Raw genomic sequence first — 115,343 nt, forward strand, 5'->3', positions numbered from 1 at the left:
AGCAATTGTTGAAAAATTATGTGGAAAACATCATTTAATCATACAAATCGCCGAGGATAATTATTTTAAGATATTTACGGATCAATCCTCTGGTATTACACTTTTTCTTCAGTTAGATGAGAACCAGAATTTATCATTTTATTTTCTTCAGAGAACGTACGATGTGTTTTATACTGGCGATAGGTCTGATGCACACGTTATTCTAAGTTTGATGTTTACGGCTTTCTTGAGGTTCTACAAGTCGGGAATTTCTTGTGAGCAATTTGATATTGCCCATCCTGCAGTTCAAGATGAAATATGGGGAAGGTATTTGGTGCCTATTCAAGTCCCAATTTTACACGGAATTTCAACTGCTAAACAACTTATTGAAGTTGTCACGGAAATTATAGAAATGGTTGCATTTTGGCGAGAAAGCTTATGGTATTTTACAGGCTGCCCTTGTGATAAATGTATGAAAGCTGAAAACCTTAATAATTCAAATTACAAGTATTCACTTGAGGATATCGAAGACTTGTTCTCAGATCTGCATAGCATATCCAGTCGTAATAATTATGGGGACCGTGAACGACCTGAATGGGTGTATTTCTATGATATAGAAGAGGAAGTTACAATGATAAAATCAAGTAGCCTCGCAAAATTTCTCAACGCAACATTGCAGTTGCGTACAGATAAAATAGAATATTTGAAAGGACAGAATGGGACATTCGTTCTGAGCGACAATATAAAAAACTTTGTTCACGATGATACCAAATCTGAAATGGATGAGTACTTTGAAAGAGTAAATACGAACGGTAAATTAAAAGGATATCCAGTTATTCCAATGGAAAATATGATTGTAACCGTTATGGATGATTACATCATTGCCTTAGGCAGAATATGTGGATTTGAAGAATATAAAAAAGAGAGAGAACTCATTAGACAGCGCCACAATAGAGAGTCAGAACTTCTGTTTCCGATTCCCCAGTTCAAATGGAAAGAAAAGGTCTGTCCGGATCAATTTGAATTATTAGTTAAAGCCCTATTGGAACGTGAACCAAATGTAAAAAGTGTAAGAAGGCCGGCACCCATAAATCAAGGTGATAAGGGTAGGGATTTAATTATTGAATGGAATGTAATAAATGAATATATGTCCGATACCGCACCGCCAAGAATATTGATTAAAGTTGTAGGGCAATGCAAATCTGGAACATCCACAATTGGAAAAGGTAAGGTTTTAGATATCAGAGATACTATTGAAACTCACAATTCGCAAGGATATTTTTTAGCCGTAAATACCCAAATTTCTGCACCATTAACCGAAAAACTTGAATCACTCAAGTCCAAAGGCTTATGGGTCTCTTGGTGGAATAGGGATGATATTGAGATGCGCCTTTCTAAAAACCAAGATTTAATTCCCAATTTTCCAAAAGTTATAACATCCAGGAACAAAATAAAATTTGTAGACAAAGAAGATTAGTTTTATAACATAACTGTCCTCACAATCTTAAGGACAACCTTTGTTTAGAATTTATAATCTAATAGGTGATCTAATAGGTGGTCAAATAGGTGGTCAAATAGGTGGTGTAATAGGTGGTGAAAAAAGTGATTTAATTGATTCGATTAAATAAAATTTCAAACTAAAACGCGCTATTATAAGTAATTATCCATCCCAAATAATCTTGGTGAAGCACTTGCTAAGTTTTTTCGGCCGTTGTTACAATAGTCAGCTTCAATCTCAAAGACAATACAATTCCTATTGGTCTGTTTACTGGCAATGGCTGTTGCGCAACTTCCGCCAAAGGTGTCTAAGACTAAATCACCAGGTGTTGTGCTTTTTTCGATTAAGTAACTTATAAGGTTAACTGGCTTTTCAGTAGGATGGTTGTTATTTTTGGTCTTTGAAGATTTTAAAATATTACAATCGCGTTTGCCATTCAATTTTTTACTTCCGTTACTGCAAAATATAATCATCTCGTATTTTGGCGCATAGTCGCCTTTCAGATCACCACAACCGTGGTTCTCTTTTTCCCATATTAAGATGTTTTTTATTCTAAATTCTTTCTCAAGGAAAAACTTGAACACTTCCACATTATGCCAAGAGCAGAATACATAAAGATGCGCCTCAACTTTGCAAACACGCTTCAATTCCTTTACCCAATTATCTAACCAATCTAAGTTGTTGTCGTTTGGTATTTTTTTATGTCTTTTGCCTCGCTTATTACTTCTGTAGTTGATGCCATAAGGTGGATCCGTCAATACTAAGTCCACGCTACCATTAACGACGGACTTAATACCGATATTCCAGTCTATATTTAGTATTTTTTGCATCTGTTATACAGATTAGTTTCGTTACAATTAGAGCATAATTATGGCTATTCAGCTCTATTTAAAGGCTGAAATCAATTCAATAAATACAGAGAAATTAAACTGTTTAAAAAGGCCCCTTGTCCCTCGGTCCATTATGGGTTACCTTCCATTGGCCATCTTTTTGAACTAATTTAAATACACCAGGTTTAGGGTCGTAAGCTGTGGAATACTTTATCCAAGCCACATCACCTTCCGTAGCTTCATCGACAACCTTGAAATCGGATTCTGAGTTCTTATCCTCGACAAACATTTCCTGAATACTGGAAAGATTGGCATAGCCTTCTGCAGTAGTGTAATTTTTTAGTGTTGCCTTATCACTGTGATAAAAACTTTCAGCGACAACCTTGGCGGTTTCGGATGGGGACATATTCTTATTCCCTGTACAGGAAATAAATAACAGTAGTAGCGAGAAAACAACAAGTTTTTTCATAACAGTATTAATTTGGGTTATTAATATATCTATGCGATAGTTTCATTTCTATATTTCGTTCACCATCCTTTTCGTTCAATTCCAAAATTGCCCTACGGTCATCGGATAATGAAAATTTGGGCAATACATAAACGAATCGAGCCCTTTCATTTTCCTTAATCTTGGACGGCAGATTATGTTTATATATCGGTTCTTGATACAGTCGTTGCAATGATTTTCTTTTCCCTTTTTGTCTCGTTTCAATAGATAGGTTCAAGAAATTCAAATCGTAATCCAACGAAGAATTATTTTCAATCTCGATAACGAAATAGAGTTCATCCTTATCAAAAACAATGTTCTCTACGGTCAAGATAATACCTTCGTTTCGTTTCTTGATGCGCCCTATGCGCTGTTTTCTATTGAGAAGATATGAGCAGAATTTCTGGTAATAATAGTTGCTGTTATCTACAAGTTCTTCAGAAGATTCAACAAGAACCGAATCCTTTACAATCGGTTTTTCATTACCGATACTATTTGATAGCGGAATGAAATAATTGAGCTTAGAAAGCTGTTTTTTATACCTTACAATATACGAAAAAATCGAACCATTTCTATTGACTACCAGCAAATTACTTTCCTTTCCAGGGGTTGCTTGAAGAAGTCCGAAATACTGTTCTTTTTCACGGTTGTAGGTAAATACAAAATTATCTGAACCGGTTATGCCTTGCCGTATGGGTTCTGGAAAGAATAACGCAACATTTTTGGTGTCGTTAGCATAAATGGTGTCGAGTGGTATTGGTTGCTGTTGTGCTTTTGTGAAAGCGGAAATTAACACCATCAATATTAGAATAAATGTTCTCATAATTTAGGTTTTAAGATTAATCTGTAATTGTTCAGGACAGTAACCTTTACGTTGCGGTTACTTCGTCTTAGTACTTTTGTAACACCACCCACCTGTGGAACGGTAGGGATGTTAATGTCGCCAATAATATCGTCGAGAACTTCGGTGGTGGCTTCTGCTCTAAAATTGTTCTGTACATAGATACCTTCGCTACCATCTGACAAATCGAAGGCTTTGAGCTTAGTGGGATGATGCTTAATATTTTCAATTTCAATGAGCGCACGATTGGGCTGAAAGCTGATGAAACCGAAAATAGGTGTATTCTTAGGCATTTTTTTGCCATTAATCGTAGCAGTTTTAGTAAGGCGCATTCGCAATCTGGTATTCGCTTTTACAACTTGGTCGCCATCCACCACCACGTAAATAGTTTCATCTGTATTGCCGATGATTGAAACTTCATTGGGTTTAGGCGAAGCAGCAAAGAACAATTGATGTTCCAATCCCAATTCTTTTGCTTGGATTTTTTGTTCTCTTTTTACTTCAACAGAATCGACAGTTAATACCACTTTGCGAACAGTTTTTTTCTGTCCCAAATTTTGGTATCGCTTTTCTGAATATTGAATCTTGCCTGCTTCATAGATGCTATCTACGATACGCTCTTTTTCGCGTTCCGGAAGATCTGGGTCGTAAAATCCCAAGGAATCAATCAGTTTCTCATCGTAGATGCTTGGTGCGTTATTTTCCCGAACTTTTTTCAAGTCGTTAATCGCATCAAGTTTCGAATCATACTCTTTTTGATCCTCTTCTAAATCTGGCACTAAAGTCTGCTTAAGGTTTTCAGTTTCACTTTCATCATCGCCCATTACAATTACAGAATAGGAAATCAGGAATATGAAAATCACGGCCAATACCGCTGCAAATACTATTTTATTCTTTTCTACTTTCATAATCGTGTTTTTTTAAATGCCGATTACCTGCCCGAAGTCAGGCGGGTCGGCTTTCAATTTTCATCGTTTAGTTTTTTTAGAGTGTTCTCGAAATAGTTGGTAATCAATAATCCGTGTGGGTTGTTCGGGAAGTTTCGGTCAACCATAATCAGGTTTCCGGTGGAAACCAACTCGTAAGTATCGATGATTGAACCTCTATTGATTTCAAAAATGGTGGTCGTCGTAAAACCATACGAACCATTATTTTCAGATATTCTTGAATCGATACTCAGTACTTTTTGAACCAAGGAATACTGAAGCAATCTGTTATACACGCCATCGGCTTTTTTCTGGCGGTAGATATTATCCACAGAACTATTACCTAACCATAATGCCTTTTCCAAATTGCGTTCATAATTACTCGCATCGATGTTATAGAAGTAGTTATGGAACAGATCCAAATGTGCTAAAGCTTCAACCCGAAAATTTTCCTTTTGGGTCACGAGCTTCAGCGGAATGATACTACCATCGGTATTAATGGCAAAGGCACTATTGAGCGCTTTTTGATTGGTGTTAAATACCATCCAAACTGAAAATGTACTGGACAGCAACGCACAGACAACAACTGCCAAAACGATAAACCGATTTAGCTTTAGGACATTGTAAATATTCTTATATGGTGTTTTCATATTTTTATTTTAATCTATCTTAGGCCGTAAATAATCTGAGGGTAAAGGATGTGGCACGTTTGTACAATTTGAATTTCAGGAACACAATGAACCCTACCGACCCTAATTGGACCACAGGTGCAAAAAAACCGCTACCTACATCCGTTCCAAACAAGTTGACCCAGAAATTGGTGTTAATTTCGGTATATAGCGCGTTTACAAAAACATTGACCAGGAAGAACGCTGGTACGAGCATATATACCGCAGCATACAATTTGAAAAACGTATAGGCCAATGAGCGGAACTTTTCAAAGACTGCAAGGCTAATGACCAATGGAAAAAAAGCTTGCATTATTCCCAAGAGGAAGAATCGTTCAGCCAAGAATAGCGGATAAATAAATAAATCTAAAATCCACAGTATAATACCAATGATAAAAGCAAGTATTTTGAATCCATATAGTGGTGTCACCAAAGCTTCATAAAGCAATGTCATTGCATTTTTAGCAGCATCTATTAGGTTCACGTCCTCTTCTATGGGAATGTCTTGCATCTGTAAGGGCAACAATGCTGGTGCTGTGCCTCTATATTGCCCTTCAATAGCGACTAAAATACCATCGAAAAAACCCAATACCTGCGTTGAGAATATGACCAAAATAACGATGGCAAAATTCTTGACCAATTCACCAGGACTTAATCCCCAAGTGTAACCGTCCTTATCTGCAATGCCTTCATTGTACTTTTTAAGAATGTTGACCAAAAAGAACAGGACAGCGAGCGTTTTCATCCCGGCAATGGTGTATTGCGAAAAGTCGCTGGCCTGTATGGTCTGGAAAACGGTATCGATATATTCCAGTCCGATTCCTAAGAGAATGGTCGCCGTCATTTTAATATTCGGTTTCTCGATTATTAATTTTATCCTGCATTTTTCTAAAGGAAATGATATCCTTATATCTTCTTGTCTTTGTGGTGATGTTGACAACCATTTCTTTTGATTCCAGTTCTTTTGCTTTAAGAATTTCAGCACGTTCGGCATCGCTCATTTTTAGGTAATCGCTGGATAGGACTTCGTCTATAAAATCTACTGTGTCTAACGAGTTTTGTACTATGGCGTCAAACGATTCCACAACCCTTGAAACTTCATCGGGTTTGATGTAGGGCGAATTCAAAATATCCTGCAAATCATTTTGCATTACGTTGATAAGACGCTGATTATTCTGTCCAATTTCCTCAACTGCTCTCAGTTGCTCAACAACGCTTGATACTTTCTCTATTGCCTCTTTTGCATCTTTCAAGAATTTTACAGACTTAATCATCTGAGCTGTCTGTTTACCTGATTCTATAAGTTGTTTTACCAAACTGATAAAATTTGTATTATCGTAAGTAGGCATTCCTTGGGCGGTTGCTTTGCCTGACATAAATAAGGTCAATACTACCGTTGCTACTAAAATTTTGATTTTTGTCTTCATAATATTATGTTTTAGATGTGAATTGAATTATTGCTTTTTGCATATCGTGATGCTCGCTGTAGAGCTTCATTATTTCCTCGTTTTCTTTTCCATCGGTCAGATAAGCGGCATAAACTTCATTCGGAACTTCAAGACGGAAAATGTTACTTTCCCTACCGATTTTAATAAACATTTCGGTGTACTTCCGTGGTCCGGAAAGGTTGTTTTTGATGGACTTTAATTGGTTTAAATCGTGACTGGATAGATTGAGCCTTTTGACCAATTCGTCATAGCCTTTTTCATTGTTTAAGCTATAAATGACTTGGGTGTTCTCTAATATGCTTGCGGAAGTTGAGTTGTTAGGCAATTGATTAATGGATTGTAGAATAATCCCAATCGCACCGTTTTGTTTACGAATAGCTTGATAGTAAAATTCTACACTTTCCAATACATTTTCAAACTTCAATTGCTTGGCAAACTCATCGAAAAGGATGATTCCTTTTTCGGCTCTGTTTTTCCAAATGGTTCGTTGGATAGCGGATTTGATGAGCTTGAGCATTACGGACAAGATTTCCTTGTTGTCCTTGACTTCATCCAGTTCAAAAACAATCAATCGCTTATCCTCGATTTTATAAGTTTGGTCCTCGCTTACTTCAAAAAGGAAGCTATATAGACCATCACCGACATATTCGGACATTACGTGCAAAAAGCTCGTGACATTGAAATAGTCGGGATGGATTTTTAAGGTGTCCAGAAGGTCTTTCTGATTCCTTTCTATAAAACTGTAAAAACCGTCTAACGAGTGATTTTCTGAAGTGCTTTCGTAGTAATGGCGCAGTATCTTTTTAACCGATACCGATTGTGCTTTAGTCACTTTTAAATCTGAAGCAAACAGCTCAAACAAAAAAACGGATAGGTCTTCCAGTCGCTCAGGTGTCAGGTCATTTGTATCACTTATGTAAAAAGGGTTGATGCCTAAGTTCTTTCCGCTTTCGTAGCGAAGCACCGTGTATTTTTCGGGATAGAGTTTGGCAAACTTGGTGTATGAGCCACCCAAATCAATGATGACCAAGCGAACACCACTTTCAAAATATTGGCGCAGTATGTTGTTTGCCAAAAAGGATTTCCCTTCGCCTGTTGGTGCAAAAATGGCAAAGTTTCTTGCCTTAATTCTTTTCTTCTTTTCATCCCAAACATCTTTCAGAACAGGAATGTTATGCTCGCGGTCATTAAAGATAATTCCGGTGTTATCACTTTTGTAATTGGTGTTATTGATGAACAGGCAAAGCGCGTGTTTTAAATCGGTTACGTATAAATCATTGTTTGAGAAATTGGAAGAGAAACAGCAGTAACTATTAAGGATGTAATTCTTGCGTTCTTCGCCTCTCGGATAGTATGGTATGATATCCAGTTCTTTAAATTCAGTCTTTATTTTTGAAGTTATTTTATCGAGCTCTTTGGCTTCTTTTGCCCAGTACACGATATTGAGATGACCACGAATAATTCGGGCATTGTCATCAGCATTGATTTGGTCAAGGATGTGCTGAATTTTGCCAAGAACCACTTTATTCTGCGAACCGAAGTTGGAACTTTTGTTGAGTTCCTCAATCTTATTATCGAGCAGTTTACGCCACTTTTGTTTGTCATCTAAATAAAGGATTTGATTGACAATGTGATTCTCATTAAGCGTAAGCCCTAAGCCATCAATAAACCCTTGATGAAACACAAAATCGTCAGAAGTGAATTTCTCATTGGTTTTGCTACTTTGTACACTTTCGCCAAAGCACAGTTCGCTGTTGATGGCCAGGGCATCAAAATGGTTTTCGCCAATATTGACGCTTTTTTTGTCCAGTAAAATGTCAGTATCATAACCTTCATTAAAGCCATTGAAGTAGGCACTTGTTAGTTGTTGTATTTCTTCCGCTTTAAGCGAAATAAAATCCATCTTTCGGCTATTATTGATGAAAGAAACGGAATCGCTTACCGAGTTGGCGAAGCTATTGATATTATCATCCAGTTCCTGTACGATTCCCTTTGAAACCTTTCGGAACGGATTGACATATTTAGGATTGTTTAGAGCCTTATTTTTGGTCAAGATGAAGAACAAATAACAGCTATGTTCGATATGTTCACGACCTTTAAAATGCTCGTGGGTAGCCTTTTCCAAAAAGGTTGAATTCGGAAGTTGTTCTGAAGTATATGATTTCTTGAGGTAGATATCCTGCTTGTGAACCACAGTACCAACAGGCAATGACTTCAACGCCTGAAACCAAGCACCGTGTATATCCTCAAAATCCTTTTCAGATAAGGAATAGATTTCTGGTAGATTTCCTCTGTAGCACAGAATAACATTGCCATTATTGGCAAATACGATATTGTTCTGAATATCTACGATGGGTTGATATGCCGAAAGGTTAATCTTGTTCATAATCGAAGCCAGAGTTTCTTTTGTTACTAATGATTTGCGGAAATGCCTTTGCCATTTGGAATAGCTGCGGATTGTGGGCTATTCTTGTCAGCGCCACATATAGGGAAGCATTGAACACCAATACACCTATTATTATCCCAAAGCTGAATGAGAATATGATGATGAGCAAAGAAGCCAAAATAGAAACCATCATCAAGGCAAACAGGGAAATGGGCAATCCAAAAATGACCGCCCTTTTCCTGATATTTTTATAGACCTCGAAGCGTTTCATCTTAAACAACGATTCCTATTAAGTATGTGAAGATGCCTACAACTGCGCCAGCAATTAAAACAAATACAAGTACTCTGGTAATCCCTTTTTTAAGGTCAGCATTTTCGCCAAAGAAATGTCCTGCATTAAATAGGAAGCCTACCAAGAAGATGACACCCAATAAAATGGGAAAAATGGTTCTGATGGTATCGCCTACATCGTTAACTGAATCTTCAATACCACCAATTTGAGCAAAAAGCGAAGTGGATAAAAGCGAAAGAATAAATGCTAAATAGTGTGATTTTTTCATAACGGAACAGTTTAAATTTTTGGTTCATTTTCGTTATTGGAAATTTACATATATTTGAATATAAATAACTGAAAATCAAATATTTGTGAATAAAATATTATTTGATATTGTTTGAATTTCGTTGCTGTTATTTGGCATCAAATCCTATGGATTTTTGAAGTGAAGTTGTTGATAACCCGAAAATTGAAAATGAAAAATCTGCTCAAAAACGTCAGTTTTGTGATTTTACTTTTGAAAATGTGTTTCATTTTTGGACAAGAATCGACTGCTCAAAAACGAATAATAATTGACGTTGGACACGGCGGAAAAGATTCTGGTGCAATTGGCATAAATGGCATCCAAGAAAAGGATGTGGTTTTGTCAATTGCAAATGCCATTTCAAGGTTAAATAACAAATTGGAAAAACCACTCGACATTTATTTAACCAGGTATAGTGATACGCTTATTTCTTTATCTGACAGAACCAAGCTGGCCAAAGCCTTGAATGCTGATTTGTTTGTTTCGTTGCATTGCAATCATTCTGATAATCCAAATGCGAGAGGTGTTGAAGTTTTTGTAGCCGATAAATCATCCACATATAAAGACGATTCTACGTGGTTCGCTTTTCAAGTACAAGCTGCGCTTAATAAAGAATTGGGTTTTGAGAGTAGAGGTGTGAAGTTTGCCAATTTTCAGGTGTTAAAGGAAACAACAAACCATTTTCCATCTGTATTGGTAGAACTTGGATTTTTGAGTAATAATGATGAAGTAAACTATCTCGCCAATGATATTAACATAACGATGTTAGTATGGACTTTGTTTAAGTTTTTAACACAAATAGGCATATGAAAGAGATGTATACAGAAATTTTAAGAAATTTAAAAAGTACTATCGTTTTGTTTTTTAAAGAGATAAAATTAATTATAAAATCTTTGATGAAAAGAAACAGGTAGAATGCTATTTTAGAGTATTAAATTATTCCAGTACTAATTTAAAAAGATCTCTAATATCAGAAATAGATATTTATATTTTTAACTTTGCATTTATTAAAAGGGAAGAGTGAAAAAAGAACCAATTTATTTTGATTATGCGTCAACCACACCCGTAAAACAAGAAGTTTACGAGGCAATGTCCCCATACTTTCTTGATCATTATGGAAATGCATCTAGCAGTACTCACAGACACGGGTCAATAGCTTCTAACGCGATTGATAAAGCAAGAAATCAAATTTCTAAACTTGTAAACTGTAAAGAAAATGAGGTATTTTTTACTAGTGGTTCAACTGAAGCTATCAAGCTGGCCATAAGTCAAGTTTTCTACAACAGTTTAGATAAAGGAAACCACATAATTACATCAAAGGCAGAGCACAAAGCCGTTTTGGATACGTGCAAGGATTTGGAAAAAATCGGTGCTCAAGTAACCTATCTTGATGTAGATGACAACGGAAAAATAGATATAAATTTACTGCAACACAGTTTTGTTGAAGACACAATACTTGTGGCCTTAATGCACGTTAACAATGAAACCGGTGTGATTGCCGATATTGATGATATTGGTGCTATTTGCAAGAAGAAGAATGTTCTGTTTTTTACGGATGCAACTCAATCTTATGGAAAACTTCCGCTGAATTTCCAAGAGGAAAACATAGATTTATTATGCTTTAATGCCCATAAAATTTATGGGCCTAAAGGTATCGGTGGGTTATTGGTTAAAACAACAGCCAAAACAAAATCGAATGTATTGGTTAAGCAACTAATTGAATCGGTCAATTTAGGAACTTTAAATGTCCCAGGAATTGTTGGTTTAGGAAAGGCAAGTGAATTAGCAATGTTCGAGATGGATGCAGATTATAAAAAAATTCTAAACCTAAATACTCATTTACAACAAGAATTGCATCAATCTGAATTAGGGACAATTAATGCAATTTCAGTTAATAGAAGCCCATACATTATTAATGTTCAACTTTTAAATCAGGACGCCGAATCATTTATCTTAAAGAACAAAAATTCAGTCTCGGTGTCGATGGGTTCTGCCTGTAACTCTAGATTAATAGAACAATCTCACGTTCTTAAAAGTATGGACTTGAGTAAGGACAAGGCAGCTAGTAGCATCAGGATAAGCTTTGGAAGTCTCTCAACTCAGTCACAATTAGATATCTTGGTCAATGCTATTAAAAACGGGAATAGTTAGCCTCAAAAGAATTTACAATAGATGCAGCTAACTTTTTAATTCTTGAATTTCCAGTTCTTGGACTCAATCTTACCCAAGAAATAACATCAAAAGTAGGATTGAGTTTTCCGCGCAATAATATAAGTTCTTTCTGCACAAGGTATTCTACTGCCTCTCTATAGGATTTTTCAACTGAGGTAAATTCTCTTGTTTTTGGTAAAGGAAATGATAAGAGAAGGATGTCATCAACATCATTGACCTCATACCCTCGTGTTTCAACAAATCGTTTTCGTAAGGTTCCCTTTCTGTTAAAATGGGCACCAGCTCTGCCTATTGTGCCCGTATAGCTATTAGTCATCCCTACATAAACGATTTTATGTTTTTTGGAAAGCCAAATATAGATATAGGCTTGGTCGGCACCGTTGAATGCACCGAAGATACTAGTCTCAAGCATACTTTTCGTCACTGTAATTTGGTGGCAAATCGTTCTCTAGTTTTCTACACATATTGGCAAGAAATTCTGATACTATCCTTCTGGACTCTCGCAAAATAACTTTAAGGTCGTCATACTCATATTTTCCAATATTTTTGTATGCATATAGTTCAGAATCGGCAAACTGAAGCATCATTAAATCAAATAGAATCTGTAAATCTCTGTTCTCTGCATTATCCTCATAGATTAATCTTGCAAACCGGTGAATTTTATTAATCCTTACACAATTACCTAAATCGGTATCATAGTAAGGTTCCCAAAGCAGATTGTCTTCAACAGAAGATACCCTGAATATTTTAGTGAGGTTAGCGTTCTTTTCGCCTTTAATGGCCTCTTCCTTTTCGTCTTCTGTATAGTCATCGTCAACAGTATCGTCCACTTCTTCACCCTTATCCTCTTTCATCATTTTAATTATCCACTTGATTTTTGAGGTCATATCATCGGTTATCGCCTTTAATCGTTCTAAGGCTATTTCCTCATCAGGTAGGTCATCACCTGGCAGAATCTCTATCTGCTCGAATTCATCTAAGAGCTTATTTGCGATTTCATTAGGTGCTTTATTTATAATGTCACGACTAATCTTTCCGGCATTTTTCCAAGCTGCTTTGCTTTTGCTTTTGGCTTCTTTGGTAAAATCGCTTATGTTTCTAAATGCCTCTTCAGAAAGAGTCAGCGAAGATTTTTTTACATCAATATTGAAGAAATCATCCGCCTCGTCATTGATCAGTATCCTTCCCCTAAAAGCATAAAAATCTTGGTCGTACGGGATGATGCCTTGTAGGTTAGAAGCCCAGGATATGAGCCTTTTATTTCTGTACACATAAAAACCGTAATTACCAGCCTCAATTAAATATCTTTCGCGTACTTCCTTGTCTCTTGATTCGCCTATATTTTTAATTCTATAGATAGGTGGATAGGGAAGTTGGGTAATTTCAATAGTTACATTTATTTTCAGTTCATCATCAAGAGTAAGCTCTTTTGGTTTTTCTATCCAACGTACTTCAGTTCCATCCCATTCATTTTCGTTCAAGTTTCCATTCTCGTTGGCTTCAGATACAAACAATGGGTCAATGGCATCAATCTTTTTATCACCAATGGTGATATTCACACCGCTTTCAGAAAGGAAATAGAAATAGATGACACCTACTTTGGTTTTTAATTCCTTAATGGTATTTCTAACACTTGGATGGTTGTTTAATCGAATGGCAGAAATAATGATGATGGTACCCTTGCCATCTTTTAGATAGGTTTCAATCAGTTCAGATTCATTCTCTTCAATTTCAGTCTTTTCAGCAAAATATTCTTTTGCTTCCATTACTTTTGGTAGAGAGACTTCGTACTTATTAAATCCTGTACCATCTGAAGAAATCACCTTTAGAACATCACCTTGCGAGAATGACGCTGATTTTAGGCCCAATCCAAACTTCGACAGCGATTTGTCATCATAATGATCATCTGTTGAACCGAGTTTCAATGCCTCTTCGATTGCACCTTCATCCATACCATCGCCATCATCTATAATAATATATTCCTTGACATTATTCCTCTTGTTATCGGAAAAGTCTTCGCGTTCTTTTTTGATTAAGAGGTTTATGTTGTTTGCATTAGCCCTTACAGAGTTGTCTATAATATCGCAAATGGCAGCAGAGGTTGTATAGCCAATTCTACTCAGTCCAAATAGAAGCCTACCGGCATCTATGGATAAATCGATTTTATCACTCATATACTTATTTTTTAAATGAAGCAACTGGCACAACCAAGGCCTTCTGCTTCAATAATTTCATCTTTCCAGCTGTTAGTGTTCCTTTTACTTAGCTGCCTTTTCATTCTCGTGAAATGTTCTTTCTTGATTGCTTGAACACGTTCGGGTTTGGATAGTTCCTCTAATGTTTCAGTATCCATCCAATTGTAACCATCCTTTTCATACTCTTTGGCTTTATCGAATAGGGCAGGGTGGTTTTCAAGTAGCCAGACCCATTCTATTTTCTGTTGGTAAAAACAAAAAAAGCAACCAGACCTGCTACGTGAGTAAGTGCCGGTTTCTATTTTACCGTCAATTTCTACTTGGTATGATTTTTTTATGTAGTATGCGGGTATACCAACACCACTGTCATCGAGTATTTTGAAAATGTCATCCAATACTAAAACTTCATCATTCTCTATTAAAGGGAAATCGTCCAAAAGCGCTATGGGATAATCAGTATTTTCTTTTAGATAATGAAAAACAACTTGATTGAATAATTTGACATCACTGTTTAGAAGGAATTCTAATTTTTGCCCTTGTCTAAAGTTTGGCGAAATAGCCTGGTTGACTCTCTTGAGTATATCTTCTTTTAAATGGTTTGGACTATGACTGTCGTAAAGTCTTGCAACTTTTGAAATATTCTTATTGGCTAGAACTTCTTTTATAACATCTTCACTCCAGATGTTTTTTCTGAACGGAAAAATAGATTGAACGTTGGTTTTTTTAGATATGTAACCCTCTCTGTTTTCATCCCCTCGAATCCCTACATATGATATTGTGGGCTCATCACCTATGTATTTCTCAAAGGGTTCTAATTTTAGCTTTTTTGTGCACCATCTTGCAGTTGATGAGGGAAGATATCCGCCATATTCGGCCAAGAAATGATCAAATGTAGTTTTGTAAGGGGTCTCTTTTTCTGGTTCAACAGCAAAAATTGTTTTAATGTCCTTGCCCAATTTACTGTTCAGGGCTTCCACAAGTTCATACGTTTCTTTTAACTCTTTACCTGTGTCACAAGAATAATACTCTACATCTAAATTGGGATATAGCTTCTTGAGATAAAGCGCTAAGGCAGCACTATCTTTTCCGCCTGAGATACCAAGTACGTGTTTAACTTTCATAGTGCAAATTTTTTAAATATCTAATAATAGCAGCTGTGCTCAATTTGTCATTTTTGGACAATACCTTGGTCAAATCTTTCTGTAGTTTTGAAACGTGCTTTTCGTCTGAAGAGCTTAAAACAATATTTTGCTTTACCGTTTTGCCAGAAACATCTGTGAGTTGGAACTGTACCACTTCATTGTTTACATTATCATCTGCTAAAGAATGTAGCTCTAATAGATTGTCTAAGCTTGAAAATACTTTTCTCGTATTATCCATTAATAGTGCTTCGTCCTCATCATTCATTTTTTCGATGGATTTGCCAAGTATAACATCAGCAATGGATTTTAACCAAGAATCACGTTCGTCTAGTTTAGACATTATGCGGTTAAGGAAGACCTTTTCCTTTTGAATCAATAAATGCGGTTTTAAAGACTTATAACGCGCTTGAATTTTGCCTTTGTAAGTATTGAAATTGTTACTATTCAAGTTTAAAGAGTCACATATACACTCTTCAAATCTGTTTAACAACCCATCGTAGGCAACTCGTATTTCATTTATGGAATCGTTTAAACGCTCAATAAAATTATTTAGGACTTGAGCATCATTTTCTTCGAGGTTAATGTTTTTGTAGCCCAATCCTTTAGGGATTTCTGACAATAGTGCATTCTCTGGGTCTTTAGCGGAAGCAATGGCGTCCCTTAAACCTTTTGCCGATGGGCTTAACCGATTGGTTTTTTTAACGTATTCAGGAAGCGCATTGTAAAATGCAATGAAACTACTGAAAATAGAAATGAGTGAACTTTCGGGTTTATTGCTTGACGCATCAACACCCGTAATTTCTTTGTATTTATTAAAAAGGTTAAGCCGGACACCTTCAATTTTATATGATTTCAGTTCATAATCAGAAGGTTTTTTGTGTACAAGGTCAAGAACTTCACTTGTTAAATAAGGTACATATCCCGAAGCTTTATGAAACAGAGCGTAGTCCTGATTTTTGATTATTAGAAATATTGGAATCCAAAAGTCTATAAGCCCTTTTTTAAGCTTAAATGGCGCTTTAGATAGTGATTCGTATAGTTCAGACAAGTTTTTCTTAATATGTTTTGAATCCTCTAAGAAATTTTCACAATGTTCCCAAAGTGGTCTAAATGTAGCATCTGTAGGATCGGTTAGGATATACGTGTTGTTTTGAGCTCTGTGAATACCAGTCTCTTTTAAAAGCCCTAAATAAATAGACTTTTGTGGTGGAAACTTGCGGTCATCATAGTTTAAATTTTCCACTTCACTATGCTCAAGCAAATCTTTCAATAAATTTTTCCTTGCAGTTAAAACAGGGGTGCTTAAATATTCCTTGTTGACCATTTCATTCAAATATCGAGGTGTCGAGGAATACTCTTTTTTTGCTATTTGAGAGAGATTTCTGTTTAAGGATACTTTTGAGTCAATCTTAAGTTTTTTACCGTTGTAGAACCAGTCTGCATTAGATTTTTCATAAATGCCGTGCTCTAAAAGTTTTTGTAATTTTTGTACTTCGTAAGCCTTCTCTTCTGTTAGTATTTTCTTGACCACGTTGTCTTCTGAGTATTTTTGCAATACAAAATCCATCTTTTCAATCTCATAAATACAGGACTTTATAAACTCAAATTTTTTGAGGACTACGTATAGTTGTGCCAGTTTGTTGACGGTGTCATTTTTTAAGCTTTTAAGGTTCACATCTCTGCTAAGGATGATATGTACATAACCGTCAATTTCCCCTTCTGGTTTAATGTTTTCAATATGGTCGGATATGTTTACTTTAAAAAATCTCGGTGTGCCTATTTCAAAATAGGCTTCCTTTGCAAAGTGATATTTTTCTTTAAAGTAATGTTTGGTTTTTGTGGCAATATTGATAGCTGTATCGATATGGGAATTAGCATCTATCAATTCCTGCTCTATATCCACATCGGTACCGTCAATGAAGAAAAACTTATTACGATAATTATAGAACTTTATTATTTTTTGGCTGATTAGCTTCTCAATGTATTTCTCAGAATCAGGAATATTCAAAGCATATTTTCCATAATATTCTAAGAAATTTTTATCGAGCTTACCAAAAGACTTTGCGAATAAATTTACCAGACCTATGGTTTTTATGATTTTTGCCAAGTTCTCGTATCCAAAATCATTAATAGCTTCAGCTTTATCCAATGCCTTAACAATTGTGTTCCATTGAGGCTTATGAGGGTTTGAATATCGGTCTTCTAATTCGCTTGTTAAATGAAGCGTTAGATAATCAAACACATCGGCTACATTAAAAAAGGTGTGGCTGTCTTTGTCTATTTTATCAAAGAAAACCTGACTGTTTGCCAAGAAAGAGAATAGAGACCTTTCGTTTTGGCCATACTTTTGCAAAGTCTGAGCTAAGATATTTGCAGATAAAATATCGAATGGATAAAGCTTATTGGCTAAATCGTAATTCAACGTTTCTGAATTACTTACGAGCTTGCTCTCGTTTATTTTATTGAACAAATCCTCAAACCCAATGTCTTTTGGTCTTTCGATTTTAAGGTCTTCTATTCTGGCTGATGCCAAATAAAGTAACTGTTCAATAGGTTCATCAAACGAGATATCAATTAGTCTTCCTTTTACCTTATCCCATTCGTTCTTTTGGTTTTGAGATAAATCATTGGCGTAGGAACCGAAGTTTTGATGAAGCGTTGTAATTAAAATAATATTTCTATTGGAATCATTTGCCAACTCAGCTAACTGTTGTATAAAGTACAATTCGCTATCGGGATTGTGTTTGGCTGCATATTCAAGAAATTTACCGAACTCATCAATCAGTACAACTAATATTTCATCTTTTTTTCTAAGCGATGCGGCTCTTTTACTTATTGTGTCGATTAGATCCGAGTTGGATGTGTTTTCCTTAAGCTTAAAAGATTTTTTTAATACTTCTGTTAAAGGCGAAGCTTCCCCAATAATTTTTAAAAATGAAAACTTTTCAAATCCTTTGAATTGCCCATTAAGATTAGCAAAGTAGGGCTTTTTGTCTTTGAGGTTTTTTTCTAAAGCCCAAAGGAAGCTGGACTTTCCTGTACCATAAGAACCAATAATATTAAATGAGTGATGTCCTTGCTGAAACCCAGTCACTATTCTTTCGAAAACATTTTTTGCGTTGGGTGTAACAACGTAATTGATATCATTTACGACATCACGTTCAATGTTTGTGGATGTTGTAAATTTATGCATCGTAATATTGCTCTAATATATCCCACTTATTAGGGATATTTTTGATTTGTAATTCTTTTCTTCCTGCATCCTTCTTATAAACAACGTCCTTAAAGGCTTCTGATATTTCCTGTATCTTGAGTTCCGTGCCTTCAGAAGAACAGGCGAATACATCACCTATTTTGTTATGTATTTCATCAAAGCTTATAGAGTTAAGTTTTGGGAATTTATCTAAGATTAAGAAGTAAAATATTTCTTTAGCTATCTCAGGTCTTTCACTCACTTTTAATTGAAATACGGAACCTTCCTCATTATCGGTGACTTTAGTGATTAAATTAAGGTCAATGAAGATGGATGATAAATCATCTTCCATATCCTTTATATTCTTATCGGCTAAATAATAGGTCTTTATAAATACTTTGATGTCATTCTTCAAAGAGTTTTCAGCAATCGACGTTTGACGGTTACTGGCTGCCCTAAGTAAATATCTAAGTAGTTGTTGAGTGGTAAATTGTGAATTAACCCTGCTTTTTCTGAATTCTTTAAAAACTAAAGAGAAAATAGACGCTAAATTGGTGTCTAACAGCTTATAATGCAATAACCATAAGGTGCCTTCATACTCTAAAAGTGGGTCATATCCCGTATTGCTATCAAAAATTTTATTGGCAAAACCCGTTGTTTGACCTTCTTGAGTTTTTATACCGAAAGCCTTCAGCCAAAAATTAATGGACATTACCATATTTTTACCAACACCTAAAGCAGTTACGGCATCAGGATTTTTGAAAGACTGACCCGTAGAAAGATAGTCGTAGCCCTTCTTCAACCAAAAATGGCGACAGTGAAATGTTTCGTGTCCTGTGAATGTTAGTTTATTCATTTATTTTCGATTCACCGTTTTTATTCTTTAAATACTTCAATTTGTCTTTACATTCAACCAAGATACTCTCTGGATTTTCTTCTTCTAAAAGGGAAAACACCACCTTATCGGTTAAATATCTTTTTTCCAATTCAGATAATGAAACATCATAAAATGAAGCAAAGTTTGAAAGTAGTCCTCTTTTGGGAAGCCTTTCATTTCTCTCGTATTTACCAAGTGTGGATTGGTCTATATCTACCGCAGCCGCAACTTTTCTTATAGGTAGATTCTTCAATTCCCTCAGTGTTCTGAGATATTCACCCAATGTTTCCATCGTTGTTGAATTTTATTTTAGAGACAAAAATTGTCCTTACAAAAATAGGATTATTTAAACCATTAACAACTATTGCGACGGGTAATAGTGACTTTATTTTTACGCTACAGAAATTGGGCAGAAAAATGTTTAATTTTAATCGCCAATTCCTTGCATCATTGCTTCCATCCCGCCAAAATTTAAAATAAAGGTTGAGTAGTAATGGTCAAACAAATCCTTAAGGTATTGGCCCAAATCAACGTGTTCTAAATCATCTTTACCTTCTACTTTTTGCCTGATTTCATAACCTCTATTTTTGCTTATAGTGTAAAGAAATAAGGTGTGAAAATATACTGAGGTGTAATATTTTCGGTTAGCAAGTTCTAATTGCTCGTGGTTGATATTCCTTTCTTTCGACTTGAAGTTTTTCAATACAGTACTGTCCATATTGATGAAAATGCGATTAAGTAAGTCCCCTTCAGCATCCGGAATCATAACCGTTGAATAATCTACATCAAGGCTTGTGGCTTCTTCAACAGCTGCCCAAGTAACGTCTGTATCAGAATTTACATCTACGTTCTTGTACATAAAAACCAACTTTGGTAATCCCAATAAATCATTATCACTTTCCTTTTTAGGTGCTTCGTCTTTTGGTTTATTATTGTCGGCAATTTTAACCCAAAACAATTCCTCTATGTCACCATTAGGTGATGATAGACTTGCTTTTATTTGAACGCTATCGCCAACGTTTAATTCATCTTTGGGATTAAGAGAGATTCTTATTTTTCCTTTATTGGGGCTACTTTTTACAACGTTAAAAACTTCATCTATTTCTTTTGGTTCACCAGGCTTATTTCCGCCATCGGAATCGTTTGGTTTTATATTGAGCACACTGACCCTTAAATCCCCGGGTTCTTCAATTCTATCAAAATAGTCGTTAGCTACATCTGTGGAAAAGCGAATGGACTTTTCACCGTTGAGTGGTATTGCTGCAGCTTCTTTTTCATTGTTATTATTAGCATCAATTTGAAAAAATGATGGAAACCTTTTAGGTTCAAAAGGTGTGGGTTCTTTTACAGTAGAAGTACGTTTCTTTTGTCCTTCAGTTTTTTTATCCTTTTTAATGTCGAGCTTAAACGTTTGGTTTAGCAATTTTGCCAATTCTGAATCAAGGGGTAGATTCTTTGTAAAGCTTTTTAGTAAATCACTCGTATTTGAGGACGTGTCAATATCCACTGCTTGTTTTCGACGCTTTTCTATCTCTGCCAACCTTCCATCTTTCGCGCTTAGTTTTTTAGCCAGATAACTTCTTAGAAATTGGGTTTCGTCACCATCTTTTAGTCTGTCGCGAGAGGCCATAAATAATTCCTTGCGAAAGTTATATTTCATTTCTGTGCAATCCACGTGAATAAGTAAGTGACTCTTAAGAAGATTGAGCTTCAATGAGCGTGTTATAAACTCAGCAGTATAATGTCCGTGGGTTTGACCATTAAGTGAGAACATAACTGACATTGAATTTTTAAAATACCTGTCCTGTATGACTTTTTTAGTTCTCTTGAGGTCGTAATCCTTTACCTTGGTTTTGAAAACGTAGCAGGATACTTTCATCTTTCCGAAGACATCATCTGAAAAGTTCTCTGAAAAGCTTTCGTCCAAATATTCGGATTCCTCAGCTGCCAAACGTCTTTTTAATCCAAACAGGTCATTGTCAAGAACTTTATTGTTGGGATAACGCTCTGCTGTATCAACCGTTAAGATTGGAAGTGCCGGTTGAAACAAAAATTCATTGACACTTTGGTTCAAATCTTGGGCAAAACCAGAATAGCCTTTAGGAAATTGATACGAATAGAGTTTTAATATGGTACCTGTTTCAAATTGACGATTGTTGAGGCCAAGGTCTAATTTCGTTGTTGTAAAAGATGGGATTTTTCCATCAATAAGTAAATATTCGTACCAGGTTTCTTTTGCTTGGTCAGATTCTTTTTTAGGATGCTCACGTACCAAGGTAAATCCAAAATCACCATCATTCGTGTAACGCTTTGAAGCAATGAGCTGATATCTTTTCTTTCCACAGAATACAATGGCACCGCTTCCGCCCATATTATATTTACCCTGTACGAAGTGAATATCATTTTTATTACCTCGAAGTAGTGAGAGGAAGGTGTCCTCGAACTTTTCTGGGTGCTGACCTTCACCGTTATCATAGACAATTACCGATGTTGGATGTTGGTTCCGCTGGTTCCGTGGTCCCTTTCCGTCAGCAATAATTTGAATGTTTTCAGCTTGTTTCTTTCGAAATGAAGGTAAATCCCAATTATTTTCTGGATAAAATCTTTGAATAGCCTCGTCCATAGTTCTTGGTGCAACATCAGATTTTGGGTCAGTTCCTGAAAGAATGCATTCTTTGGTAAGTATAGCATCTATGGCGTTGGTTACTTTTTCTATTAAAGCAGCAATGGGGCTTGACTGTTGGTTTTTTACTACACCATAATTACTAAAATTTCCACCAAGTGGTTTCCAGTTTGAGTCATCAAATATTGAATGGTAAGTGTTGATAATATTTATTAAATCACTCTCGTCTTTTGCTTGATATAGTTTAAAGAAAAGTTCTTGATGATCAATTTTTTTTGAAGTTTGGTCGAATAGATCCGTCATATTAAATTAAAAATTTTAAGCTTCTAATATAGCGAAATCGAATGCTCGTAAAAATAGTTTTCAATTATTTCTAAATAGTTTAGTGATTTTTAAGCTTTATTATTATTGCATAATTCACTTCCTCTTATCGCCAGCTTTTGTATCAAAAGCAATCAAATTAAACAGTTCTCGCATTCGGCTACGTACACGGTTGCCATAACGTTCTTCCAGTTCTTCAGCATTGAGATTGGTTGTGGCGTGGGTTTTAATTTTGTGTTTGGTTTGTAGGTACAGTTCGTATCGAGATAAAAGCACTTCGCCCATCACATTAAGATCCTTTCCATAGAATCTGCCAAAGGGTTCCACGCCCAAATCATCAAAACAATAGAATTTGGTATTTCCATATTCTTCAACAGTTTTAAAGCCTAAGTGGTTAAAACTGAAGGTTACGTTTCGGCAGGGAATCATTTCATAAGGACGTTGGAACGGAACCAAATGGCGCAACAATTTCATCAAACTGGTTTTGCCACAGCCAACTGGTCCGGAAAGTAATATACCTTTGTCAACATCTATTCCATATGATTTACAATTTTCTATGTCCTTTATGAAATAGGAACAGAGCTTCAGTAAAATATCTTTATCCTCATCGTAAATCCTGAATCCTTTACCAAACAACAGTTTGCCCTTTGCATTCAAGTAAATCAAGATTTTTGGAAAATCGTAGAGGACGTTTTTTCCATCAAACTTGCCCAACGAATATTCCACGCCACCTTCAGTAATTTTAGAGGGGTTGTCCATAGTCTTTGTCTTTAGTGGTTCGCAAGTTGTCCTTGATTTGGGACGCTTGTTTTTTGTTTGATTCGTTTTCTTTGTTGTATAATTCGGTTCTGTCCATCCAATTTGTGGCTAATGAACGCCAATCACGAATAGGTTTGCCATCGCTTGTTTGCCACTCACGTTCTGCATAGTGCTCATAGAATTTTTCAGCTTCATCGGCATCAAACCCTTTTTCTTCAAAAAATAAAATAACGGCCTGTCTGCCCTTTGGCTGTTTTATATAGTTTTCTTGTTTGATATTGTTTGTATTAGATACCAATGCTTGTCCACCTATGGGACGGTGTAGGTTCACAACCTGTCCATTTTTGGGATGGTGGTGTCCCTCAAGCGGTACACCTCTGGGAAGGTACTGTTCCGCAAGCTGTTCTAATATGGGATTATACTGTCCCACAAGTGGTTCATCACTTGTCCCGATAATGGACATCTTTATTTTGCTGCCTTTGTATGGATTGTTGGAAGGGAAATAAGAAAGGTATTGCCAAGAATCCAGTTCCACAATACATCTATGGTATGTGGATTTTGAACCTATTTTGGCACATCGCATTAAATCCCTGCGGTTCACGTAAAACTCATCCATAAATCGGCAACTGTTCCATTCTTGGAACAGCGCCATATACAGGCTGATATGCGTTGGATTAAGGCGGTCATCAAAATAGAACTTCTCAAAAGCCGCATTAAGTAGCTTTATATAGTTCATCGCTTAAGAATTTAGACCGTGGTGCACACGGTTGGCATCCATCACCTTTTGAATTTCTTCTGTATCATAGTAAATGATGCCACCTACTTTGGTATAAGGTAATGTGCCATTGATGCGAAGGTTTTGCAAGGTGCCTGGACTTACTTGAAGCAAGTCCATAACCTCAGAGGATTTGAGGTATTTTTTTAGTTTCCCGCTGGCTTGTCTTGTCAGTAATTGTTTAATGTCATCGAGCAATTCCATTTTGAATTCCCGAAGGTCGTCTGTGGTAATAATACTTGTCGGCATAATAGAACGGTTTTAATGGAAAGGGACTATCTGGGTTTGTACTTTTAATTGATAGTCCCTGACCTGATTTAGCTCACAAACTTTAATATTTTAATAAAATTGAGTTCGTGAATCTTTGATTTGACTTTCGTTCTACAAATTTGGGTAGGTTTATTGGATTTTATTCCCAAGTTGCACCCAAGTAGGGTGTTTTTATTTGCTCATTTTCAATGGTTTAAATTGAATAAATTTATAAGATGCTCTTAAAATTATCTATGCCAAATGATGATAACTAAAATTAATTTTATTTTTTCCCAAGTTCCACCCAACTTGGGAAAAATTTTAACACTGTTTAAATTCAGAATGTTAACCGTCCGTTTCTTCCATTCGCCTTAAAAGTGTTGATTTAAGTCTATCAATAAATTTTGTTTGGTCGATTTTGCGTTCCCTTATTTCCAGAAAAGTTCTGTATACATTACCAAGCTTAAGCTCAAAAATGTCCTCACAGGCAGAAGCCATTTCTTTAATTCCTGCTGTACCACTTTTTATTGCCCCAGATGCCTGCAAGGCATAAATCAATTCGATAAGGTCTGTTTTTGAAGCGGTCCAGCCAAGGCGCTCACCGTTGGCAAGAGTATTTAACTTACTTTGAATACCGTAAGATAGGTCCCTCAAATAGCTTAATTCCTGAACGTAATGATTTATTAATAGATCATATGCCATAATTTTAGCAATCGCATTATCGTGGCTTGTGGAAAATTCAGCATCCGTGTAAAAATGAGAGGTGTTTGAGACCAAACTGATTTTGTCTTTCCCTCTTAGAAAGTAAAATTCATCTAAAACAGTCGATTCTTCTCTGTAATATTTAACAAAGTCAATATTTCGTCGGATACTATCTTGAAGTTTCTGAATTTCTTCGTCAATAAATATTTGTTGTGTTTGGATAGTTCCCGCAGGTCTGTTAATCAAAAAATTATACAATTTTGCATAGAATTTTAACCTACTGTAAACATAAGGTTTGTGTTTTTTGAAAAATTTTATTTCATCATCCTCATCTATAAAATCATTCTCTCTAATGTACAAGCGTAGTTTTTGCAAATATCTTCTTGAGACTGTTATTCCTCTTTCAATAACATTAAAATCTTTTAAGTCGGATTCCTCTATGTCTATTATCTCATTTTTGTAATCGTCTATTATTTTGATTATTTGATTTTCCAAATTTAATATGGGTTTAATTGTTAATAAAATAAAACCCACATTATAAATCACGGCAATTTTGGGGCTTAAAAATTTAGTTTGTTTTGTCGATAATCAACAAGGTTTAAGAATCAGTGCTTATGAATGTTCCCTTTAAAAACGAAATAGTACAATAGAAATGCAGCTATTACTACGAGGGTTATTGCAAGAATCCCTATCAACTTATCCTTTTTTGTGATATTGGTATTCGATGTTTTTCGCTTTTTTTTGTTTCTTTTAAAATTACTTTTTTGATACATTACTTTTGATTATTTTCCATTTATTTTCTGCAACCGAATCACATTGAATATGGCCAATAAAACAAGGCCTAAATCTGCAAAACAGCTTTTTATATTGTTGCATTTATAGGTGTCTTCTGTTCAGTTAGCCAGAATGTTTATACAATTTAAAAACCCTACCAAGTTTTCAAAACCTGCCGGTTTAAGAGAAATTATTTCTGGTCGTTTAGGTCCCAGTCATAATTCTTATATTCCAGCTTGGCATTGGCATTAATTTTTGTGTCTGCATATTTATTGATAAAACCAATGACATCTTTTTTACCATTAACGGTATAGTCTTTTTCATACCATTTGAATATCATTGACACCTTTGGATTAGTTGCTGAAATTTCATTAAATTTTTCATTATTAATGAAATCTTTTGTGACACGGTCTAATTGTTCATTTATCTTACCTGCTGTGTAAGCCTCGTTTAATAATGGGGGACACGACATAGATGCGCAGGCAATGGCAAAATGGATGCGAGGCTCGTTCATTTTACGTAACACACCGTTCTCAATAGTCGCCAGGGTTATTTCCCGACCGTCAATCGGTACATAAGGTTTTGTCCACGGCCCATCAATATCCTTGATGCTTTTTACTGGATAATTTTCTACAATGAGCTTTACAGTGTAAGCATTATAAGAGTTGATATAGTAGGCGAGCAATTCTGGTACAGACCAATCGTCGTTTGGATCTTGTGTGGAAAGAATTTTCAGGTAATCTTCTAAAGTCTTAAAATCTTTCTTGAAACCTTCGTAATCTACAAGGCCTTCCTTGTTAACGTACTTTCTCAACAAATTATCCCAAATCGTATGATCAACATTTACTGAAGAGTTTGTGGTTGTAGAGACTAATTTGCCTTCAACTTTCTTTGTTGGTTGCCCTTGACTGGTAATTCCTGCCGCACCTAAAAGTGAGCAGCTCTGAATACTTCCCGCAACTAACAGCAGGACAATAGTTTTAATTATAACCTTCATTTTTCTATTATTATTCTGATTTCAAATTCGTATTAAGTTCTTTTAGTTCCACTTCATTTTCTGCAATCGTACCGCATTGAGAATAGCAAGGAAAGCAACACCTACATCAGCAAAAACCGCTTCCCACATTGTCGCTAATCCACCTGCCCCAAGAATGAGGACAATAACCTTTACACCAAAGGCAAGTCCAATATTTTGCCAGACAATTCGTCGCGTTGAACGACCAATTTTAATCGCTCGTGCAATCTTGCTCGGTTGGTCGGTCTGTATAATAACATCAGCTGTTTCAATGGCGACATCGCTTCCTAAGCCGCCCATCGCAACACCTACACCACTTGCTGCTAAAACGGGTGCATCGTTAATTCCATCACCGATAAATGCGACTTTCGTATTAGGTTGTTTTTTGAGCTCTTCAACCTCATTAAGTTTATCTTCAGGTAACAGTCCGCCTTTTGCCCAATCGATGTTCAATTCTTTTGAAACTTGTTGAGTAATAGAATCCTTATCGCCCGATAGCATTATAATCTTTGAAATCCCTGCATCTCTAATTTGTTTAATGGCTTGGTGCGCATCATCCTTGAGTTCATCTGCAATGGTTACGTAGCCTGCAAATTTTCCATCAATGGCAACCATAACAATTGATTCTACGATACCATCTGTTTCCGAAGGGACTTCTATGCTGTTTGAGGTCATCAAAGCCTTATTACCTACCAACACCGTTTTTCCGTTGACTGTTCCTTTTAAACCTTTTCCTGCAACTTCTGAAACATCGGTTGCCTCATAATCCGACCCGTCCGCTTTGTATTCCAGAATTGCCTTGGCGATAGGATGTGTGGATTGTTCTTCCATCGCCATCAGGTACTTCATAAACTCGGCTTCCTCAAATGTGATGGAATTGATTTCCTTGATTTTGAAAACCCCTTTGGTAACGGTTCCTGTTTTGTCCATTACGACTGTGTTCACTTGAGTCATTGCATCGAGAAAGGATGCACCCTTGAATAGAATACCGTTTCGCGATGCCGCACCCAATCCGCCAAAATAGCCAAGGGGAATAGAAATGACCAACGCGCAAGGACACGAAATCACGAGGAATATCAATGCTCTATACAGCCAATCCCTAAACACATAATTATCTACAAAAAAGTAAGGTAGAAATGTAAGTCCGATGGCAAGGAATACAACGATAGGCGTATAAATTCTTGCAAACTTTCTAATGAACAATTCGGTCTTTGATTTTCTGGCAGTTGCATTTTGCACCATATCCAGAATTCGTGCAATGGAACTGTCCTTAAATTCCTTAGTAGTCTCGATTTCGATTACGCCATCAAGGTTGATACTTCCGGCAAAAACGGTATCACCTTTAGCAATAGTATGAGGTTTGCTTTCGCCTGTCAAGGCGGCAGTATTAAAAGACCCTTTTTTTGAAAGAAGAATACCATCAAGCGGAACTTTTTCGCCTACACGTACCTGTATCTTTTCCCCAATCTCAACAGTCTCAGGATTTACTGAAACAAAATCGCTATTACGATAAACCAAAGCTTCATTTGGTCTTATATCGAGTAAGGCTTTTATATTTCCTTTTGCACGGTTGACCGCTGCATTTTGGAACAGTTCGCCCACAGCATAGAACAACATTACGGCCACACCTTCGGGATATTCGCCGATGGCAAAAGCACCTAAAGTGGCTATGGACATCAGGAAGAACTCTGTAAAGAAATCCCCTTTTTTGATGCTTTCCCAACCTTCACTTATCACCGGAAAACCGACTGGAAGATAAGCCACGACATACCATACAATGCGAATCCAGCCCGAAAAATGTGGGAAGCTTTCAAAATAATCAAAAGTAATCCCTGCAATCAGCATTACAAAGCTGAAAATGGAAGGTATATATTCCCTAATGCTGAGACGTGATGAAACTTTGTTTTTATTTGAGGTTGTCTTCAGGTCTTTTAGATTTAAGTTTTTCTTTTTCATATTATGCTTTAATCCAATCTTTAGCTATCTGCTTATCAGATAAATCAAAATATCTGATTTCTGCGTTGGTAAAAGGCTTCATAAATTGGGTTATCCAGTCCTGCCATTTTTTTTCGCCCACCATAGCAATCTTTTCATAGTCGTTTGCGTGTGCCGCATCCATCTTTAAATCTTCCCAAAACCCCTTGACATCCCAGCCATCAAAGTCTTTCATCTCAAAATACCAGCGTACCTTCATCCCTCGGTCCAATATGGCGTGAATAAGCGGATGAATCTTTTCAATATCCTTTGCGGTCAGTTTACCACTTGCTTCAGTGGCAATTAAATTTTTCTTTGTAAGTTCCAATATTTGTAACATAATTTTTTAGTTTTAAATTTTTTATCCTTCTATATCGTAGAACCATTCTTCGGCTCTTGTAATAGCTTCTTGTAAGGCATCTTTTGCTGGCAGGTCCTTTTTTTTGACAAGCTCTTTCGCAATTTCCAATGCCTTTTCACGTACTTTAGGGTTTAAGCCATCGAGGTCGGTTTTAAAATCTTCGAACATCCAATCCATAGTTTCCTCTTTTAATGGTTAAACAACTCTTTTTCTTTTTCAGGGTCTATCTCATCCTTTGACTTTTTGTCCAAAAAATAGTCCAAGACAATGCCCACTATAATCGCACCGACAAACGCAATATAAACTTCCCAGTCAAATTGGATTACCAGAGACAGGCTGATGAGTATTGCCAAAATAGGTAGTATAGGTACTTTCCCGATTGATAGGGGAACTCTAAAGGGCCTTTCTTTGTCAGGTGCTTTAAAACGCAGCACAATCAGGGCGATATTCACGGCAACAAAAACAAGTAACGCGCCCAATGATGACATTCCCGCAACGATTTTAATATCACCCAATAACAGAAATGCAGCGACAGCAGCCATAACAACGAGGGTTGTTACCCAAGGTACTTTTTGTACATTAGTCTTGGTCATAACTTTTGGAAGTTCGCCCACACTTGCCATACCGAAAAGTAACCTGCTAATGGAAATAATGCCACTAAAAGCCGCATTGGCCGTAGCAAAAAGTGCCGCAACTGCCAAGGCTATTGGTAACCAGGAATTTAAATTTGAAGCGGCCAGCGACAATGGGGAATCTACCTTTGCTATTTCTGCGGGGTCACTTATATTGAGTACCGTAAAAGATATTAGTAGGTAAATAATAGTTGTAAAGACCATTGTCAATAAAAATGCCCTGGGAATTGTCTTGCCCGGATTTTTTACCTCAGAACCCAATGCCGCCATATGCTCGAAGCCTGTATAAACAAAAAATAAGGTAGCAGTAGCTGCCAAGGTGCCGGAAAAGGATTCCACTTGAAAAAATTCGGCTTTTGGCGGACCTGTTTCTGAAAGTCCAACCGCAATAAGAATAAACAGTCCCAATAGCTGAATACTCACCATAATGATATTGGCAGTAGAAGATTTTTTGATGCCCGTAATGCTTATTAACGAGAGTGCCAATAGTACACCATAGCTTATTAAAAGGGAAGGAACATTAAAAAAGGTATTGAAATATCCTGAAAAGGCAAGTAGCACGGCGGCGATGGTGGCCGAACTGTGAAATGCAATCGTCCAACCTGTTAGAAACGATGGAATGTCGATTTTTGGAAACGCTTTCCGTACAAAAATAAATTCCGCGCCAGCATTAGGATAGGTAGAGGACAACTCTGCATAGGACATTGCCGATACACTGGCCGCGATGGCAGCAAAAATAAAACTCAACCAAAGGTCTGTTCCCGCCTGTCCGGCAGCTGCGCCAATTACTGTATAGATTCCTGCACCAACAATCGTTCCTACACCATAAAAAGTGAGTCGAAGGGTACCCAAGGATTTTTTTAATTCTGCCATATCAATGTTGTATAATTATTTTTGGACTATAGTTTGAGGATTTAGTCTGTATATGAAAAAAATATAACCCGTCTGTAAATGAACTTGTATCAACTTGAGATGTATCCCTTAAATTGATATTACCCACTTGAATGCCCAGCGTATTGTATACGATGACGCTCTCAATTGTTTCCATTGCGTCGATATAGATTTTATTCGAAGCTGGATTGGGGTAAACATTTATCATATTTTGTTCAGTAATATTGTTAAGCCCTAATGTTGATGACAACGCACATTCCCCTAAAGTGGCAAAGGCGAGCTTCGCACATTTTTCATAAAATGGCACGTTAAATTGCCCAAGGGTATCAGACGGTGTGTGCCAAAAAGGATTAAAGTCGCCATCATATTCTTCGTTAATTCCAATAGCACTAAATCCATTATTCCAAAATGACGCGTGGTCCGTGGCCGAAATTCCTGGATTTACTAAATGTATACTTAAGCCAATAGTATAATCAATATTTGCTGCCATAGCCTTATCCGAGAGTACAAGAGAGGAAGCAACTGGTCTCACGTGAATGTCAGCAACATTATCGTTATTACCGTCCCAGCCAAGCATATCCATATTGATATATCCCAGAATATTTTCGTTTGAAGACGCCGCAGAAGATGCATAAGCATCACTACCTATTAGTCCTTGTTCTTCTTCATCCCATAATGCAAAAATAATAGTATAAGGGAAATCGTATTCAGAAAAGACTCTCGCCGCTTCCATTACAGCCGCCGTACCACTTGCATTATCATCGGCTCCCGGTACGCCCGAAACATTGTCATAATGGGCGCCAATAATAAATTTTTCATCGGGATAAAGCATTCCTTCTTTTATTCCAAAAAGATTTTTCCCAGTTGAACTAAACTGTAGGGAATCCAACTGAAGTCCGTAGGTCTGGAATTTTTCCTTGATGAATTGAAAAGCTTTTTCATTACCAGGGTGGTCCTTATGTCGTGAAATAATCATATCAGGGTTGCCCCCGATAATCACAGGTTCTTCTCCAGTGAGTTGGGCTACGAAAAATGTCATTGAATCTATTTTTACTTCATTCAAGATATTTTGAACATTTTGATTTTGAGCAAATGAAATACCATATAATAGAAGCAATAGCGATAAAGCTGTACAATTTTTTACACTTGTTTTCATATGTTTTAAGTTATATTTATTAGTAATAATTTGTTCACGTTTTTAATACTTTTACCCAATACTTCGAACTTCTTTTGATAATCTTTGAACAGTTCATTCTTCATATTTAAAATAGCTTTAGAACAAAGAACACCATTGTCAATAGATAAACTATATACGCCGCATCGAACACTAATATCTGCCACTTGCTAAAACCGTGAAGCTCCTTGCTCTGATGGACAAATACTGAATACAAAAGCGGCATCAGCCCAACGAAGGCAAGGTTCACCCAGAACAACTGAAAATCTTCGATAGGGGTGGTTACCAGTGCCAATGGGAAAAAGGCTACCGTCATCGTAACCGCATTATCTGCGATAACACTGGTGGTGCCTGCCGTTACTTCGCCTCCTTTCACCACGCTCCAGGTCTTAAATATTTCGGGGGCGGTAGTCATTATTCCCGTAATGAACAGTCCGCCGACCATTTCAGAGATACTTAGGGCAGAAACAATATTTTCAGTTGCTTTTACGATGAAAAAAGCCCCTACAGCTATCGCCAAAGCTCCCGCGACCGATAACCAAATCTGCTTTTTATCCCATTCTACTTTTTTTCCCTTTTCCCTTCCTTTTATGATGGCGTGAGCCAGAAAAACAGCATATGCCGCAAGCATAATCCAGCCATCCACAGGTTGAAGTCCGCGCCAAGCTTTAGGTAAAGTCAAAAGGGCTACAAGGGCGATAATTCCCAAATAAGGTAGGGACAGGACGGAAACGGAACGTTTATTCAGGGAAAGCACCTTGTTGTCGAGGTGTTTTTGATGCTCCTTGTTGTTCTTGAATCGCTTTCGCGAAGCGAAATAGGCTATGGTTACCATCAACGGTATGGAAATAATATTAGAACCCAGTAGATTGCCCAGACCAATATCCGATACGCCCCTTGCTGCACTGGTAATATTTATGGCCACTTCTGGGCTGGCGGTCACAATGGCAAGGAATGCCGCCCCTGCCGAAGCGGTAAGCCCCCATTGTTTTCTGAGCATCTTTAAAGGTGTCAACAGTTTGTCCGCACCCCAATGTGCCGCCCAAGCTGCCAATCCTAATACTACTACCCAAAGCCAAATATTCATTTTTATTATTGATTTATTTTTTTTCTATTTCAAGGTTTACTTAAAGCTACTTCGACAATTTTAAAATTCTTAATGCGCCACGCATTACAAACGTGAAAACGATGCCGCCAATCACCAAATCGGGCCATTTACTATTCAGAAAATAAACCAGTATCCCTGCTACTATAACACCACCATTGACAATGATATCATTGGACGTAAAAATGGCACTTGCCTGCATATGGGCCTCTTTGCTCTTGGTTTTGTTGATAAGCCAGAGCGATATCAAATTACCTACCAATGCGAAAATCGAAACGATAATCATCCATTGGAACAAAGGTGTTTCGGTATCGCTAAAAAACCTTCGCAAAACCTCTACAAACCCAAGTGTTGCCAATGCCATCTGAAAGTATCCGCTGAATTTTGCGACCTTCTTTTTTCTGGAAATGGCACCGCCTACCGCGAATAGGCTTAGCGCATATACAATGGAATCTGCCAGCATATCCAACGAATCCGCTATAAGTCCCATTGAGCCAGATATCCAACCAGTGGTCATTTCGATAACGAAAAAGCCAAAGTTGATGCCCAAGACCCACCAAAGGATTCTTTTTTGTTTGGATTGGTCTTCCAGTACGGGTGGTTCGGCTTCTGTGGTTCCCTCAAAGGAATCCCCAAGTTTTAAGCTCGCTATAGACGTTTGTATCGCCTTGATACCGTCCTCGTGGTATACCTCCAATTTCCTGTTGGGAATATCAAAATCCAAATGTTTTACTTTGGCATAAGACTCCAACTTCATCCGAATCATCTGCTCTTCCGAAGGGCAGTCCATTTTACTGATTTTAAAAGTGCTCTTGTTCATTTATATACTACTGAATTAATTGTCTTTTAGTGCTTCATTTGTTTATGCGACTCTATATACCTTTCCAAGAGTGATTTTAGGCTATCCAAATATTCCACGAACGAGCTGACGGAAATCTGGGGTGTTTCGCAATCAGGGATGGTAATAGGGTTTTCGTCGAGATATTGGTATAGTTCGGGATAGTCCTGTTCAATTCTCAATGTCAATTCGTTAATTTCCTTGGTCAATCGCTGAAGCTTCTTCATCTCTTTTATTTTTTATTGTGCCGGTTATTGTAAATCTTAGATATGCAACGCCCTGTCTTCGGTAGCTGCCAGACAGGCCTCCTTAAAGGTCTCGGAAAATGTGGGGTGACCGTGTGACATTCTTGCAATATCCTCGGCTGCTGCCCTAAATTCCATCGCTACCACCGCTTCGGTATAACTGTCTGCTATGCGAGGGCCTATCATATGCACGCCCAATATCTCATCGGTTTCCTTATCTGCGATTACCTTGATAAAACCATCCGTATCCATACTTATCTTCGCCCGTGCGTTTGCCTTATAGGGAAAAGAGCCCGTTTTTATACTTCTATTGGACTTCTTCAGTTCTTCTTCCGTCAAACCTACTCCGGCCACCTCAGGCTGGGTGTACACGATATTGGGGATGAGCGAGTAATTGATATGGGGCTTTTGGCCAACAATCCGTTCGGCTACGAAAACGCCTTCTTCACTGGCTTTATGGGCAAGCATTGCCCCTCGAATTACATCCCCAATAGCATACACACCCTTGACGTTGGTTTCGAGGTTCTCATCTACCGTTATCTGTCCTTTCTCATTGGTTTCCACTCCTATATTTTCAAGCCCTAAATTGGCGGTGTATGGCTTTCGGCCAATGGCCATAAGGCAGTAATCGCCATCTAAACCCATTTCTTCTTTACCGGAAAGATTTTCCGCTTTCAATTCTACTTTGTCCTCAGTTGCCGTTGCGTTTGTCACCTTATGTTCCAAATAAAAATCAATTCCCTGTTTTCTTAGGGAACGGTGCAATTGATGTCCCAGTGCGCCATCCATAGTGGCAATGAGGCTATCAAAATATTCTACTATAGAAACCTTTGAACCCAGGCGGGCGAATACGGAACCTATCTCAACACCGATAACGCCTCCGCCAACGACCATTAAATGCTTGGGGATTTCCCGTAGCGCAAGGGCCTCGGTAGAAGAGATGATACGCTTTTTGTCGATTTTAATATTGGGCAATGAAGTGGGTTTGGACCCTGTGGCAATGATGATTTTATCGGTTGCTATGGTTTCCGTTTTATCTTCGCCCTTAATTGCGACCGTGTTTTTGTCCTTAATGGTTCCGTGGCCTTCATAAACGGTAATCTTGTTTTTTTTCATCAGATAATCAACACCATTGATGATTTCCTGTACCACATCCTGAACCCTTTGGTTCATTTTCAGGATATCGACATTGGCTTCTTTAACATCAATCCCAAAATTTTCGAATTGATGCTTGAGTTTGTAATAATGCTCAGAGGCTTCCAACCAGGCTTTTGACGGGATACAGCCCACGTTTAGACAGGTACCGCCCAACGTGCTGTACCTTTCAACAATGGCCACTTTTAGACCCAATTGGGCGCAACGGATGGCACTTACATACCCGCCCGGGCCAGACCCTATAATTATTACATCATATTTTTCCATATTCGTAAATTTTTTAATTAAATAAGGTGGGGGAAACCTTAAGCTGACCATTGGGCGCAAGGGTTCAGTTTTAAGGCACTCCCACCTATTATTTTTTACTACAATTTTTACATACCCCTTTTAATACCAGGTTCACATCGTTTATTTCATAATCGTCCGGCAAGTTTTGTTTCGATATTCTATCCGGCAAGCAAATAGTTTTTCCACAAACGGTGCAATGAAAATGCATATGCAAATCTGAGATGTTTTCATCAGATAGTGCATATTTTGCAACGGCCGTTCCATCATCAATCTGGTGGACTATGTTTTTTTCCTCAAACAACTTCATCGTTCTATAAAACGTGGTTTTATTTGCTGTTTTGTTACTTTTACTTTTTTTGAGAAAGACCTTTTGCATTTCGTTCAGACTATCAGCATAAGTCTTCCTTTTGAGGTATTTATATATTTTTAACCTCATTTCAGTTGGGCGTATCCCTTTGGACAATAATGTTCTTTCCGTTTTTGTCATTTTATATTCTTTCAAAAAACCGGATTCTTCCAAGTCCGGGTCTTCTAATCTTTTTTATAAGCCAAAAGACGTAGCGCATTGGCCACGACTACCAAGGTAGACCCCTCGTGGAATGCCACGGCGATCCCTATGTTTGCCCAGCTCAAAATGGTAGCCGGTATCAGTAGTGCTACAACACCAAGGCTTACCCATAGGTTCTGCTTGATAATGGCCTTTGCCTTTCTGCTCAAGCCAATGGCAAAGGGCAAGGTTTCCAACTTGTCGGCCATAAGTGCAACATCGGCGGTTTCTAAGGCCACATCACTACCTGCGGCACCCATCGCAATACCCACGGTACTGTTTGCCATTGCAGGCGCATCGTTTACACCATCGCCCACCATTGCCACCTTGGATTCTTTTTCTTTTAGCTCTTTAATAGCATCCACCTTTTCTTCCGGCAATAGGCTGCCCCAGGCATCGGTCAATCCTATTTCTTCCGCAACGGCATCGGCTACTTTTTGGTTATCGCCCGTAAGCATAATCATACGTTTAATACCGATTTCCTTTAGTTTTTTGAGGGTTCCCTTGGCGGCTTCACGAGGGGTATCCATTAGGGCGATGATGCCTATATATTCTTCATTCTTCCGAATGAGCATCGTAGTATTTCCCCCACCTTCAAGACCACGGACTTTTGTGGTTACCTCTTCGGAAGGTGTACTTTTATCAAGCCCTTCGTACAGGTCGAGGTTGCCGACATAGATTTTGTCATTACCCAATGATGCTTTTATGCCCTTGCCCAGCACAGCTTCCAAATCGGTCGCATCAGGTATTTCATCACCTTTCAGCCGCTCCTTTCCATCTCTAACTACTGCTTTTGCCAGGGGATGGTCGCTTAGCTTCTCTACGGCCACGGCTATTTTTAAAAGTTCGTTTTCAGATATATCCCCAAGTGGAACCACTTCGGTAAGCTTGGGTTTTCCTTCGGTCAGAGTACCCGTCTTGTCAAAGGCAAGGGCGGTAATAACGCCGAGGTCTTCCAAAGGGCGACCTCCTTTAATAAGCACTCCGCCACGGGCGGCCCTTGCCACGCCACTCAATACGGCACTCGGTGTCGAAATCGCAAGGGCACAGGGACTGGCAGCAACCAATACGGCCATTGCCCTATAAAAACTATCGCTAAAGGGTTCATCGATGACCAAGAAAGCGAAGAGCAGCAGCACGACCAATACCAGTACGGAAGGCACAAAGTATCTTTCAAATTTATCGGTAAGCAACTGGGTAGGCGATTTTTGGGTCTGCGCCTCATTCACCAATTTTACCAATCGGGATAGTGTAGAATCCTTCGCTTCTTTGATAACCTTTATTTCAAGGGTGTTGTTGCCATTAATGGTTCCAGAAAATACGCGGTTTACGTCCTTTATTTCATCAACCTCTGAATAGTCTTTGGCAGTATCCTCCACGGGAACTTTGTCCACCGGTACACTTTCCCCTGTGATAGGGGCCTGGTTGACACTACTTTTACCATCGACCACAACGCCATCGGCAGATATTTTACTGTTTGGTTTGACCACGATGATATCGCCTATACTTAACTTTTCGATACCGACCTCTTCGGTCTTGCCATCTTTTTTTAGCAGGGCGGTTTTTGGTGCTAAATCTGCCAGTGCCGCGATGGACTTTCGAGCCTTCTCCATCGCATAATGTTCAAGGGCGTGCCCCAAACTAAACAGGAACAGTAACAAGGCACCTTCTGCCCATTCGCCCAGAGCAGCGGCACCAATGGCGGCTACCAACATCAAGAAGTCGATTTCAAAACCACCTTTGGCTACAGTCTGTATGGCCTCTTTCGCGGTAAAATAACCTCCAAAAAAGTAGGCGCCTATGTAGAGGGACAAGCTGACCCAATCCGGTATCGAGTCCACGTAGGACAATCCGAAACCTATTCCAAGAAGGGCACCACAAATGATGGCAAAAATAAGTTCGGTGTTCTTGCCGAAAATACCGCCGTGTGCGTGTGCCTCGCCTTCATCCTCTTTGTGGTCGTGTTCTTCACCGTCTTTGTGAACGTGGTCTTCGCTCTCGTCGATGTGTTGCTTTTCTTCCTTGTCCTGAATATGTTCGGATTTTTCTTCACCCTTGGAAACTTTCATTTTTTGTAAATACGTTTCTGTTTCAACCGAAGGTTCAATAATGGTCAACCCTTGTTTTTCTATTTTCTTTTTAATAGCCCCAAATCCTGTGATACCTTTATTAAATTCCACACGTATCATTCCGGAAGCGGAAGCGGAAACTTCGAGAACTCCATCGACCTCCTTGACTGCTTTCTCGATGGTCCGGGCGTGACGGGTGTGGCGTATCCCTTCCACTTCTACCAACTTGTGTCCAAATTTATCAGTGATTTGGGCGCCAGTAGTCTCCGCTAAAGACCGTACCCTATCAAGTGAAATGACATCGGGGTCGTAATGGAAACAGAGTTGCGGGACACCGTCTGCTTTTTCATCGGATACGTGTACATTGTCAATACCTTCACGACCTTTTAGTTTATCGATAAGCCTGTTGACACAGGCATCCTTTTCGTCCGGCACCTGTGGAAGGATTACGGGAATTTTGATTTTTAGTTTTTTCATATCCTTAGTTGTTTTGTATCCAGTTTTTTGCTTGTTCCTTATCCTGAAGGTCAAAATATTTGACTTCTGAACCGATAAAGAAATCAGTAGCTTTAGCGGCCCATTCTTGCCATTTTTTTTCGCCTACAAATGCCATTTTTCCATAATCCGATAGATGTGTAGCATCCACCTTTAAATCTGCCCAAAAGCCTTGTAGGTCATAGCCGTGAAAATCTTTTAGTTCAAAGTAGAAATCCACTTTATGCCCTTTTTCGATGATGTTGTGGATGAGCGGATGGATTTTTTCTATGTCCTTCTTTGTGATTTTACCGTTGACTTTAGCGGCGATTAAGTTTTCTTTTTCTATGTTTAATATCTGTATCATTTTTTCAATTTTATAGGGCTTATATTAATTTAAGTGTACCTCCAAATACTCCAGAGCCTCAGGCATATCCAACTCGCGGGTTCCGTTCCCGGTTCTGATAAAGAAATGCGAACGGTCGCCCAAATTTAAATACACGGGTTTTTGTGATTTGTGAACCCCTACATAACAAATATCCTTTTCTTCAAATTGATAAAAGACCACCTTTGCCAAGGGGCAAAAATGGGTGCCCAAATTGACGGACACCAACTGCATTATATACTGTTCAAACCCGTCCTTCCCCGGTTTCTTTAAAGTACCGTAATCCTGTTCCAGCCCCAGAATACGACCTTCATCATCAACCCCTATAATTAAATGCCCACCTTCGGTATTCATAAACCCTGCGATGGTCTTTGCAACTACCGTTTCCAAGGCTTTGTTTACCTTTCCTTGTCGAAGGTCCCACCGCAAGGTACTTTTGAATTCTACCTCGTGGTTTTCACCTTTGTCCAATAATTCCCTTATAAAAGTAACCCCGACTTTTTCCCTGTTTAGTCGAAATATCGTTTTTCTTGTATAGAACATCAGGGCGAGACTACTGCCCATAATGCCGAATAGGACATTTTTTAGGATTTGGTCTATATCGCTAAATCCTGCGACTTGTCCAAATGCTTTTTTGAACAGATACCACCAATTGCCTGCATCACCACCTTGGTCATATTGGAACAGGGAAATGCCCAATGGCTGTATGAAGATTATACCAACCCCAAATCCTATCGCAGCGGTAATAAGAAGTCCTCGCCTGTTCAGCGCTCCTATATTTTGATTATGTATGCCATTGGGTTGGTTCATTACCAATTTTTATTAGAAAGTTTTTACTACATTTTTCAGATTTTTTATCGGTTTTAGCCTTGTGCTATATACTTCGCTAATTTTATATTACACATCCCACACTTTACCTAAAACGTAGTATAGTTTTTCCGTTTAAATCAATTTTGCTGTTTTAATTATTTTCTTTCTCTATCCATTCTTTGGCCAATTTTTTTTCATCAGGTCCGAAGAATTTTATGTGCGCCCTTGTAAAATGTATCAAAACCTCAGTAAACTGTTCGTGCCATTTTGCGTTTCCTACCAATGCGACCCGCTTTAGTCGTTCCTCATTGGGAAGTTTTAGTTCAATACCTTTCCAATAGGCACTTGCGGTCCACCCCTCAAAATTTTCCATTTCAATATACCAGTACACTTTGTTATGTTCTTGTATGTGGTCTTTTAATTGAGATGTCATATTATCATAATCGGTAGCATCCAGCCTATTCTGAGCTATCATATATACCTTACATTCATTTTTATAAATCGTCATCATTGTTCCTGTTTTTTTTAAATCTAAAAATTTAATCCAAGTCGTCACTGCACTTCTCACAGATACCCTTTGCCACGAGGTTGATATCTTCTGCTACATAGCCTTCGGGAAGGTTTATTGTCGGAATTTTATGCTCTGTCAGACACACGGTTTCACCGCAACTATTGCAATGAAAATGTAAGTGAAGGTCGTTGCCGACCTCACATTCACAATTGTCCTCGCAAAGGGCATATTTAATGATGCCGGTACCATCTTCAATTTGATGCACGATTCCTTTTTCCTCAAATGTTTTCATAGTGCGGAATAGCGTACTTCGTTCCGAGCGTTCAAAATCTTTTTCGAGTTCGCCCAGACTAATGGCCACGTTCAATTGCGCCAACCGTTTATAGGTCATCAGGCGCATTGCCGTAGGGCGAACCCCCTTGCTTTCCAACTTCTTTACGATTTTTTCCATTTGCTATAAGAGGGATTAAAGGTCATACCGCTTCAGGGATTTCCCCGTTTTTATCTGAAATGCATCTTCGATTTCTGACAAATAAATGATGCCATCGCCAGGGTCTGGTGTCTTGCCATTTTTGAGAATGATGTCTATTGCAGATTGTGCTTCTTCGTTCTGGCAGACGAGTTCCAGTTTTACCACAGGACTGTTCGTCACGTGAAAATCGAGTGACGGTTTGGCGCCTTTTGCCTTGAACGCTCCGGTACCTTCTGCCTGTGATAGGGTCATACTTTTAAATCCGTTGTCGGTTAAGGCCTCTATTACTCTTCGTATCCTGTTCGGTTTTACAAATGCTTTTATTTCTTTCATATCATTTATTTTTAATCGATTTTGAACCGAGCCTGTTCTTTAATTTTTAACTAAATAATTAAGACGACAAACAGACTCGGAATCAAAACCTTTGATTGTTATTGAATTAGTGCCCGTGCTCCAGTTCGCCCTTAACCATTTCAGAAGAAAGGGTATAGGCTCCAACAGTGACTACCTTTATATTTTTTGCCATTTCTGAAGGGATATTGATTTCCACAAAACCAAGGTCATTTACGCCCGTACTTACAGGAATCCTTTTAAATTTTACCGTGTTTTCTTCGGTTTCCCCATCCTCATCTACAATGAAAATATAGGATTGTTCGCCTTCTTTGACGATGGCTTCTTCTGGAACAGCATAACCTGATTTTTGTCCTTCCGCAATTCTGCCTTCAACATACATACCGGGAAGCAATTCGCCATTTTTATTATCAATATCCGCGTGCACGTGCAAGGCCTTAGGGTCTTCCTCAAAGGTTTTGCCGATGGAATGTACTTCTGCGGTCAACAATTCATCAGGTTTGGAAGCTACCGTAAAGATTATTTTCTGTCCTTCTTTTACCTTTGGAATATCTTTTTCGTACACTTTAAGGTCTAAATGAATTTTAGAATTATCGCTTACGGCGAACATCTTGGACTGTGGTGCCACATAGTCCCCAAGACTTACCATTACCTCGTCTACGTAGCCTGAAATTGGCGTAGATATAGGTATTGCAGAGTAGATTTCTCCTTGTTCTACCTTGGATGTGTTAATACCCAACAAACGTAGTTTTGACCTTAAACCGTTTACACTTGAGGTAGTGGAACGAAATTTTGACTGTGCCATTTGAAATTCCTTTCCAGAGGAAACACCCTTGTCGAACAATGTCTTTTTTCGCTCAAAATCTTGCTTTAGGAACACGAGTTCATCGTTTTTTTCCTGATATTCCTGTTGCATACTTATAATATCTGGATGTTCAAGATAGGCGAGCACTTCACCCTTACGTACTTTATCTCCCTCTATAACCTTGATGGACCTAACGTTACCACCCATAAACGGGCTGATATTTGCCTTATCCTGAGGAAAAAGTTCGAGCCTTCCGGTAACCTTGATATTGTTGCCAAGATTGCGTTTTTCTAACATTTTGGTCTCAAGACCAACGGTTTGGATTTGGTCGTTGGTGAGCACTACTACGCCTTCCTCTCCTTCTTCTTCATTATGATCACCTTCTTCTTCATTGTGTTCATCGTGTGCATCTTCTTCAGCTTCCATTTTTTCGGCGGTTGTGCTTTCTTCGTTATGTCCCAATTCTGAATCGGGCTTGTCGTTGCAGCCAACCATAAAGAAGGTCATTAATGCTACACTAATTATTGCTATATATTTCATTTCTTATTCTTTTTTAAATTATAGGTTACCCAATTGATATTGCAGCTCAATGGACTGCTGGTTATATTGATTTATAAACTGTAAATGGTTTTGTTTTATCCTGATGGCACTGTTGAGAATAGTGATATAGTTCACATAATCTATTTCACCTTCTTTAGATGCCAGTTCTGCCGTAGTAATTTGCTGCTCGGCCAAAAGCAATGCACCTTCCTGATAGTAATCAAGAGTTTTTTGGGTCTTTTCCAGTGATTTTATGAGCTGCGACACCCTACTTTCGGTCACTGCCTTTTGTTCGAGGTATTGGTTCTCAGCAACCAATGCATCTGCTTTGGCAGCCTTTACCCTTGCTTTCTGTGGAAAGAACCAAAGCGGTATGCTAATGCCGGCTTGATAGGTATTGAAACCCGATACATCATCCACAATCTGTCTTCCGTAGGTTAGGTTGAACTTGGGTAGGAACTGTGCTTTTTCCACACCGACATTGGCTTTGCTTACTTCTGCATTTTGCATAGCATATTGAAGCAAAGGATTATTGGCTGTGGAAGCCGAATCTAAATTGGACAAAAAATCCATCGGTTCATAGTCCAAATTCACAGTTTCTATTTCTTGGTCAATGCCCAAATATTGTTTCAATGCCCTTTTTGCGATTTCTATATCATCATAGGCCTGCTGCCTTAAGACTTGAATCTGCTGATATTCTGAAGAGGCGGCAATAAATTCCAATTTGCCCGTTTCTCCTGTATCGTAACGCAATTCTGCAGCCGTCCTAAAGTTAGCATAAACACTGTCCAACTGTTCCGCAAAACGCAATTGCGCCTTGTTGTAATTGATGCGGTCATAAGCCTGCATCACATTGCGAATCAATTGCTGTTCGTTGACCGCGTAGAACGTTTCGCCCAGTTTAACACGTTCCTTATAGAACTTGGATTTTGAAAAACCTGAAAGTAAATCAATATTTCCTTGCTGTACACCTATGGTAGTTTGTACACCGGGAAGGTCATTACCAAATTCTTCCTTTCCTGTAAATACCTGTGTATTTCCCAAATCGAAGCTGGTACCCTTCATCGCCTGTTCACGTTCAATAAAGGCTTGGCTCTCTTTAAGGGAAGGATAATTTTCCTTGGCCAGAGCGATGGCTTCTTCCAAAGTGAGCACTTGGCTCATCTGGCCGTCCTGTGCATTTGCAGAAGTTGGGGATAAGAAACCTCCTAAACTCAATAATACCACAACCACGGTTGCACTTTTCTTGACGTAACTTGTATCGCCACCATTGCCTTTACGTTCTTTGCGAGCTTCCAGCCAATTATATAGTACTGGAACAACGACCAATGTCAAGAAAGTAGCCGATATTAGTCCACCGATTACTACCGTTGCCAGAGGGCGTTGTACCTCTGCACCTCCCGATGTGGATATGGCCATTGGTATAAAGCCCATAATAGCAGCAGTTGCTGTTAAGAGTATGGGACGTAGCCGCTCGTGTGTGGCCTCATATATTCTGTCTTTTATATTTGTCATACCGCTTTCTTTTAGTTCATTAAATTTATTGATAAGGACAAGTCCGTTTAACACTGCCACCCCAAAGAGCACGATAAATCCGACCCCAGCAGAAATACTAAATGGCATTCCCCTTATCCAAAGGGCAAAAACTCCACCGATTGCTGCCAATGGTACGGCCATATAAATCATTACCGATTGTGAAAAGGAATTGAGGGCGAAGTACAATAGGATAAAAATAAGCGCTAAGGCAATGGGTACAACAATCGTTAATCGGTCTGTTGCTCTTTGCAGGTTTTCAAAGGATCCACCATAGGTCACATAATAACCAGGTGGCAGTTTGACCTCGGCATCCAATTTTTGTTGGATTTCCTCGACCATAGACTTAACATCACGTCCTCGAACGTTTACCCCTACAGAAATACGGCGATAGGTATTATCCCTTGAAATCTGCATAGGCCCAGGCTTATAGCTGATATTTGCAACCTCTTTAAGAGGTACTTGGTTGCCGTTGGGCAAATCGATGTACAGATTTTTCAAGTTGTTGATATCCTGCCTATATTCTTTAGCCAATCGAATGACCACATCGAACCGCTTTTCGCCTTCAAAAATCACACTTGCTTGTTCTCCGGCAAAGGCGGCACTTACATAGTCGTTCAGTTTGTCGATGGTAACCCCATATTGTGCCATTTTTGCACGATTGTATTCCACCGTCATTTGAGGTAACCCACTCGTAGCTTCAACATTTAAATCAGCAGCACCGGGAACGGTTCTTATTACCGCTGCAATTTCCTGTATCTTATCGGCCAGAACGTCGAGGTCTTCCCCGTATAGTTTAATGGCGACATCTTCCCGAACCCCAGTCAAAAGCTCATTAAAACGCAATTCTACGGGTTGGGTAAAGACAAAGTTTACACCAGGAATCACGGCTATTTTTTCCTTGATTTTTTCAATGAGTTCCTCCTTGCTTTCAGCACTCTTCCATTTACTTTTATCCTTTTCAAGGATAATATAACTATCGGCAATATCCATAGGCATAGGGTCTGTAGGTATTTCTGCAACCCCAATACGTGATATCATCGTTTTAACCTCTGGGAATTCACCAATTATATTTTGCAGTTTTTTAGAAGCTTCAATGGATTCGGTAAGGCTACTGCCTGGTTTAATCAATGCTTGCATAGCTATATCGCCCTCATCGAGTTTAGGAATAAACTCTCCTCCCATATTGCTAAAAATGAATCCTGCTATCAATAATAGGCCAACTGCGCCTATTATAATTCCAGCCTTAAAACGAAGAGCGAACGTCAAAAGAGGTTTGTAAGCTCTATTGAGCCCTGACATTATCTTATCACTGAACCTGTCAATTTTATTTTCAAACTTTGCAAACCAATGATTGGGGTTTTTAGCAGGCTTTAAAAACATTGATGAAACCATTGGCACGTAAGTAAGGCACAGAATAATTGCACCTAAAACCGCAAAACCGAAGGTAAATGCCATTGGGCGAAACATCTTTCCTTCTACACCGGTTAAGAATAAAATAGGTGTAAAGACGATAAGAATAATCAACTGTCCAAAAAATGCTGAATTCATCATAGTGCTTGCAGATTCATAGGCAATCTCATCCATTTCAGCCTGTTCAATGACTTTAGTTGATTTTTTCATCCGTTGATGAATATGAAAAACCATACCTTCTACAATGATTACTGCACCGTCAACGATAATACCAAAGTCTATGGCCCCAAGTGACATTAGGTTTGCCCACACCCCAAATTGTTTCATCAAAATAAAAGCGAACAAGAGGGATAATGGAATTACCGATGCGGTAATCAAACCACCACGAAGACTTCCCAATAAAAGAACAAGTACGAATATTACAATTAGAGACCCTTCAATGAGGTTTTTCTCAACAGTACTGGTAGTGCGCGCAATGAGTTCGCTTCTGCTCAAAAATGGTTCTATATAAAGACCTTCGGGTAGGGACTTTTGGATTTCATCAATCCGTTTCTGGACATTTTCGATAACGTTACTTGGACTTTCCCCTTTAAGCATAAGTATCTGACCTCCGACAGACTCGTGGCCATCTTGCGTAAAGGCACCATAGCGTACTTGATTACCATAGCCTACTTTTTCGGCGACATCCCTTATTAAAACAGGGCTTCCGTTTTGTGTGGTTACAACTGTATTTTCTAAATCTTCGAGGCTACGGGCCAGACCTTCACCCCTAATAAAATTGGCCTGATGGTTTTTTTCAATGTAAGCACCACCTGTATTGGCATTGTTCATTTTAAGCGCTTCAAAAACTTGGCTCATAGTAATGCCAAAACTTTTAAGTTTATCGGGGCTTAGTGCTACTTCATATTGCTTTACATATCCTCCAAAAGCGTTGACCTCAACGACACCAGGCACCAATGCCATCTGTCGTTTCACCAACCAATCTTGAACGGAACGCAGTTCCATAGCGTCATATTGGTCTTCATAACCTTCTTTTACTTTTATGGTATATTGGAATATTTCACCCAGACCTGTAGTTATAGGCGCCATAAAGGGGGTTCCAAAACCCTCTGGAATTTCTTCGCTGACCTCAGAGAGCTTTTCTTGTACGAGTTGCCGAGGCAGATACGTACCAGCTTCATCCTTAAAAACGATAGTTACTACGGAAAGCCCAAAACGGGAAACGGAACGAAGCTCAACAACATCAGGTAGATTAGCCATTGCCAACTCCACTGGATAGGTAACAAATTGTTCAATATCTTCTGTTCCAAGATTTGGTGCGGTGGTTATCACCTGTACTTGGTTGTTTGTAATATCGGGTACGGAACCCAAATTTATAGTGGCCATAGACCAAATACCTGTACCAACGAGTGCCACTATAAAGAGTCCAATAATAAATTTATTATTAATGGAAAATGAAATGATTTTGTTAATCATAGAAAATGTATTAATTCAGTTTAAAACTTACGGTGCGAATAGATGCAACGTATTTATAAAGCAATGCCTACTTTGAGAAACATCACGTTAGGATATAGCTATCCTTAAAAAAACTGAATTATACTTGAGGGGGTTGAAAAAGGGATTCCAGATATATGGAATTGAAGTTGACAGTATATGAATTAAACTGCTCTTTATCTTCAAACTTAAATCGATTGATTTGAGCTGTTGCGGTGTTTGCTATAAACACTACAGGATGACAACATTGATGATGAGAATGGGTAGGTATATTCTCCTTGTCTGAATTATTATGATGTCCTTCGCTTTTTGTGTCGTTTTCGATGTAATCTTCTACTATATATTCAAAGAAAGAGTCGCCATAAACTTTATGATCTTGATAATGTGAAATTAAGTTTGAAATTTCTTTGATTGGTCCACATAAGTCCATATCAATACTGATTCCCTGAAAAAAGAGTAAAATAGACATTGATATGGAAAATATTATTTTCATAAAGTTTTACAAATATACAAATTAATCGATGCACAGGTTGTGCAAAGATTGTTCTTCAGTATGTCAACTTAAAAGTTAACAACACTATCTAAAGCATCATCTGCTTCTTTATGGATAAAATTTGCCTGGTAATTCAATGTTGTTTTCAAGTCACTATGCCTATATAATTTTTGTAACATTAAAGGATGAATGGAATCACCAGCAATATTGCCAAAAGTATGTCTTGCGATGTGCATTGTAATCTTCTTGTCTATTTTAGCTTTTTTGGCAATGGATTTTAAGTTATCGTTGAATTTTTTGGTTGCCGTTTTTCTTTTATTATAAATGTCTTTTGCATTATCCAGATTGGCCTTTTTCAATTCAGGGAAAACAAAATCTGTGGCGTGTCTTTTATCATCTTTGTAGAAATCCAAAATACTTAGAACCTTATCTGGAATTTTTAAGGACAGTAGTTTTGAGTTTTTATTCATTCTATAATGAAGCCTATTGTCGTATATGTCTGACCACTTTGTCCAGAGTACATCTGTAACCCTCATTCCTGCAAAATTGAAGCTAAATAACCAAACATTTCTTGTATGAATTTCATTGTAGGTTAGATTGTCTAAAGCTTCAATAGCTCTTACTTCAATAATATTCAACCCTATTTTTGTAGTCTCAGGAAACTTGATTTTAATTTTGTCACCACCGAAAGGATATAGTTCCCTACTGACTATTTTTAGCTTTATAGCTCTATTGAATAATAAGCGGATTAGGACAAGTATATTCATTATTGAAGTCTCAGCAAGGTGGTGCTTAACCTTGAGGTATATCATCAATTTTTTAAGAAATCGTTCATCAATTTCTTGAAATGAAAGCTGTTTAGATTTGTGATATTTTACAATATAACTAATCAATGCGCTGTCCGTAGATAGACGGTTTAACTTTTCTGCAACTTCCAGTTCGTCCAGATGTTCTTCTGCCAATTCAAAGAAAGTTGAGGAATTCCCTGAGGCATAAATTTCTTTTTTAATCTGGTTTGCCGAAGCATCTTTATATTGGGCCTGTAAATCAATAAGCGCCTTATTGGCATCAGAAAGTTGTTGTGATAGCAACTTGTTTAGGCTATCGGCATTTGGATTTGATTTTTTTACTCGAATATTTTTTTCGTCCCATTCCTCTATATCAATATAATGACCAACATATTGATAAGTGGAACGACGGTTTTTTGTAATTCGAATAGCTAATGGATATTGACCTTTGCTATTCGGTTTTTTGCGTAGAACTATTTTTGCATTTGATGACATAATTGACCTGTTTTGAGTACGAAAGTCAAATCAGGTACAACATAGGTACAACATTGTGTTTTTTGCTCAATTTTTGTTGTACACTTTCTATAAAGATACGTCTTTATTAGAACTTTTGGGTACAACATAGGTACAACAAATGCTGAAATCAACTGATATTAAATGACTTTAAAGAAAATGAAAAAACGATTAACTCATTGAAAATGAGTGTTTTTGTGTTTCTTTGGTGCAATATACGCTAGACTTAGGATCTAGTGCCGCAAGGTGTGCAGGTTCGATTCCTGTCATCCGCACTTTCTAATAAAGGACTGCATATCGATGTGGTCCTTTTTTATTCATTCGCTCAAATCCATTACGAATTTGGGGGGTCAAGTTAACTCCATAATTCATTTATAATAAGACTCGCAATTTGATTTAAATAAACATCTGTTATTTTTATATAAACGACTTTCATTTATTTAATTCTTATTAATGTCTTCCTACTTGTGCAACTATTACGTTTCATTCGATATGTTAGACTGTAGCAGCCGACTACTGGAGGTTTCACCAGAAGTATGTGCACGGCAAACTAGCGCTTACAATATGGACTTTATATTTGATCCAAAATAATCCAGAACTCTATGTTGTAATTGTAAATCCAGATCCATTTTGATTACAGAAATGTTTAAGGGAATTTTTGACAACCATTGGTGCGGAAAATAAAGTAGCAAAGATTCTCTATAGCTTTGCAATTTCTGAAAAAAAATAAAAATCCATTGAGTAGAAATTATTGGTAAAATTTAAGGCGCTTTCTCGAATGCATACAATAATATATATGAATGTGACACAACTCATAAGAACCAAAGAGCATTTGACAAATAAAATAAAACCAAAAAGTATACAACATTCGAAAATTTGTATAAGACTAGATGCCAGCTTAGTACTGATCTTTGTATTCAAATAAAATACAAGATGAAAACAACACAATTTGGCAAAAAAGGCTGGATTCCAGAAAGGATAGGGAATTTAAATGGCAAAACATACGTCATAACAGGAACTACAAGCGGCACAGGGTTTGAAGCAGCGAAAATATTGCTATCGAAAGGAGCAAGAGTGGTAATGCTCAATCGAAACCCAAAAAAAGCAGAAGACACCATTGCAACGTTACGACAAGAACTTGGCAATACCATAGATGTATCTAACATCACAATGGACTTGGCAGAACAAGCATCAGTAAAAAAGGCAGCAGCAGAAGTTTTAAAAACGATCCCTCAAATCGATGCGCTTATCTGTAACGCTGCCATTGCGCAAGTACCCAAACAAACGCTTACCGTAGACGGCTGGGAAAGCCAAATGGGTACAAATCACTTCGGAAACTTTACGCTGCAGGCTCTATTGTTCCCGCTGATAGAAAAATCAAAAGGGCGTATCGTTGTGGTAGGCAGTATGGGTTATAATTTAGGAATTAAAACCATACAATTTGACGATCTGAACTGGGATAAGAACTACAGTCCAAATGGTATCTATAGCCAAAGTAAATTAGCCCAGATTATGTGTGTCTACGAATTACAAGACAGACTAAAAGAAGCGGGTAAAACTGAGGTGAAGGCGTATGCCTGTCATCCAGGTGCTTCCAGTACTTCATTGATTAAAACCAGCGGTAGCTTACTAACTCGTTTCATATGGCAACTAATGAAGTTAACACCAATGGTGCAATCGGCTGAAAAAGGTGCGTATCCGCAATTAATGTGTGCTACAGAGCCAAATTTAGATCAAAGCGGTTTTTATGGCCCAACAGGCAAAAACAATTGGACAGGTCCGGTGGGAGCACACACATTAGAATCCCACGCAAAAGATAAAGCTGTAGCTGAAAAGTTGTGGGAAGTATCCGAACAGGCCACAGGTGTGAAGTGGAATTTATAAAAACCAATTTTCAAACTCTTAAAACAAAAAAAATGAATCACATAAAAAATTTAGGAACAGCAGTATTACTCTTAATTTCCCTAGGTGCACTTTCCCAAAATAGAAACTGGACGATTGAAAACTCTAAAGACGGCATAACCACTGTAAAGTACGAATTAATAAAAGAGGATAAAGGAACTCATTTTCATTATATCGCTAAAACTATGGCAAACACATCACTAGATGAACTAGACAGCTATTTTTCTAACACAGCCAATCATAAAAATTTTTTAGAAAGCACCCCGATAACCAAGGAGATAGAAAAAATATCAGAGAATGAATGGTTGGCCTATTACTATTTCGATGCGCCTTGGCCATTACCCAACAGCGACACAGTACTTAACATTAAACGTACAAGACAGGATAATAAACTAATTTTTACTGCCATCGCAACATCCAGTGATTACAAGCAAAAGGATGTAGAAAGAATGTCAGATTACAAGGTAATCTATGAGTTTGAAAGAATTGATGGCGAAACGACAAAAATAACCTATAATGCAGATTATATACCTGTGGGTTCTATTCCAAAATTTTTAATAAAGACTTGGTTTCCCGAAGGTCCTGCAAATATTGTAAGTAATATTGGAGCAATGAAATAATGGTTTCAGATTTTTAATTAGCGCACTTAAATTCAAGATAATAATTATTGATCAATGAGCACTAATAGTTAAATATCAAGTAAATTGAAAAGAAATACAAGTGTAGAACTAAAATGGCGATAGTAAAAAAAATAATGATTGGATTAATTATAATAGTTGTACTAATAAGCTTGGGTACCGTGGCGTTTTTAAATACCGAAAGATTTGGCAAACATCCAGCTGACGAGCGATTGTCGAGAATAAGACAATCTCCCAACTATGTTGCTGGTAGTTTTCAAAATTTAAATGACACCCCAATGCTTACCGAAGGGGTTGGCTATAGCAAGGTTATGTATGAATTTCTTTTTTCCGCAAAGCCTAAAGAACCAACTTTAAAAGTACCTTCGGTTAAAACTAACTTAAAAACACTTGATCCAACTGAAAATGTATTGATCTGGATGGGACATTCTACTTATTTTATGCAGTTAGATGGGAAAAAGATATTGGTAGATCCAGTATTAAGCGGAAATGCGTCACCACTATCGTTCACTACAAAGGCATACAAAGGAACCGATATCTATAATACAGATGACATTCCTGAAATTGATTATCTGTTCCTGTCGCACGACCATTGGGACCATATGGATTATAATACCCTTAAGCAGTTAGATCCTAAAACGAAAAAAGTAATTACTGGGCTTGGAAATGGGGCTCATCTGGAGCGTTGGGGTTACAATCCTACTAAAATTATAGAAGGGGATTGGTACGACACTATACATCTTGACCAAGGATTTGTAGCACACATCACCCCTACCCGTCATTTTTCAGGGAGAGGTTTTAAACGCGCACAGACACTTTGGGCGTCTTTTGTATTAAAAACACCATCGACATCTATTTATATTGGTGGCGATAGTGGTTACGGTACCCATTTTAAGGTCATTGGAGAAAAACATGGACCTTTTGACCTTGCAATTCTTGAAAACGGACAATATGACGAAAAATGGAAATACATACATATGCTACCCGGAGAACAGTTTAAAGCTGCCAACGATTTAAAAGCACAAAGTATTCTACCAGTTCATTCTGGAAAATTTACGCTTGCAAATCACGATTGGGACGAACCCTTAAAGAAGATAACGGCTGAAAACATTCAATCTGAAAAAAAAGTAATCACACCAATGATTGGTGAACAAGTGAACCTAAACGATAGTTTACAACAGTTTACACATTGGTGGGAATCGAAAAATTAAAAGTATAGATGAATATGCAACACTTTAAAACCCTATCATCCTATTTAGAGTATCTAGAATTGCCTCGACCAGAGCATCCTATGTTGAGTGTGTTCAACTCAAAAGGCGATGGGTATCTCCCTTGTCCGAGAGAAACTTCGCCACCCATTACAAATGACTGTTATTCCATTAGTTTTAAAAAATACGTAGCGGGCGATTTAAACTACGGACGAACAAAATATGATTTTACGAATGGTGCTTTAGTTTTTATTGCCCCAAGGCAAGTATTGCAATGGGATAACAGTGTAGTTTTTGAGCGAAAAGGCTTTTCAATAAACTTTCACGAAGATTTTCTGAAAGGAACTGAATTGGCGCATCAAATTAAGAAATATGGCTTTTTTTCATATTCGGTTAATGAGGCATTGCATCTTTCACCCAAAGAGGAAAAGCAAATAGAATCTATTGTAGAGAACATTGAAATTGAATACCAAAACAATCATGATGAATTCAGTAAAGAAATTATTATTTCTCAATTAGATACCTTGTTGAAATATGCCAATCGCTTCTATGAAAGGCAGTTTTTAAATAGAAAAGAACTATCGAACGATTTGCTAGAACAGTTTAACCAGCAATTATCAGCTTACTTTGAATCGGGTAAATTACAAGAAGAAGGAATCCCCACTATAGAGAATATTGCAGCACAACTTTCTGTTTCACAACGTTACCTGAGCGACACTCTTAAGAAAGAAACCGGGAAAACCTCGACCGAACACTTGCAATTATACCTCATTGATGCCGCAAAGAATATATTGTTGAACCCCAACAAAACAATTTCTGAAGTAGCCTACGATTTGGGCTTTGAATATCCGCCCTATTTTTCGAGATTATTTAAAAAGAAAGAAGGCGTTAGCCCAACAGAATATAGAGAAAAATATAAATTGAACTAAATTATGGAAACACTAAAATTAGCCACAGAATGGGCCAAAGCCGAAGTCTTCTCTACACGATTTTTTATCTTTTTTGCGATATTATTTTTAATTGCCAGTATCGGGTTTTGGCAGCTCGGTAAAACGGAACTAGCCAGAGCCTACATTATCCCTACTTTAGTGGCGGGTATTTTATTGCTTATAATTGGCAGCGGATTGCTTTACACAAATATGCAAAGGGTGGGCCAATTTGAAAAAGACTACAATGCTGATGCACCAGCCTTCTATCAGTCTGAGATTGATCGTTCAGAAAGCACTTTAAAAGAATACACAGTGGTATTTAAGGTAATTCCTATTCTAATTATTGTTGCTGCTTTAGTTATTCTCTTTATAAATACCCCAACCTGGCGTGCCATTGGTATCACGACAATTGCGATGCTAATAGTTATTTTGTTAGTAGATGGAACTGCACACTCCCGAATTGAAACGTATCACGAACAACTATTGACTCACAATAAATAGTTTGGAAATATAAACTTGCTATCTGTTCTTAAAAAGTTTTTCGATTTCCTTTAAAAATCTATTCTCTATTCTTTCATTAGACTTTGGGTCGGTGACTTTTAAGGTAGTTGTAGCGATAGGTTTGTCTTCAGTTGTCACCGCAATGTCGTACACTGCTGCTTCAATAGTATACGTGGTCAATTCTTTTTTGTCGTACACCAAATCCTCATCTTTTTTATGGCTGAGGCTCAATGGCTCCAAAGAATTAAAGTAATTACGTAAGTTCTTGGCCAATACAGTATCAACGGTCATCGATTTTTGGGAAGCCACTAGTACCTTGTCAATGTCCTTAGCTGTGCATCTCTGAACAAAGTTATCTATCTCTTCTTGTGAATAATCTTCCTTGTATTCAACCTCTGGAAACAATTCGTGCATTTTTACCGGGGTAATGCCTTCAGAGACCAAAACTGTTGCCATTTTATCCTCAAACCGGTCTTGGAGCACCTTGTCTTCTGTGTTCGCAAACACCAACATCCTGTCAAATGGTGTTTCTTTAAACTCATTAGACATCCACTGTGATGGGATGGTCTTTGAAGTTGAACAAGCAGTGCTTATGAGCAAGAGCACTAATAACCAAATAGTATTTTTCATTTCAGTGTTTTTATAAAGATAGCAAAAATCGAGCTTTGTTTTATGGACTGTATGCCACACGCTTAATGATTTACTGACAAAAGAAAAATTCTAAACAAGCCTCAAGGTGGTAAGGTTTGATATGTTGATTGCTATTTTTTGTTAGACTTAAGTGTTCTGTCCACTTCATCAAATACATCAGGCTTGTCTGCAAGTACCACTAGAGTGTCCTCTGCTTCAATTTTTGTGTATCCGTTTGGGGTTATATAGCTATCACCTCGTATTATCATTGCTATTATTGCATTTTTCGGAAAACCTAATTCTACAATTTTTTTATCTACAGCAAAATAATCTGGGGTAATTAGAATTTCCTTCAATTCTGCCTTGGGGTTTTCTGTCAGTAATAAATCTGTCGCAGTGAGTTTTTTTGCTTGTTTGGGTAACGATACCCGTAGCCATTTTGCGACTATTGAAAGTGTGGTCCCTTGAATTAATACCGATGTTACCGAAATAAAGAAAACAATATTAAAAATCATGTTCGCTTTGTCAATTCCTGCCAAGAGAGGATACGTAGCAAATACAATGGGTACGGCGCCACGCAAGCCAACCCAGGATATGTAGAACCTTCTTTTCAGTCTCATCTTAAAAAACATCAGGCTTAGGAAAACACCAATAGGTCTCGCAACCACAATCAAGAACAAAGAAATGAGCAATCCAATACCCATATATGGAATGATCTCCGAAGGAAAAACGAGCAGTCCCAATGTAAGGAATAGGACAATTTCCATAAGCCAGGCCAAACCATCAAAAACTTTGAGGATAGATTTTTTATGTATCAGGTTTTGGTTGCCCAGGTAAACGGCACAAATGTAAATAGCAAGAAATCCATTGCCGCCCAAAAAATCTGCAGTTGAAAACGTGATGAACATAAGCGCAATGACAAGAACCGGGTAAAGCCCATCAAAATCCAGCTTGATGTTGTTGACGATATACTTGCTAAGCAACCCAAAAGTGAAACCTATGATACCGCCAAAGATCATCTGTTGGAAAAACAACAGAAAAATAGACAGGTAGCTTTGGTCTTGGTTAACCACAAGGCTCAAAAAAGCAATAGTGAGCACGTATGCCATAGGATCGTTACTACCGCTTTCCAGCTCTAGGGTAGGTCTAAGGTTGGTTTTTAATGCGATGCTTTTAGAGCGTAATATCGAAAATACGGCAGCGGCATCTGTCGAGGAGACTATGGAGCCTAATAGGAGACTTTCAAAAATGGTAAAATCGGTAAGGAAAAAAACAAAAGCCCCCACGGAAATTGCCGTTAAAAAAACCCCCAAGGTAGATAGGGCGATACCTTCCCGAAGAATAGGCTTTACGGATGTCCAATTGGTCTCCAGCCCACCTGTAAACAAGATGAAATTAAGCGAAACAATACCTATGAACTGTGCTAGTTTTGGGTCATCAAAAAAAATACCGCCAATGCCTTCAGAACCTGCCAGCATCCCAATGGCCAAAAAGAGCAATAAAGTGGGAACGCCAAACTTATAGGAGGTCTTTCCTGCAAGAATACTAATGAGAAGTAATAGAGAACCAACTAACAGTATATTTTCAATCGTTAAATTCATGTATCTCTTTTGGCTTGCCTCACAAAGATACTGCTTCTCACTAAGGATATGGGTATTATAACCTTACTATGTAATATATTTTGATTGAAATTTTAGATGTGTTTTTCAAATAATAACTATACACCAATTTTTACCACTTAAACAGTTTTTTTGTTATTTTTGAACCCTAAAATTTATACTATGGGCTTAGGTGCTTTGGCTGTTGGAACAGCGTTGTTATGTTTGTTTATTGGAATTGTTATTGAAATAAAAGAACGATTCTGAACAATAAGGCAATCAATCCACCCTATCAATCAATTCCTCAACTTCATCTTTATCATCCCCATTTAGCTTGGGCTTAGGTGTGGTTTGGACTTTTTTTTTAAGATGTATCTCATAATACATCCCAAAATGGTCACTTCCAAAGTTCTTGGAGCGTTCCATCACTTTTACAAATAAGTCCTTGGTGTGGAACAAATGGTCCAGTGGAAAGCGCATAAAGCGATACCCAGCATGGTAGGTGGGAAAAAAACCTCTTCCCACACGCGGGTCTATCATTCCCGTCATCTTTTTGAACAATCTTGTGGTCCTGCTCCAAACCACATCGTTCATGTCGCCACATACCACTGTGGGTTTATCCTGTTCTCGAATGATCTTCCCGGTAAGCATTAGCTCAGCATCTCGTTCCTTACTAGTTTCATTTTCGGTGGGGCTTGGCGGGGCCGGGTGAAGGCAGGCGAAAAATACTTTTTTTCCGTTATCGAGCTTGTAATCAAAAAAAATGGAAGGTACATCATCTTCAATTTGATATTCGGTACTTACATCGTATAACTCTTTTTTGGAATACAAATGCATGCCATAATAGTTCTCCAACGGAATTTTAACGGTATGCGAATATTCATTTTCAAGTTGTTGCAAGCCTTTTTCCCAATCCTCATTAGATTCCATAGTGAGCACGAGATCTGGATCGTACCGTTTTACCTCACTTAAAAATCTGTCAAACTCCTTATTATCCTGTAGCACATTTGCGGCCAGGATGGACACACACCCATCGCTGGGAAAATCCGGTTTTTTTCTGGGATGAAACGAACTGTATTTGTAAACTTTGAACAATTGATAAAAAATACTGAAAAGCAATCCACCTGCTAGTACCCACTCAAAAGTTGAGAATTTCCAACCAAAAAAAGTCAGTAAGGCCAACAAAATCAATTCAACGGCAATAGATTGTAATCTCACAAAATCTGCCGTACGGAAAAACCAATGGGGGTTTCCGGTCGCAGGGAAAAAGGGTGAGACTATAAAGAAAATACTAATTACATAAATAGCAATCATTCCATAAAAGTAAGAGTTCCAAAGGAGAAATAAGTATTTTTGTAATAGTTTAAAACAATATTATGAAACATATTACTTCCCTGCTACTAATGATTTTTTTGACTTGTGCTACCGTCCTGGCACAAACCTATACAACCCCTAATACTGGCGTAGATTGGACCTTGACCGATATTGCAAATGCAAGCCCGTCTACCATATCTGTCAATGGCTCTGAATTTACACTGCTGGAGAATTTGGTTATTGCAGAAAATGATAAGTTACGCATAGATACAGATGCCACCGTTTTATTCGAAGATGCCATTTTGCTCTCCGTCTTTGGCGAATTTGAGGTTAGTGCAACGCAATCTATCTTCACGGCTGCAGATACCAGTTTGCCTTATGAGGGTTTTCGGTTTGAAGAATTTTCAACTATTACCATCCAAAATGCAACCATTACAAAGGGTGGCGGACTGCGGGTTTTGACCGAGGATTTTACGATAGACAATTGTATCATTACTGAAAATGTTGAAGGCGGTGCAACTACGGGAGCCGTAATTTCCCTATCAAGGGGCACGCCGCAAATAACCAATAATGAAATTACCTTTAATGAGTTGCCAGCCATTAGCGCTGCGGCAAATTCTGATGTGTCTGCAACTATTTCCGGCAACTATATTGAGGGGAATAATACCCTTAATGCCAACAGACCCCAGATTAACTTAGGAACCACGAGCACAACAGAAGATCTTCAAATTATAGACAACATCATCATTGGCGATCCCCTAAATACCGAAGCAGGTGGCATTGCAATAGCTAACCTTGTGGGTGGTACCATTCGGGCTGTTATTTCGAACAATGAGATTAGGGACAATAGATATGGTATTGCGGTGATAGGCGGTAATGCAACTGTTGAAATTTCCCACAATATCATAGAGGACAATACCATTCAAAACAACCCCAATCTGGGTGGAAGTGGTATTAATATAAATTCTTCTACAAATGATGTAGAAATAAATGCTTTTTTAAATGAAATCCGAAGAAATTTGTGGGGCATTACTCTGCAAGGTGAAGCCTCCATCAATCTAGGCAATGGCACTACCAACCCAGGTGAAAATATCTTTTCTGAAAATGGAAACAATAATGAAACCTTTGCGCTTTATAACAATACGCCCAATACCATCTCTGCCTTGAACAATTGCTGGGTGGAAGGAGTGCCCAATACCTTGGCAATTGCCGAAAGTGTTATATTCCATCAGGTGGATGACAATACCTTGGGCGAAGTTCTGTTCGACCCTGTGGCGTGTACCGTGTTATCGGTTTCTGAAAACAACCTCGAGACTTTCAGTTTTTACCCAAATCCAACCCAAAACAACGTTCATTTTGCCGAAGAGTTTTCAATAGAAACAGTAGAGATATTTACCACAAATGGTGTTTCAGTTTTTCGTGAGACAGACCTTAAAAACCAAAATGAAGTAACGTTCAATCTTACTTCGGGGATGTATTTTGTTAGGTTTACCTCTAATGACGGCCAGTTTACCAAAAAATTGCTGATTGATTGATTTTTGTAAACTAACAGGTCTTGAAAAACAACTACGATATTGTTATTATTGGGGGAGGAGCTGCTGGTTTCTTTACGGCTATCAACACTGCTGCACTCGATCCCACATTAAAAATTGCTATTTTAGAACGTGGGAAAGAAGTTCTCACCAAGGTAAAAGTTTCAGGGGGAGGTCGTTGTAATGTAACCCATGCCCAGTTTATCCCAAAGGAGCTCTCAGCCAACTATCCTAGAGGGGAAAAAGAGCTGTTGGGACCTTTCCATACATTTATGACGGGCGATACCATTACCTGGTTTGATGAAAGGGGAGTGGCCCTTAAAATTGAAGAAGACGGCCGTATGTTTCCCACTACAAACAGTTCCCAAACCATCATAGATTGCTTTATTTCAGAAACAGAACGATTAGGGATTGAAGTGCTAAAGGGACAGGCTGTAAAACAAATTTCAAAAACCGAAGAAGGTTTTAAGGTCGTGACAGCTTCAGAAGAATTTTCAGCCAAAAAGATAGTAGTTGCCACAGGGAGCAATCCTAAAATCTGGAAACTCCTTGAAGGCTTGGGGCACAGTATTGTCCCGCCGGTCCCATCATTGTTTACCTTCAATATTGAGGATGACCGTATCAAGGATTTACCGGGAATTGCTGTAGATGCTTCGGTACACGTGCTTTCAAAAAAAAATAAAACGCTATTACAGAGTGAAGGACCCTTGTTGATTACCCATTGGGGGATGAGCGGTCCCGCTATTTTAAAATTGAGCGCTTGGGGGGCCCGCCTTTTGGAACCCACAGGCTATACATTTAAAATAAGGGTGAACTGGTTGCAGCATCTTCCAACCGAAGAAGTCTTGGAAAATTTATTGGCTTTAAAGGACCAAAACCCTAAGCAAACCCTATACAAATATGCTCAATTTGAACTGCCCAAACGCTTGTGGCAATCCCTGCTGAAAGCTTCAGGGATTCCAGAGACCCAGATTTGGGCAGATATCTCTAAGAAGCAACTCGTTAAAATTTCAGAAGAACTTACGCAGAGTGAATTTCAGGTAAACGGGAAGAGCACTTTTAAGGAAGAATTTGTCACTGCCGGAGGTGTGGAGCTCAAGGAAGTAAATTTTAAAACCTTTGAGAGCAAGCTACACCCAAATCTCTATTTTGCAGGAGAAGTATTGAATATAGATGCCATTACGGGCGGTTTCAATTTTCAGAATGCTTGGACGGGCGGATATTTGGTAGCAAAAGCAATTACAGCTTAGTATGAAAAAGATAGCATTTCTTCGAGGCATTAACGTAGGAGGCCATAAAAAATTTCCGAAGGCCGAGCAAGTGGCAATGGCTGAACGACTAGGTCTTAAAAATGCTGAAATATATCTCCATACAGGTAATTGGGTTTTTCAATCTGAAAAAGATACAGAAGAGATCTCTAACTTGATAACAACCGAAATCACTGAAAAGTACGGCTGGCAAGTGCCGGTTTTGGTCCACAATGCATCAAAAATCGAACACATACTGGACAACTGTCCATTATTTGGAGAGAAAAAGACCAAGAGCTATTTTATATTGCTGAAAACTGCGCCGGACCAAAAAATCATAGATAGAATTCAACAGCTCTCAAGTCCTCTAGAAGAGTTCTTCATAACACCAAGTTGCATCTACATATATTATGGCGAGGGAGCGGGAAAAGCCAAATTGAGCTCTAATGTGTTCGAAAAAAAACTAGGCGTTGTGGCTACGGCTAGAAACTATAACACGCTTTCTAAGGTTCTTACCTTATAAGCTATTTTTCTTTCCTTTTATGAAGCCTAAATTCTATATGTTGGATTACTAAAAGTTATCGCCACACCCTCATCTAAGGGCATGACGACACTTTTAGCGCTAACTACTGCTTAGCTAGTTTTATGGTAGCTATATCCCCACGAGCAGTTGTAAGCTTGGCTATATACATTCCAGTAGCTACTTCTAAAGGGAGTTGTATATAGTTTGTATTGTGGAACGTTGAGGTATAAACAAGGTGTCCCAGCATATCTGTTACCCTAACCTTACCCGTCTCAGGCTCACCTCCCAGTGCTATGGTAACATACTCTAGGAACGGATTTGGAAAAGCAGAAAGAGTTATTTCATTCTCTTGATCAAGCACAGAGAGGTTAGGGTCCTCAAAAACATAAAGCATCCCTGCATTGGTCACATCGTTGTTGCCGGATGGGTCTTGATCTTGGAAAGGCGAACCAGAGATCAACCTTCCGTTCTTCAAGACGAGCTCATGCGCAAAGCGATCTTCTATAGAGCGGTCGCTTGTTACTATTTTTTGTATTTCGCCCCAATTGTTCGACCCTCCAGTGCTTTGTTCAAATAAATAAGCGGCACCAGCATTGGGTAGGAAATTCCCGCCAGAGGCATCAAAATCGTTCAATCTGGCACCTACGGCCACATAACCATTATCCACAGAGACTGAAAATCCAAAGACATCTGTTTCTGCTCGGTCGCCCGCAACAATTTTTTTCACTTCGTTCCATACACCACTTCCGTCCTGTACATACATATAAACGGCTCCGGCATCGGTAACGGGGTTGCCCCCAGCACTGTCAAGATCGTAGAGCCTGGCGCCAATCGCCAAAATGTCTCCTTGAATTGCAACATCCTCGCCGTATCTATCGTTCATCGTCCTGTCTGATCCAACGATTTTCTGTACTTGGTTCCAATTTCCACTTCCGTCTCTTTCAAAAACATATGCTGTGCCTGAAGCGGACACACTAGCTCCCATGGCATCTTGGGAATCGAAATAGGCACCTATAACGGCAAAATCGCCATCCATTGCCACGTCTATACCAAAGTTATCACCGCTGCCCCTATCGCTGGCCACGATTTTTTGTGTTTCTATCCAAGTACCACTTCCATCACGTTCAAAAACAAATACAGCACCTGCTTGTGGCAAGGAGTTGTTTCCATCCTCGTCGGTAGCGTCGAAGTGCGAGCCTACCAGTATTGTGTTTCCTTCAATTTTTACTGAAATACCAAAACTGCCAGCAGCCACTCTAGTGGAAGAAACAATTTTTTGTACCTCTACCCATGTGCCGCTACCATCCCTTTCAAAAATATATGCGGCGCCGGCATTGTTTATGGGGTTGGCGCCGTTTTCATCCTTATCTTCCAATTGTGCCCCTACAACAGCGTAATTGCCGCTTATTGCTGTTGAAATACCAAAGGCTGCAAATAATTCCCTATCGTTGGCCACCAATTTTTGTACTTGGGTCCAAGTACCGCTTCCATTGTTTTCAAAAATATAAGCGGCGCCTGCCTCGTCAATTGGGTTTGCACCGTTGGCGTCAAAACTATTTCGGTAAGCCCCGCTAATGACAAAGTTGCCATCAAGGTTAACATCTATCCCCAGTTCAGAATTTGCTGTCCTGTCCGTGGTGACAAATCGTGTCGTTTCGGTAAATTGGGATTTAGCTTGTATGCCCAAAAGAGCGATACACAGTAGCAGTAGTTGTGCTTTCATAATACATGTTTTTAGAGGTTAAAAATAATCACAGCACTATGCTGAAACTAGTTACCTCAAATGTATCGAGCACTTGGCAAGTCAACGTCCAAGATATTCACATGTGCGAATAAGCCATACTTATTTACTATGCTTTTGTTTGTACTGGGAAGGAGTGCTACCCGTAATTTTTTTGAATGTGTTATTGAATGTAGATTTTGAATTAAACCCAGCTTCCAGCCCAATGGCAACCAATGTATACTTTGAAAATTCTGGATTGGAAAGATGGTTTTGGGCTTCTTGTACCCGTAGTGTGTTTACATAGTCTGAAAAGCTGGTCTGTAATTCGGTATTGATGACCCGTGAAAGATGGCCCTTGCTAATACCCAGTTCTTTAGCAACTGAAGTTAATGTAAGGTTCTGGTCCAAAAAGTTTTTTTCAACCCTTAAAAACTGTTCAAGTCTTGCGATGTGTTCATTTTTATGGTGCTCTGTAACTAAAGGTGTTTTTTTTTGGGTTACATAGTTCCTTATTTTCTTTCGGTCCTCCCTTACACCATATTTGTAGATCCCTAGATGCACCAACCAATAAATGGCAAAGGACAACCCGGCCCATAGGATATTGAAATAGGTGCTATAGGCCGTATCCGTTAGATATTTCACCAGCGCAATAGACCAAAGCAAAGACAACACAAACAGCAAGAGCAATGTTTTTTTTAACCATCTCAAATTATCTAGGCTGTGCGTAGCTTGGGGCTTTTCAATTTTATTTATATGAATGTAGGATAACCCTATGAGCACTAGCGTGTAAAAGAGAGAGAACACACTTTGGATGTTGTTTACAAACTTAAATTTCTCATAGAGCTGAACTCCTACAGGTGAAATTATATTCCAAATCTTGTACAGGAGTACATTGCCAAAAAAAACAATAAAGGGTATATAGAATAAAAATCTCTTCCATTTTTTAAACCCAAGAGAACCAGTAAACTCCAACACATAAAAGTAGATGAATACAGGGATTAACGTCCCCATGGGAATGTAGAGTGTTTGGTACATTTTGGTCCCGGCAAGCAATCCAACATCAGCTAGATAGAATTGTAAGTTGTTATATGAAAAACTTAGGATGAGCAGCGCCAAGTACTGCGAACTCCTGTTTTTATACTTTGGCGAAAAAAGATAGATTATACCAAATATAAATCCTTGAATAACTCCGGCAAGAATCAAGCTGTTGATTAGTGTAAACTTCAAGGCTGCAATCTTAGTTAGTGTAGTTAAATATACTAAAATTAAGATGTTATAAAAGAATTCGGATTTGGCTATCTTTGCTGTTGAAATTATTATCGATGAATAAAAGCCGTTTCCTTCCTAAACCTTACACAAAATTCCTTGAAAGTGGAACTATTTCCACCCAAGCTCCCAGCAATATCGCGCTGGTAAAATATTGGGGGAAATATGGGGAACAGTTGCCACAAAATGCTTCGGTAAGTTTTACACTTTCACGATGTAGGACCGAAACTATCCTCCAATTTGAAAAAATTTCTACCTCTGAAAATTTTCACTTCGAGGTGTATCTCGACGGAAAAAGAGAAAAAGGGTTTGAACCCAAAATCACAAAATTCTTTGATCGTATTGAAAAATATGTGCCTTTCCTGAAAGAGTACAAATTCATTATTAAAACCAAGAACACGTTCCCCCACAGTAGCGGAATTGCCAGCAGTGCCAGCGGGATGGCGGCGTTATCTATGTGTTTGGTGGAAATGGAAAATAGGTTAATGTGCGGAACCCCATCGACTGCGCTCGAGGCGGCATCAACAAATAATTTAAAACATAACCAAAAGCTGAGCACATCGACTGCGCTCAGTAGGACCGGAGTCGAAGCCAAGGCTTCATTTCTTGCCCGTCTTGGTTCCGGAAGTGCTTCCCGTAGCATAGAGGGACCACTCGTAGTTTGGGGCGAACACCCAGAAATTGAAGGTAGCAGCAACCTTTTCGGTATACAATATCCTTATAAGGTCCATGAAAATTTCAGCAACTACCAAGACACCATTTTGTTGGTAGATAAAGGCGAAAAACAGGTGAGTAGTTCCGTAGGGCACGATCTTATGAATGGGAACCCTTATGCCCAAGCCCGATTTGCGACGGCCAACAACAATCTTTCAAAATTCATTACAGTATTTGAAAGTGGTGATATTTCAGCATTTATTAAAATCGTGGAGAGCGAAGCCTTGCAATTGCACGGAATGATGATGTCTAGTGAACCTTACTTTATCTTAATGAAACCCAATACCCTGAAAATAATCAACCGTATATGGGAATTCAGGAAAGAAACCAACAGCCAAGTATGTTTTACGCTGGATGCAGGTGCGAATGTACACGTACTGTATCCGTCTTCAGAAAAACGAACCGTGCAAAAATTTATAGAGGACCAACTGGCCGGTTATTGCAAAAATGGTGAGTATATCCACGATTTTTGTGGTATAGGAGCGCAAATTTATTGAGCTTGTTTAATTATTTTTTCGGTTAAAAATCCATTGTTATTTTCAATTCTTAAAAGGTAAACACCATCCGAGAGGGTAGTTGTATCCAGATTTACGGAGGGAGAGGCGATAAACTTTCTAACAACCAGTTGACCTGTTGTGGCAAATAATGACAATGTGGTAGCACTATCTAAAAAAGTTGATGGAATAGTAATGGTGCTTGTTTGCGTTACAGGGTTTGGAGCTACGGCTATTTTCTGTTCTAGATCATATTGGTCAACATCAAGAAATATAATTCCTCCGTATGCTAGCTTAAAAGCATTGTCCTCACATATTGTCTCAAGTATTATAGTTTCTTGTGGATCAATTTGGTAATAGATTTCAGCAGGGAAATTACAAGTTAGGATAGGGTTGCTAGCACTTACAATAGTGTAATCGTCTCCAAAGCCACCGGGTAAATAAAGACTTACTTCTACATCACCTTCTAAATACGCTGTACCTAACACCTCTATACTGTCGTGCTCACTAACATTAAGAATATCGGTTACAAGTATGCCATTATTTAGTGAAAAATTATTTAGAAAATGTATTGTTCCTATTATGCCTTCGCCTCCAGGAGAAATAGCACCTTCATTGTTAAATGTCCCCGTGATATCCAGTATTCCGTTGCCTTCGATAGTTCCAAAATTATCGAATGTTCCAGAGGAGTCAGAAGTTAGCTCCCCTTCTACTACCAATTTAGCGCCGTTTTGGATGGTGATGGTCCCGCCTTCGTTCGAAAGTAAACCGTTTACCCCTATTTCAACAGTACTGCTATTGTTTATATTCCCACCATTAGAGGAGTTAAAAGTACCGTCAACAACGAGTTTAGCTCCCTGTTCAATCACAATAGTGGCACCATTGTTATTTGCCGAAGCGTCTATATCTATTGTCAGTTCTGAATCACTACCGGTTACTACAGTGTTAGTTCCGGGAATGTCCAATAATCCTTCAACTACAAGCTTCGCATTTTCTTGAATGGTTATGGTCCCTCCAGGATTAGAGTATGTTGCTCCTAAAAGTATTTCTATTTCTGCAGCGTTTACAGTGGTTTCTTGAGTAGTCAAACTGCCTTCTACTACAAGTTTTGCACCTTGTTCTATAACAATAGTGGCGCCATTATTGGCTCCAAGAGCAAGTACTATTTCTCCAGCCCCATTAATGAGTACCGTACTACTACCGTCCGGAACGGTAAGAGCATCCCAGTTTTCAGGATTACTCCATAAATTATTAGTGCCATTTCCTGTCCAAGTGTGGGATTGAGCATAACAGGTTAGACAAATAATAAAAAATAAAAATTGAGTTAAAGTTTTCATAATGAAAAGGTTAGGCTAAGTAAATATATTAAAAAAATAAATTTTTATATTACCTTCTGTCCTTCTTTATTAGCATTTTGTAAACACATAAAAGGCTATAAATTATTATCTTTGCGCCAACCAGTTAAAAAATTGTACTTTAGTACTATACAAACAAGCTATGCGCGGTCCCCTTTTCTATTCAAAAATCCTACTCTTTGGTGAGTACGGTATTATTAAAGACTCCAAGGGTCTTTCTATTCCCTACAATTTTTATAATGGTGCCCTTAAAATAGACGAGCACAAAACCATTGCTACACGTAAGAGTAACGATGCGCTAAAACGCTTTGCCGAGTATCTGGAAAACTTACAGAAGGATCAACCAAAACTGGTCACTTTCGATCTTGAAAAATTAAAGAAAGATGTTTCTGAAGGCTTGTATTTCGATTCTAGCATTCCGCAGGGTTACGGAGTTGGAAGCAGTGGTGCCCTAGTAGCAGCAGTGTACGATAAATACGCAAAGGACAAGATTACAGTGTTAGAAAACCTTACGCGTGATAAATTATTGCAGCTAAAAGAGATTTTTGGCGCTATGGAATCGTTCTTCCATGGAAAATCCTCTGGTCTAGACCCGCTCAATAGTTATTTGAGCCTACCTATCCTCATAAACAGTAAGGAAAATATAGAAAGCGCTAACATTCCCTCGCAGACCGAAAACGGAAAAGGTGCTGTTTTCTTGTTGGATAGTGGTCAAACAGGCGAAACCGCTCCAATGGTTCAGATTTTTATGGAGAATATGAAACAGGAAGGTTTCCGTAATATGCTGAAGAACCAATTTGTAAAACATACCGATGCTTGCGTGCACGACTTCTTAAAAGGGGATGTAAAATCACTCTTTGGTAACGTAAAGCAACTCTCCAAAGTAGTGTTGGACAATTTTAAGCCTATGATCCCAAAGGAATTCCACACCCTTTGGAAAAAGGGGATAGATACCAATGCGTACTACCTAAAACTATGTGGTTCGGGCGGAGGCGGGTATATGCTTGGCTTTACCGAAGATATAGACAAAGCCCGGAAACAACTTAAAGACTACAATTTGGAAGTGGTTTACAACTTCTAAAAAACCATTTTTCATGCTCTCCCGAAAACAGAAATACTTTTTGCTGAAGTTTTTCAGCCTGTTTTCCATTGTGCGCGGCTATAATATCTTGATAATTGTTATAGCCCAATACCTAACTTCTATATACATTTTGGCGCCAGATCTACCCTTACGGGATGTATTGTTGGATCCCAATTTGTTGATGCTGGTACTGGCTTCGGCCGCAGCGATTGCCGGTGGGTACATCATCAATAGTTTTTACGATAGTGAAAAGGACCTCATTAACCGCCCCCACAAGACCATGCTGGACAAACTGGTGAGCCAGCAAACCAAGCTTTCTGGGTATTTTGTGCTCAATTTTCTCTCGGTGATCTTTGCGAGCTACGTGAGCTTTAGGGCAGTAGTGTTCTTTTCGATATATATTTTCGGGATTTGGTTCTATTCCCACAAATTGAAAAAATATCCCTTTGTTGGCAATTTAGTAGCTGCTATCCTTGCGGTGGTCCCGTTTTTTGCAGTGTTTATTTATTACGGAAATTTCAATCAGGTAATCTTTGTACACGCTACCTTTCTCTTTTTGCTCATTGCCATGCGTGAACTTACCAAAGACCTTGAAAATATAAAAGGCGATCTGGCGCAAAACTACCGTACCATTCCCGTGGTGTACGGCGTAACAACCTCCAAAAGAATGCTTACCTTGTTGAGTGTGTTGACCCTGGTGCCAGCCCTGTTGTTGCTCACTAAATTTGAGATAGGGTTTATGTATTTCTATTTCTACGGGAGTATACTGGGACTATTAATTTTTGATATTATTCTGTGGAATTCAGCAAGAAAGCTGCATTATATCATACTCCACAACATCCTGAAACTTATCATAGTTGTAGGTGTTTTTAGTATCGTGCTCATTAACATAGATGTATTGCTGAACAGAATTTTGTAATTAAAAAATATATCGAGAGGGCAATGGATTTATAGTCTCACGTATTTTTCAGAACACGCTTCGATGCACGGATAATTCAAAATTAAATTGTTGCCATCCAGCCTATATTGAATATCCAGCTCAGTGTCAACACAATCTTCAGAAACGATAATTAATTCTTCGGTGGAATATGTTCCGGACGTACTTTCCCCAATTGCTGGAGATGGTTGGCAAATGGAACCATTTGAAAGTACAGAGCCATTGGCTCTAAATTCTACTATCTTTTCACTTGTTACTGGTTCAAAATCACCGCTACCATCACCGGGATCTAGATAAACTTCAATAAGCTTCCAAGATCCAACAACAGTGGTTTCATTGGATATTGCATCATCATCGCTATTACAAGATAGTATTGTAAGGCTTATGGCAAAAAATAAAATGAATTTTTTCATAACTTTTTTTTATAAGATGAAAGTATTAGAAAAGGTTGCTTTAACTCCTTATATAGTTATTTGTAAGTCTTTAAAAATCTTTAAGAATCGTTTGGGTAGTTTACTGCTAATATATAGTGGCTCTTGGGTAAAAGGATGTGTAAATTCCAAAGAGGAAGCGTGAAGATACAGACCTTTCCCTTTTAAGATTTTCCCGCTACTGCCATAGTCCCTATCCCCCAGAATAGGATTTCCAATACCGGCCAAATGTTTCCGTAGTTGATGTCTCCTGCCGGTTTTTGGAAAAAGCTGCACTAAATTCAAAAGTTCAAATCGGTCTGAAGTCACCGATTCTTTTACTTCAAAATAAGTTTCAGAGGTTTTACCATCTATCAATTCGGTAATGGTTTCTTTTTGGGACATTTTTCCTATGGTGACAGCATAATAGATTTTGGTGATGGATTTTTCTTCAAAAAGGTTGTTCAGTTTCCTGATGCTGGTGCTGGTTTTACCCACAAGTAATAGCCCGGTTGTTGCATAGTCCAACCTGTGTACGGGTTGTGGTGTGCAAGCATTGGGATGCTCGCTGGGTTTTAGATTTTGGGGTAGCGCCCTTGCGATGGTCTTAAAGCTGTTGCCGCTTACCAATATTCCCGCAGGTTTGTGTACAACCGCCAAATAATCATCCTCTAACAAAACCTCTAGCGGAAAAACAAGCTGTTTAGTGGGTTGGGTTAGTTCAGGCTCAAGCAATTCAATGTGTTCGCCTCCTTTGAGTAGGGTAGCGGTGGTGGCAATTTTTCCGTTTACGGTAATGAGTTGCTTTTTTAGAGCTTTTTTGAGGGCAGACTTTGTAGCACAGGCGTCAAACAATCCTACACCATATTCTTGTAAGCGGATAGGCTCTGGTTGTGGGGATACCGTATGTGAAGATATACTAATGACCAGCTATTTTTAAAAATGAATCATTGTGAATTGCCCACAAAGTACAATCTATTTTGCTATATCTTCAACTAAATTGAGTTTGGCTCTCCATATCCACATCTTCAGTTTTCGGGCAATAGGCTCCATTTGTTGTCCACGGGCCTATGGTCCTTGGCGAACTGAGTAGGTTCAGTAAGGAAAAATTGTTCGTCAAATTTATGCTGAAACCTATTTTTTTCAATATCTAGAATACCACTGGACCAAGTTGGGTCGCAGAGGTACCATGTTCCGTCCAGTTGTACAGCGTTCCAAGAATGGTTGGGAATTTCCATTTCGTCCAGCGCTATTTTTTTTGTCTTCCCATATCCTTGTACTATTACACATTCTAGTCCAGCTAAATTGGAAAGTTCTTGTAATAAATAGGCGTACCCAGTACATAGCGTCACCTTTTCTTCTCGTAAAATTTTAAAAATCTTTCTTTTATAGCCCTTTTGCCACCTTTGAATTGCCGAAGGATTTCCCTTTAAACGCTGGTGTTCAAATTCGTTATTATGCATTAAAGTAGGATCTCCTTTTATATTGTGACATACCCAAAAATAAATAGACCTGAACTTTTCCACCTCTGTCTCCAGGGAACTGGTAAGTTTGAGCGCCAGGATAGGTAAATTGTATAAATCTTCACCTTTATATTGGGCTGCAATACTATCGGCTTTCGTAAAACCAATAGTATTGAAATCACTTTGCTGGGCTTGTAACCCAATGGAAAAGGTGAAGAGTAGTAGAAGTGTTTTTTTAAGCATATACCCGCAGGTTTAATTCACATCCATACTTGTTGCCGCGGTGTCTCCTGTTCTCAATGCACCACGAAGTATTACGGGTATGTCCTCTAAAAATGGCTTAATAAAGGTGGTACTGTTCCCTATGGTAACCTGCTGGTTCTTGTAACCAAGGTAACTTACTACCAAAACATCGTTCTCTTTTAGTTTCTTGGGAAAGGTGAAAGTTCCATCCTCATTGGAAACAATACCTATACTGGTTCCCTCTAGCACTATGCTGGCTCCCATTAATGGTCCGTCCAAGCTTGTGACCACTCCTGTAACGGTTCTTCCTTCAGAAGATTCTTGTGCCTGTAGGGAAGGTGCCATAAAAGAGCATAGCAACATGATGCCGAAAAATAAAAGGCTTTTTCTTAAAAGGTTCTGTAATGTAAAAGTTTGTGTTCTCATACTATTTTGTTTTAAAGTTCACTCAAACCTAGAAAACTAGAATTAGGCTTAAAATAGCGAATGAGCCAACAGGGCTAATCATTGAGCCAAAGAGATTTTTTGGTTAGGTTGCTTTATTAGTTCAATAAATTTTAAGACAACCTTTGTATTTCGTAAGTTCCAACTCATACTTTATAACGTATCTTTGCAAAAAATTATAAGAATGGCACGAGACGCAGGAAAAAAAAACACAAATCCTTCAAAAAGAGAGGGGAAGGGATATTCCAAAAAATTCAAGAATACCCCAAAGAAAGCCTCAAAAGCAAAGGATACGAAAAAATCCAACCACGCAAAAAACCCAGACGGAATCCGTCTCAATAAATATATTGCCAATAGTGGGGTGTGTTCCCGCCGCGAGGCCGATACCTTTATCGCTACGGGCTTGGTTTCAGTAAACGGGAAAATCGTGAACGAGATGGGTTACAAAGTGCAGCTCTCTGACGATGTCCGCTTCGATGGACGACGCATAAATCCCGAGCCAGACACCTATATACTTTTGAACAAACCAAAATCTGTTGCCACAACCACAAGCGAGAGCAAAGGCTTAACGGTAATGGACTTGATTAGCAACGCTACAACGGCAAGTGTAAAACCAGTGGGACGGCTGGGTAGAAATGCCACAGGGTTGATATTGTTTACCAACGACGATAAACTCGTAAAAAAATTGCACAGCAAGGGTATGGAACGTTTGTTCCATATCGAGTTGGACAAAAACCTTAAGGCAAGCGATCTGGAAAAGATAAAAGAAGGCCTATTGGTGAATGGCGAAAAGATTTTTGTTGAAGAAATCAGTTATGTTGAAAACTCACCCAAGAAAGAGATTGGCCTTAAGATAAAGAACATGGGCAACAGCATAATACGCACTATATTTGACCATTTGGGATACAATGTAGTAAAAGTAGATTGTGTGACCATTGCACACCTTACCAAAAAAGACTTGCCAAGAGGCCGCTGGAAAATTTTAACCAAGAGAGAAGTAGAGCTGTTCTCAATGCTTTAGTGTCCCAAAAAATCTCCTGAACTGAAAAATTACATTGCAAATATTTGCTAATATCTGTATTTATAGGTGGTTCTGCGGCATATAAAATTTTCAAAAAAATAGTTGCCATATCGTAAAATAAATTACATTTGCCCTGTTTTTAGCTGAACAACTTGAACCCAGTTTCTATGTTCGGGCTTTTGAAAATCAGGAAGTCATATTCAAAAGCATTCCGCAAGGCGGAAGACCGAGATTTAAAGCTAGCTTCCGTTACTCACACCCTGGAAGGCCCAGTTATCAAGACCAAAGGCATCGCTAGCCGTTTGGCTTATTGGCTCAATCCTATACTTGTTTGATTTAGCACGTTAATTTATTGTTATTCCACACGATACCTGTGGATACACTATCGCTATTCGCTACATTTATATACCCAAAAAACAAAAGATGAACACTAAATATTTTGATCTTATAGATCAAACCTATCATTTCCCACAGCCAGAATTCAAACTAGAAGAGGAAAGCCTTCATTTTCATGACATTAATTTAATGGATTTGATTTTGGAATATGGTGCTCCCTTAAAGTTTACCTATTTGCCGAAGATTTCAGAAAACATCCAACGCGCCAAAAAATGGTTCAATAATGCTATTGAAAAGCATAATTACAATGGCTCGTACAGGTACTGCTATTGCACCAAAAGCTCCCATTTTAAGCATGTGCTGCACGAAGCGTTGCAAAACGATATCCATATTGAAACCTCTTCGGCCTTCGATATTGATATTGTTGAGAATTTAAAAGCCGAAGGAAAAATAAACAATCAAACGTTTGTGATCTGCAACGGTTTTAAGCGCGACCAATATATTCAGAACATCTCGAGACTCATCAACAACGGTCACGAAAACTGTATTCCGGTGATCGATAACTATGAAGAACTCTCGTTGCTTTCAGAAAATATTAGTGGCGATTTTAAAGTAGGGATCCGCATTGCTTCCGAAGAAGAACCAAAATTTGAGTTTTATACCTCAAGGCTTGGGATTGGGTATAAAAATATTGTACCCTTTTACGAAGAACAAATAAAAAACAACGATAAGGTTGAGCTTAAAATGCTTCACTTTTTCATAAACACGGGTATTCGGGACAACGCCTATTACTGGAACGAGCTGGTAAAATGCTTAAAGGTATATACAAAGCTGAAAAAGATATGTCCAAGCCTTGACAGCCTTAACATTGGCGGTGGATTCCCCATTAAAAATTCGCTCGCTTTTGAATACGATTACCAGTACATGATTGATGAAATCATAAATCAAATTAATAGTACTTGCGAGGAAGCCGACGTGCCCGTGCCCAATATCTTTACGGAGTTTGGAAGCTTTACCGTAGGTGAAAGCGGTGGTGCCATTTACGAGGTATTGTACCAAAAACAGCAGAACGACCGTGAAAAATGGAATATGATAAATTCATCATTCATTACTACGTTACCAGATACCTGGGCCATTAACAAGCGCTTTATCATGATGGCCATTAACCGCTGGAACGACGAGTATGAGCGTGTCTTGTTGGGAGGACTGACCTGCGACAGTGACGATTATTACAATAGCGAGCAGCATATGAATGCCATCTACTTGCCAAAATTTAAAAAGGATAAGCCGTTGTACATCGGGTTTTTTAACACAGGAGCCTATCAAGAAACCATAGGAGGTTTTGGAGGGCTGCAACATTGTTTGATCCCAAGCCCAAAACACATTTTAATAGATAAAGATGAAGACGGCAACATAACCCACAAACTATTTTCACCACAACAAACCAGCGAGCAGCTTTTAGGGATATTAGGCTACGGAGATGCCTCTATTGGGGATAAAACAAAATCTAAACGTAAACAACTTGTAGAAAAATAATATTCGGGTTTTTAGGATTTCAGAATGTCTGGTTGAGCGCAGTCGAGACCTTTTTCAAGATAAAAAATAATTCAAGGCTAATTTTAAATAAAATGAATTCAAGAACATACGCAGGCATCCCAAAGGAGTATGCCGCATTGGAAACTTCAAAAATAGTGTTGATACCCGTGCCCTACGATGGTACGAGTACGTTCCAAAAAGGGGCAGACAAGGGTCCAGAGGCATTTTTACATGCTTCAGAAAATATGGAACTGTACGATATTGAAACACAGACCGAAGTCTACAAACAGGGTATCCACCTCACCGATGCCATTACCGAGAACAGTTCGCCAGAGGCTATGGTGGCTTCAGTCCATAAAAAAACGAAGGAGTTGATCCTTCGGAATAAATTTGTGACGGTATTTGGGGGTGAGCACAGTATTTCAATTGGTACCATACGTGCCTTCAATGAATGCTTTGACGATTTAACCGTATTGCATATCGATGCCCATGCAGATCTACGCAAAGAGTACGAAGGAACCACTTGCAATCACGCCTGTGCGGTGTACGAAGCAAGCCAAACTGTCAACCTAGTCCAAGTTGGGATTAGAAGTATGGACGTGGCCGAAACTACCGTGATGGACAAGGATAGAACATGGTTTGCCCATGATATGGCAACAGACGAATACTGGATGGACAATGTGCTGGAAGCCTTGGGCGATAATGTGTTTATAACATTCGACCTCGATGCGCTGGACCCTTCCATAATGCCTTCAACAGGGACACCCGAACCGGGAGGCTTGCTGTGGTACGAAACCTTGGACTTCCTAAAGCAGGTATTTGAAGAGAAAAATGTAGTAGGCTTTGACATTGTAGAATTAATGCCACGGGAAGAAGATAAATCATCAGATTTTCTTGCAGCAAAGCTGTACTATAAAATGTTGAGCTACAAGTTTGCGGGCGAGGATACCGATGAGGAGTTTGAGAGTAACTTTTCAGAAAAAGAAAATTCAATTTCAAAATTTAAAGACAACAACAATGACCAATAAAGGAGCGATTACCCAATTTATAGAAAAATATTATTTACACTTTAACGCTGCCGCATTGGTAGATGCCGCAAAAGGCTACGAAGACCAATTGAACAACGGTGCCAAGATGCTGGTATCGCTCGCCGGTGCTATGAGTACTGCAGAGTTGGGGAAAATCTTTGCCGAAATGATTCGCCAGGACAAAGTGCATATTATCTCGTGTACGGGCGCCAACTTAGAAGAAGATATTATGAACTTGGTTGCCCATAGTCATTACAAACGTGTGCCCAATTACCGCGACCTAACGCCAAAAGAAGAGTGGGATTTACTGGAAAAAGGCCTAAACCGTGTTACAGATACCTGCATCCCAGAAGAAGAAGCATTTAGAAGAATCCAGGAACACATCGTGAAAATTTGGAAAGATGCAGAAGCCAGTGGAGAACGGTATTTGCCGCATGAATATATGTACAAATTATTATTGAGCGGTGTACTCGAAGAGTATTACGAGATAGATTTGAAAGACTCGTGGATGTACGCTGCAGCCGAAAAAAACTTGCCTATTGTCTGCCCAGGTTGGGAAGACAGCACCATGGGGAATATTTTTGCGAGCTACGTCCTAAAAGGCGAGCTGAAAGCTTCCACAATGAAAAGTGGCATTGAGTATATGACCTTCCTTGCAGATTGGTATACAGAAAATAGCGGAAAGGGAATAGGTTTCTTCCAGATTGGTGGCGGAATTGCAGGGGACTTCCCAATCTGTGTGGTGCCAATGCTCTATCAGGATATGGAACGTACAGATACACCTTTTTGGAGTTATTTTTGTCAAATAAGTGACAGTACCACAAGCTACGGAAGCTACTCTGGAGCCGTTCCCAACGAAAAGATTACGTGGGGAAAATTGGACATTGATACACCAAAGTTTATTATTGAAAGTGACGCGACCATTGTGGCGCCACTAATTTTTGCCTACTTGCTGGGCATGTAATTCCAACCAACCATGGACCTTTCTAAAATTGAAAATATTGAACTTAAATTCTTAACGCTGAAAGATTACGATGCGTTGAAAAAAGCGACTATTCAATCCTACGGTGGTTTGCCAAACTCGTATTGGAAACTGGACGAAATAGGCCGTCTTATCGAAATTTTCCCAGAAGGTCAAGTAGTTATTAAAGTAGATGGCGAAATTGCCGGATGTGCGCTTTCTGTGGTGGTAGACTATGATAAAATTGATAACCAGCATACGTACGATGATATTGCTAGCGACCCAACATTTTCCATCCACGACCCAGAGGGCGATGTGTTATATGGGATAGATGTGTTTATTCGCCCAAAGTATCGTGGCCTTCGTTTGGGGCGCAGGTTGTACGATTACCGAAAAGAGTTGTGCGAAAACCTAAATTTGAAAAGCATTGTTTTTGGAGGGAGGATGCCCAATTACCATTTGCACGCCCATAAATTTTCTCCCAAACAATACATCGAAAAAGTAAAACGAAAAGAAATTGAGGACCCAGTCCTAAATTTCCAGATTTCGAACGATTTTCACCCAGTACGTGTGCTCAAGGGCTATCTGGAAGGCGACAAAGCTTCTGGCGAATTTGCTGTATTGATGGAGTGGGACAATATTTATTATACTAAACCCAATAAAAAACCCAGCACCGTAAAAAGTGTAGTACGCCTGGGCTTGATACAATGGCAAATGCGCCCGTATGCTTCGTTTGACAATTTGATGCACCAGGTAGAATATTTTGTGGATAGCGTTGCTGGCTATAGAAGCGATTTTGCTGTGTTTCCAGAGTTTTTCAATGCGCCACTCATGGCAAAATATAATGATCTGGGTGAAGCAGATGCCATCCGGGAATTGGCCAAATATACCAAGCCTGTGGTGGATAAATTGTCAGAACTTTCCATCACCTACAATATCAACATCATCTCGGGGAGTATGCCGGAGATTGTCAGGAACAAGCTCTACAATGTTGGGTATCTGTGCCGTAGGGACGGAAGTGTAGAACGTTACGAAAAACTTCACGTTACCCCAGACGAAGCAAAGGTCTGGGGAATGCAAAACGGTAATAAGTTACAGACGTTTGAAACCGATAGTGGGAAAATAGGTGTCTTGATTTGTTACGATAGCGAATTCCCAGAATTGTCCCGGTTGTTGGCAGACGAAGGGATGGATATACTGTTTGTGCCTTTTTTAACCGATACACAAAACGGTTATTCCCGTGTGCGCCTTTGTGCCCAAGCTAGAGCGATTGAGAACGAATGCTATGTGGCCATTTCGGGTAGTGTGGGTAATTTACCCAACGTGCATAATATGGATATTCAGTATGCGCAATCTGCAGTATTTACACCTTGCGATTTTTCGTTTCCCAGTAACGGAATTAAAGCCGAAGCCACCCCAAACACCGAAATGATCTTGGTAGCAGATGTAGATATAGACTTGTTGCGGGAGCTCCACTCTTTTGGAGCCGTAAAAAACCTGAAAGACCGCCGAAAGGATTTTTACAAGTTGGAGCGGGTAAAGAGAAAGTAGCAAAAGAACTTACTTGGTAATACTGAAATCCAATGATAGCGCGATGATCGATCCTTCAAAATAAATTCAACACCTTACATTTCAAATTGAAATTTATTCTTTTTTACTGAAAAAGAACTCAAAAAATGTACAACGTACAATCCCACCAGATTGCCCAACAGATAAACACCCGGGCTTTCCGAAAAGTTTTTAAGGGTAATTTGATTTTTGCCGATAGTGACGAACTATTTTACAAACTGAGTGATACAAAATTTGTGTATATATTTCAGTTTGGTATTGTGTGCTATTTCAATATAGCTGAAAAGCAGATGAAAGAAATAGAAGCGCAATTGGTGCCGTTTGCCAAGGGTACAGTGAGTGAACACCTGTCAGAAACTATAGATGTTTCGGTAGATGCGTCAACCTTAAAAGTATTTTTCGACAAAGTGACCATCCCCGAAATTGATGAGGAGATGCTGCGGCTCATTATGTTGCACACCTCCCAGTCTGTAGCACTGGACCGTTACGAAGAAATTACTGAGGAATTATTGGTTTCGGCCAGCAAACACACCCAATCCTTGGAACAAAAAGGGAAGTTGAAAATCTCTAGCAGAAAGCTAAAAAAATTTATAGGTAGAACATTAAATATCAAAAATGGTATCTACGAAAACCTTTATATTTTTGATGCGCCTGAGGTAGCTTGGGAAGACGAGCAACTCACAAAACTGGATAACGACCTAAAGCAAACCTTCGACCTAAAGAATAGATACCGAAATATTCAAGATAGGATTTCCATCATTAAAGAAAACCTGGAGCTCTTCAAGGATATCTGGAACCATAAGGAAAGCAGTACGCTGGAGTGGATCATTATTATTTTAATCGTGATAGAGGTGATAGATTTGTTTGTGACGAAAGTATTCTAACCCTCCACGATCCTGAAATTACCTTTTCTGTTTGTAGTGTGTGAGACTATCTCCGTAATCGCAAAAGCAATCACGATGATATATTCCACCGCAACCAACCATAGATTTTCATCAAATCCATTGGCCCCATACGCCGAATAACTCAAAAACACCACGGCACTCCACACAATGGGAAATTTGTAACGGGTAAATACCGAGAGCATCAAAGGCGTGGCCACATACCAAGGGTGTACAGTGGTGGAAAACAGAAAATATACAGATACGGCAAAGAGCATTCCTGATAGAAGATGTTTTGTTCTAATTTCTTTAGTGTCTCGAACGGAGTCGAGAGGTCTGAAAAACGTGAGTGCCAATAGCGCAAGGATAACCACAATGGGCAATATCTTACCTACCGTCCCAATAATATTCCACCCTACGGTCTGGAAACCAACCCAACGAATGATATAGTACACGCTGGCATTGAACTCGAAATTTTGGAACCATAGACCAATGGTCGCAGAAAAATTCGTAATAAATTCTGAAGAAATAAAAGGGAGAAATGTCACGATAACCGTACCCAATACTACACTGTAAAACAAGATTAACCTCGTAGGGTTAAGCCTTTCTACCGCAGTGGTAGGTGCAGTTGAACCCTTTTTTTTAAAGAACCATTTAAAAAACAATGGTAAAAACAAAAAGGGCAACAACTTCACCGAAATTGAAATACCCAATAACACCGCTGCCCAAAACCATTTTCGCTTGTGCAATAAATAGAGCGACCACACCATAAAAAAGAGCATAACCCCTTCAAAATGTAGGTTGCCCGTAAGTTCGATAATAATGAATGGGTTAAGAAAGTACCAAAAGATATTCTTGAGAGGGAGTTTAAGACCTTCCAATAGTTTTTTTCCGAAGTAAAGGATGCCTACATCGGCCAAAATAATCAGTACCCGTAGCACCATTGCAGAACCCAAAATGCTTTTCCCAGCAAACAATGCGGCAATGGCAAAACACAGTTGATTGATTGGCGGATAGTTGCTGTAGTGGCTGGCATTAAGAGCCCCCATTCCCTCAAATAGTTCCGTGGCCTGTGCTACTTGTTTTCCCTGTGTCACCTCGAGCGCAGTCGAGAGGTCCGTAAAAAATAACTGCGGTGTAATTACATACGGATTCACCCCCTGTACCAACAACCGTCCATCCCACAAAAACCGATAGAAATCCTGCGAAAGATTAGGGATGGCTGGTAAGAACAACAACCGGAACAATACGCCAATCCCCGCCAATACCCAAAAATTCCATCCTAATTGTTTTATGAGTTGCCAACTAAGAAAAAATAAAGCAGCATACAGTGTTATGAGTTTAATAAAATCGGTCCTTGCCAGATCGTACGCAAAAGCCCAGTACAATCCGCAACAAGCCAATACCATTAAAATTGGGAACTTGTAAAGCTTTAAAGTTTGAAAAATGTTGGCCAAAGCCGCTAATTTTAATACTCATTAGTAGTTTTAGAAACTTTTACATTTAAAATGTTCAGTCCTGCCATTCTGCAATAAACAAATTGGTATCCCTTCCGCCACCATTATTCCGGTTGCTGGAAAAAGCAAGATACTTTCCATTATTGCTAAAGACGGGAAAAGCATCAAAAGTTTCGCTATGGGTCACTCGCTCTAGGTTCTTTCCGTCAATATCTATCAAATATAGGTTAAAAGGAAATCCTCTTTCAGCTTCAAAGTTACTGCTGAACAATACCTTTTTACCATCAGGAGTAAAAAAGGGGCTCCAATTGGCATTGCCCAGATTTGTGATCTGTTTTAAATCGCTTCCGTCCGCATTGCAAATGAACAATTCCATTTCGGTGGGTTGCACGAGTCCTTGTGCGAGGAGGTCTTTGTATTCTTTCACTTCAGCAGCGGTTTTTGGACGGGAAGCTCTAAAAATCAACTTTGTACCGTCGGGAGAGAAGAAGGCACCGCCGTCGTACCCTAACTCGTCTGTTATTTGCTTTACATCGGTACCATCTATATTCATCGTATACAGTTCCAAATCGCCACTGCGCATAGAGGTGAAAACAATTTTGTCGCCTTGGGGAGATACGGTTGCTTCGGCGTCATAGCCCGGTTCGTTAGTGAGCTGGTCTGTAATGTTTCCTTGTAGGTCACTTACAAAAATATCGAAGCTATCGTACACCGGCCATACATACTTTCCATTTTTCCGAAGGGGAACCTCTGGGCATTTTTCATCTACCAAATGGGTGCTTCCATACACAAAATGTTCATTGTCCGGCAGGAAATAGGCACAGGTGGTTCGTCCTTTTCCTGTTGATATCATAGGAGGAACTTTTCTGCCCTTGAAGGTTTCTGAAGCATACATCAAGAACATTTGGTCGCATTCCACACGCCAATCGCTGTTATTGGATTGGAAGACGAGCATAGTATCGTCATAGCTCCAGTAGGCTTCAGCATTATCGCCGCCAAAGGTAACTTGGCGAATATTCTTAAAATGTTTTTCTTCGGGATAGATCAAACTGTCGTTGTCCCATTCCATCACTATTTTTTCTGAAGTACCTTCAGAAGTTTCAGTATCTGGGGCCTGTGTGGTTTCTTCGGTTTTTTTGTCTCCCGTATTTTTACAAGAAAGTAATGTAAGCAATGAAAATAGAAAAAGTGTATGTTTCATATCAACTAGGTTTCCGTTTGGATTTTGGGATTTGTTTTTTCTGGGATGTATTTAGGTTGTATTTTTGTGCAAAAATAAGGATATGCGTTTAATTTGTTTACTGTGTATGGTTTTAAGTGTTGTTTCTTGTAAAAAAGAAGTTGAAAAGCAACCTGTCACTATGAAAGAAGATGTGTTTGCCCTGGCAGACGATACCTTTAATGGCAGACAGACCGGAACTGAAGGTGAACTGCAAGCGGCAAAATATATTGAAGATCGTTTTAAGCAGTTGGCACTTGAACCTAGGGGCTACTTAAATAACTACACCCAAACTTTTACATTTAAACCCAGTACCAATCCCCACGAAAAAGCTGAATACACAGGACTAAAAACGGACAGCACCCTTACGGGAACCAATGTGGTAGCCTTCTTGGACAACGGTGCCAAAAACACCGTAGTTATCGGCGCCCACTACGACCATTTGGGAATGGGCGGTGAAGGTTCCCTATACCGTGAGGAAAAAGCAGCCATCCATAATGGAGCCGATGATAATGCCAGCGGTGTAGCGGTAATGTTGAATTTAGCCGAAAGATTGAACAACGCGCCAAAAACCGAAACTAGGGAAAATAATTATCTTTTTATTGCTTTCTCCGGGGAGGAAATGGGGCTGTTGGGGAGTAATTATTTTGTAAAAAACCCTACCGTTCCTGTTGAAAGCATCAGCTATATGATAAACATGGACATGGTAGGACGGTTGAACGAAGAAAACACCATTGCAGTGCACGGGGTGGGAACCTCACCTATCTTTAAACAAGCACTCTTTGCAAACAACGACTTTAATTTGAACATCGCCGAACACAATAGCGGGATTGGTCCTAGCGACCATACCAGTTTTTATCTGGCTGATATTCCTGTGCTACATTTTTTTACGGGACAGCACGAGGATTACCACAAACCGGGTGATGATGCCGAAAAGTTGAACTACGAGGGAATGCAAAAAATATCGGACTATATTGTTGCTATTATTACCGACCTTGATGATGATGGAAAATTAGCCTTTAGAAAAACCAAGAACGAGAGCGAAGAAGTGCCACGGTTTAAAGTTGGTTTGGGCGTAGTGCCGGACTATCTCTTTACAGGAAAGGGAATGCGCATAGATGGGGTGAGCGAGGATAAGCCCGCCCAAAAAGCTGGCCTGCAAAAAGGCGATGTAGTTGTGAAATTAGGTGAATTTGAAGTAACCGATATGATGAGTTATATGAAAGCCCTTTCTACATTTGAAGAAGGCCAAACCACCCAAGTAACCATTATGCGCAACGATGCCCAACAAAAGGTTGAGGTGACCTTTTAAAAATTCCGGGTGAGCGAAAGCGTAGTAAAGCCGTGCGTTCCAGTGCTCTCGGCTCGTCTTGTGGAGAATTGGTAGGCTACCTTTACGTCCAGAACATTATTTCTCCAATAAGCTTCGGCCCCATAAAAAATAACCGAATCTATAGGCTCCAGCGTAAACTCGCTATTGTCGGATATTATGGAACCTTGGAGCATGGCATCATGGATTACAAACCTGTAAGATCCAGTTAGTGCAAAGAATAGTTCGTTCTCCAGATCACCCAACTGCCGATAGGCCATGGTGGTTTCCATGTCTCTTCGGTTTCCTATGTAAAGGGTAGCTTTGTTTTCGAGGTAATAATCTTTTGTGCCCAAGGCAATCTTAGGCCTCGTGGCCAAAAAAACATTCAAATTGTTTTCCAAGAGTAGCCATTCTTTTAAGTAACTGCCGTAGAGGTTGGCATGGGTATTGTTCTCAATCTGTCCGGTCCAGGTCGCTGTTTGCGACTCGTTGGTACTGTGGAACCAGCTCTGCAATCCCTGCGAGCCCGATATTTCACCGGTAACGCCTATGGTAAGGATAAACTCCATAATACGTTTTTCGTTGGTAAGTGATATCCCTGTGTTAAAACCCAAGAAACCAGCATAAGGCCTATCGTAGTCTTCAATCCTTTCAGAAAGTATGTTGGAAGGCGTATAAAATGTTTGCTCCAACTGTATAATGAACTGACTCTTGTTATCGTGAACTTTGTCTATTTCGTGCAGTAGCTTTCGGTATCCTATAAAACTGCCCGTGGTGTACCAGCGGTCTGTAAAGTGGAGGAAATCGTTATCATGCATTAATTCTATGTGCTGTTCTACATAGCGGTTTCCTCCCCAGCGTTGCGCTATAGATGAAAGCGTAGAGAAAAAGAACAACACACAAAATACGATTTTTGCAAGTTTGTAAATGTACACGAGTGAGTAAGCTGAATCTGGTTAGCGGTTTAAAGTAACGGATTTTTTTTGACTATGCCTTACTGATAAGGCTCTTAAAAAACACAAAGCCAAACCCAATGAAAAGCATGAGGTGAAATGGGAACAAGCCAAAATCGCCTCCCTGGTCCCCCACAATAAAAGCAGAATACATCCCAAAACCAAAATAGAGCATTAGGATGCCTTCTATCAAAATGTTGGGTGAAATCTTGTTCTTGAGGTATTTGTTACCCTTCCAACTATCTTTTAGCGTACTTACATTGAATTTTGGAGTACGTATAAATTCACTTTTCTTCCCCAGATGTCCCTCTAGCACAGCAATGGAATTGTGCACCGAGAAGCCCATGGCAATAGAGAAGAAGATAAAGAACATTCCAATGTATTCCAAGAAACTCATAAAGCCACCACCGTTTATCTTTTTAAAGGTAAACCAATAGCAGATAAAAAAGATAAGTGTACTTACCACAAAAAAGCTCATTATGATAAAATAATACTTTAAATGGGCATATTCGTTTTTAATGTACAGCATGGGAATGCTTAGGATGGCCACGATCAAGATACTCAGGAACATGGTGCTGTTCAATAAATGTAGTGTTCCGTGTATCTTGGTTTTAAAGGAAATATCCTTGTTGCGCCAAACGCGGCCCAGCATTTTTCTGAAATTCTCGGCACCGCCCTTGTTCCATCTAAATTGTTGTGAACGTGCAGCGCTTATCACCACTGGTAGTTCGGCAGGGGTTTCTACTTCTTCCAGGTATTTAAATTTCCAATTCTTTAATTGTGCACGGTAGCTTAGGTCCAGATCTTCGGTAAGGGTGTCGCCCTCCCAATTGCCGGCATCTATGATGCATTGTTTTCTCCAAACACCTGCGGTACCGTTAAAATTTATAAAATGTCCTTCGCTATTTCGGCCTACTTGTTCCAAGGTGAAATGTGCATCCAACGCAAAGGCTTGAACACGTGTTAATAACGAATAATCCCTATTTATATGACCCCAGCGAGTCTGGACAACCCCGATATTTCGATCCTTGAAATAGGGAATGGTGTTGAGCAACCAATTTTTCTGCGGGAGGAAGTCGGCATCAAAAATTGCGATATACTCACCTTTGGCCGTTTCCAATCCTTCTTTTAAGGCTCCAGCCTTAAAGCCTTTTCGGTCATTACGGGTTACGTGTATAATGTCCAGACCGGTTCTTTGGAGTTTTTTTATTTGGGTAGCAGTGGTCTCGAAAGATTCGTCCGTACTGTCATCCAGCACCTGAATTTCCAGTTTGTCCTTCGGGTAGTTTATTTCAGCAATATTGTCCAGCAGGCGCTCCATCACGTACAGTTCGTTGTACACGGGAAGTTGGATGGTTACATAAGGTGTTTCTTCAGGATTGGTAAGATCAAACTTGGCACATCTGTCACTCTTTTTCCTGTTCCGAAGATAGTTGAAAAGCAAGTTGAGCTGTGCCAATGCGTAGAGCAGGATGAGCAATAACGCAGCAGTATAAACAACCATGACAATGGTTTCAAGAATCATTTTTTGAACGTGTATTTAAATATCCAGCTTAAAATTTTGACCCCCGCAAATATAGCACCTTTTACGGTACCCGAAACTTTTGAGGTGCCTATACGGTTACGGTATTTCATGGGTACTTCGGTATAGCTATATTTTTTCTTAAGGGCTTTTAGTTGCATCTCCACGGTCCAGCCATAGGTTTTGTCCTCCATACCCAATTCCAGCAGTTTTTTGTATGTAATGGCCCTAAACGGACCAAGATCTGTAAACCTCGAATTAAAAAAAAGTGCCATCAAGGTGGTAGCGAGCCAATTTCCAAACCGTTGCGGGAAGGTCATGCTTCCATCTTCCCTAAGTCGTTTTACACGAGCACCAATTACAAAATCGATGTTTTTTTCTATAATAGGGGCAACTAGTTGGGGGAGTTGCTCGGGATAATCGCTATAATCACCATCTAAAAATACTACGATCTCTGGATGTTTCTCTTTTGCTGAAATGTATTCCATTCCCTTTAAGCAGGCATATCCATAGCCCCTTCTATTTTCCTGAAGTACGGTTGCTCCCGCTTGTTTTGCTACAGATTCAGTTGTATCGGTAGAGTTGTTGGAAACCACTATGATCTCTTCAACAAAAGATGGGACATCGCGTATTACGAGCCCTATGGAGTCTGCCTCGTTGTAGGCGGGGATAATTATATCTATACTAGGTTTCGGTTTAATAACGATTGCTTCGGAAGGTTAGGGCCAATGCGCAAATATAGCCAACTACGCTTAGCTTCAGCTGTTATTTTTGAATGTACTCGCTAGGGCTTGGCTTTTGGTTCATCAGTTTCATTAAATCTACATCGTTACCAAGCAAAACTTCCTTGGCATCAATCCGTCCTTCCAAGGGACCGTTTTCCAGTTTCAGCACCCCACGCGGACAAACTGCAGAGCAAATTCCGCAACCAACACAACTGGCACGTATAATATTCTCGCCCTTTTGTGCATAGGCCTTTACGTCTATTCCCATCTCGCAATAGGTAGAGCAATTACCGCAGGATATGCATTGGCCTCCATTGGTAGTAATCCTGAATTTACTGAACAATCGCTGTTGCAACCCTAAAATGGCTGCCATAGGACAACCCATACGGCACCAAACCCGGTTTCCGAAAATGGGATAGAACCCGGTGCCAATAACCCCACTGAATATAGCCCCTATCAAAAACCCGTAGCTTTTCCGAAGACTTTCTGCTTCAAAAAGAAACAGGTTTTTTCCCGTGGAGTAATGCAAACCAATCAAGGCCAGCACAATCACCAAATAGCCAATGGCACCATAACGTGCATCTTTCGCCAGCTCTTGTCTTTTAAAAACCCATATAGCGGCAAAGAGGAGGCCTAAAAATACGGCAACTCCAATTAAAAATGTATCCTTGGTAAGCCAATATTTGGAACTATCATCCCCTAGGTAGGAATACACCACAGCTGTAGTCATAACCACCACAAAGACCAATACGCTATGAACTACCCAGCGTTCTATTTTCCAAGCAACTTGCCGCTTGTCACTTAAATGTCTAAAAGGATCTCCAGCAGTTTCAGCCAGACCACCGCAACCACAAACCCAACTACAATACCAGCGTTTACCGTACTTATAGGTAAGGATGGGGGTGATGATGAAGATGGAGGCAATCCCAAATAATAGAAGTATCAATCCTACATCGCCTGCCGAGATAAAACTATCCACCCGGTATTGTTCAAAATTGTAATAATTGAGTGGCCAGATATTTTTGAGATCGTAGTAGGGCAAGGAAAAATCATCGCTGTTCAAACGTGCCATAAACTCTGGAATCAAAAAGGCAAAAGATGTTTGAAAAAACATGACGCTTATGGTGCGTAGCCTTTCGTAGCGGTTGTGGCGATATTTCAGGAAGAATTTAATCCCAAAGGCAAAAATAGCAATGGTGTAGAGGGTTCCGTACACAAACCATTGGCTCGCAGGATTACCGCTAAGTAATTTGCTCAAAGGATCAAACAGGGCAATAATCCCAGTATTGTCGCCTTCCTGCCTCAGTCCTAAATAGTAAGGGAAGAAATACAATACGATATAAAAACCAGTCAATGCAAGCCCAACGACCCACGCCCAAAAACCACGGCTTGATAATGATTTAAAATACACACCATCGTTCTTTATGCCTTCGTGTTTGTGTGCATAGGCACCGTAGGCAAATAATATAATACCACCCGTTAAGCTGGTCAATGCGATAGTGAGCCATAGGCCCTTATTGGGAAAAACACTGTTGAAACTAGCTAAAAGTATGAGTGCCAAACCAAATAGACCGATAACAGTCCCGAATTTTTGAATGGTGTTTATGCTCTTGGGTGGTTGCCCTGTGAGGGACATATCTCGTTGAATAGTGCTCATAGTTTATACGGTTTCTGTTTTGGTGTTTTGAAATTCCTTCAAAATCTCGCTTTCAAAATTTCTATAGAATTCCGGGTCAAAATTCGCTTGTTTGAAATTTTCTATTACAAAATCCATAGTACGGTCCTCATTCAACCATTGGTTAAAAGTTTCGTGTTTCAACCTTATGCCAAAGGTGTTTATCCCCAAGAATTTTCGGCTTTCTATTTCATATTCAATAGTGATACATTTGGTGTCATCTTCATGGTGCCAATGAAAATGTGTGTTGCCTTCTTTCGGTTCATGGAACACCCAGCCATAGGTTTGGTATTCAATATCGAAGAACTTGGCACTATTGAACCAATGTCCAGGATTGTACTCAAAAGGATTTCCACAAATAGTTTGCGCTACGGTCTCACCCATCATACGTCCTGTGTACCAGACCGCTTCTACGGGTTTCCGGTTGCCAATGGTTTCTCGTTGTTGGGCACAATCGCCAATGGCGTATATGTCTTTTACGTTGGTCTCCAACTTTCGGTTCACCAAAATTCCCTTGTCGGTTTCAATGCCGCTTCCCTCTAGAAAAGTAATATTAGGCTTTACACCAGTACAGATGCCAACCATGCTACACGGGATTTCCTCGCCAGTTTCCTTGGTGGTCACGGCACGGACCTTTCCTTTTTCATCGGCCAGAATGGTATCGAGGTTGGTGTTGTTTTGCAAATCAACTCCGTGACTTTTAACGTGTCTTGAAATCATAGCAGCTTCTCCAGGGGGCAGCACGCTGTTCCAAAAGTTTTCTTCACGTATCAAGAAGGTAACCTCGATGTTTCGGGTGCGGAGCATTTCGGCTAGTTCTACTCCAATCAAACCACCACCCACCAATACGGCTCGTGGGCACTCTTTATTGTTTGGGGCATATTTTTCTATTTGTTCCAGATCCTGTTTGGTAACCATCCCAACCACTCCCTTACTTTCCAAGCCTTCCCAACCAAAGGTGTTTGTAGTAGAACCAGAAGCGATAATGAGCTTGTCGTAGTGTATCGTGCCACCTTCTTTAAATTGAAGGGTTTTCTTGTCAGTCTCAATTTTTGAGACGTAGGCATTTTTTAGTTCCAATCGGTTTTTTTTCCAGAACCAATGTTCGTAGGGCTCAATATCGGTCCATCGCATATGGCCCATGTACACATACATCAATGCGGTTCGGGAAAAGAAATGATCTGCTTCTGCAGAGATGATCGTGATTTTTTTGTCGGAGAGTTTTCGAATATGTCTTGCAGCCGTAACGCCTGCAATTCCATTTCCAATAATAACGATGTGTTCCATATAAAAGGCCCAAGGGGTTGGTGGTTTTCTAGAAAGCTGCTGGATAGGTCGTAATGAAATGCAAAAACATTACACACTACCTATAATTTCATTGTTTGAAGATACTAATTTTTGACCACACACTGGAAGTGGAGAAAATTTGTATCGTGAAAAATTTAATATATCGATTTGTAAGCAATCTATCTCGAACCTGACTGAAAGAGCACAAAAAATAAACCATGAAAAAATCTTTGCTCCTTTCATTTCTCTTTTTCATTTTTCTAGTGGCCAATGGGAATTCACAAAACCTAGCAACTTTTTTTGATGAAGCCGATAGCGTTTTCAGTACGTATGTTTCCAACGGAAAGATTGCTTATAAAGAACTTGCCAAAGATCCTTCAAAATTGGAAAAAGTCCTGACTACGGCTGCTACCATTTCAGTTTCACCTTCGGATGCTAAGAAATACCAGGCGTTCTGGATAAACGCCTATAACCTGGCAGTGATCAAGGGAATTGTTGATAATTGGCCCATCACATCCCCATTGGACAAGAAAGGATTTTTTGACACAACGAAATATGAGCTGGGTGGTACTAAAATCACGCTGAATGATATTGAAAACAAGAAATTGCGAGCAACCTTCAACGAGCCCCGATTCCATTTTGTGCTGGTATGCGGCGCATTGGGGTGTCCACCCATCATACCGAAAGCCTATACACCTTCAAATCTCGAAGCTTTGCTCCAACAGCAAACGGTACGAGCGCTGAATGACCCTAATTTTATAAGGGTAAAAGGAAATAAGGTGGCATTCTCTGAGATATTTAAATGGTACAAAGAAGATTTTTTAAAAAATGGAAACGAAATAGATTTTCTTAACAACTACCGAAAGGAAAAGGTGCCAATCGATGCGAAAGTAACATATTACACATATGATTGGCGCTTGAATGAGCAGTGAACATGCCTCTGAACTCTGCCTTTTTCTTGTGTGTTTTTCGTTGATTGAAAGAATTTTACAGGGAGGCTTTACTCGCTCTCCCTTGCTTGCCTCCGAAGATTTTTTTTAGAGAGGAAGGCATAACACTTAGGAAAGGAAGTTAAAACAAAAAAAACTATGAAAAACCTAAAAATAATTTCCATTTTATTGCTTTTCAGTATTATAACAACCACTGCATCTTCACAGGAAAAAGAAGAAAAAGCCGGCTCAGTGATCCAAACCTTAACGCCTTCGAAGTTGATTGCCAGGGGACATTTCGATATTAAATGGTTCAATAATCTCTACACCCAAACTGAGAGCACCTTTTCTGATGGTACTGAACCTCGAGAAACATTCTTTACCTCTACTGTTGAAGGATATACGGGTGTAAGTGATACCAAGCGAGTGAACGTGGGCCTCATTCTTGAGTTTAGGAGCAATGTGGTGGCAGATCGCGATGCGTTGGATGTATTCAGTTTTGATGGTGAGCGGGGTACGGCCCGTAGCGGGTTTACGAGTATAGCCCCCTCGGTTAAAGTGGTTCCTTTTGCAACGGCGAGCAATTTTTCCATTCAATCATCCTTTTTTATCCCCTTGGTAGATAATGAAGTGGAAGAAGGTGTGTTCCTGGACCAGAAAGGATTTATCTGGCAGAACCGATTTTTTTATGATTATACCTTTCCCGGTGATGCTTTTCAATTATTTACTGAACTGAATGCTGAGCTGAATTTTGGGGATGAGACAGAAAGTTTTGCGAACAATAGCCTAAACTTGACCCCAGGGGTATTCTTCAGTTATTTCCCTAGCTCAAAATTTACTGTCTTGGCGCTAGCTCAGCACAGCCAGCGTATCGATTTGGGTAATAATTTCGAGCAAGACTTTACGGCCGTGGGCGGAGGGGCAAAGTACCAACTCACGAACGAACTGAATGTTGAAATTTTGTATACCAATTTTGTTCGTGGTAGCAACACTGGCTTGGGAGAAACCTTTAATTTAGGATTGAGAGCGGTATTTTAAGAATTGGGGGCAAGGATTTTTTTATCTTGAAGGCTCAAAACCATATGTATATGAAGCATTGTATTCACCTATTCGTTTTTATCTTTTTCTTACAGGGTTGTACATCTCAACCCAAAAAAATCAATGGGGTGAGCTATGTAGCTTCTGGAGACCCTACTACCCAAGAACAGGTACAGCAGGTTAAAAACCTTAATGCTAACTATGCGGCCGTGATGCCCTTTGCATTTATACGGGATTTGATAAACCCAACGCTTTCGTTCAATACAGATAGGCAGTGGTATGGAGAGCGGAGAGAAGGGGTACAGCAATATATCGAGATGTTTCAAAAGAATAATATTGGCATAATGATGAAGCCGCAAATTTGGATTCGGCATGGCGAATTCACGGGATACCTAAAAATGACCTCGGAAGAAGACTGGAAAACGCTAGAGCAATCCTACAGGGAATTCATTTTACTCTATGCCGAACTTGCTGAAGAAACTAATGTCGAGATTTTTTGTATCGGTACCGAGCTGGAACAGTTTATTGCGCAACGCCCCACATTTTGGGAGCAGCTCATTTTAGAAGTGAAACAAGTTTTTAAAGGAAAATTGACGTATGCGGCAAATTGGGACGAGTACAAGCGTGTTCCGTTTTGGCAACAACTTGATTTTATAGGGGTGGACGGATATTTCCCTGTTTCCAACCTTAGAACGCCTACTGTGGAAGATGCACAAAAGGGTTGGCAGGGGTGGAAATCTGAAATGATGACTTTTTCAGAACAACAAAAGCGTCCCATTTTATTCACTGAATATGGCTACCGTAGTGTGGACTATTCGGGCAAGGAACCGTGGAAAAGCGATCGTAAAATGGAAGGACTGAACTTAGAGGCCCAGAACAATCTCTACAGTGCCTTTTTTACTGAAATATACCCAGAACCTTGGTTTGCTGGGGGGTTTATCTGGAAATGGTTTATAGACGACGCTGCTGTTGGCGGTCCTGAAAACACAATGTTCACGCCGCAGAACAAACCCGTGGAACATACCATACAGCAGCATTTTGAAAAAGAAGCCCATAGATGAAAAACATCCTTTTTTTATTCGTGATTTTAAGCTGTGTCACGGTATGGGCTCAAGAAGTTACCGAGCTTGAATATCAAAACAATAAAAAAACACGTGCCGGTTTCATCAAAAAAATCACCCAATCGCGAATAGGACAGGTACTGGATTCTACGAAATTGGAAGAAGATATCATCCAATTAAAACGGCTCCCCGGTATTGCACATGCCTACTATCAAGTTGTTCCAAAGAAGGATGGAAACTATAAGATTGTATACGGGTTTGAAGAAAATTTCACCATTATCCCTTCTGCCAATGTGTATACCACCAATGACGATGAGTTTGCGTATCGCCTAGGACTTTACGAGTTCAATGGGTTGGGGCGAAATTTAATTTTTGGGGGGTATTATCAAAAAGATATCTATAATAGTTTTGGAGTGAATTTTCGGGCACCATTTCTCTTCGGTAAAAAAACGGGATTGTCCCTAAACTATCAAAACCTGACCACTGAAGAACCTGTATTCCTAGACTCTGGAACGGCAGATTATAAATACAATAATACCTCGTATGAAATTTTGGGGCTGTACCAATTCAACTATAAGCATAGGGTAGAGGCGGGGGTCAATTATTTTACTGAAACCTACACTTATAAAAATGGGGCCGTGAGCCCTGAAGTGCCACAGTTCTTGGAAGTTGACAAATTTCTGTACAAACTGATATACGAATATAACAACGTTGAACCCTATTATTATTTTGTTGAGGGATTTAAGAGCACGTTAAATTTTCAATATGTAACATCCCGTAACGAAGCATTGCCGGAATTCTTGATTGGCTTCAACGATTTTATCTATTATAAAAGAGTAGGTGAAAAAGGTAACTGGGCCAATAGACTGCGCCTAGGTGTGGCTACAAACAATGAGAGTCCCTTCGCTCCCTTTGCGGTAGATAATAACTTGAACATCCGTGGTGTAGGAAACACGATTGACCGCGGTACAGCGGCCATTGTGCTAAATACCGAGTATAGATATACACTGTTTGAAAAAGATTGGTTTGTGCTGCAGGGAAATGCCTTTATAGATGGTGGGAGCTGGCGAAATCCCGGCGGTGATTTTAGCGATTTTGGCGACGATCAGAACCTGCGAATATATCCAGGCTTGGGTGTTCGGTTTATCCATAAGCGAATCTTCAATACGGTGTTCCGCATAGATTATGGGTATGGTATCACTCGGGATGCAACCAATGGGTTTGTAATTGGTATTGGACAGTATTTCTAATGAAATCGAAGCTGAAGATTAAAATTTACTTTATATAAAAACAACAGCTATTAAGAGATCTCAAGGATTTTATCTTTCTACTCTCAACGCTTCGCAGATTTTAGAAAGACCTGTTATATTTTTTCATCCGAGTAAAAGTTCCTCCTCCCCTCGACGAGGCTGGAAGGGCTTCTTACAATTCCTTGCGTTGTATCTCCATTTCAGCGTTGTATTTTTTGGCCAATTCGGTTTTTTGTGATTCACTGAATACTTTACCCGCCATCTGGAAAAATGACTTTTCCTCATCTTCCAAATGGTGCCGAACTTGGTGGTCCAGTGCTTTTAAATGGGCCAGCCAAGCACTGCTGTCCATTTCACTCTCATCAACTTTTGTAATCAGCTCGTCAATTTCGTGGTGTTCTGCAATACCGTGGCGGGTGTGCTCTACCATCATATCATTATCGATCAATTGCTTGTAAAAGTTGCGTTCTTCGGCTGTTTCGTGGCCTTTTAATTCTACTTTCAGTTTTTCCCAGATCTTTTTGCGTTCTTGGGTGTCGCCCGATGTGTCAAGTGCTTTATCGAGTAGTTCTCTCTGGATATCGTGATCTGCACGAATGGCTTCAAAAATGTTCATAGGTTTCTTTTTTTTGGTTGAATTGTGAAATTACGACCAAAACAAGAGAAATTGTGTTTACGAAATCCTAAAAATTATTTGTTTGCCATTACCTTTTTGGCATGTAGTAGTGCCTCGGCTTTTTCTTGCGAGGGTTTTGGAGCACGGTACTGCTTTACATGTTTTAAGTAGTAGGCGTATAGTTGGTCCGCATCTGCGCCCAACCACCTTTTTACGTAGATTGCCCAAAAATGGTACTGTAAGGTCCAGATTCCCCGTTCGCGGTACAAGCGGGCAGAAGAGTGGATCCATTGTTGTATCACTACAAACTTCTTGCGGGCGTAGAGTTCGTTAATTAGGATGTTGTCCTCGTAAATAATGTAGCTTTCGTCATAGCCGCCAATCTCCTCAAAAAGTTCACGGGTTATAAATTGGCTCTGGTCCCCACCACGGCAGGCACGCCACGAAAATTTGGTGAGCCAACTCGCCAATCGCAACCACCAGTGGGTACTATCAAATCTCATTTTAAAGCAACCTGCTGGGTTTCCTTTTGCAACTTCAGCAATAATCAATTTGTCAAAATCCTTGGGAGGGAAACTATCGGCGTGCAAAAAATAGAATATCTTTCCACGAGCCTTTTTAGCCCCGTTGTTCATTTGCTTAGCGCGTCCTTTGTCAGAGGTAATAAGTTGGATTGTATGTGGAGAATTTTCAGCAAAACCAGCAATTAAATCCTTTGTATCATCTTTACTGCCGCCATCTACCAAAATAATTTCTGAAATGTTTGCGGTAGAAGAATTTTTAGAAAGATGCTCCAAGACAGAAGTGATATTCTCGGCCTCGTTCAACACTGGGATGATAATACTGATCATAGGTGTAAACTTACGGAAATTTTACAGGGTTGGTTGTATTCTTTTTTAACTACAATTTATAAGAAGTTGCAAATTGCTGTCGTGAGTCCTTTGTCGGGCTCAGGTTAATTAAAGCCAAACTATTGCTCGTTCAATCCCCAATCGTAATTTAGATAGGTCTCAGTGGCGTTCGGGTTTATCTTTACGTCACTGTACTGGTTAATATAGCCGAAGAGATCTACATCCCCGTTCACTTTCCAGTCGTTAGGATAAAACTTGAATATGGAACTGAGTTCTGGAGTGTTGGCATCTATTTTGTTTTTTGGCCCGTTGATAAAATTTCTGGTCACCATATCCAACTGTTCATTGATTTTTGCTGCTGTATAGGCCTCCCTAATGAGTGGCGGACAAGAAATTGAAGCACAGTTAATGGCAAAGTGTATACGTGGCTCGTTCATTTTTCGTAGAATACCGTTTTCAATACCACCCAAGGAAAGTTCACGCCCATCCACCCTGGCACGTCCTTCAGTCCAAGGGTTTTCAATGTCCTTAATACTTTTAACGGGATAGTTTTCCAAGATTAGATTTACCGTTTCGGCATTATATAGATTAATATAAAACGCCAATAGTTCTTGTACGCTCCAATCGTTATTGGGGTCTTTTTTAGCGAGCATATTTAGGTAATCGTCCAATGCCATTGCATCTTCCTTAAACCCTTTGTAGTCTACCAGCCCTTCTTCGTTTACGTGTTTTTGCAACAATTCTGTCCATTGGGAGTGGTCTACATTTACTTCGCTATTTGCGGTGGTGGAGGTTAATTTACCTTCTACTTTTTTGGTGGGTTGGCCTTGGCTGGAAATACCAGCTGCAGAGAGTAGGTTGCAGCTATGCAGTGTAAAAGCAAAAGTGGAAAGCAAGGCGGCGTATTTTAGAAATTTCATAGATTCAATGTTTTTTATCGAATACAATATACATTTTGCTTAGTTCAAAAAAGATACTGTTAACAAGGGATTAGGGTAGTTTTAGGAAAAATTTAGTTGTTGAGCGCCCAGTTGTAGTCTTTATAGCGCACCTTGGCGTCTGCTGAAATTTTCACATCCGAGTATTGGTTTAAATAATCTACCAAGCTTCCACTTTTCTTGAAATCTTTACCGAACCATTTGAAAATTTTTGAAATTTCAACCCGGTCCGGAGTAATGGTGTTTCGAGTGGGGTCGTTAATGAATTGTTTGGCCAAGAAATCCAATTGGGCATCCACTTTTTTGGCTGTAAATGCTCCGTTCAGTAAGGGTGGACAGGAATAGGAAGCGCAATTAATCCCGAAATGAATTCGAGGTTCGTTCATCTTCCGAAGAATTTGGTGCTCTATTTCATCAAGGTTATACCATTTATCACCCAGTTTCCACAGGCGTTGGTCCCAAGGTTTGTCTATATCCTTTATGCTTTCTAAAGGTAAATTTCTAAGGATTAAATCTACAGTCATCGCATTGTAAGCATTTATCCAATAGGCCAATTTCTCTTCTTGGGTCCAAGTCTCGGCGGGGAGGTTTTCTGAAAGCGAGTCAATATATGCTCTTAGTTTCTCACTGTTTTTGCTGAACCCATCATAAGCTACGACCCCTTGTGCTGAAACGTGTTTTTTTAATAAGGTATCCCAAACACCGTGGTTGAACTTTGTTGCTGGTGCAGAAGTAATGGTATTGTTTAAACGTATTCTATCAGTCGTTTCGGCTGGTTCTACGGTTGGTTTATTGGGGGTGGTTGCTATTTTACTTCCTTGGGAGATACTAATTCCAGTATCGATGGAAACGTTGGTTGTTTTTTCTTTGGAAATTTTGGTAGTTGTGGTGCTCGCAACAGTTTTTGAATTTCCACAGGCAAAAAGCAAACCGGCTAAAAGGAGGGCACTAACTAATTTCATAAATTATGGGTTTGGATACGGTATGTCGCAATTACTATCATTTCATTGCAAAAAAACTATTTGGTTTTTCTTTTATTTGATAGGGGGTATGTTTCTTGTTTAAAAAAATCCTTAGGAAATGTTTCATCCCCTTCAAAGCCCAGCTCGATGTCACGCCCATCGTGCGGGATATGGTTGGTGCCAAAAAGGTAGTCCCACAAGCTCAAGGTCAACCCGTAGTTTACACCGTAGCGATGGTTTTTGGGTGCTACTTTTGCGTGGTGCCAAATGTGCATTTTTGGATTGTTAAAAATATATTTTAGCACGCCATAATCCCAGCCAAGATTGGCGTGGTTTAAATGACCTACCGTTAAGGCGAAAAAATGGACAATGGCTACATCTGCCACGTCAAAACCGCCAATAATCGCCAACGGGATATATAATAAAGACTTGTAAACAACCGGTTCCATCCAGTGATATCGAAGGTGGGCTGCAAACCCCATTTCCTTTACTGAATGATGCACTTTATGGAAATTCCAGAATACAGGTACTCTGTGCAACAAACGGTGCGTGTTCCACTGTACAAAATCGGAAACGAGGAAAAACAGCACCAGTCCCAATCCGTAGGGAAGTGCATCTGCGTTTACCAATTGAAAATCTGAAACCTGTAGCCCTATCAATCCCAGCGCATCGTTAAAGAGTGCTTCGGCCGTGTTGGATAGAAAAATGAGGACAATTAAATTCAGTAGAAAAAAATTGAAGAACATATAGAAGGTGTCCAGCCAAAAATCTTTTCGGAAGACTTTTTGGTTTTTTCGCCAAGGGAAAAGCAACTCCAACCCCCAAACCACGAGTGAAACCAGTATGAGGCCATAAAAATAGTTTTCCCAGTGAAAACGGGTGATTTCATCCAAGAGATAATTGAAATATCCCTGATAGGAATCCTTTAATATGTTGAGGTATTTATCCATTTGTTGCGTTCATAACCTCACTGGTTATTATATACCTGTCAGGTACGTGTAAAATCAACAACACCCACCCCCGTCGTAATGATAGGTAGATTCACTAAAGTAAATATCGTCTCTTCCCAATGCCTGTAGTGCTCCTGCAGTTTTATCGCATATCGCTAAAGGCTGGTTTTTCAACAATACGTGTCCTTTTTTATCATCAAAATAATCTTTGTCCCCATAATAAATTGCTGCTTTTCCTGTAAACACGCAGGGACCGTCTTCGGGCATCGGGTCTTTAATTGCAGCTACCTCAATGCTTTCAATATAGATGAGCTCGTCCGTTGGATAATTTTTTGGGTCTAAAATTCGGTAGGGTTTTCTGGCTCGTATTTCTATGGTGCCAAAACCAACATCGGTCAATGCTTTTACATATTCTGCAATGGGGAGGCTCCCGCTTAAACATAAAGCTCGTAAGCGTTCATCGTTGCGTAATGTTTCATTCATGGGCTGCTCGCAGGTGGGGTCGCTCATCACCAAACGCCCGTGGGGTTTCAATACACGGTACATTTCCTCAATGGCACGCTTTAGGTCTTCTTCCTTAAAAATATTGAACAGGCAATTTTGTGCGGCTACATCTATAGAGTTGTCCTCCACAGGAAGATTAAGGGCATCTCCTTTTTTAAGATCGACAAATTCACTTTTAAACCAGTCGTTTTGTTCTTCGGCTATTTTAAAGTTCTTTCGGCTTGCTTCCAGCATTTCATCTACCACATCTACACCTACAACGCCACCCCTGGTTCGGTTAAAATAGGAAAACTGCAACAGTTCCATCCCTCCACCTACGCCCACATAGAGCATCTTTGGGTTGTTGGAAAGGTCCCGCGCATGCACGGTGCTTCCGCAGCCGTAGTTCATCTCTTGCATAATCTTTGGGATCTTTAATCCGGGCAGTTCCCAAATAGGATTTGTAGTACAGCAAAGCCCAACATCTGGCGTTAGGGCTGCTTCCTTGTACACATCGTGTGTGGTTTCTAAATAGCTCATACTTTTAGTGCGCTGGACGCAGGTATTAAATTATAGTTTGCTGAAAAGCTCAGCTTATTTTAAGATTTCGACTTAATTTTTTTGAGTATTGAAGAGACCGCAAGGATGCCCACCACGAGCCAAATCCCTCTATATACCCAAATGTTTATTTCTTGGCCGAACAAGGTCCCAAACTCCTGATTTTGCATAAACGAACTTACAACTTTAAAACCTGCCAATGCCAAGAGCGCGATAGATAAAATTTTGTCCATATTACAATTGCTTGATGAGTTCGGTGAATAACGTAATCATCTTCGGTTCTGCTTTTGCAGCTTGAGTTATAATATCTGGGATGTCCACAGGTTCTAAATTGTCTGGATCGCACTCGTCCGTCAATACCGAAACGGCCACTACGGGCAATCCCAAATGGTTGGCAACGATAACTTCGGGCACGGTGCTCATTCCCACAGCATCGGCTCCAATAATTTTAAGGTAACGGTACTCGGCACGGGTTTCCAGTTGTGGGCCCACCACACTTGCATACACGCCTTTGTGTAGGTTGATGTTGTTTTCCTTGGCAATGGTTTCTATTTTTTGGTTCATTTCTGCATCGTACGGGGCACTCATGTCTACAAAACGTTCGCCCATTTTCTCTACGCCTTTAAAGGCTAGGGGAGAACCACCTTGTAGATTGATGTGGTCGTCTATCAACATAATCTCTCCTTTCTTAAAGTTTAGGTTTATAGCGCCCGAGGCATTGCTTACCAATAATTTTTGGATACCCAAACGCTTCATTACGCGTACGGGGAACGTTACGTCTTGTAATGAGTAGCCTTCATACACATGAAAACGCCCCTGCATTAAGATAACTTTCTTGCCACCCAACTGGCCATAGATCAATTTTCCAGTGTGGAACTCTACCGTGGCGGTTGGGAAATTAGGGATGTGGTTGTAGCTCATTTCGGCTTCAACCTCCACGTCTTCCAGGATTTTACCCAATCCCGTACCAAGAATAATACCTACTTCGGGCTTTCCAAAACCACGTTGCTGTAAAAACTCTACTGCTTGCTTTATATATTTTTTCATTCGTTTCTAAATAAATTTGTTATCGAGATGTGCGGGCAAAAATTGCTGAAAGGCCTCAACATCCTTAATGTCTGCAAAATAATCTATATCGTTTTTCTCGTCCAATTGAGCAACCGATTCTTCTTTTAAGTCTTCCAATGTTGCTTTCAGAACCGTATCGGTTCCCCAGTTTTTAGCACTGAAAATTTCTTCCTTCACCATTTTCATCCCCAACAGATAGTATCCTCCATCCTTGGCTGGGCCCAGTACAAAGTCGTGGGTGTTCAATTTTGAAAAAGCCTTATTGATATCTTCGGAAGTAATATCATACAAGTCGCTGCCAATGATAATGGCATTTTCGTATCCCATTTCAAAAATTTCAGTAAACGCATGTTGCATGCGTATTCCCAAATCGTCGCCATTTTGTACTTTTTTATTGAAGACCGCTTCTTCCCAAAGGTCGTTTTCCCTTACTTTTTCAGAATAAAACACAAACCTATCTGCAGTAACATTTGCTGAAACCTTAGCCGTGTGTTGCAATAGGAACTTATATATATCCAAAGCGGACTTATCTCCAATGGTCACGGCCAAGCGCGTTTTGCACTTGCCCAGTTCGGGGTTGCGTGTAAAGATGATGAGGGCGTTTTTTGTTTTCAATGTATTGTGTTTTTCTTCTGGTTTCTTTATTCGTACATCGGGATTCCCTTTAAGAGCCATTTGCTCCAAAGCTTGGAAAATGTATGTACCGTATCGGTTTCAATTTTTTTACTATCCAAGATTGGGTATCCCTTGTTTTTCCATTCAAAAATACCACCGTATAGGTTTTTTACATTGGTGAACCCAGCTTTCTGTAATTTCTCACCCACTTGTTCGCTTCTAATTCCCAAGGAACAATACACTACGATAGGGGTGTCTTTGTCTTCTATTGCTTCTGAAATTTCTTCGGCTGAAAAATTGTTGAAGCCAACACATTGCGAGCCTTCTATGTTGCTCACGGAAAATTCTGAAGCTTCTCGGGTATCCAATAGTATAATTTCTTCATTAACCTGAAGCGCCCTCAAACCTTCCACCGAAATGTATGGAACACTATGGGTATTGTATTGTTGTAACAACTGGTCCAGCGTTTTTTGGGCAAATCCCTGAAAGGTTACCAGCAGAAGTAATATGTATAGTGTTTTTTTCAAGATTTCAAAACTTTCAAACTTAGTTAATTTATAATTGTATGCCAAACCCCTGCAGCCCGCTTTCTACGGAAGGCAGAATTTCGGTATTGTCCCAAATCCCCGTAATAATGGTTCTGGCATATTCCTCAGGTAACAAGCCATTTTGCATCAATCTACTGGCCAGCTTGTGATTGTAATTGAAGTTATGATGCTTAAACCTGATAGTACCATCGGTATCATCCAGAATTACGAACCAAACGTGGGGCTCCCCATCGTTGGCGGGCATCCCGATAACACCGGGATTGAGCCAGATTTTATCTTCATTTATATGATGGAACGGCAACCCGCAATGGCCCGCTACAATCACATCACTTTCGGTCGTTTTAAAATGGTGTTCCTTTCGTTCCCAAGGAGTGGATTTATAAATAAATTCTGAAACATTATCATAGCCACCGTGCAATACGAATACCTTTTTTCCAGCATATTGAAATTGAATATGATCTGGCAAACTACTTAAAAATTCAATCGAGTTTTTAGAAAGTTTGGCCTGCGCGTATGGATACCATAACTGCGAAAAACCATCGCAACGCGAGCCTTCTCTAAAGTCGCAGCCGCAGTCTTCGGCACCGTCGCGCAATTGTATCTCTACATTCCCCAATATGCTCTGTGCACCCCAAAGTTTGAACAACTGTACGGTTTCCTCTGGCTGGGCACAATAGCCCACAATATCTCCTGTGGAAATACAATTCTGGGCTGGGATGTTCTCCTCTTCGGCAATTGCCTTCAATTTTTCGAGTGCTTGCAAATTGCTATACACACCACCAAAGAGCAGCGTCTTGCCAGATAAAGCTCCTATGTTTTTTATTTTCTTATCCAAGATGGTACAAGATATAAAGTAATACAACTTAAAATGCCCCAAACATTTGCCCAAAGTAGCGAGGCGTACTTTCCTTTGGTTAAGATGAACGGTTCTGGGACCATTTCAAAAACCAGCAAAAATCCAAAAAAAAGTCCTGCAAGTACACTTAGGTAATAACTTATTTTGGGGGCTTTCACTCTCCAGAACATAAAAACAGGGGTTAGCCCAATGACCATCGTTCCAGAAATGGTCGTGGCACTTAAGATTTCAGCATCCAGAAAAACAGGTATCGTACCAATAATGGCTATTCCCGCCATTGCTGCCCGGCCAAAAGTGAGGTCTTTTCCCATTTTCAAATCGATCGACAATAATTTCGAAAATGACGAAAACGTACTGTCCAAGGTTGAGGCTGCTGAAGTGATCATGATAAAATTAATAACCAATAAAATTACAATGCCAAAAGCCTTGCCAACTTCCACGGCGGCCTGTCCTTGCATCCCTTGTGATTGGGCAAACACCCCGATCAAACTGAACAGCACAATACAAATAGCGCCCAAAAAGCTGGCCCACAAAAAGCTCTTGCGAGTGACCTTTGCTGAGCTCAAAAAGCCTCTATCCGTCAATACAGGATCGTGAAACGGATAACTGAACGATTGAATAATCGCTGCAAAAAACAAATTGAGCCCAAGATCGAAACTCCAAATTCCAGAAGTGGCTGCTTGCTGGACGGTAAAATCTTTGGCAGAAAAAATAACGCCCAATATCACGATCAATAGCACCGAAAACAACACCATTTGTATCACATCGGTAAAAATAGAGCTGCTCAATCCACCTTTAATAGCGTAAGCAAGCGTTAAAATAGTGAACACCAAAATAGCCCAATAATAAGGTGTACTACCCTGTTCGCCAAAATAGGTACCAATAACTATGGTATTGCTCCACACTTCATTGAAAAGCCTAATGGCAACTAAAATAGAAAAAAGTGCCATAGCCCCTTTCCCGAACTTGCTGGTCAAAAAATGATGGATACTATCAAAACCACCTTTGGTGCGTAGTTGGTAAATAATCACACCAGCCACGGCAAAAGAGAGGTAATAGCCGGCATACGCAACGCCTCCCACAATCCCAAATTCCATCCCCAAATTGGCGGCATTGGTGATACTTTTAGCAAAAATCCACGAGATGATGAGGCTACCCGTGAGCCAAAGGGCACTGGGGGCCCTATTTTTGTGCCTGGCCTTAAAAAATTGGTCGGTAGTTTTAGCCAAAGGGGATAGGAAAAACAGTATCAAACTTGATACGATTACCAGTCCCCATTGCCAAATTTGTGCATCCATCAATATAAAATATTATTGTTCATCCCACCAAACTGGTACGTTAACGTCATTACCATTGGTGGCGTTTGCTGCTTCTTGATAATTTTCTGCATTCAGTGCTTCTTCCTCGGCGGGATATGGCATTCTCACAGGAATCAACCCGTTATTTAAGCTTGCTTGCACAGGCAAAAATTCTGGAAAACCGGTTCGTCTCCATTCTACCCAGCCTTCGTAGCTGTTTATGACATTTGCAATCCATTTTTGGGTAATGATTTGCTCAATAGGTGTAGCATTGGCAGCATTATAAGCAGCAGGGCCCGTTAGATAATCTGCAGGCATGTCTGTTTGCCAATATTCAAATGCTAAGGCTACTCCAGTTTCATAAAGGATTTGGGCATCGGCGGTGATAAGACCTCTCTCGGCTGCTTCGGCAAGATTGAAAGCAGTTTCCCAAGCGGTCAAGAAATTGGCATCCAATGTGGATGTGTCCTCCCTAAAAGCCGTTCCTGCCAGCGAAAGTTCTGCCAATTCAATAGAAGTGCTGGAGGCGTCAATACCGTTTATCAAGCCTTCAAATTCGGTCCCGTTGCTGTTTTCGGTGGGGCGGAAAAATTCTGAAATTCTCGTGTCATTGAGGTTTTTCAGTACGTTTTCCATGGTTTCAGATAATACAAAATTATTGAAATCGCCTATGCGCAACTGTGCCAACCTGAAACTGTTTGGATCGGTATTGGTAAAATTGAATATAGCATTCTGTGCGTTTGTCGTAAAATAGTTGCCAGAGTCAAAAACAGCCTGCATTTCAGCAGCTACATCCACTTTGCTTGAAATTCTTAACAAATATTTTATTTTCAATGAATTGGCAAAGGTGACCCAGCTTTCCAGGTTTCCGTCAAACAGGATGTCACCCTCCAATGGGATGATGCCTTCATAGTTTTGCAGTGTCTGAATCCCTTTGTCCAAATTATCCAAGACTCCCCCTTCGGCCAGGTAAATATCTTCCTGCAAATCGTAAGCAGGAGTAACGGTTCCGCCCACGCCATTAAATGCTTCAGAATAGGGAACATCGCCGAACAGATCGGTAAGACCAGCCGCCATGTAAGCTTTGAGAATCAACGCTGGACCTTCGTAAACGGCAAAGGTTTCTGTTTCGCGGGATTGGGTGAGGATGATTTCATTGTCACGCAAATTGGTGTAAAAGATGGGCCAAGGATTACCTCCCAATTGGGGCGATTTCAAGGCGTGACGATCGAATAGGTTAAAGTCCAGCGCAGTTCTATGTTGCGAAAGTAAATCGCCCGCCACAAAGCCCTCGTAGCTCATTTCATCCCCAAAATTATAGATCACCTGGCGTAACAACAAACTGGGTTGTACGTTGTTGGGATTGTTGGGATTGGTGTTTATATCTTCAAAATCTTTTGTACACCCAGCTATCGTAAAAACTAGTGCGAAAATGGCCGCTATTTTATATATTAACTTCATATTTATTTTATTTTCATTGTCTGGTTGAGCGCAGTTGGAACCTCATTAACCTTGGGAATCTCAAAATAGTTCTCGACTCCGCTCGAACGGACAAAATGAATGCTTATTTAAAAATTTAATCCTGCTTTTATACCAATGCTACGTGTGGTAGCATAACTCATATCTTCCACACCGCTCACAAATCCGTTGCCTTGCACAGCAAGCTGCTCAGGATCGAAATGCGGATTTTCGGTAATCGCGAAAATGTTTCGTCCAATGAGTGACACCTTTATGTCGCCACCTTCTTTTAGCCCTAAAAATCCATCTTTCAGTTTAAAGGAATATCCTATGGCAAACTGTCTTAATTTAAGATACGAAGCGTCGTAAATATTGTTCTCTTCGTGGTTTCTATCATAAAACTGTCGGTAATAACTCTCTGCCGAAATCGCTACGGTATTGGGAGTGCCATCTTGGGTAACCCCTTCGGCAATAATACCTTCTGTGGGTCGGTTTGCTGTTTCGGCCAATTGACCGCCCACGTTACCAAGTGCTCGAGTACGGGAAACGATTTCGCCTCCTTGACGCCAATCGAACAAAAAGCTAAGGTTCCATTTTTTATATGTAAACTCATTGTTCCAGCCCAACATAAAATCTGGATTGTAATTCCCTAGTTTTTGCAGTTCATTGTTGGCAATGTAGTTACCATTTTCATCTATGATAAAATCACCATTTTCATTCTTTAAATAACCAGTACCATAAATGTCACCCACTTCGCCGCCTTCTTCTACTTGAAACCAAACGGTTTGATTTGCGCTGTCGTAAATTCGGCTAAAGGCCAAGGTGAGCCTACCATCACTTTGCGGTAAACTTTCAACTACTGCTCTATTGGTGCTAAAGTTGAAAGTAGAATTCCATCGGAAATTTTCATTGCGGACGGGTGTGATCCCTGCAATGATTTCCAGGCCTTGGTTTCTTACCGAACCACCATTGACTACCTGTTGGTTATATCCTGAAGATATAGCGATAGGCAGCGAGATAATTTGGTCCTCGGTCAACGCATTATAATACGTGAAGTCCAAATTCAATCGATTGCTGAAAAAACGAACATCTGCACCCACTTCAAAAGAGGTTACTTGCTCTGGCCTTAGGTTGGCATTGGGGATAAAATTTTGGTTGCTTACCGTGGGTTGTCCCAGAAATGGTGTTTGCGAGATGAAAGCGCCCGAGGTTTGGTAGGGCCCCGTATCGTTACCTACTTGTGCAACACTTGCTCTTAACTTTGCGAACGAAATGGTTTGGGGCAGTTGCGCAACTTCGGAGAGGATAAACGCACCTGACACCGATGGGTAAAAAAACGAAGCGCCATTTACCGAAAACGGCGTCGCTAACGCACTAGACCAATCGTTTCGCCCCGTGATGTCTATAAACAGAAAATCTTTGTAGCCCAATTTGGCGATACCATAAAGGGAATTGATTCGTTTTTCAGAATCGAACTGAAACACCTCAATAGGAGAGGCGGCGTTGTTTAAGTTGAAAATTCCCGGCTGTGCCAGATTAACCGTTTGCGACTGTTTGGTGGAGGCCGTTTGGTCCAACCTGTTTCCTCCTGCCGAAATATCGAAACTGAAATCGCCAAAATCCTTGGTGTAATTTATTAAGAAGTCGGTGTTCACTTCCCGATACAGCACATCATGTTCGGCATAACCCCCTTGTTGGAATCGATTGCTGCTGAAGGCACGGCGTAGTTGTCGCTTTTCAGAAGAATAATCCATCCCTGAACGTAGGCTAATGCTTATTTCTGGAGATATTTTTTGTGTGATGGACACATTTCCGAAGACCCTATCACGTTCAAAACTGTTTCGGTTCTCAAAAAGAATAAAATAGGGATTGTCAAAAAATGTATAGTTAAAGGAGTATTGCTGAATGCCTTCCAAACCCGGCTGCCAATAATCACGAAGATTTTCAATATTGAGGGATCGAGGTCCCCAGGCTACCAATGAGTAGTTTACGTTCTCGCTTCCGTAGCCATTGGACGGACGGTTATCGCTGCTAGAATTTACGTAGCTAATGGAAGCATCAATATCGGTAAGGCTCGAAGGCTCAAAATGAAGTTTGGTACTTACCGTTTGCCTATCCAGATTTACACCAGGTATGATGGATTCGCTCCTTAAATCTGTAAATGAAAGACGATAATTTCCGCTCTCAAACCCATTGGAAACCGATGCATTGTTAATAGTCGTGATGCCTGTTTTATAAAAATCCTTCAAATTATCAGGATTAGACACAAAAGGAGTTGGGGTTATGGGTAGGCCATTGTACAAGGAAGTATCTCCCCCTCGAACCACAGAGCCATTGGGCAATACCACAGGGCTATCGTATTGTGGGATGAGGTTGCCCACATCGAGGCGCGGTCCCCACGAATAGGTTATGTTGTCGTTCAACCCACCGCCAAGACCATCTACGTATTCAAATTCGCCAGAATTGCCCTGTCCATACTCATCCTGAAATTCGGGTAGCTTAAAAGCAGTTTCCACGAAAAGGGAGGAATTGATACTAATACCCAATCCTTTACTATTCTTCCCGCTTTTGGTTTCAATCACGATAACACCGTTGGAGGCGCGTGTGCCGTAGAGTGCAGCAGCGCTGGGACCTTTCAGAGCCGTAACGCTTTCAATATCGTCTGGATTTACCTCCATGGCACCGTTCCCAAAGTCAATTTCCTGAAAACCTGCTGCGGCCTCATTGGTAAAATTGAAGACCGTTTGGTTGTTGATGGGAACACCATCTACTACGAACAATGGATTGTTATTGCTGAAAGAAGCCTCACCACGAATCGTGACTTTTGAAGAAGATCCTACTCCCGTAGCCCCTTGTGAAATGGTGACGCCCGCTAATTTTCCTGAAAGATTGTCCAAGAAGTTCACGGCCTTTACATCATTAATTTCTCCTGACTCTAATGCCTGTACCGTGTATCCTAACTTTTTCTCCTCCCGTTCAATCCCGAGGGCGGTTACTACTATTTCGTCCAGTCCCTCGGCACTTTCGGCTAGTTTTGCAAAGATTTGGGTGCTGTTTCCCACAGTGTAGGTTTGAGTGACATATCCGATGGAGGAAATTTGTAAAACTGAATTTTCGTTAGTGACCGAAATAGTAAAGTTACCATCCTCATCGGTGGTTGTTCCGTTGGCGGTGTTGATTTCAATCACACTCGCAAAAGGAATAGCCTGATTGTTCTGGGCACTTTCTACGGTACCCGTCACTGTAATTTGTGAATAGCCTACTGCTGAGCATAACAGCAGTACGGCAATGTATATTTGTTTCATGGTGTAAAAATGTCTGTTCTAGCGCAGTCGAGAATTTCTCAAAATGATAAGAAGTAATAATGACCTCTCGACTGCGCTCGAGGGGACATAAATATTGGTTGCAAAAACTTAAACAGACAATGGGGAACCTTTATTAAAAGGACTTTTTTTCTGAAATGAAGAAGTATTGAAATTATATACTGAAAAAAAATGCACTCCGTTTGAGACGATAGTGTGCAAAATTTTGCGAAGCGAAGTTGTGATTTTCCTAAAACCGTTAAGCAGGTCTCGAACATCGACAACCGTATCAATATCTTGAAGTGTCTCCAAGAAAATTATGTTGTTGCGCTGCACGGCTACTAATCGAGCAATACTCTGGGTTAATCTCGAGGTTTGCCAAGGTAATTTTAAGAAGATGTTCTTGTTGAACTGGGATTTGTGCAGTCCCATTAAATAATACCCACCATCGGTAGAGGGGCCCAATACTATTTTTTCGGTTTCAAGAAGCTTTGCCGTTTTTGAAAGTTGACAGGACTTAAGATGCGGCGTATCATTTCCAACGGTTATTACGTTTTCAAAACCTTGCTCGTACACCCATTGTATTGCATTGGTGTACCTTTCTCCAAAAGTTGTCCCGCTTTGTTCTTTTTCTGAAAAGAGGAAATATGGTAGCCCCGTTTTTTGAACCTTGGCGACCGTTTGTTGGTTCAGTTCTTGAAAAAGCAGTTCAGCTCTTCGGAAAGGTTTATTTTTTCTCTCCTCTTGAGCCGAATTGGCAAAAATTAATATGGCGGTTTTTTGGTTGATGATTCTATTCCGTTAATCGGTTACGGTTCCTTGGCAACTACTGCCTGCCCCGGCCGTACAGCCGTAGCAATGTTGGGAAATTACAATATTTCTATTGTTTAAAATATCTTCGTTGTACTCGCTAATGTGCTTGATCTTGCTGGCAACGGGTAACTCTAGCATTTGGTTGAAATCACAATCGAACAAATAGCCATCCCAACTTATTGAAATAGTGTTGGTACACATCACGTTTTCAACGGCGGCAGGATTGTAGGCATCTACCAATTGGTACATATAATCCTCGTAATTTTCAGAAGCGATCAAATAATCCAGGAATCGAGCTATGGGCAGATTGGTAATTGCAAATAGATTGTGGAAGTGTATGCCAAAATCTTCTAATAGGGCTTTTTTAAAGTCTTTTTCCATACTGGCTTGGTCACCTGGTAAAAAGGCACCGCTTGGGTTGTACACCAAATCCAATCGCAGGTCACTATCTGGCATCCCATAGCCACGGTCGTTAAGCTCCTGTAATGCTTTTATGGACATATCGAACACCCCTTCACCGCGTTGCTTATCAGTCTTTCCTCTTGTCCAGTGTGGCATGCTGCTCACTACGTGTACATTGTGCTTTTTAAAGAAATCTGGGAGATCGTAATACTTCTTGTTGGCTCTTATGATGGTCAAGTTACTGCGCACGATAAAGTCCTTGACACCTGCTTTGCTGGCCTCTTCCACAAAACGGCGGAAGTTAGGGTTCATCTCTGGGGCACCGCCAGTGAGGTCCAATGTGTGGGCTCCAGTATTACGAATTACCTCTAAGCATTGCTCCATGGTTTCCCAGGTCATGATTTCCTTACGGTCCGGGCCCGCATCTACGTGGCAATGTTCGCAAACTTGGTTGCACATATAACCCACGTTTATTTGTAATATCTCTAGCTTTTTGGGGCGAAGCGGAAATTGGTTAGTTTCATCTATTTTTTTTGCGAAGGTAGGGAGCTCGCCATCTTGGAAAATCCCGTTGGAGAGAATTTCCAACTGTCTGTTGGATTGGGCAAGGTCGCTATTTCGTTTCTGTAAGCTTTGTGTTTTTAGTTTTCCCATACATATGGCCCACTAATGTGGATAACTCTTTTTTAAAAATTAATTTTTGCGTGAGGCATTGAGGCTTTGTAGGAGCTCCTTTAATAGAGCGACTGCCGAAAGTCTGCCTGCCGGCAGGACCCTTTTGGTCACGCCCAGACAGATACTATCCGTCCAGTTTGTTTACTTTGTTCATCATCATCACCCCATGAACCAGGGATGCTCCTCCTTTTATGGCAGCGCCTGCGTGGATGGCTTCCATCATTTCCTCTTTAGTGACGCCGCGTTGCAGGGCATCTTTCGTATAGGCATCTATACAGTACGGGCATTGCTCGGTATGTGCAACGGCCAGTGCTATGAGTGATTTTTCACGGGCGGTGAGGGCTCCCTCCTCAAATACTTTGCCGTAGTAATCGAAAAATTTGGTTCCTAGCTCTTCGCTCCACTCGGTAATATTGCCGAATTTACGGAGATCTTTTGGATCGTAATATGACATAGTTGTTAGTTCTGATTATTATTTACGCAACAAAACACTGACCGGTTTTGTTGCTCGTAAATATAATAAAGGTAGTCTTGGTATTATTGAAACCTTACGAAAGTTTTACAAAAAGTTCAATCAAACGTATAGGCTATGCCGGTGGTAAACTCATATTGGGAATTGGGAATGCCCACAGCAGGAAAGGCGTCGTACACAAAGGTATGGCTCAATTTTACTGAAAAATTACTGAACAACCCCACCAAAAGGGAGCTCTGGCTAGAAACTCGGTAATCGCCAAAATCCTTGAACAACGGTTGGTAGTACGTAGTGCTTATTATGCTGATGTTTTTTGTGGGATACAAACTGAAGGAAAAATAGGAAGTGCCCCTAAAGTTCTTTTGTAAAGGGGTTATACCATCTGCCACTTCCTCATACTCGTACATTGCGGCGGCGCCAAGGTATAATTTGTAATTTTCGGAAGTGGTGAGTTTAAACCGTGGTCCCGTGCCTGCGAGCCCCCTAAAATCTATAAGGTTCACTTTGTTGTACTGCCCCTGTACAAAAACTTCCCAAGCAATCCTTGGGTGGAAACGATAGTTGTAGCGCAGGTGCGAGATAAAGGCATTCTCGAACCGCTCACCTTCAATTTTTTGGAAATTGATATCGTTTTTGAAGAGGGCAAGGTGGTTATTGTTCTTGTATTGCACGTGCACGTTGCTGCCAAGGGTGACAAAATCGTTCACGTTTCTTTTCAATGCAAAATTTACACTGGCAGCACCCGAAAATCCAGAAGTATCTGTTACTTTTCGAAGCGATTCTGCGTTTAAAATCTGTGCTTGGCCTACATAACTTGCCAACAGTAGTAGTGATAGGTAAAGTTTTTTCATTTTTACGGAATGTTAAAACGCTGCAAAGGTACTATTTACAGTTAAAACCACAGGTTGGTTAGCACTGCTTTTTGGGTGTGTTAAAGTTTTGTTTAAATTCTGAAATAGAACACTAAACTGAATTATATTTAGTTCTCTTTTTAAGAGACTAGCAAAGAGTTCTAATTTTTTAATGAATAACAGTATGGATATCATAAACGAAGCCTTGCAGTTTGAGCAAGAGAAGCATACATTCAAGACCACTAGCGACCGTATCGTTGCCAGTAGAAAAGCGAAGGAATTGATCTTGGGTGTCAATGAAATATATAAACAGAACAAGGATGCCGCATTAATGGATTTGATGAAGCGACTTACCGTTATAAAACAGAAGATAGAGAAACGATTGAAAGGTCGTTCCCTGGCAGCTTAAGGAGTGCCAGTATAGATTTAAACCGAAACAAATTTTGTTTCGGTTTTTTTACATTATTTGTTTTGAGTTGAACAAAATAAATTTATCTTTGCATCCGCTTTAAGCAGGTACCTTAGCTCAGTTGGTAGAGCAACGGACTGAAAATCCGTGTGTCCCTGGTTCGATTCCTGGAGGTACCACCATTAAACCCAAGCTCTGTGTTGAGATTGGGTTTTTTGTTTTATGGGATTTTCTTCCCTTTGTTTGCAACATCGCTAAAAGTTAAAAGTCTTTACAAGTATATGAACCTGATAATAGATGTAGGTAACACCCGTACAAAGTTGGCCGTTTTCGAAAAAGGAGCGCTCAAGCATCTTGTGAATATTTCAGGCGATGAGGTGTTGGGTGCTATCGGGGTTGTATTTAAGTACTTCCCGCAACTGCAAAAAGCTATCATTTCTTCTGTTGGGAATTTTACACCGCAAGCGCTAGAATTGGTTTCAAGCAAACTGGATGTCCTCCAGCTTAACAAGGACACACTTGTGCCCTTCGTGAACAAATACGAAACGCCCACCACATTGGGGGTGGATAGGGTTGCGTTGGTAAGTGCAGCTGCAGTTCAGTTTTCCCAAAAGAACGTCTTGGTGGTAGATGCTGGGAGTTGCGTTACCTACGATTTTTTGAACGGCAAGAACCAGTATCTAGGAGGTGCTATTTCACCAGGAATACAATTACGCTATAAAGCATTACATACGTTTACGGCAAATTTACCGTTATTGTCACCAACACCATCTACCAACATTATTGGCAACAACACCCAAGATTCCATCCATAGCGGTGTGTTTTACGGACTTGTGAACGAAATTGACGGATTCATAGATCATTATCGTACAGAATATCCCGATTTAACAATTATTTTAACAGGAGGCGATGCTCATTTGTTGCGAGATAGCCTAAAAAATAGCATCTTTGCCATCCCTAATTTTTTATTGGAGGGCTTGGACCACATTTTAGAACATAACACACAGGAATGTTAAAGAAATTTTTAGTAGTAATTTTACTCCTTGGAATAGGAGTTTCACAAGCCCAAGAGGGAACCGTATCTCCCTACTCGTTCTACGGAATAGGAAACCTAAAGTTTAAAGGCACTGCAGAAAACAGAGCCATGGCAGGTATTAGCGTGTATAGCGACAGCATACACTTAAGTATCCAAAACCCAGCTGGGGTGGCAAATTTAAAACTTGTAAACTACACGGTTGGAGGAAGCCATAAATTTGAAACCCTCCGTACAACGGACCAAAAAGAACAGGCAACAACAACCTCGTTGGATTATCTGGCAATAGGAGTACCGCTCAGTGATAAGTTTGGAGCAAGTTTTGGATTGATACCTTATACTTCGGTAGGGTATCAATTAAAAGACGAGAGCGAAGACGGAACTACCGAATATACAGGAACTGGTGGGCTTAACAAGGCTTTTTTAACCCTTGCGTATAAAATCACCGATGGGCTTAGCGTTGGGATAGATGCAAACTATAACTTCGGAAATATAGAGAACAATGCAACCGCTAGATTGAACGATGTACAATATGGTACTAGAGAACTTAATAGAAGCGATCTCTTGGGCTTCAGTTATAACCTTGGGCTTGCCTACAAAAGAATGGTCACGGATAAATTGATGCTTTCCACCTCACTTACCTATACCCCTGAAACCGAATTTACTTCAGAAAACAGCAGGGTGATCCAAACAGTTTTGGAAACCGACAATGGACAAGCAATTGTGGACAGTAGGAATATTGACGTAAGCGACACCAATTTTACGTTTCCCTCGCAATGGACACTTGGAGCGGGAATAGGACAGAACAAAAAATGGTTTGTTGGCGCAGAATATACCGACCAAAAAACCAGTAACTTTACCAATAGGACCTTTGATATTACGAATGTAGAATTTAAGGATGCCTCCAAATATAGAATTGGTGGGTTTTACATCCCTAATTACAATTCCTTTGGAAACTTTTGGAAACGAGTGGTTTATAGGGCAGGTTTCAGGTTTGAAGAAACCGGAATAAACGTGAACGGACAAGACATTAACGAGTTTGGCATATCTTTTGGAGTTGGTATACCCGTTGGCAGGGTTTTCTCAAACGTGAACATAGGATTTGAGGTTGGAACACGCGGAACCAAAGATTTTGGACTGGTACAGGAAAACTTTTTCAACACATATTTAAGTTTGTCACTTAATGACAAATGGTTTGAAAAAAGATATTTTGAATAACACTTACATAAACACTAACACTATGAAAACGAAAGTAATCTTACTTGCAGCTACTCTTTTTGTTGCGCTTGGAGGCAAATCCTTCGCTCAAGACGAATGTACAACTTTGGGTTCTCTGTTTACAGCACCCGCCAAAGCAAAAAATTATCAAGGTGCATTACAGCACTACGGTCCACTGGTAGAAAAATGTCCTACTTGGAGCGTTGCCGTGTACCAATATGGTTCAAAAATGTTCGAAGACCTTATTGAAAAAGGTGACAAGAGCAAAATCGCAGACCTTGAAAAAAACCTTCGATTACGTATGCAACATTTCCCGTCCAAGACCAAGGAAGGTCGTGAGATGGCGAATATTGCCCAAATAAAGTATGAAGCTGGAATTGGCACAAAAATGGATCAGTTCCAAGAGTTTGATGCTGCCTTTAAAAAAGATGAAGAAACCTTTACCAGCCCCAAGAGTTTGTATACATACTTCTCTTTGGCGGTAGACCTTCAGGAAGAAGGAAAGATGGACATTCAGGAAGTTTTCAACCTGTACGATACTATTATAGATAAGTTGGAAAAAGAAGAAATTGAACTTTCTGGAAAATTGACGAAGTTGATCGAAAAAGAAGACTCTGGTACAGCACTTACCTCTAAGGAGAAGAAATACCTTAGTGCTTACGAGACCAATCTGGGTGCCTACGGAAAGGTAAAAGGTAGTGTAAACGGTAAGTTGGGTATCTTGGCAGACTGTCCAAACCTTATTCCATTGTACGAAAGACTTTATGAAGAAAAGAAAAATGATGTGAACTGGTTGAAAAGTGCCGCTGGAAAATTGAATTCCAAGGACTGTGAAACTCCAATGTTCTTTAAAATGGTACAGCAATTGCATACCTTGGAGCCTTCGGCAAAATCTGCTTTCTACTTAGGTAAATTGGCCGAAAGAGACGGGAACGGTAGCAAAGCGATGGAGTACTATAACCAAGCTGCCGAGCTGGAAACAACACCTAAGGACAAGGCGAGGGTGTATTATACAATTGCAGAGAATATGCGTAAAAAGGGTAGTTTAAGTAGTGCAAGAAGCTATTATAACAAAGCCTTGGAGCAAAACCCATCTTTGGGAAGAGCGTATCTAAGAATTGCAAATATGTACGCAAGCAGCGCAAACAACTGTGGTAGTACTGCCTTTGAGAAGAGAGCGATTTACTGGAAAGCCGCAGAGATGGCCGATAGAGCTGCCCGTGTAGATGGTAGTATTGCTTCCAATGCAAGACAGACCGCTGCATCCTACAGGGGTCGCGCTCCACAAAAGAGTGATATCTTTAGTTCTGGAATGGCAGGAAAAACTATTACCTTTAACTGTTGGGTAGGTGGAAGCGTTAGAGTTCCTAATCTATAAGGATGTACATTAAACTTCATAGTATTATTAGCGTGATGGCGATAGTTTTTGCCATCACGCTTTTTTCATGTGAGGGAAATTATAATAAAGTGCAGCAACTACAGCAGGCAGACAATCTGCCCTTAGGAGAGGGAAAAGGAGTAAATTTGAAATATACCGATTCCGGTACTGTTGTAGCCAATTTAAAAGCTCCAGAGTTTCACGATTTTGGAAACAAAGAATTTCCCTACAAGGAGTTCCCCAAGGGCGTAGAGTTGTATTTTTGGGAAGATGGAAAGATGAGCACCGTATTTTCAGATTATGCCATCCAGTATGACGAAACAGGTCTAGTAGATCTTAGGGAGAACGTGGTAGTCGTGACCAGTGACAGTGTAGTGCTCAAGGCACAACAGTTGTACTGGGACCAGTCCCGGCAGTGGGTGTTCACGGACCAACCCTACCAAATCCAGCTAAAAGATGGCTCAGTAAACAATGGTGCCAGCTTCGATTCTAATCAAGATTTCACTACCTTTATATCCCGTAACAACCAAGGAACACAATTAATAGACAAAAACAAATTAGAAGATGACCAGTAAAGTATACCAACTTTTTGAATATGTGTACCTAGCCATGGCGGCATTTGCCATTTACCTGGTAATTACCGAATGGGATAACGATAGGAACAGGGCGTACCTCTTTCTCTTTTTTACAGTGGTCGCAATTTTTATGTTCTTCTTTAAAAGAAGGTTCCGTAAGAATATCGAAAAAAGACGGAAAGGCGAAGATTGAGTTAGTGGGCTATAATATAGTTTGGTTGTGAAGTGCTACGCTTGATCCCATTTTTATGAAAAATTTAAAATTTGCAATCTAAAATCTACAATCGTTACCACATTTGGACTACACTATCATCATCATAATCGCCTCCTTGCTGTTCTCGGCCTTCTTTTCGGGGATGGAGATTGCTTATGTGTCTTCCAATAAGATACATATTGAAATAGAGAAAAAACAGAACGACTTTCTCGCCAAAGTACTTCAGAGGATAACGGCCAGACCCTCAAAGTTTATCGCTACAATGCTTGTGGGCAATAACATTGCGCTGGTGATTTATGGGTTTTTTATGGGCGATCTGTTAATGGCCTGGTCTGCTGGTTTGTTGCCCTCGGACAATATGGTAATTACTTTTCTGTTTCAGGATTTCAGCCTTATCACCCAAACATTAATTTCAACCATTGTCATCCTCCTCACTGCAGAGTTTTTACCTAAAGTATTCTTTCAGATATACGCAAATAGTCTTGTGAAGATATTTGCGGTGCCTGCCTATTTTTTTTATCTACTGTTCACTTTCATTTCAGAATTTATCATCTGGATTTCAGATTTAGTGCTTAAACATCTCTTCAAG

General features: G+C 39.7%; 109 protein-coding genes and 1 tRNA gene (2 of these 110 only partly in view). 33 read left to right on the forward strand and 77 right to left on the reverse strand.

The annotated features are described in order from the left end of the window. Nucleotides 1-1,456 carry the 3' portion of a PDDEXK family nuclease gene (locus C8D94_RS04195; protein WP_115122625.1) on the forward strand. It extends 32 nt beyond the left edge of the window, so 1,456 of the gene's 1,488 nt are visible here — the last part of the coding sequence; its start codon lies beyond the left edge, outside the window; it ends in the stop codon at nucleotides 1,454-1,456. 173 nt (nucleotides 1,457-1,629) lie between these two features. Here the strand turns inward: C8D94_RS04195 and C8D94_RS04200 are convergent, their stop codons facing one another. From C8D94_RS04200 to C8D94_RS04245, 10 genes are all read right to left on the reverse strand, one after another. Beyond that, a complete protein-coding gene (locus C8D94_RS04200; protein ID WP_115122626.1) occupies nucleotides 1,630-2,307 on the reverse strand; it encodes a DNA-methyltransferase in 678 nt (225 codons plus the stop codon). Between the two features lie 103 nt (nucleotides 2,308-2,410). Then, complete coding sequence (locus tag C8D94_RS04205) at nucleotides 2,411-2,776, reverse strand: hypothetical protein (RefSeq protein WP_115122627.1); 366 nt, start codon at nucleotides 2,774-2,776, stop codon at nucleotides 2,411-2,413. 7 nt (nucleotides 2,777-2,783) lie between these two features. Beyond that, on the reverse strand, nucleotides 2,784-3,617 hold the full coding sequence (locus C8D94_RS04210) for a DUF4138 domain-containing protein (RefSeq protein WP_115122628.1): 834 nt from the start codon (nucleotides 3,615-3,617) through the stop codon (nucleotides 2,784-2,786). Next, entirely contained in the window at nucleotides 3,614-4,543 is a 930-nt protein-coding gene (gene traM / locus C8D94_RS04215; RefSeq protein ID WP_115122629.1) for a conjugative transposon protein TraM, read from the reverse strand. The genes C8D94_RS04210 and traM overlap by 4 nt, the downstream gene beginning before the upstream one ends. 53 nt (nucleotides 4,544-4,596) lie before the next feature. Beyond that, entirely contained in the window at nucleotides 4,597-5,211 is a 615-nt protein-coding gene (locus C8D94_RS04220) for a conjugal transfer protein TraK (RefSeq protein ID WP_115122630.1), read from the reverse strand. Nucleotides 5,212-5,230: 19 nt separating this feature from the next. Continuing rightward, on the reverse strand, nucleotides 5,231-6,073 hold the full coding sequence (locus tag C8D94_RS04225; protein ID WP_115122631.1) for a hypothetical protein: 843 nt from the start codon (nucleotides 6,071-6,073) through the stop codon (nucleotides 5,231-5,233). Nucleotide 6,074: 1 nt separating this feature from the next. Beyond that, on the reverse strand, nucleotides 6,075-6,656 hold the full coding sequence (locus tag C8D94_RS04230) for a conjugal transfer protein (RefSeq protein WP_115122632.1): 582 nt from the start codon (nucleotides 6,654-6,656) through the stop codon (nucleotides 6,075-6,077). Between the two features lie 4 nt (nucleotides 6,657-6,660). Continuing rightward, on the reverse strand, nucleotides 6,661-9,063 hold the full coding sequence (locus C8D94_RS04235) for a TraG family conjugative transposon ATPase (RefSeq protein WP_115122633.1): 2,403 nt from the start codon (nucleotides 9,061-9,063) through the stop codon (nucleotides 6,661-6,663). Further along, nucleotides 9,050-9,334 (reverse strand): hypothetical protein, encoded by a 285-nt coding sequence (locus C8D94_RS04240; RefSeq protein WP_115122634.1) that lies wholly within the window; start codon nucleotides 9,332-9,334, stop codon nucleotides 9,050-9,052. Before C8D94_RS04240 ends, C8D94_RS04235 begins: the two co-directional genes overlap by 14 nt. A 1-nt stretch (nucleotide 9,335) precedes the next feature. Further along, the gene (locus tag C8D94_RS04245; protein WP_115122635.1) at nucleotides 9,336-9,623 is read right to left on the reverse strand and encodes a hypothetical protein; all 288 of its coding nucleotides are present in this window, start codon (nucleotides 9,621-9,623) and stop codon (nucleotides 9,336-9,338) included. A gap of 189 nt (nucleotides 9,624-9,812) precedes the next feature. Here C8D94_RS04245 and C8D94_RS04250 point away from each other — a divergent pair, with 189 nt between their 5' ends. Beyond that, a complete protein-coding gene (locus C8D94_RS04250; RefSeq protein WP_115122636.1) occupies nucleotides 9,813-10,451 on the forward strand; it encodes an N-acetylmuramoyl-L-alanine amidase family protein in 639 nt (212 codons plus the stop codon). Nucleotides 10,452-10,661: 210 nt separating this feature from the next. Further along, on the forward strand, nucleotides 10,662-11,792 hold the full coding sequence (locus tag C8D94_RS04255) for a cysteine desulfurase family protein (RefSeq protein WP_115122637.1): 1,131 nt from the start codon (nucleotides 10,662-10,664) through the stop codon (nucleotides 11,790-11,792). Here the strand turns inward: C8D94_RS04255 and C8D94_RS04260 are convergent. The 32 genes from C8D94_RS04260 to C8D94_RS04410 form a co-directional block, all read right to left on the reverse strand. Further along, complete coding sequence (locus C8D94_RS04260; protein ID WP_115122638.1) at nucleotides 11,773-12,225, reverse strand: hypothetical protein; 453 nt, start codon at nucleotides 12,223-12,225, stop codon at nucleotides 11,773-11,775. The genes C8D94_RS04255 and C8D94_RS04260 overlap by 20 nt on opposite strands. Then, entirely contained in the window at nucleotides 12,218-13,987 is a 1,770-nt protein-coding gene (locus tag C8D94_RS04265; RefSeq protein WP_115122639.1) for an ATP-binding protein, read from the reverse strand. Before C8D94_RS04265 ends, C8D94_RS04260 begins: the two co-directional genes overlap by 8 nt. Before the next feature lie 11 nt (nucleotides 13,988-13,998). Continuing rightward, complete coding sequence (locus C8D94_RS04270; RefSeq protein WP_115122640.1) at nucleotides 13,999-15,129, reverse strand: phosphoadenosine phosphosulfate reductase family protein; 1,131 nt, start codon at nucleotides 15,127-15,129, stop codon at nucleotides 13,999-14,001. After that, nucleotides 15,119-18,343 (reverse strand): ATP-binding protein, encoded by a 3,225-nt coding sequence (locus tag C8D94_RS04275; RefSeq protein ID WP_115122641.1) that lies wholly within the window; start codon nucleotides 18,341-18,343, stop codon nucleotides 15,119-15,121. Before C8D94_RS04275 ends, C8D94_RS04270 begins: the two co-directional genes overlap by 11 nt. After that, entirely contained in the window at nucleotides 18,336-19,199 is an 864-nt protein-coding gene (locus C8D94_RS04280) for a DUF4007 family protein (RefSeq protein WP_115122642.1), read from the reverse strand. Before C8D94_RS04280 ends, C8D94_RS04275 begins: the two co-directional genes overlap by 8 nt. Then, entirely contained in the window at nucleotides 19,192-19,512 is a 321-nt protein-coding gene (locus C8D94_RS04285) for a helix-turn-helix domain-containing protein (protein ID WP_211308896.1), read from the reverse strand. The genes C8D94_RS04280 and C8D94_RS04285 overlap by 8 nt, the downstream gene beginning before the upstream one ends. Before the next feature lie 135 nt (nucleotides 19,513-19,647). After that, nucleotides 19,648-22,146, reverse strand: coding sequence for a hypothetical protein (locus tag C8D94_RS04290; protein ID WP_211308897.1), 2,499 nt, complete (start codon nucleotides 22,144-22,146; stop codon nucleotides 19,648-19,650). A gap of 114 nt (nucleotides 22,147-22,260) precedes the next feature. Continuing rightward, nucleotides 22,261-22,923 carry a P-loop NTPase family protein gene (locus C8D94_RS04295; RefSeq protein ID WP_115122643.1) on the reverse strand — a complete coding sequence of 221 codons (663 nt, stop codon included), beginning with the start codon at nucleotides 22,921-22,923 and terminating at the stop codon, nucleotides 22,261-22,263. Further along, nucleotides 22,907-23,659, reverse strand: a complete 753-nt coding sequence (locus C8D94_RS04300) for a hypothetical protein (protein ID WP_115122644.1) — start codon at nucleotides 23,657-23,659, stop codon at nucleotides 22,907-22,909. Before C8D94_RS04300 ends, C8D94_RS04295 begins: the two co-directional genes overlap by 17 nt. Before the next feature lie 3 nt (nucleotides 23,660-23,662). Beyond that, nucleotides 23,663-23,947 carry a helix-turn-helix domain-containing protein gene (locus C8D94_RS04305; protein WP_047550478.1) on the reverse strand — a complete coding sequence of 95 codons (285 nt, stop codon included), beginning with the start codon at nucleotides 23,945-23,947 and terminating at the stop codon, nucleotides 23,663-23,665. A 345-nt stretch (nucleotides 23,948-24,292) separates the two neighbouring features. After that, nucleotides 24,293-25,144, reverse strand: coding sequence for an RteC domain-containing protein (locus tag C8D94_RS04310; protein WP_115123030.1), 852 nt, complete (start codon nucleotides 25,142-25,144; stop codon nucleotides 24,293-24,295). 469 nt (nucleotides 25,145-25,613) lie between these two features. Further along, nucleotides 25,614-26,420, reverse strand: coding sequence for a DUF547 domain-containing protein (locus C8D94_RS04315; protein ID WP_115122645.1), 807 nt, complete (start codon nucleotides 26,418-26,420; stop codon nucleotides 25,614-25,616). Nucleotides 26,421-26,462: 42 nt separating this feature from the next. Further along, nucleotides 26,463-28,394 carry a heavy metal translocating P-type ATPase gene (locus C8D94_RS04320; RefSeq protein WP_115122646.1) on the reverse strand — a complete coding sequence of 644 codons (1,932 nt, stop codon included), beginning with the start codon at nucleotides 28,392-28,394 and terminating at the stop codon, nucleotides 26,463-26,465. Nucleotide 28,395: 1 nt separating this feature from the next. Further along, a complete protein-coding gene (locus C8D94_RS04325) occupies nucleotides 28,396-28,752 on the reverse strand; it encodes a SpoIIAA family protein (RefSeq protein WP_115122647.1) in 357 nt (118 codons plus the stop codon). Between the two features lie 21 nt (nucleotides 28,753-28,773). Then, entirely contained in the window at nucleotides 28,774-28,950 is a 177-nt protein-coding gene (locus tag C8D94_RS15250) for a hypothetical protein (protein WP_170134715.1), read from the reverse strand. An 11-nt stretch (nucleotides 28,951-28,961) separates the two neighbouring features. Next, entirely contained in the window at nucleotides 28,962-30,278 is a 1,317-nt protein-coding gene (locus C8D94_RS04330) for an APC family permease (RefSeq protein ID WP_115122648.1), read from the reverse strand. Between the two features lies 1 nt (nucleotide 30,279). Continuing rightward, a complete protein-coding gene (locus tag C8D94_RS04335) occupies nucleotides 30,280-31,452 on the reverse strand; it encodes a M28 family peptidase (protein WP_115122649.1) in 1,173 nt (390 codons plus the stop codon). Between the two features lie 106 nt (nucleotides 31,453-31,558). Beyond that, entirely contained in the window at nucleotides 31,559-32,557 is a 999-nt protein-coding gene (locus C8D94_RS04340) for a sodium:calcium antiporter (RefSeq protein ID WP_115122650.1), read from the reverse strand. A gap of 46 nt (nucleotides 32,558-32,603) precedes the next feature. Further along, a complete protein-coding gene (locus tag C8D94_RS04345) occupies nucleotides 32,604-33,395 on the reverse strand; it encodes a cation diffusion facilitator family transporter (RefSeq protein ID WP_179343532.1) in 792 nt (263 codons plus the stop codon). 26 nt (nucleotides 33,396-33,421) lie between these two features. Then, nucleotides 33,422-33,640, reverse strand: coding sequence for a hypothetical protein (locus tag C8D94_RS04350; protein ID WP_115122652.1), 219 nt, complete (start codon nucleotides 33,638-33,640; stop codon nucleotides 33,422-33,424). 36 nt (nucleotides 33,641-33,676) lie between these two features. Beyond that, entirely contained in the window at nucleotides 33,677-35,080 is a 1,404-nt protein-coding gene (gene lpdA, locus C8D94_RS04355) for a dihydrolipoyl dehydrogenase (RefSeq protein WP_115122653.1), read from the reverse strand. Between the two features lie 88 nt (nucleotides 35,081-35,168). Further along, nucleotides 35,169-35,588, reverse strand: coding sequence for a Fur family transcriptional regulator (locus tag C8D94_RS04360; RefSeq protein ID WP_115123031.1), 420 nt, complete (start codon nucleotides 35,586-35,588; stop codon nucleotides 35,169-35,171). A gap of 44 nt (nucleotides 35,589-35,632) precedes the next feature. Further along, nucleotides 35,633-38,194: a heavy metal translocating P-type ATPase gene (locus C8D94_RS04365; protein ID WP_115123032.1), complete on the reverse strand. Its 2,562-nt coding sequence runs from the start codon at nucleotides 38,192-38,194 to the stop codon at nucleotides 35,633-35,635. A gap of 4 nt (nucleotides 38,195-38,198) precedes the next feature. Beyond that, complete coding sequence (locus tag C8D94_RS04370; protein WP_115122654.1) at nucleotides 38,199-38,558, reverse strand: SpoIIAA family protein; 360 nt, start codon at nucleotides 38,556-38,558, stop codon at nucleotides 38,199-38,201. A gap of 24 nt (nucleotides 38,559-38,582) precedes the next feature. Next, nucleotides 38,583-39,386: an AlbA family DNA-binding domain-containing protein gene (locus C8D94_RS04375; protein WP_115122655.1), complete on the reverse strand. Its 804-nt coding sequence runs from the start codon at nucleotides 39,384-39,386 to the stop codon at nucleotides 38,583-38,585. Between the two features lie 151 nt (nucleotides 39,387-39,537). After that, on the reverse strand, nucleotides 39,538-39,897 hold the full coding sequence (locus C8D94_RS04380; protein WP_115122656.1) for a SpoIIAA family protein: 360 nt from the start codon (nucleotides 39,895-39,897) through the stop codon (nucleotides 39,538-39,540). Nucleotides 39,898-39,925: 28 nt separating this feature from the next. Further along, nucleotides 39,926-40,348, reverse strand: a complete 423-nt coding sequence (locus C8D94_RS04385) for a Fur family transcriptional regulator (RefSeq protein WP_115122657.1) — start codon at nucleotides 40,346-40,348, stop codon at nucleotides 39,926-39,928. A gap of 15 nt (nucleotides 40,349-40,363) precedes the next feature. Continuing rightward, entirely contained in the window at nucleotides 40,364-40,702 is a 339-nt protein-coding gene (locus C8D94_RS04390; RefSeq protein WP_115122658.1) for a P-II family nitrogen regulator, read from the reverse strand. Nucleotides 40,703-40,808: 106 nt separating this feature from the next. Then, nucleotides 40,809-42,065: an efflux RND transporter periplasmic adaptor subunit gene (locus C8D94_RS04395; RefSeq protein WP_115122659.1), complete on the reverse strand. Its 1,257-nt coding sequence runs from the start codon at nucleotides 42,063-42,065 to the stop codon at nucleotides 40,809-40,811. An 18-nt stretch (nucleotides 42,066-42,083) separates the two neighbouring features. Next, complete coding sequence (locus tag C8D94_RS04400; protein WP_115122660.1) at nucleotides 42,084-46,487, reverse strand: CusA/CzcA family heavy metal efflux RND transporter; 4,404 nt, start codon at nucleotides 46,485-46,487, stop codon at nucleotides 42,084-42,086. Between the two features lie 118 nt (nucleotides 46,488-46,605). Then, complete coding sequence (locus C8D94_RS04405; protein WP_245946180.1) at nucleotides 46,606-46,998, reverse strand: hypothetical protein; 393 nt, start codon at nucleotides 46,996-46,998, stop codon at nucleotides 46,606-46,608. A gap of 68 nt (nucleotides 46,999-47,066) precedes the next feature. Continuing rightward, the gene (locus tag C8D94_RS04410) at nucleotides 47,067-48,281 is read right to left on the reverse strand and encodes a site-specific integrase (protein ID WP_115122662.1); all 1,215 of its coding nucleotides are present in this window, start codon (nucleotides 48,279-48,281) and stop codon (nucleotides 47,067-47,069) included. Between the two features lie 951 nt (nucleotides 48,282-49,232). On the opposite strand from C8D94_RS04410, the gene C8D94_RS04415 reads away from it, so the two are divergent. From C8D94_RS04415 to C8D94_RS04435, 5 genes are all read left to right on the forward strand, one after another. Then, nucleotides 49,233-50,183: an SDR family oxidoreductase gene (locus C8D94_RS04415; protein WP_115122663.1), complete on the forward strand. Its 951-nt coding sequence runs from the start codon at nucleotides 49,233-49,235 to the stop codon at nucleotides 50,181-50,183. Nucleotides 50,184-50,215: 32 nt separating this feature from the next. Next, nucleotides 50,216-50,821: an SRPBCC family protein gene (locus C8D94_RS04420; protein WP_115123033.1), complete on the forward strand. Its 606-nt coding sequence runs from the start codon at nucleotides 50,216-50,218 to the stop codon at nucleotides 50,819-50,821. Between the two features lie 134 nt (nucleotides 50,822-50,955). Beyond that, nucleotides 50,956-52,050, forward strand: a complete 1,095-nt coding sequence (locus C8D94_RS04425; RefSeq protein WP_115122664.1) for an MBL fold metallo-hydrolase — start codon at nucleotides 50,956-50,958, stop codon at nucleotides 52,048-52,050. Nucleotides 52,051-52,064: 14 nt separating this feature from the next. Further along, the gene (locus tag C8D94_RS04430; protein ID WP_115123034.1) at nucleotides 52,065-52,976 is read left to right on the forward strand and encodes a helix-turn-helix domain-containing protein; all 912 of its coding nucleotides are present in this window, start codon (nucleotides 52,065-52,067) and stop codon (nucleotides 52,974-52,976) included. Between the two features lie 3 nt (nucleotides 52,977-52,979). After that, nucleotides 52,980-53,477 (forward strand): hypothetical protein, encoded by a 498-nt coding sequence (locus tag C8D94_RS04435; protein WP_115122665.1) that lies wholly within the window; start codon nucleotides 52,980-52,982, stop codon nucleotides 53,475-53,477. Nucleotides 53,478-53,495: 18 nt separating this feature from the next. Here C8D94_RS04435 and C8D94_RS04440 read toward each other — a convergent pair whose 3' ends face one another. The 3 genes from C8D94_RS04440 to C8D94_RS04450 form a co-directional block, all read right to left on the reverse strand. Further along, nucleotides 53,496-54,107 carry a hypothetical protein gene (locus tag C8D94_RS04440; RefSeq protein WP_115122666.1) on the reverse strand — a complete coding sequence of 204 codons (612 nt, stop codon included), beginning with the start codon at nucleotides 54,105-54,107 and terminating at the stop codon, nucleotides 53,496-53,498. Nucleotides 54,108-54,238: 131 nt separating this feature from the next. Next, nucleotides 54,239-55,708 (reverse strand): potassium/proton antiporter, encoded by a 1,470-nt coding sequence (locus C8D94_RS04445; protein WP_115122667.1) that lies wholly within the window; start codon nucleotides 55,706-55,708, stop codon nucleotides 54,239-54,241. Nucleotides 55,709-55,984: 276 nt separating this feature from the next. After that, a complete protein-coding gene (locus tag C8D94_RS04450; protein ID WP_115122668.1) occupies nucleotides 55,985-57,019 on the reverse strand; it encodes an endonuclease/exonuclease/phosphatase family protein in 1,035 nt (344 codons plus the stop codon). A gap of 62 nt (nucleotides 57,020-57,081) precedes the next feature. Between C8D94_RS04450 and C8D94_RS04455 the strand changes: the two genes are divergently transcribed. The 3 genes from C8D94_RS04455 to C8D94_RS04465 are packed head-to-tail and all read left to right on the forward strand — an operon-like array spanning nucleotide 57,082 to nucleotide 60,321. Then, nucleotides 57,082-58,554, forward strand: coding sequence for a T9SS type A sorting domain-containing protein (locus tag C8D94_RS04455; RefSeq protein ID WP_115122669.1), 1,473 nt, complete (start codon nucleotides 57,082-57,084; stop codon nucleotides 58,552-58,554). Nucleotides 58,555-58,574: 20 nt separating this feature from the next. Beyond that, nucleotides 58,575-59,801: a BaiN/RdsA family NAD(P)/FAD-dependent oxidoreductase gene (locus C8D94_RS04460; protein WP_115122670.1), complete on the forward strand. Its 1,227-nt coding sequence runs from the start codon at nucleotides 58,575-58,577 to the stop codon at nucleotides 59,799-59,801. A gap of 1 nt (nucleotide 59,802) precedes the next feature. After that, nucleotides 59,803-60,321, forward strand: coding sequence for a DUF1697 domain-containing protein (locus C8D94_RS04465; protein WP_115122671.1), 519 nt, complete (start codon nucleotides 59,803-59,805; stop codon nucleotides 60,319-60,321). 103 nt (nucleotides 60,322-60,424) lie between these two features. Here C8D94_RS04465 and C8D94_RS04470 read toward each other — a convergent pair whose 3' ends face one another. Beyond that, a complete protein-coding gene (locus C8D94_RS04470; RefSeq protein ID WP_115122672.1) occupies nucleotides 60,425-62,044 on the reverse strand; it encodes a T9SS type A sorting domain-containing protein in 1,620 nt (539 codons plus the stop codon). Between the two features lie 120 nt (nucleotides 62,045-62,164). Next, complete coding sequence (locus C8D94_RS04475) at nucleotides 62,165-63,271, reverse strand: helix-turn-helix domain-containing protein (RefSeq protein ID WP_115122673.1); 1,107 nt, start codon at nucleotides 63,269-63,271, stop codon at nucleotides 62,165-62,167. A 95-nt stretch (nucleotides 63,272-63,366) separates the two neighbouring features. On the opposite strand from C8D94_RS04475, the gene C8D94_RS04480 reads away from it, so the two are divergent. Beyond that, entirely contained in the window at nucleotides 63,367-64,521 is a 1,155-nt protein-coding gene (locus C8D94_RS04480) for a diphosphomevalonate/mevalonate 3,5-bisphosphate decarboxylase family protein (protein ID WP_115122674.1), read from the forward strand. On the opposite strand, the gene C8D94_RS04485 is transcribed toward C8D94_RS04480, so the two are convergent. Beyond that, nucleotides 64,515-65,855, reverse strand: coding sequence for a T9SS type A sorting domain-containing protein (locus C8D94_RS04485; protein ID WP_115122675.1), 1,341 nt, complete (start codon nucleotides 65,853-65,855; stop codon nucleotides 64,515-64,517). The two genes, C8D94_RS04480 and C8D94_RS04485, sit on opposite strands and share 7 nt — an antisense overlap. A gap of 160 nt (nucleotides 65,856-66,015) precedes the next feature. Here C8D94_RS04485 and C8D94_RS04490 point away from each other — a divergent pair, with 160 nt between their 5' ends. Both C8D94_RS04490 and C8D94_RS04495 read left to right on the forward strand, forming a co-directional pair. Beyond that, entirely contained in the window at nucleotides 66,016-66,954 is a 939-nt protein-coding gene (locus C8D94_RS04490) for a mevalonate kinase family protein (RefSeq protein ID WP_115122676.1), read from the forward strand. 13 nt (nucleotides 66,955-66,967) lie between these two features. Next, nucleotides 66,968-67,873, forward strand: coding sequence for a geranylgeranylglycerol-phosphate geranylgeranyltransferase (locus tag C8D94_RS04495; RefSeq protein ID WP_115122677.1), 906 nt, complete (start codon nucleotides 66,968-66,970; stop codon nucleotides 67,871-67,873). A 29-nt stretch (nucleotides 67,874-67,902) separates the two neighbouring features. Here the strand turns inward: C8D94_RS04495 and C8D94_RS04500 are convergent, their stop codons facing one another. The 4 genes from C8D94_RS04500 to C8D94_RS04515 all read right to left on the reverse strand — a co-directional run bounded on the left by C8D94_RS04500 (nucleotide 67,903) and on the right by C8D94_RS04515 (nucleotide 70,433). Then, the gene (locus tag C8D94_RS04500) at nucleotides 67,903-68,304 is read right to left on the reverse strand and encodes a hypothetical protein (protein ID WP_115122678.1); all 402 of its coding nucleotides are present in this window, start codon (nucleotides 68,302-68,304) and stop codon (nucleotides 67,903-67,905) included. A 48-nt stretch (nucleotides 68,305-68,352) separates the two neighbouring features. Next, nucleotides 68,353-69,156, reverse strand: a complete 804-nt coding sequence (locus C8D94_RS04505; RefSeq protein WP_245946181.1) for an RluA family pseudouridine synthase — start codon at nucleotides 69,154-69,156, stop codon at nucleotides 68,353-68,355. A gap of 173 nt (nucleotides 69,157-69,329) precedes the next feature. Continuing rightward, entirely contained in the window at nucleotides 69,330-70,007 is a 678-nt protein-coding gene (locus tag C8D94_RS04510) for a transglutaminase domain-containing protein (protein WP_115122680.1), read from the reverse strand. 12 nt (nucleotides 70,008-70,019) lie between these two features. Further along, nucleotides 70,020-70,433: a carboxypeptidase-like regulatory domain-containing protein gene (locus C8D94_RS04515; protein WP_115122681.1), complete on the reverse strand. Its 414-nt coding sequence runs from the start codon at nucleotides 70,431-70,433 to the stop codon at nucleotides 70,020-70,022. A 202-nt stretch (nucleotides 70,434-70,635) separates the two neighbouring features. Between C8D94_RS04515 and C8D94_RS04520 the strand changes: the two genes are divergently transcribed. The 6 genes from C8D94_RS04520 (at nucleotide 70,636) to C8D94_RS04545 (ending at nucleotide 77,786) form a co-directional block, all read left to right on the forward strand. Continuing rightward, a complete protein-coding gene (locus C8D94_RS04520) occupies nucleotides 70,636-71,472 on the forward strand; it encodes a pseudouridine synthase (protein WP_115122682.1) in 837 nt (278 codons plus the stop codon). A 423-nt stretch (nucleotides 71,473-71,895) separates the two neighbouring features. Continuing rightward, complete coding sequence (locus C8D94_RS04525; RefSeq protein ID WP_115122683.1) at nucleotides 71,896-73,344, forward strand: arginine decarboxylase; 1,449 nt, start codon at nucleotides 71,896-71,898, stop codon at nucleotides 73,342-73,344. A gap of 92 nt (nucleotides 73,345-73,436) precedes the next feature. Then, entirely contained in the window at nucleotides 73,437-74,372 is a 936-nt protein-coding gene (gene speB / locus C8D94_RS04530) for an agmatinase (protein ID WP_115122684.1), read from the forward strand. Continuing rightward, a complete protein-coding gene (locus tag C8D94_RS04535; protein WP_115122685.1) occupies nucleotides 74,362-75,336 on the forward strand; it encodes a deoxyhypusine synthase family protein in 975 nt (324 codons plus the stop codon). Before speB ends, C8D94_RS04535 begins: the two co-directional genes overlap by 11 nt. A 12-nt stretch (nucleotides 75,337-75,348) precedes the next feature. Further along, nucleotides 75,349-76,884 carry a bifunctional GNAT family N-acetyltransferase/carbon-nitrogen hydrolase family protein gene (locus tag C8D94_RS04540; protein ID WP_115122686.1) on the forward strand — a complete coding sequence of 512 codons (1,536 nt, stop codon included), beginning with the start codon at nucleotides 75,349-75,351 and terminating at the stop codon, nucleotides 76,882-76,884. 125 nt (nucleotides 76,885-77,009) lie between these two features. After that, nucleotides 77,010-77,786 (forward strand): RMD1 family protein, encoded by a 777-nt coding sequence (locus C8D94_RS04545; protein ID WP_115122687.1) that lies wholly within the window; start codon nucleotides 77,010-77,012, stop codon nucleotides 77,784-77,786. Here the strand turns inward: C8D94_RS04545 and C8D94_RS04550 are convergent. Both C8D94_RS04550 and C8D94_RS04555 read right to left on the reverse strand, forming a co-directional pair. Next, entirely contained in the window at nucleotides 77,783-79,240 is a 1,458-nt protein-coding gene (locus C8D94_RS04550; protein ID WP_317047696.1) for a glycosyltransferase 87 family protein, read from the reverse strand. The genes C8D94_RS04545 and C8D94_RS04550 overlap by 4 nt on opposite strands. Before the next feature lie 55 nt (nucleotides 79,241-79,295). Continuing rightward, nucleotides 79,296-80,441, reverse strand: coding sequence for a TolB family protein (locus tag C8D94_RS04555; RefSeq protein WP_115122689.1), 1,146 nt, complete (start codon nucleotides 80,439-80,441; stop codon nucleotides 79,296-79,298). Nucleotides 80,442-80,523: 82 nt separating this feature from the next. On the opposite strand from C8D94_RS04555, the gene C8D94_RS04560 reads away from it, so the two are divergent. After that, nucleotides 80,524-81,771, forward strand: coding sequence for a M28 family peptidase (locus C8D94_RS04560; RefSeq protein WP_115122690.1), 1,248 nt, complete (start codon nucleotides 80,524-80,526; stop codon nucleotides 81,769-81,771). Here the strand turns inward: C8D94_RS04560 and C8D94_RS04565 are convergent. The 5 genes from C8D94_RS04565 to C8D94_RS04585 form a co-directional block, all read right to left on the reverse strand. Next, complete coding sequence (locus C8D94_RS04565; protein WP_147278494.1) at nucleotides 81,768-82,670, reverse strand: lipid A-modifier LpxR family protein; 903 nt, start codon at nucleotides 82,668-82,670, stop codon at nucleotides 81,768-81,770. The two genes, C8D94_RS04560 and C8D94_RS04565, sit on opposite strands and share 4 nt — an antisense overlap. Before the next feature lie 88 nt (nucleotides 82,671-82,758). Next, the gene (locus tag C8D94_RS04570) at nucleotides 82,759-84,249 is read right to left on the reverse strand and encodes a cellulose synthase family protein (protein ID WP_115122692.1); all 1,491 of its coding nucleotides are present in this window, start codon (nucleotides 84,247-84,249) and stop codon (nucleotides 82,759-82,761) included. After that, the gene (locus C8D94_RS04575) at nucleotides 84,246-84,947 is read right to left on the reverse strand and encodes a glycosyltransferase family 2 protein (protein WP_115122693.1); all 702 of its coding nucleotides are present in this window, start codon (nucleotides 84,945-84,947) and stop codon (nucleotides 84,246-84,248) included. The genes C8D94_RS04570 and C8D94_RS04575 overlap by 4 nt, the downstream gene beginning before the upstream one ends. Before the next feature lie 64 nt (nucleotides 84,948-85,011). Continuing rightward, nucleotides 85,012-86,628, reverse strand: a complete 1,617-nt coding sequence (locus tag C8D94_RS04580) for a 4Fe-4S binding protein (RefSeq protein WP_115122694.1) — start codon at nucleotides 86,626-86,628, stop codon at nucleotides 85,012-85,014. 3 nt (nucleotides 86,629-86,631) lie between these two features. After that, complete coding sequence (locus C8D94_RS04585; RefSeq protein WP_115122695.1) at nucleotides 86,632-87,933, reverse strand: NAD(P)/FAD-dependent oxidoreductase; 1,302 nt, start codon at nucleotides 87,931-87,933, stop codon at nucleotides 86,632-86,634. 218 nt (nucleotides 87,934-88,151) lie between these two features. On the opposite strand from C8D94_RS04585, the gene C8D94_RS04590 reads away from it, so the two are divergent. The 4 genes from C8D94_RS04590 to C8D94_RS04605 all read left to right on the forward strand — a co-directional run bounded on the left by C8D94_RS04590 (nucleotide 88,152) and on the right by C8D94_RS04605 (nucleotide 92,211). Continuing rightward, on the forward strand, nucleotides 88,152-88,865 hold the full coding sequence (locus C8D94_RS04590) for a DUF547 domain-containing protein (protein WP_115122696.1): 714 nt from the start codon (nucleotides 88,152-88,154) through the stop codon (nucleotides 88,863-88,865). Between the two features lie 156 nt (nucleotides 88,866-89,021). Further along, nucleotides 89,022-89,900 carry a hypothetical protein gene (locus C8D94_RS04595; protein WP_115122697.1) on the forward strand — a complete coding sequence of 293 codons (879 nt, stop codon included), beginning with the start codon at nucleotides 89,022-89,024 and terminating at the stop codon, nucleotides 89,898-89,900. Nucleotides 89,901-89,950: 50 nt separating this feature from the next. After that, nucleotides 89,951-90,961, forward strand: a complete 1,011-nt coding sequence (locus tag C8D94_RS04600; protein ID WP_115122698.1) for a glycoside hydrolase family 113 — start codon at nucleotides 89,951-89,953, stop codon at nucleotides 90,959-90,961. After that, nucleotides 90,958-92,211 carry a BamA/TamA family outer membrane protein gene (locus C8D94_RS04605; protein WP_115122699.1) on the forward strand — a complete coding sequence of 418 codons (1,254 nt, stop codon included), beginning with the start codon at nucleotides 90,958-90,960 and terminating at the stop codon, nucleotides 92,209-92,211. The genes C8D94_RS04600 and C8D94_RS04605 overlap by 4 nt, the downstream gene beginning before the upstream one ends. Nucleotides 92,212-92,383: 172 nt before the next feature. Here C8D94_RS04605 and C8D94_RS04610 read toward each other — a convergent pair whose 3' ends face one another. From C8D94_RS04610 to C8D94_RS04695, 18 genes are all read right to left on the reverse strand, one after another. Beyond that, nucleotides 92,384-92,827 carry a hemerythrin domain-containing protein gene (locus tag C8D94_RS04610; RefSeq protein ID WP_115122700.1) on the reverse strand — a complete coding sequence of 148 codons (444 nt, stop codon included), beginning with the start codon at nucleotides 92,825-92,827 and terminating at the stop codon, nucleotides 92,384-92,386. A gap of 74 nt (nucleotides 92,828-92,901) precedes the next feature. After that, the gene (locus tag C8D94_RS04615; protein ID WP_115122701.1) at nucleotides 92,902-93,678 is read right to left on the reverse strand and encodes a TIGR04283 family arsenosugar biosynthesis glycosyltransferase; all 777 of its coding nucleotides are present in this window, start codon (nucleotides 93,676-93,678) and stop codon (nucleotides 92,902-92,904) included. Between the two features lie 119 nt (nucleotides 93,679-93,797). Further along, nucleotides 93,798-94,598: a DUF547 domain-containing protein gene (locus tag C8D94_RS04620; protein WP_115123035.1), complete on the reverse strand. Its 801-nt coding sequence runs from the start codon at nucleotides 94,596-94,598 to the stop codon at nucleotides 93,798-93,800. A 92-nt stretch (nucleotides 94,599-94,690) separates the two neighbouring features. Next, nucleotides 94,691-95,578 carry a DUF547 domain-containing protein gene (locus tag C8D94_RS04625; protein WP_115122702.1) on the reverse strand — a complete coding sequence of 296 codons (888 nt, stop codon included), beginning with the start codon at nucleotides 95,576-95,578 and terminating at the stop codon, nucleotides 94,691-94,693. Between the two features lie 56 nt (nucleotides 95,579-95,634). After that, nucleotides 95,635-96,528 (reverse strand): sterol desaturase family protein, encoded by an 894-nt coding sequence (locus C8D94_RS04630; protein ID WP_115122703.1) that lies wholly within the window; start codon nucleotides 96,526-96,528, stop codon nucleotides 95,635-95,637. A gap of 54 nt (nucleotides 96,529-96,582) precedes the next feature. Then, complete coding sequence (gene arsM / locus C8D94_RS04635) at nucleotides 96,583-97,551, reverse strand: arsenosugar biosynthesis arsenite methyltransferase ArsM (RefSeq protein ID WP_115122704.1); 969 nt, start codon at nucleotides 97,549-97,551, stop codon at nucleotides 96,583-96,585. A 59-nt stretch (nucleotides 97,552-97,610) separates the two neighbouring features. Further along, a complete protein-coding gene (locus tag C8D94_RS04640; protein ID WP_115122705.1) occupies nucleotides 97,611-97,802 on the reverse strand; it encodes a hypothetical protein in 192 nt (63 codons plus the stop codon). A 1-nt stretch (nucleotide 97,803) separates the two neighbouring features. Continuing rightward, nucleotides 97,804-98,616, reverse strand: a complete 813-nt coding sequence (locus C8D94_RS04645) for a purine-nucleoside phosphorylase (RefSeq protein WP_115122706.1) — start codon at nucleotides 98,614-98,616, stop codon at nucleotides 97,804-97,806. 6 nt (nucleotides 98,617-98,622) lie between these two features. Then, the gene (locus C8D94_RS04650) at nucleotides 98,623-99,252 is read right to left on the reverse strand and encodes a TIGR04282 family arsenosugar biosynthesis glycosyltransferase (RefSeq protein ID WP_245946182.1); all 630 of its coding nucleotides are present in this window, start codon (nucleotides 99,250-99,252) and stop codon (nucleotides 98,623-98,625) included. A gap of 26 nt (nucleotides 99,253-99,278) precedes the next feature. Further along, the gene (locus tag C8D94_RS04655) at nucleotides 99,279-99,779 is read right to left on the reverse strand and encodes a rhodanese-like domain-containing protein (protein WP_115123036.1); all 501 of its coding nucleotides are present in this window, start codon (nucleotides 99,777-99,779) and stop codon (nucleotides 99,279-99,281) included. A gap of 28 nt (nucleotides 99,780-99,807) precedes the next feature. Beyond that, a complete protein-coding gene (locus tag C8D94_RS04660) occupies nucleotides 99,808-100,635 on the reverse strand; it encodes a metallophosphoesterase family protein (protein ID WP_115122708.1) in 828 nt (275 codons plus the stop codon). Next, a complete protein-coding gene (locus C8D94_RS04665) occupies nucleotides 100,620-101,954 on the reverse strand; it encodes a sodium:solute symporter family transporter (RefSeq protein WP_115122709.1) in 1,335 nt (444 codons plus the stop codon). Before C8D94_RS04665 ends, C8D94_RS04660 begins: the two co-directional genes overlap by 16 nt. 12 nt (nucleotides 101,955-101,966) lie before the next feature. Continuing rightward, on the reverse strand, nucleotides 101,967-103,415 hold the full coding sequence (locus C8D94_RS04670) for a SusD/RagB family nutrient-binding outer membrane lipoprotein (RefSeq protein WP_115122710.1): 1,449 nt from the start codon (nucleotides 103,413-103,415) through the stop codon (nucleotides 101,967-101,969). Nucleotides 103,416-103,522: 107 nt separating this feature from the next. After that, nucleotides 103,523-106,717: a SusC/RagA family TonB-linked outer membrane protein gene (locus C8D94_RS04675; RefSeq protein ID WP_115122711.1), complete on the reverse strand. Its 3,195-nt coding sequence runs from the start codon at nucleotides 106,715-106,717 to the stop codon at nucleotides 103,523-103,525. Between the two features lie 108 nt (nucleotides 106,718-106,825). After that, nucleotides 106,826-107,506: a TIGR04282 family arsenosugar biosynthesis glycosyltransferase gene (locus tag C8D94_RS04680; RefSeq protein ID WP_317047701.1), complete on the reverse strand. Its 681-nt coding sequence runs from the start codon at nucleotides 107,504-107,506 to the stop codon at nucleotides 106,826-106,828. 9 nt (nucleotides 107,507-107,515) lie between these two features. Beyond that, entirely contained in the window at nucleotides 107,516-108,583 is a 1,068-nt protein-coding gene (gene arsS / locus C8D94_RS04685) for an arsenosugar biosynthesis radical SAM (seleno)protein ArsS (protein WP_115122713.1), read from the reverse strand. A 145-nt stretch (nucleotides 108,584-108,728) separates the two neighbouring features. Continuing rightward, nucleotides 108,729-109,058, reverse strand: a complete 330-nt coding sequence (locus tag C8D94_RS04690) for an arsenosugar biosynthesis-associated peroxidase-like protein (RefSeq protein ID WP_115122714.1) — start codon at nucleotides 109,056-109,058, stop codon at nucleotides 108,729-108,731. Between the two features lie 116 nt (nucleotides 109,059-109,174). Beyond that, the gene (locus C8D94_RS04695; protein WP_115122715.1) at nucleotides 109,175-109,927 is read right to left on the reverse strand and encodes a DUF481 domain-containing protein; all 753 of its coding nucleotides are present in this window, start codon (nucleotides 109,925-109,927) and stop codon (nucleotides 109,175-109,177) included. 184 nt (nucleotides 109,928-110,111) lie between these two features. Here C8D94_RS04695 and C8D94_RS04700 point away from each other — a divergent pair, with 184 nt between their 5' ends. From C8D94_RS04700 to C8D94_RS04735, 8 genes are all read left to right on the forward strand, one after another. Beyond that, the gene (locus tag C8D94_RS04700; RefSeq protein ID WP_115123037.1) at nucleotides 110,112-110,336 is read left to right on the forward strand and encodes a hypothetical protein; all 225 of its coding nucleotides are present in this window, start codon (nucleotides 110,112-110,114) and stop codon (nucleotides 110,334-110,336) included. Between the two features lie 106 nt (nucleotides 110,337-110,442). Further along, a tRNA-Phe gene (locus tag C8D94_RS04705) sits at nucleotides 110,443-110,518 on the forward strand. A gap of 99 nt (nucleotides 110,519-110,617) precedes the next feature. Further along, nucleotides 110,618-111,352, forward strand: coding sequence for a type III pantothenate kinase (locus C8D94_RS04710; RefSeq protein ID WP_115122716.1), 735 nt, complete (start codon nucleotides 110,618-110,620; stop codon nucleotides 111,350-111,352). Then, the gene (locus C8D94_RS04715) at nucleotides 111,346-112,587 is read left to right on the forward strand and encodes an OmpP1/FadL family transporter (protein WP_115122717.1); all 1,242 of its coding nucleotides are present in this window, start codon (nucleotides 111,346-111,348) and stop codon (nucleotides 112,585-112,587) included. The genes C8D94_RS04710 and C8D94_RS04715 overlap by 7 nt, the downstream gene beginning before the upstream one ends. Before the next feature lie 22 nt (nucleotides 112,588-112,609). Beyond that, nucleotides 112,610-113,965, forward strand: a complete 1,356-nt coding sequence (locus C8D94_RS04720) for a hypothetical protein (RefSeq protein ID WP_115123038.1) — start codon at nucleotides 112,610-112,612, stop codon at nucleotides 113,963-113,965. A gap of 2 nt (nucleotides 113,966-113,967) precedes the next feature. Continuing rightward, nucleotides 113,968-114,540: an LPS export ABC transporter periplasmic protein LptC gene (lptC, locus tag C8D94_RS04725; RefSeq protein WP_115122718.1), complete on the forward strand. Its 573-nt coding sequence runs from the start codon at nucleotides 113,968-113,970 to the stop codon at nucleotides 114,538-114,540. Next, the gene (locus C8D94_RS04730; RefSeq protein WP_115122719.1) at nucleotides 114,530-114,733 is read left to right on the forward strand and encodes a hypothetical protein; all 204 of its coding nucleotides are present in this window, start codon (nucleotides 114,530-114,532) and stop codon (nucleotides 114,731-114,733) included. Before lptC ends, C8D94_RS04730 begins: the two co-directional genes overlap by 11 nt. A 103-nt stretch (nucleotides 114,734-114,836) precedes the next feature. Beyond that, a protein-coding gene (locus C8D94_RS04735) for a hemolysin family protein (protein ID WP_115122720.1) crosses the window boundary here: on the forward strand, nucleotides 114,837-115,343 show its start. It continues 783 nt past the right edge of the window; only the first 507 of its 1,290 coding nucleotides appear in the window; the start codon lies at nucleotides 114,837-114,839; the stop codon falls past the right edge of the window.

Source organism: Marinirhabdus gelatinilytica (assembly GCF_003353425.1).
Classification (GTDB): domain Bacteria; phylum Bacteroidota; class Bacteroidia; order Flavobacteriales; family Flavobacteriaceae; genus Marinirhabdus; species Marinirhabdus gelatinilytica.

Excerpts from the sequence above, each read along its gene's own strand:
- arsM (WP_115122704.1), bottom strand. The coding sequence starts at position 97,551 with ATGAGCTATTTAGAAACCACACACGATGTGTACAAGGAAGCAGCCCTA.
- C8D94_RS04325 (WP_115122647.1), bottom strand. The coding sequence starts at position 28,752 with ATGTTACAAATATTGGAACTTACAAAGAAAAATTTAATTGCCACTGAA.
- C8D94_RS04240 (WP_115122634.1), bottom strand. The coding sequence starts at position 9,334 with ATGAAACGCTTCGAGGTCTATAAAAATATCAGGAAAAGGGCGGTCATT.
- C8D94_RS04405 (WP_245946180.1), bottom strand. The coding sequence starts at position 46,998 with ATGAAAATAATATTTTCCATATCAATGTCTATTTTACTCTTTTTTCAG.
- traM (WP_115122629.1), bottom strand. The coding sequence starts at position 4,543 with ATGAAAGTAGAAAAGAATAAAATAGTATTTGCAGCGGTATTGGCCGTG.
- C8D94_RS04350 (WP_115122652.1), bottom strand. The coding sequence starts at position 33,640 with ATGAAGAAGCTTCAGCGATTGACCAAGGAAATTAACGAATTGACATTG.
- C8D94_RS04600 (WP_115122698.1), top strand. The coding sequence starts at position 89,951 with ATGAAGCATTGTATTCACCTATTCGTTTTTATCTTTTTCTTACAGGGT.
- C8D94_RS04265 (WP_115122639.1), bottom strand. The coding sequence starts at position 13,987 with ATGAGTGATAAAATCGATTTATCCATAGATGCCGGTAGGCTTCTATTT.
- C8D94_RS04720 (WP_115123038.1), top strand. The coding sequence starts at position 112,610 with ATGAAAACGAAAGTAATCTTACTTGCAGCTACTCTTTTTGTTGCGCTT.
- C8D94_RS04290 (WP_211308897.1), bottom strand. The coding sequence starts at position 22,146 with ATGACGGATCTATTCGACCAAACTTCAAAAAAAATTGATCATCAAGAA.
- C8D94_RS04420 (WP_115123033.1), top strand. The coding sequence starts at position 50,216 with ATGAATCACATAAAAAATTTAGGAACAGCAGTATTACTCTTAATTTCC.
- C8D94_RS04295 (WP_115122643.1), bottom strand. The coding sequence starts at position 22,923 with ATGGACAACCCCTCTAAAATTACTGAAGGTGGCGTGGAATATTCGTTG.
- C8D94_RS04415 (WP_115122663.1), top strand. The coding sequence starts at position 49,233 with ATGAAAACAACACAATTTGGCAAAAAAGGCTGGATTCCAGAAAGGATA.
- C8D94_RS04520 (WP_115122682.1), top strand. The coding sequence starts at position 70,636 with ATGGCACGAGACGCAGGAAAAAAAAACACAAATCCTTCAAAAAGAGAG.
- C8D94_RS04645 (WP_115122706.1), bottom strand. The coding sequence starts at position 98,616 with ATGAAAAAATATATAAAGCAAGCAGTAGAGTTTTTACAGCAACGTGGT.
- C8D94_RS04395 (WP_115122659.1), bottom strand. The coding sequence starts at position 42,065 with ATGAAATATATAGCAATAATTAGTGTAGCATTAATGACCTTCTTTATG.
- C8D94_RS04515 (WP_115122681.1), bottom strand. The coding sequence starts at position 70,433 with ATGAGAACACAAACTTTTACATTACAGAACCTTTTAAGAAAAAGCCTT.
- C8D94_RS04665 (WP_115122709.1), bottom strand. The coding sequence starts at position 101,954 with ATGGATGCACAAATTTGGCAATGGGGACTGGTAATCGTATCAAGTTTG.
- C8D94_RS04260 (WP_115122638.1), bottom strand. The coding sequence starts at position 12,225 with ATGCTTGAGACTAGTATCTTCGGTGCATTCAACGGTGCCGACCAAGCC.
- C8D94_RS04250 (WP_115122636.1), top strand. The coding sequence starts at position 9,813 with ATGAAAAATCTGCTCAAAAACGTCAGTTTTGTGATTTTACTTTTGAAA.
- C8D94_RS04715 (WP_115122717.1), top strand. The coding sequence starts at position 111,346 with ATGTTAAAGAAATTTTTAGTAGTAATTTTACTCCTTGGAATAGGAGTT.
- C8D94_RS04700 (WP_115123037.1), top strand. The coding sequence starts at position 110,112 with ATGGATATCATAAACGAAGCCTTGCAGTTTGAGCAAGAGAAGCATACA.
- C8D94_RS04315 (WP_115122645.1), bottom strand. The coding sequence starts at position 26,420 with ATGAAGGTTATAATTAAAACTATTGTCCTGCTGTTAGTTGCGGGAAGT.
- C8D94_RS04280 (WP_115122642.1), bottom strand. The coding sequence starts at position 19,199 with ATGAATAAACTAACATTCACAGGACACGAAACATTTCACTGTCGCCAT.
- C8D94_RS04580 (WP_115122694.1), bottom strand. The coding sequence starts at position 86,628 with ATGAGCACTATTCAACGAGATATGTCCCTCACAGGGCAACCACCCAAG.
- C8D94_RS04625 (WP_115122702.1), bottom strand. The coding sequence starts at position 95,578 with ATGAAATTAGTTAGTGCCCTCCTTTTAGCCGGTTTGCTTTTTGCCTGT.
- C8D94_RS04605 (WP_115122699.1), top strand. The coding sequence starts at position 90,958 with ATGAAAAACATCCTTTTTTTATTCGTGATTTTAAGCTGTGTCACGGTA.
- C8D94_RS04615 (WP_115122701.1), bottom strand. The coding sequence starts at position 93,678 with ATGATCAGTATTATCATCCCAGTGTTGAACGAGGCCGAGAATATCACT.
- C8D94_RS04320 (WP_115122646.1), bottom strand. The coding sequence starts at position 28,394 with ATGAAAAAGAAAAACTTAAATCTAAAAGACCTGAAGACAACCTCAAAT.
- C8D94_RS15250 (WP_170134715.1), bottom strand. The coding sequence starts at position 28,950 with ATGGATTGGATGTTCGAAGATTTTAAAACCGACCTCGATGGCTTAAAC.
- C8D94_RS04595 (WP_115122697.1), top strand. The coding sequence starts at position 89,022 with ATGAAAAACCTAAAAATAATTTCCATTTTATTGCTTTTCAGTATTATA.
- C8D94_RS04210 (WP_115122628.1), bottom strand. The coding sequence starts at position 3,617 with ATGAGAACATTTATTCTAATATTGATGGTGTTAATTTCCGCTTTCACA.
- C8D94_RS04545 (WP_115122687.1), top strand. The coding sequence starts at position 77,010 with ATGTACAACGTACAATCCCACCAGATTGCCCAACAGATAAACACCCGG.
- C8D94_RS04300 (WP_115122644.1), bottom strand. The coding sequence starts at position 23,659 with ATGAACTATATAAAGCTACTTAATGCGGCTTTTGAGAAGTTCTATTTT.
- C8D94_RS04670 (WP_115122710.1), bottom strand. The coding sequence starts at position 103,415 with ATGAAGTTAATATATAAAATAGCGGCCATTTTCGCACTAGTTTTTACG.
- C8D94_RS04710 (WP_115122716.1), top strand. The coding sequence starts at position 110,618 with ATGAACCTGATAATAGATGTAGGTAACACCCGTACAAAGTTGGCCGTT.
- C8D94_RS04335 (WP_115122649.1), bottom strand. The coding sequence starts at position 31,452 with ATGAAAACAAGTGTAAAAAATTGTACAGCTTTATCGCTATTGCTTCTA.
- C8D94_RS04225 (WP_115122631.1), bottom strand. The coding sequence starts at position 6,073 with ATGACGGCGACCATTCTCTTAGGAATCGGACTGGAATATATCGATACC.
- C8D94_RS04200 (WP_115122626.1), bottom strand. The coding sequence starts at position 2,307 with ATGCAAAAAATACTAAATATAGACTGGAATATCGGTATTAAGTCCGTC.
- C8D94_RS04690 (WP_115122714.1), bottom strand. The coding sequence starts at position 109,058 with ATGTCATATTACGATCCAAAAGATCTCCGTAAATTCGGCAATATTACC.
- C8D94_RS04275 (WP_115122641.1), bottom strand. The coding sequence starts at position 18,343 with ATGCATAAATTTACAACATCCACAAACATTGAACGTGATGTCGTAAAT.
- C8D94_RS04390 (WP_115122658.1), bottom strand. The coding sequence starts at position 40,702 with ATGAAAGAAATAAAAGCATTTGTAAAACCGAACAGGATACGAAGAGTA.
- C8D94_RS04630 (WP_115122703.1), bottom strand. The coding sequence starts at position 96,528 with ATGGATAAATACCTCAACATATTAAAGGATTCCTATCAGGGATATTTC.
- C8D94_RS04285 (WP_211308896.1), bottom strand. The coding sequence starts at position 19,512 with ATGGAAACATTGGGTGAATATCTCAGAACACTGAGGGAATTGAAGAAT.
- C8D94_RS04640 (WP_115122705.1), bottom strand. The coding sequence starts at position 97,802 with ATGGACAAAATTTTATCTATCGCGCTCTTGGCATTGGCAGGTTTTAAA.
- C8D94_RS04370 (WP_115122654.1), bottom strand. The coding sequence starts at position 38,558 with ATGATACAGATATTAAACATAGAAAAAGAAAACTTAATCGCCGCTAAA.
- C8D94_RS04675 (WP_115122711.1), bottom strand. The coding sequence starts at position 106,717 with ATGAAACAAATATACATTGCCGTACTGCTGTTATGCTCAGCAGTAGGC.
- C8D94_RS04205 (WP_115122627.1), bottom strand. The coding sequence starts at position 2,776 with ATGAAAAAACTTGTTGTTTTCTCGCTACTACTGTTATTTATTTCCTGT.
- C8D94_RS04435 (WP_115122665.1), top strand. The coding sequence starts at position 52,980 with ATGGAAACACTAAAATTAGCCACAGAATGGGCCAAAGCCGAAGTCTTC.
- C8D94_RS04345 (WP_179343532.1), bottom strand. The coding sequence starts at position 33,395 with ATGAACAAGAGCACTTTTAAAATCAGTAAAATGGACTGCCCTTCGGAA.
- C8D94_RS04500 (WP_115122678.1), bottom strand. The coding sequence starts at position 68,304 with ATGAAAAAATTCATTTTATTTTTTGCCATAAGCCTTACAATACTATCT.
- C8D94_RS04730 (WP_115122719.1), top strand. The coding sequence starts at position 114,530 with ATGACCAGTAAAGTATACCAACTTTTTGAATATGTGTACCTAGCCATG.
- C8D94_RS04590 (WP_115122696.1), top strand. The coding sequence starts at position 88,152 with ATGAAAAAATCTTTGCTCCTTTCATTTCTCTTTTTCATTTTTCTAGTG.
- C8D94_RS04410 (WP_115122662.1), bottom strand. The coding sequence starts at position 48,281 with ATGTCATCAAATGCAAAAATAGTTCTACGCAAAAAACCGAATAGCAAA.
- C8D94_RS04470 (WP_115122672.1), bottom strand. The coding sequence starts at position 62,044 with ATGAAAGCACAACTACTGCTACTGTGTATCGCTCTTTTGGGCATACAA.
- arsS (WP_115122713.1), bottom strand. The coding sequence starts at position 108,583 with ATGGGAAAACTAAAAACACAAAGCTTACAGAAACGAAATAGCGACCTT.
- C8D94_RS04380 (WP_115122656.1), bottom strand. The coding sequence starts at position 39,897 with ATGATGACGATTTATAAAAATGAATGTAAGGTATATATGATAGCTCAG.
- C8D94_RS04235 (WP_115122633.1), bottom strand. The coding sequence starts at position 9,063 with ATGAACAAGATTAACCTTTCGGCATATCAACCCATCGTAGATATTCAG.
- C8D94_RS04440 (WP_115122666.1), bottom strand. The coding sequence starts at position 54,107 with ATGAAAAATACTATTTGGTTATTAGTGCTCTTGCTCATAAGCACTGCT.
- C8D94_RS04610 (WP_115122700.1), bottom strand. The coding sequence starts at position 92,827 with ATGAACATTTTTGAAGCCATTCGTGCAGATCACGATATCCAGAGAGAA.
- C8D94_RS04375 (WP_115122655.1), bottom strand. The coding sequence starts at position 39,386 with ATGAACCAACCCAATGGCATACATAATCAAAATATAGGAGCGCTGAAC.
- C8D94_RS04305 (WP_047550478.1), bottom strand. The coding sequence starts at position 23,947 with ATGCCGACAAGTATTATTACCACAGACGACCTTCGGGAATTCAAAATG.
- C8D94_RS04230 (WP_115122632.1), bottom strand. The coding sequence starts at position 6,656 with ATGAAGACAAAAATCAAAATTTTAGTAGCAACGGTAGTATTGACCTTA.
- C8D94_RS04330 (WP_115122648.1), bottom strand. The coding sequence starts at position 30,278 with ATGGCAGAATTAAAAAAATCCTTGGGTACCCTTCGACTCACTTTTTAT.
- C8D94_RS04495 (WP_115122677.1), top strand. The coding sequence starts at position 66,968 with ATGCTCTCCCGAAAACAGAAATACTTTTTGCTGAAGTTTTTCAGCCTG.
- C8D94_RS04480 (WP_115122674.1), top strand. The coding sequence starts at position 63,367 with ATGAATAAAAGCCGTTTCCTTCCTAAACCTTACACAAAATTCCTTGAA.
- lptC (WP_115122718.1), top strand. The coding sequence starts at position 113,968 with ATGTACATTAAACTTCATAGTATTATTAGCGTGATGGCGATAGTTTTT.
- C8D94_RS04465 (WP_115122671.1), top strand. The coding sequence starts at position 59,803 with ATGAAAAAGATAGCATTTCTTCGAGGCATTAACGTAGGAGGCCATAAA.
- C8D94_RS04695 (WP_115122715.1), bottom strand. The coding sequence starts at position 109,927 with ATGAAAAAACTTTACCTATCACTACTACTGTTGGCAAGTTATGTAGGC.
- C8D94_RS04450 (WP_115122668.1), bottom strand. The coding sequence starts at position 57,019 with ATGATTGCTATTTATGTAATTAGTATTTTCTTTATAGTCTCACCCTTT.
- C8D94_RS04485 (WP_115122675.1), bottom strand. The coding sequence starts at position 65,855 with ATGAAAACTTTAACTCAATTTTTATTTTTTATTATTTGTCTAACCTGT.
- C8D94_RS04555 (WP_115122689.1), bottom strand. The coding sequence starts at position 80,441 with ATGAAACATACACTTTTTCTATTTTCATTGCTTACATTACTTTCTTGT.
- C8D94_RS04560 (WP_115122690.1), top strand. The coding sequence starts at position 80,524 with ATGCGTTTAATTTGTTTACTGTGTATGGTTTTAAGTGTTGTTTCTTGT.
- C8D94_RS04360 (WP_115123031.1), bottom strand. The coding sequence starts at position 35,588 with ATGACAAAAACGGAAAGAACATTATTGTCCAAAGGGATACGCCCAACT.
- C8D94_RS04525 (WP_115122683.1), top strand. The coding sequence starts at position 71,896 with ATGAACACTAAATATTTTGATCTTATAGATCAAACCTATCATTTCCCA.
- lpdA (WP_115122653.1), bottom strand. The coding sequence starts at position 35,080 with ATGGAAAAATATGATGTAATAATTATAGGGTCTGGCCCGGGCGGGTAT.
- C8D94_RS04425 (WP_115122664.1), top strand. The coding sequence starts at position 50,956 with ATGATTGGATTAATTATAATAGTTGTACTAATAAGCTTGGGTACCGTG.
- C8D94_RS04270 (WP_115122640.1), bottom strand. The coding sequence starts at position 15,129 with ATGAAAGTTAAACACGTACTTGGTATCTCAGGCGGAAAAGATAGTGCT.
- C8D94_RS04455 (WP_115122669.1), top strand. The coding sequence starts at position 57,082 with ATGAAACATATTACTTCCCTGCTACTAATGATTTTTTTGACTTGTGCT.
- C8D94_RS04385 (WP_115122657.1), bottom strand. The coding sequence starts at position 40,348 with ATGGAAAAAATCGTAAAGAAGTTGGAAAGCAAGGGGGTTCGCCCTACG.
- C8D94_RS04490 (WP_115122676.1), top strand. The coding sequence starts at position 66,016 with ATGCGCGGTCCCCTTTTCTATTCAAAAATCCTACTCTTTGGTGAGTAC.
- C8D94_RS04585 (WP_115122695.1), bottom strand. The coding sequence starts at position 87,933 with ATGGAACACATCGTTATTATTGGAAATGGAATTGCAGGCGTTACGGCT.
- C8D94_RS04540 (WP_115122686.1), top strand. The coding sequence starts at position 75,349 with ATGGACCTTTCTAAAATTGAAAATATTGAACTTAAATTCTTAACGCTG.
- speB (WP_115122684.1), top strand. The coding sequence starts at position 73,437 with ATGAATTCAAGAACATACGCAGGCATCCCAAAGGAGTATGCCGCATTG.
- C8D94_RS04445 (WP_115122667.1), bottom strand. The coding sequence starts at position 55,708 with ATGAATTTAACGATTGAAAATATACTGTTAGTTGGTTCTCTATTACTT.
- C8D94_RS04510 (WP_115122680.1), bottom strand. The coding sequence starts at position 70,007 with ATGCTTAAAAAAACACTTCTACTACTCTTCACCTTTTCCATTGGGTTA.
- C8D94_RS04570 (WP_115122692.1), bottom strand. The coding sequence starts at position 84,249 with ATGATTCTTGAAACCATTGTCATGGTTGTTTATACTGCTGCGTTATTG.
- C8D94_RS04430 (WP_115123034.1), top strand. The coding sequence starts at position 52,065 with ATGCAACACTTTAAAACCCTATCATCCTATTTAGAGTATCTAGAATTG.
- C8D94_RS04220 (WP_115122630.1), bottom strand. The coding sequence starts at position 5,211 with ATGAAAACACCATATAAGAATATTTACAATGTCCTAAAGCTAAATCGG.
- C8D94_RS04620 (WP_115123035.1), bottom strand. The coding sequence starts at position 94,598 with ATGAAATTTCTAAAATACGCCGCCTTGCTTTCCACTTTTGCTTTTACA.
- C8D94_RS04245 (WP_115122635.1), bottom strand. The coding sequence starts at position 9,623 with ATGAAAAAATCACACTATTTAGCATTTATTCTTTCGCTTTTATCCACT.
- C8D94_RS04535 (WP_115122685.1), top strand. The coding sequence starts at position 74,362 with ATGACCAATAAAGGAGCGATTACCCAATTTATAGAAAAATATTATTTA.
- C8D94_RS04365 (WP_115123032.1), bottom strand. The coding sequence starts at position 38,194 with ATGAAAAAACTAAAAATCAAAATTCCCGTAATCCTTCCACAGGTGCCG.
- C8D94_RS04400 (WP_115122660.1), bottom strand. The coding sequence starts at position 46,487 with ATGATTAACAAAATCATTTCATTTTCCATTAATAATAAATTTATTATT.
- C8D94_RS04340 (WP_115122650.1), bottom strand. The coding sequence starts at position 32,557 with ATGAATATTTGGCTTTGGGTAGTAGTATTAGGATTGGCAGCTTGGGCG.